The organism is Pseudonocardia sp. UM4_GMWB1, assembly GCF_017312155.1.
Lineage (GTDB): Bacteria > Actinomycetota > Actinomycetes > Mycobacteriales > Pseudonocardiaceae > Pseudonocardia > Pseudonocardia alni.
In genome coordinates, this window is the sequence record NZ_QJPN01000001.1 from 3986749 (window position 1) to 4102091 (window position 115343).

At 74.2% G+C, this 115343-nt stretch carries 107 protein-coding genes, 1 tRNA gene, 1 pseudogene and 1 riboswitch (2 of these 110 only partly in view); of the genes and pseudogenes, 43 read left to right on the forward strand and 66 right to left on the reverse strand.

Features of this window, described 5'->3' with window-relative positions; genetic code table 11:
* From DMP15_RS18485 to uvrB, 3 genes are all read right to left on the reverse strand, one after another.
* A protein-coding gene (locus DMP15_RS18485) for a GAF domain-containing protein (protein WP_301549223.1) crosses the window boundary here: on the reverse strand, positions 1-1093 show its 5' portion. Its footprint begins 194 nt before the window's first position; 1093 of the gene's 1287 nt are visible here — the first part of the coding sequence; its start codon is at positions 1091-1093; the stop codon falls past the left edge of the window.
* Between the two features lie 88 nt (positions 1094-1181).
* Positions 1182-2471 carry a glycosyltransferase 87 family protein gene (locus DMP15_RS18490; protein WP_301549222.1) on the reverse strand — a complete coding sequence of 430 codons (1290 nt, stop codon included), beginning with the start codon at positions 2469-2471 and terminating at the stop codon, positions 1182-1184.
* Positions 2472-2601: 130 nt separating this feature from the next.
* Positions 2602-4839 (reverse strand): excinuclease ABC subunit UvrB, encoded by a 2238-nt coding sequence (uvrB, locus tag DMP15_RS18495; RefSeq protein WP_202416382.1) that lies wholly within the window; start codon positions 4837-4839, stop codon positions 2602-2604.
* An 81-nt stretch (positions 4840-4920) separates the two neighbouring features.
* Here uvrB and DMP15_RS18500 point away from each other — a divergent pair, with 81 nt between their 5' ends.
* Entirely contained in the window at positions 4921-5445 is a 525-nt protein-coding gene (locus DMP15_RS18500; RefSeq protein WP_073576978.1) for a DUF402 domain-containing protein, read from the forward strand.
* A gap of 84 nt (positions 5446-5529) precedes the next feature.
* On the opposite strand, the gene DMP15_RS18505 is transcribed toward DMP15_RS18500, so the two are convergent.
* The 5 genes from DMP15_RS18505 to rpsA form a co-directional block, all read right to left on the reverse strand.
* A complete protein-coding gene (locus DMP15_RS18505; RefSeq protein WP_073576979.1) occupies positions 5530-6342 on the reverse strand; it encodes a hypothetical protein in 813 nt (270 codons plus the stop codon).
* Positions 6339-7124, reverse strand: a complete 786-nt coding sequence (locus tag DMP15_RS18510) for an RNA polymerase sigma factor (RefSeq protein WP_073576980.1) — start codon at positions 7122-7124, stop codon at positions 6339-6341. The genes DMP15_RS18505 and DMP15_RS18510 overlap by 4 nt, the downstream gene beginning before the upstream one ends.
* A gap of 223 nt (positions 7125-7347) precedes the next feature.
* Positions 7348-8475, reverse strand: a complete 1128-nt coding sequence (coaE, locus tag DMP15_RS18515; protein ID WP_073576981.1) for a dephospho-CoA kinase — start codon at positions 8473-8475, stop codon at positions 7348-7350.
* Positions 8476-8517: 42 nt separating this feature from the next.
* Positions 8518-9321: a hypothetical protein gene (locus DMP15_RS18520; RefSeq protein ID WP_073576982.1), complete on the reverse strand. Its 804-nt coding sequence runs from the start codon at positions 9319-9321 to the stop codon at positions 8518-8520.
* A gap of 237 nt (positions 9322-9558) precedes the next feature.
* Positions 9559-11052: a 30S ribosomal protein S1 gene (gene rpsA / locus DMP15_RS18525; protein ID WP_073576983.1), complete on the reverse strand. Its 1494-nt coding sequence runs from the start codon at positions 11050-11052 to the stop codon at positions 9559-9561.
* Positions 11053-11352: 300 nt separating this feature from the next.
* Here rpsA and DMP15_RS18530 point away from each other — a divergent pair, with 300 nt between their 5' ends.
* Positions 11353-12201 (forward strand): class I SAM-dependent methyltransferase, encoded by an 849-nt coding sequence (locus DMP15_RS18530; RefSeq protein WP_073577126.1) that lies wholly within the window; start codon positions 11353-11355, stop codon positions 12199-12201.
* 4 nt (positions 12202-12205) lie between these two features.
* Here the strand turns inward: DMP15_RS18530 and DMP15_RS18535 are convergent, their stop codons facing one another.
* Positions 12206-12799 carry a carbonic anhydrase gene (locus DMP15_RS18535; protein WP_073576984.1) on the reverse strand — a complete coding sequence of 198 codons (594 nt, stop codon included), beginning with the start codon at positions 12797-12799 and terminating at the stop codon, positions 12206-12208.
* Positions 12800-13026: 227 nt separating this feature from the next.
* On the opposite strand from DMP15_RS18535, the gene DMP15_RS18540 reads away from it, so the two are divergent.
* The 5 genes from DMP15_RS18540 to DMP15_RS18560 all read left to right on the forward strand — a co-directional run bounded on the left by DMP15_RS18540 (position 13027) and on the right by DMP15_RS18560 (position 17816).
* A complete protein-coding gene (locus DMP15_RS18540) occupies positions 13027-13455 on the forward strand; it encodes a PaaI family thioesterase (RefSeq protein WP_073576985.1) in 429 nt (142 codons plus the stop codon).
* Between the two features lie 253 nt (positions 13456-13708).
* On the forward strand, positions 13709-15013 hold the full coding sequence (locus DMP15_RS18545; protein ID WP_253068015.1) for a branched-chain amino acid ABC transporter permease: 1305 nt from the start codon (positions 13709-13711) through the stop codon (positions 15011-15013).
* A gap of 10 nt (positions 15014-15023) precedes the next feature.
* A complete protein-coding gene (locus DMP15_RS18550) occupies positions 15024-16019 on the forward strand; it encodes a branched-chain amino acid ABC transporter permease (protein ID WP_062402727.1) in 996 nt (331 codons plus the stop codon).
* The gene (locus tag DMP15_RS18555; RefSeq protein WP_083658863.1) at positions 16009-17004 is read left to right on the forward strand and encodes an ABC transporter ATP-binding protein; all 996 of its coding nucleotides are present in this window, start codon (positions 16009-16011) and stop codon (positions 17002-17004) included. The genes DMP15_RS18550 and DMP15_RS18555 overlap by 11 nt, the downstream gene beginning before the upstream one ends.
* Complete coding sequence (locus tag DMP15_RS18560) at positions 17001-17816, forward strand: ABC transporter ATP-binding protein (protein ID WP_062402724.1); 816 nt, start codon at positions 17001-17003, stop codon at positions 17814-17816. Before DMP15_RS18555 ends, DMP15_RS18560 begins: the two co-directional genes overlap by 4 nt.
* Before the next feature lie 252 nt (positions 17817-18068).
* Here DMP15_RS18560 and DMP15_RS18565 read toward each other — a convergent pair whose 3' ends face one another.
* From DMP15_RS18565 to DMP15_RS18595, 7 genes are all read right to left on the reverse strand, one after another.
* Positions 18069-19394, reverse strand: coding sequence for an ABC transporter substrate-binding protein (locus DMP15_RS18565; RefSeq protein ID WP_073576986.1), 1326 nt, complete (start codon positions 19392-19394; stop codon positions 18069-18071).
* A gap of 354 nt (positions 19395-19748) precedes the next feature.
* Complete coding sequence (locus DMP15_RS18570; RefSeq protein ID WP_062402721.1) at positions 19749-20381, reverse strand: ANTAR domain-containing response regulator; 633 nt, start codon at positions 20379-20381, stop codon at positions 19749-19751.
* A gap of 149 nt (positions 20382-20530) precedes the next feature.
* Complete coding sequence (locus tag DMP15_RS18575) at positions 20531-20659, reverse strand: hypothetical protein (RefSeq protein WP_255497756.1); 129 nt, start codon at positions 20657-20659, stop codon at positions 20531-20533.
* 294 nt (positions 20660-20953) lie between these two features.
* Positions 20954-21030, reverse strand: a tRNA-Leu gene (locus tag DMP15_RS18580).
* Between the two features lie 73 nt (positions 21031-21103).
* Positions 21104-21814 (reverse strand): metallophosphoesterase, encoded by a 711-nt coding sequence (locus DMP15_RS18585; RefSeq protein WP_073576987.1) that lies wholly within the window; start codon positions 21812-21814, stop codon positions 21104-21106.
* Positions 21811-22971, reverse strand: coding sequence for a class I SAM-dependent RNA methyltransferase (locus DMP15_RS18590; RefSeq protein WP_337826708.1), 1161 nt, complete (start codon positions 22969-22971; stop codon positions 21811-21813). Before DMP15_RS18590 ends, DMP15_RS18585 begins: the two co-directional genes overlap by 4 nt.
* Before the next feature lie 32 nt (positions 22972-23003).
* Positions 23004-25085, reverse strand: a complete 2082-nt coding sequence (locus DMP15_RS18595) for an APC family permease (protein WP_073576988.1) — start codon at positions 25083-25085, stop codon at positions 23004-23006.
* 140 nt (positions 25086-25225) lie between these two features.
* Between DMP15_RS18595 and DMP15_RS18600 the strand changes: the two genes are divergently transcribed.
* Complete coding sequence (locus tag DMP15_RS18600) at positions 25226-25888, forward strand: potassium channel family protein (protein WP_073576989.1); 663 nt, start codon at positions 25226-25228, stop codon at positions 25886-25888.
* Positions 25888-26541 carry a potassium channel family protein gene (locus tag DMP15_RS18605; protein ID WP_073576990.1) on the forward strand — a complete coding sequence of 218 codons (654 nt, stop codon included), beginning with the start codon at positions 25888-25890 and terminating at the stop codon, positions 26539-26541. The genes DMP15_RS18600 and DMP15_RS18605 overlap by 1 nt, the downstream gene beginning before the upstream one ends.
* Positions 26542-26584: 43 nt before the next feature.
* Here DMP15_RS18605 and DMP15_RS18610 read toward each other — a convergent pair whose 3' ends face one another.
* The 4 genes from DMP15_RS18610 to dut all read right to left on the reverse strand — a co-directional run bounded on the left by DMP15_RS18610 (position 26585) and on the right by dut (position 32114).
* Entirely contained in the window at positions 26585-27364 is a 780-nt protein-coding gene (locus DMP15_RS18610; RefSeq protein WP_073576991.1) for a DUF3159 domain-containing protein, read from the reverse strand.
* A 48-nt stretch (positions 27365-27412) separates the two neighbouring features.
* On the reverse strand, positions 27413-27790 hold the full coding sequence (locus DMP15_RS18615; RefSeq protein ID WP_020622832.1) for an OB-fold nucleic acid binding domain-containing protein: 378 nt from the start codon (positions 27788-27790) through the stop codon (positions 27413-27415).
* A 250-nt stretch (positions 27791-28040) separates the two neighbouring features.
* The gene (locus DMP15_RS18620; protein ID WP_337826221.1) at positions 28041-31598 is read right to left on the reverse strand and encodes a DUF3710 domain-containing protein; all 3558 of its coding nucleotides are present in this window, start codon (positions 31596-31598) and stop codon (positions 28041-28043) included.
* The gene (gene dut, locus DMP15_RS18625) at positions 31599-32114 is read right to left on the reverse strand and encodes a dUTP diphosphatase (protein WP_100880370.1); all 516 of its coding nucleotides are present in this window, start codon (positions 32112-32114) and stop codon (positions 31599-31601) included.
* 25 nt (positions 32115-32139) lie between these two features.
* Between dut and DMP15_RS18630 the strand changes: the two genes are divergently transcribed.
* Positions 32140-32637, forward strand: coding sequence for a DUF3093 domain-containing protein (locus tag DMP15_RS18630; protein WP_073576993.1), 498 nt, complete (start codon positions 32140-32142; stop codon positions 32635-32637).
* Positions 32638-32710: 73 nt separating this feature from the next.
* Here the strand turns inward: DMP15_RS18630 and DMP15_RS18635 are convergent, their stop codons facing one another.
* Entirely contained in the window at positions 32711-33013 is a 303-nt protein-coding gene (locus tag DMP15_RS18635) for a DUF4193 domain-containing protein (protein WP_010223990.1), read from the reverse strand.
* A 313-nt stretch (positions 33014-33326) separates the two neighbouring features.
* On the opposite strand from DMP15_RS18635, the gene DMP15_RS18640 reads away from it, so the two are divergent.
* Together DMP15_RS18640 and cei are read left to right on the forward strand one after the other, a co-directional pair.
* Entirely contained in the window at positions 33327-34412 is a 1086-nt protein-coding gene (locus DMP15_RS18640) for a phosphotransferase family protein (protein WP_073576994.1), read from the forward strand.
* On the forward strand, positions 34412-35041 hold the full coding sequence (cei, locus tag DMP15_RS18645; protein ID WP_073576995.1) for an envelope integrity protein Cei: 630 nt from the start codon (positions 34412-34414) through the stop codon (positions 35039-35041). Before DMP15_RS18640 ends, cei begins: the two co-directional genes overlap by 1 nt.
* 32 nt (positions 35042-35073) lie before the next feature.
* Here the strand turns inward: cei and DMP15_RS18650 are convergent, their stop codons facing one another.
* The gene (locus DMP15_RS18650) at positions 35074-35904 is read right to left on the reverse strand and encodes an inositol monophosphatase family protein (protein WP_073577129.1); all 831 of its coding nucleotides are present in this window, start codon (positions 35902-35904) and stop codon (positions 35074-35076) included.
* Positions 35905-36134: 230 nt separating this feature from the next.
* On the opposite strand from DMP15_RS18650, the pseudogene DMP15_RS18655 reads away from it, so the two are divergent.
* The 10 genes and pseudogenes from DMP15_RS18655 to DMP15_RS18700 all read left to right on the forward strand — a co-directional run.
* Positions 36135-37592, forward strand: a pseudogene (locus DMP15_RS18655) (RNA polymerase sigma factor); the annotation flags it as partial.
* Positions 37593-37685: 93 nt separating this feature from the next.
* Positions 37686-38600, forward strand: a complete 915-nt coding sequence (locus DMP15_RS18660; protein WP_337826222.1) for a tyrosine-type recombinase/integrase — start codon at positions 37686-37688, stop codon at positions 38598-38600.
* Between the two features lie 285 nt (positions 38601-38885).
* Complete coding sequence (locus DMP15_RS18665) at positions 38886-39221, forward strand: hypothetical protein (protein ID WP_337826223.1); 336 nt, start codon at positions 38886-38888, stop codon at positions 39219-39221.
* The gene (locus tag DMP15_RS18670; RefSeq protein ID WP_337826224.1) at positions 39218-39640 is read left to right on the forward strand and encodes a hypothetical protein; all 423 of its coding nucleotides are present in this window, start codon (positions 39218-39220) and stop codon (positions 39638-39640) included. The genes DMP15_RS18665 and DMP15_RS18670 overlap by 4 nt, the downstream gene beginning before the upstream one ends.
* Positions 39641-39750: 110 nt before the next feature.
* A complete protein-coding gene (locus tag DMP15_RS18675; protein WP_337826225.1) occupies positions 39751-40134 on the forward strand; it encodes a hypothetical protein in 384 nt (127 codons plus the stop codon).
* Positions 40131-41927, forward strand: a complete 1797-nt coding sequence (locus DMP15_RS18680; protein ID WP_337826226.1) for a DNA primase family protein — start codon at positions 40131-40133, stop codon at positions 41925-41927. Before DMP15_RS18675 ends, DMP15_RS18680 begins: the two co-directional genes overlap by 4 nt.
* Before the next feature lie 760 nt (positions 41928-42687).
* Complete coding sequence (locus DMP15_RS18685; RefSeq protein WP_337826227.1) at positions 42688-42870, forward strand: hypothetical protein; 183 nt, start codon at positions 42688-42690, stop codon at positions 42868-42870.
* On the forward strand, positions 42867-43139 hold the full coding sequence (locus DMP15_RS18690; protein WP_337826228.1) for a hypothetical protein: 273 nt from the start codon (positions 42867-42869) through the stop codon (positions 43137-43139). Before DMP15_RS18685 ends, DMP15_RS18690 begins: the two co-directional genes overlap by 4 nt.
* Positions 43140-43633: 494 nt before the next feature.
* Entirely contained in the window at positions 43634-43936 is a 303-nt protein-coding gene (locus tag DMP15_RS18695) for a hypothetical protein (protein WP_337826229.1), read from the forward strand.
* Positions 43888-44400 carry a helix-turn-helix domain-containing protein gene (locus DMP15_RS18700; RefSeq protein ID WP_337826230.1) on the forward strand — a complete coding sequence of 171 codons (513 nt, stop codon included), beginning with the start codon at positions 43888-43890 and terminating at the stop codon, positions 44398-44400. Before DMP15_RS18695 ends, DMP15_RS18700 begins: the two co-directional genes overlap by 49 nt.
* 43 nt (positions 44401-44443) lie before the next feature.
* On the opposite strand, the gene DMP15_RS18705 is transcribed toward DMP15_RS18700, so the two are convergent.
* Positions 44444-44965, reverse strand: coding sequence for a hypothetical protein (locus DMP15_RS18705; RefSeq protein ID WP_337826231.1), 522 nt, complete (start codon positions 44963-44965; stop codon positions 44444-44446).
* A 194-nt stretch (positions 44966-45159) separates the two neighbouring features.
* On the opposite strand from DMP15_RS18705, the gene DMP15_RS18710 reads away from it, so the two are divergent.
* Together DMP15_RS18710 and DMP15_RS18715 are read left to right on the forward strand one after the other, a co-directional pair.
* A complete protein-coding gene (locus tag DMP15_RS18710) occupies positions 45160-45402 on the forward strand; it encodes a hypothetical protein (protein WP_337826232.1) in 243 nt (80 codons plus the stop codon).
* A 37-nt stretch (positions 45403-45439) separates the two neighbouring features.
* The gene (locus DMP15_RS18715) at positions 45440-45865 is read left to right on the forward strand and encodes a hypothetical protein (protein WP_337826233.1); all 426 of its coding nucleotides are present in this window, start codon (positions 45440-45442) and stop codon (positions 45863-45865) included.
* A 26-nt stretch (positions 45866-45891) separates the two neighbouring features.
* Here DMP15_RS18715 and DMP15_RS18720 read toward each other — a convergent pair whose 3' ends face one another.
* Together DMP15_RS18720 and DMP15_RS18725 are read right to left on the reverse strand one after the other, a co-directional pair.
* Positions 45892-46416 carry a hypothetical protein gene (locus DMP15_RS18720; protein WP_337826234.1) on the reverse strand — a complete coding sequence of 175 codons (525 nt, stop codon included), beginning with the start codon at positions 46414-46416 and terminating at the stop codon, positions 45892-45894.
* A complete protein-coding gene (locus tag DMP15_RS18725; protein ID WP_337826235.1) occupies positions 46416-47024 on the reverse strand; it encodes a hypothetical protein in 609 nt (202 codons plus the stop codon). Before DMP15_RS18725 ends, DMP15_RS18720 begins: the two co-directional genes overlap by 1 nt.
* A gap of 44 nt (positions 47025-47068) precedes the next feature.
* Between DMP15_RS18725 and DMP15_RS18730 the strand changes: the two genes are divergently transcribed.
* The 3 genes from DMP15_RS18730 (at position 47069) to DMP15_RS18740 (ending at position 49131) form a co-directional block, all read left to right on the forward strand.
* Positions 47069-47464, forward strand: coding sequence for a hypothetical protein (locus tag DMP15_RS18730; protein ID WP_337826236.1), 396 nt, complete (start codon positions 47069-47071; stop codon positions 47462-47464).
* Positions 47465-47566: 102 nt separating this feature from the next.
* Positions 47567-48586 (forward strand): site-specific integrase, encoded by a 1020-nt coding sequence (locus DMP15_RS18735; protein ID WP_337826237.1) that lies wholly within the window; start codon positions 47567-47569, stop codon positions 48584-48586.
* A gap of 32 nt (positions 48587-48618) precedes the next feature.
* Positions 48619-49131, forward strand: coding sequence for a hypothetical protein (locus DMP15_RS18740; RefSeq protein WP_337826238.1), 513 nt, complete (start codon positions 48619-48621; stop codon positions 49129-49131).
* Between the two features lie 42 nt (positions 49132-49173).
* Here the strand turns inward: DMP15_RS18740 and DMP15_RS18745 are convergent, their stop codons facing one another.
* From DMP15_RS18745 to DMP15_RS18775, 7 genes are all read right to left on the reverse strand, one after another.
* Positions 49174-49422 (reverse strand): hypothetical protein, encoded by a 249-nt coding sequence (locus DMP15_RS18745; RefSeq protein WP_337826239.1) that lies wholly within the window; start codon positions 49420-49422, stop codon positions 49174-49176.
* A gap of 159 nt (positions 49423-49581) precedes the next feature.
* Positions 49582-50079, reverse strand: a complete 498-nt coding sequence (locus tag DMP15_RS18750; RefSeq protein WP_337826240.1) for a hypothetical protein — start codon at positions 50077-50079, stop codon at positions 49582-49584.
* Between the two features lie 75 nt (positions 50080-50154).
* The gene (locus tag DMP15_RS18755) at positions 50155-51252 is read right to left on the reverse strand and encodes a hypothetical protein (RefSeq protein ID WP_337826241.1); all 1098 of its coding nucleotides are present in this window, start codon (positions 51250-51252) and stop codon (positions 50155-50157) included.
* Between the two features lie 63 nt (positions 51253-51315).
* The gene (locus DMP15_RS18760; protein WP_337826242.1) at positions 51316-51549 is read right to left on the reverse strand and encodes a hypothetical protein; all 234 of its coding nucleotides are present in this window, start codon (positions 51547-51549) and stop codon (positions 51316-51318) included.
* Positions 51550-51609: 60 nt separating this feature from the next.
* Positions 51610-51825, reverse strand: coding sequence for a hypothetical protein (locus DMP15_RS18765; RefSeq protein WP_337826243.1), 216 nt, complete (start codon positions 51823-51825; stop codon positions 51610-51612).
* The gene (locus DMP15_RS18770) at positions 51822-52235 is read right to left on the reverse strand and encodes a hypothetical protein (RefSeq protein WP_337826244.1); all 414 of its coding nucleotides are present in this window, start codon (positions 52233-52235) and stop codon (positions 51822-51824) included. The genes DMP15_RS18765 and DMP15_RS18770 overlap by 4 nt, the downstream gene beginning before the upstream one ends.
* Before the next feature lie 9 nt (positions 52236-52244).
* Positions 52245-52997, reverse strand: a complete 753-nt coding sequence (locus tag DMP15_RS18775) for a hypothetical protein (RefSeq protein ID WP_337826245.1) — start codon at positions 52995-52997, stop codon at positions 52245-52247.
* A gap of 199 nt (positions 52998-53196) precedes the next feature.
* Between DMP15_RS18775 and DMP15_RS18780 the strand changes: the two genes are divergently transcribed.
* The 4 genes from DMP15_RS18780 (at position 53197) to DMP15_RS18795 (ending at position 56174) form a co-directional block, all read left to right on the forward strand.
* Entirely contained in the window at positions 53197-53820 is a 624-nt protein-coding gene (locus tag DMP15_RS18780) for a hypothetical protein (protein ID WP_337826246.1), read from the forward strand.
* The gene (locus DMP15_RS18785) at positions 53817-54467 is read left to right on the forward strand and encodes a hypothetical protein (RefSeq protein WP_337826247.1); all 651 of its coding nucleotides are present in this window, start codon (positions 53817-53819) and stop codon (positions 54465-54467) included. The genes DMP15_RS18780 and DMP15_RS18785 overlap by 4 nt, the downstream gene beginning before the upstream one ends.
* Positions 54468-54760: 293 nt before the next feature.
* Complete coding sequence (locus DMP15_RS18790; RefSeq protein WP_337826248.1) at positions 54761-55447, forward strand: hypothetical protein; 687 nt, start codon at positions 54761-54763, stop codon at positions 55445-55447.
* A 151-nt stretch (positions 55448-55598) separates the two neighbouring features.
* A complete protein-coding gene (locus DMP15_RS18795) occupies positions 55599-56174 on the forward strand; it encodes a hypothetical protein (protein ID WP_337826249.1) in 576 nt (191 codons plus the stop codon).
* A gap of 4 nt (positions 56175-56178) precedes the next feature.
* On the opposite strand, the gene mobF is transcribed toward DMP15_RS18795, so the two are convergent.
* The 9 genes from mobF to DMP15_RS18840 form a co-directional block, all read right to left on the reverse strand.
* Positions 56179-60549 (reverse strand): MobF family relaxase, encoded by a 4371-nt coding sequence (mobF, locus tag DMP15_RS18800; RefSeq protein ID WP_337826250.1) that lies wholly within the window; start codon positions 60547-60549, stop codon positions 56179-56181.
* A gap of 5 nt (positions 60550-60554) precedes the next feature.
* Positions 60555-61838 carry a hypothetical protein gene (locus DMP15_RS18805; protein ID WP_337826251.1) on the reverse strand — a complete coding sequence of 428 codons (1284 nt, stop codon included), beginning with the start codon at positions 61836-61838 and terminating at the stop codon, positions 60555-60557.
* A complete protein-coding gene (locus tag DMP15_RS18810; protein WP_337826252.1) occupies positions 61835-62449 on the reverse strand; it encodes a hypothetical protein in 615 nt (204 codons plus the stop codon). The genes DMP15_RS18805 and DMP15_RS18810 overlap by 4 nt, the downstream gene beginning before the upstream one ends.
* A 2-nt stretch (positions 62450-62451) precedes the next feature.
* Positions 62452-64353, reverse strand: coding sequence for a type IV secretory system conjugative DNA transfer family protein (locus DMP15_RS18815; protein ID WP_337826253.1), 1902 nt, complete (start codon positions 64351-64353; stop codon positions 62452-62454).
* Complete coding sequence (locus DMP15_RS18820) at positions 64350-65069, reverse strand: DUF2637 domain-containing protein (RefSeq protein ID WP_337826254.1); 720 nt, start codon at positions 65067-65069, stop codon at positions 64350-64352. The genes DMP15_RS18815 and DMP15_RS18820 overlap by 4 nt, the downstream gene beginning before the upstream one ends.
* Entirely contained in the window at positions 65066-65242 is a 177-nt protein-coding gene (locus DMP15_RS18825; RefSeq protein ID WP_337826255.1) for a hypothetical protein, read from the reverse strand. Before DMP15_RS18825 ends, DMP15_RS18820 begins: the two co-directional genes overlap by 4 nt.
* A gap of 131 nt (positions 65243-65373) precedes the next feature.
* Entirely contained in the window at positions 65374-65562 is a 189-nt protein-coding gene (locus DMP15_RS18830) for a hypothetical protein (protein WP_337826256.1), read from the reverse strand.
* A gap of 288 nt (positions 65563-65850) precedes the next feature.
* Positions 65851-66708, reverse strand: a complete 858-nt coding sequence (locus DMP15_RS18835; protein WP_073576997.1) for an alpha/beta fold hydrolase — start codon at positions 66706-66708, stop codon at positions 65851-65853.
* 81 nt (positions 66709-66789) lie between these two features.
* Positions 66790-67314: a CHRD domain-containing protein gene (locus DMP15_RS18840; RefSeq protein WP_161152880.1), complete on the reverse strand. Its 525-nt coding sequence runs from the start codon at positions 67312-67314 to the stop codon at positions 66790-66792.
* Positions 67315-67598: 284 nt separating this feature from the next.
* On the opposite strand from DMP15_RS18840, the gene DMP15_RS18845 reads away from it, so the two are divergent.
* On the forward strand, positions 67599-71087 hold the full coding sequence (locus DMP15_RS18845) for an ATP-binding cassette domain-containing protein (protein WP_073576999.1): 3489 nt from the start codon (positions 67599-67601) through the stop codon (positions 71085-71087).
* A 120-nt stretch (positions 71088-71207) separates the two neighbouring features.
* On the opposite strand, the gene DMP15_RS18850 is transcribed toward DMP15_RS18845, so the two are convergent.
* From DMP15_RS18850 to DMP15_RS18865, 4 genes are all read right to left on the reverse strand, one after another.
* The gene (locus DMP15_RS18850; protein WP_304580172.1) at positions 71208-72068 is read right to left on the reverse strand and encodes an alpha/beta fold hydrolase; all 861 of its coding nucleotides are present in this window, start codon (positions 72066-72068) and stop codon (positions 71208-71210) included.
* 43 nt (positions 72069-72111) lie between these two features.
* Complete coding sequence (locus DMP15_RS18855; RefSeq protein WP_073577000.1) at positions 72112-73041, reverse strand: cation diffusion facilitator family transporter; 930 nt, start codon at positions 73039-73041, stop codon at positions 72112-72114.
* 50 nt (positions 73042-73091) lie between these two features.
* Positions 73092-75599: an ATP-dependent Clp protease ATP-binding subunit gene (locus DMP15_RS18860; RefSeq protein ID WP_073577001.1), complete on the reverse strand. Its 2508-nt coding sequence runs from the start codon at positions 75597-75599 to the stop codon at positions 73092-73094.
* 69 nt (positions 75600-75668) lie between these two features.
* Positions 75669-76613: a hypothetical protein gene (locus DMP15_RS18865; protein ID WP_337826257.1), complete on the reverse strand. Its 945-nt coding sequence runs from the start codon at positions 76611-76613 to the stop codon at positions 75669-75671.
* 215 nt (positions 76614-76828) lie between these two features.
* Here DMP15_RS18865 and DMP15_RS18870 point away from each other — a divergent pair, with 215 nt between their 5' ends.
* Entirely contained in the window at positions 76829-78310 is a 1482-nt protein-coding gene (locus tag DMP15_RS18870) for an amino acid permease (protein WP_337826709.1), read from the forward strand.
* 22 nt (positions 78311-78332) lie between these two features.
* Here the strand turns inward: DMP15_RS18870 and DMP15_RS18875 are convergent, their stop codons facing one another.
* Positions 78333-79586 (reverse strand): FAD-dependent monooxygenase, encoded by a 1254-nt coding sequence (locus DMP15_RS18875; protein WP_073577003.1) that lies wholly within the window; start codon positions 79584-79586, stop codon positions 78333-78335.
* Positions 79587-79719: 133 nt separating this feature from the next.
* The gene (locus tag DMP15_RS18880; RefSeq protein WP_073577004.1) at positions 79720-80955 is read right to left on the reverse strand and encodes an FAD-dependent monooxygenase; all 1236 of its coding nucleotides are present in this window, start codon (positions 80953-80955) and stop codon (positions 79720-79722) included.
* A 220-nt stretch (positions 80956-81175) separates the two neighbouring features.
* On the opposite strand from DMP15_RS18880, the gene DMP15_RS18885 reads away from it, so the two are divergent.
* Positions 81176-82606: a lipopolysaccharide biosynthesis protein gene (locus DMP15_RS18885; RefSeq protein ID WP_139282917.1), complete on the forward strand. Its 1431-nt coding sequence runs from the start codon at positions 81176-81178 to the stop codon at positions 82604-82606.
* A gap of 1192 nt (positions 82607-83798) precedes the next feature.
* Here the strand turns inward: DMP15_RS18885 and DMP15_RS18890 are convergent.
* Complete coding sequence (locus tag DMP15_RS18890; RefSeq protein WP_073577007.1) at positions 83799-84689, reverse strand: ATP-grasp fold amidoligase family protein; 891 nt, start codon at positions 84687-84689, stop codon at positions 83799-83801.
* A gap of 257 nt (positions 84690-84946) precedes the next feature.
* Between DMP15_RS18890 and DMP15_RS18895 the strand changes: the two genes are divergently transcribed.
* The 4 genes from DMP15_RS18895 (at position 84947) to DMP15_RS18910 (ending at position 89187) form a co-directional block, all read left to right on the forward strand.
* Positions 84947-85948: a glycosyltransferase gene (locus DMP15_RS18895; RefSeq protein ID WP_161152466.1), complete on the forward strand. Its 1002-nt coding sequence runs from the start codon at positions 84947-84949 to the stop codon at positions 85946-85948.
* Between the two features lie 28 nt (positions 85949-85976).
* Positions 85977-86546 (forward strand): hypothetical protein, encoded by a 570-nt coding sequence (locus DMP15_RS18900; RefSeq protein ID WP_337826258.1) that lies wholly within the window; start codon positions 85977-85979, stop codon positions 86544-86546.
* A gap of 43 nt (positions 86547-86589) precedes the next feature.
* On the forward strand, positions 86590-87792 hold the full coding sequence (locus DMP15_RS18905; RefSeq protein ID WP_179760243.1) for an MFS transporter: 1203 nt from the start codon (positions 86590-86592) through the stop codon (positions 87790-87792).
* A 66-nt stretch (positions 87793-87858) separates the two neighbouring features.
* Positions 87859-89187 (forward strand): MFS transporter, encoded by a 1329-nt coding sequence (locus tag DMP15_RS18910; protein ID WP_073577011.1) that lies wholly within the window; start codon positions 87859-87861, stop codon positions 89185-89187.
* 3 nt (positions 89188-89190) lie between these two features.
* Here DMP15_RS18910 and DMP15_RS18915 read toward each other — a convergent pair whose 3' ends face one another.
* Positions 89191-90666, reverse strand: a complete 1476-nt coding sequence (locus DMP15_RS18915) for an MFS transporter (protein WP_179760245.1) — start codon at positions 90664-90666, stop codon at positions 89191-89193.
* Between the two features lie 117 nt (positions 90667-90783).
* Here DMP15_RS18915 and DMP15_RS18920 point away from each other — a divergent pair, with 117 nt between their 5' ends.
* Entirely contained in the window at positions 90784-92340 is a 1557-nt protein-coding gene (locus DMP15_RS18920; RefSeq protein WP_337826259.1) for an acetolactate synthase large subunit, read from the forward strand.
* Positions 92341-92441: 101 nt separating this feature from the next.
* On the opposite strand, the gene DMP15_RS18925 is transcribed toward DMP15_RS18920, so the two are convergent.
* Both DMP15_RS18925 and DMP15_RS18930 read right to left on the reverse strand, forming a co-directional pair.
* On the reverse strand, positions 92442-93635 hold the full coding sequence (locus tag DMP15_RS18925) for a hypothetical protein (RefSeq protein WP_179760247.1): 1194 nt from the start codon (positions 93633-93635) through the stop codon (positions 92442-92444).
* Positions 93632-94264 carry a hypothetical protein gene (locus tag DMP15_RS18930; RefSeq protein WP_073577015.1) on the reverse strand — a complete coding sequence of 211 codons (633 nt, stop codon included), beginning with the start codon at positions 94262-94264 and terminating at the stop codon, positions 93632-93634. The genes DMP15_RS18925 and DMP15_RS18930 overlap by 4 nt, the downstream gene beginning before the upstream one ends.
* A 141-nt stretch (positions 94265-94405) precedes the next feature.
* Between DMP15_RS18930 and DMP15_RS18935 the strand changes: the two genes are divergently transcribed.
* The gene (locus DMP15_RS18935; protein WP_073577016.1) at positions 94406-94663 is read left to right on the forward strand and encodes a hypothetical protein; all 258 of its coding nucleotides are present in this window, start codon (positions 94406-94408) and stop codon (positions 94661-94663) included.
* Between the two features lie 3 nt (positions 94664-94666).
* Here DMP15_RS18935 and DMP15_RS18940 read toward each other — a convergent pair whose 3' ends face one another.
* The 9 genes from DMP15_RS18940 to DMP15_RS18980 form a co-directional block, all read right to left on the reverse strand.
* Complete coding sequence (locus DMP15_RS18940; protein ID WP_073577017.1) at positions 94667-95734, reverse strand: alpha/beta fold hydrolase; 1068 nt, start codon at positions 95732-95734, stop codon at positions 94667-94669.
* Between the two features lie 94 nt (positions 95735-95828).
* The gene (gene cobN, locus DMP15_RS18945; protein ID WP_337826260.1) at positions 95829-99530 is read right to left on the reverse strand and encodes a cobaltochelatase subunit CobN; all 3702 of its coding nucleotides are present in this window, start codon (positions 99528-99530) and stop codon (positions 95829-95831) included.
* A gap of 90 nt (positions 99531-99620) precedes the next feature.
* Positions 99621-99694: riboswitch (cobalamin riboswitch) on the reverse strand.
* A 55-nt stretch (positions 99695-99749) separates the two neighbouring features.
* Complete coding sequence (locus DMP15_RS18950; RefSeq protein ID WP_083658869.1) at positions 99750-100376, reverse strand: hypothetical protein; 627 nt, start codon at positions 100374-100376, stop codon at positions 99750-99752.
* 7 nt (positions 100377-100383) lie between these two features.
* Entirely contained in the window at positions 100384-100716 is a 333-nt protein-coding gene (locus DMP15_RS18955; RefSeq protein ID WP_073577019.1) for a helix-turn-helix domain-containing protein, read from the reverse strand.
* A gap of 133 nt (positions 100717-100849) precedes the next feature.
* Positions 100850-101905 (reverse strand): ABC transporter ATP-binding protein, encoded by a 1056-nt coding sequence (locus tag DMP15_RS18960; protein ID WP_073577020.1) that lies wholly within the window; start codon positions 101903-101905, stop codon positions 100850-100852.
* On the reverse strand, positions 101893-102771 hold the full coding sequence (locus tag DMP15_RS18965; RefSeq protein WP_217266925.1) for a nitrilase-related carbon-nitrogen hydrolase: 879 nt from the start codon (positions 102769-102771) through the stop codon (positions 101893-101895). Before DMP15_RS18965 ends, DMP15_RS18960 begins: the two co-directional genes overlap by 13 nt.
* A 61-nt stretch (positions 102772-102832) precedes the next feature.
* Entirely contained in the window at positions 102833-103999 is a 1167-nt protein-coding gene (locus tag DMP15_RS18970; RefSeq protein WP_073577021.1) for a hypothetical protein, read from the reverse strand.
* Between the two features lie 13 nt (positions 104000-104012).
* Positions 104013-105008, reverse strand: coding sequence for a nuclear transport factor 2 family protein (locus DMP15_RS18975; RefSeq protein ID WP_073577022.1), 996 nt, complete (start codon positions 105006-105008; stop codon positions 104013-104015).
* Positions 105009-105105: 97 nt separating this feature from the next.
* On the reverse strand, positions 105106-106101 hold the full coding sequence (locus DMP15_RS18980; protein WP_073577023.1) for a LacI family DNA-binding transcriptional regulator: 996 nt from the start codon (positions 106099-106101) through the stop codon (positions 105106-105108).
* A gap of 125 nt (positions 106102-106226) precedes the next feature.
* Between DMP15_RS18980 and hisD (DMP15_RS18985) the strand changes: the two genes are divergently transcribed.
* The 3 genes from hisD (DMP15_RS18985) to DMP15_RS18995 are packed head-to-tail and all read left to right on the forward strand — an operon-like array spanning position 106227 to position 109041.
* Positions 106227-107558, forward strand: a complete 1332-nt coding sequence (gene hisD, locus DMP15_RS18985; protein WP_073577024.1) for a histidinol dehydrogenase — start codon at positions 106227-106229, stop codon at positions 107556-107558.
* Entirely contained in the window at positions 107555-108316 is a 762-nt protein-coding gene (locus DMP15_RS18990) for an SDR family NAD(P)-dependent oxidoreductase (RefSeq protein ID WP_073577025.1), read from the forward strand. The genes hisD (DMP15_RS18985) and DMP15_RS18990 overlap by 4 nt, the downstream gene beginning before the upstream one ends.
* Entirely contained in the window at positions 108313-109041 is a 729-nt protein-coding gene (locus DMP15_RS18995) for an HpcH/HpaI aldolase family protein (RefSeq protein WP_073577026.1), read from the forward strand. Before DMP15_RS18990 ends, DMP15_RS18995 begins: the two co-directional genes overlap by 4 nt.
* Positions 109042-109447: 406 nt before the next feature.
* Here the strand turns inward: DMP15_RS18995 and DMP15_RS19000 are convergent, their stop codons facing one another.
* The 6 genes in view from DMP15_RS19000 to DMP15_RS19025 are tightly spaced (at most 59 nt apart) and all read right to left on the reverse strand, a layout consistent with a single transcriptional unit that may run on beyond the window.
* Positions 109448-110158: an alpha/beta fold hydrolase gene (locus DMP15_RS19000; RefSeq protein WP_337826261.1), complete on the reverse strand. Its 711-nt coding sequence runs from the start codon at positions 110156-110158 to the stop codon at positions 109448-109450.
* A gap of 3 nt (positions 110159-110161) precedes the next feature.
* Positions 110162-111058, reverse strand: coding sequence for a carbohydrate ABC transporter permease (locus tag DMP15_RS19005; protein ID WP_083658872.1), 897 nt, complete (start codon positions 111056-111058; stop codon positions 110162-110164).
* Positions 111055-111921 carry a carbohydrate ABC transporter permease gene (locus DMP15_RS19010; protein ID WP_337826262.1) on the reverse strand — a complete coding sequence of 289 codons (867 nt, stop codon included), beginning with the start codon at positions 111919-111921 and terminating at the stop codon, positions 111055-111057. Before DMP15_RS19010 ends, DMP15_RS19005 begins: the two co-directional genes overlap by 4 nt.
* Before the next feature lie 39 nt (positions 111922-111960).
* Positions 111961-113301: an ABC transporter substrate-binding protein gene (locus DMP15_RS19015; protein WP_083658873.1), complete on the reverse strand. Its 1341-nt coding sequence runs from the start codon at positions 113299-113301 to the stop codon at positions 111961-111963.
* A 6-nt stretch (positions 113302-113307) separates the two neighbouring features.
* A complete protein-coding gene (gene hisD, locus DMP15_RS19020) occupies positions 113308-114627 on the reverse strand; it encodes a histidinol dehydrogenase (RefSeq protein WP_073577029.1) in 1320 nt (439 codons plus the stop codon).
* A gap of 59 nt (positions 114628-114686) precedes the next feature.
* Positions 114687-115343: the 3' portion of an ABC transporter substrate-binding protein gene (locus tag DMP15_RS19025; RefSeq protein WP_073577030.1), read on the reverse strand. Its footprint extends 657 nt past the window's final position; only the last 657 of its 1314 coding nucleotides appear in the window; its start codon lies beyond the right edge, outside the window; its stop codon occupies positions 114687-114689.

The following is a 115343-nucleotide window of genomic DNA, read 5'->3' on the forward strand; positions in this document are numbered from 1 at the left end:
GCCCCTGGGACAGCGTGGCGGCGTCCAGCCCGCTCGCCCCCGCACGGGCGAGCAGCACCAGGACCTCGGCGTGCCGGGTCGACAGCGGGTGCACCCAGCGGGTCGTGCCCTCGATGACGGCCTGCGGCGGACGGCCGTCCAGGTCCAGGCGCAGCCGCATCCGCCTGCTCCCGCCGGACGCCGGGCGCAGCAGCCAGCCGCCGGGCACCGGCTCGGGCAGGCAGGGCCCCAGCCCGTGGACGGCGATCAGGCGCTCCGGTACCGGTGCGGCGACCCGTTCGACACCGGGCAGCCCGGACGCGGCGGCGACCCAGCCGTGGTCGTCGACCACCAGGCCCGGCCCGGTGTCGCCGGCGAGCATCGGGGCGCCGATGGTGCGCAGCGCGTCGAGGCGGGCCTCGTGACGCTGCCACAGCCCGGCCTCGGCGAGCCGCACCGCAGTGTCGACGAGCGCGACGGTCGTCGGGTGGATGGTCTCGGCGGGCCCGGACAGGTCGACGACGCCGAGCAGCTCGCCGCTGCGCGGGTCGTGCACGGGGGCCGCGGTGCAGGTCCAGCCGTGGTGGCTGCGCACGAAGTGCTCGGCGGAGAAGATCTGCACCGGCCCTCCCTCGGCGAGCGCGGTCCCGATCGCGTTGGTGCCGACCGACTGCTCGGACCACTCCGCGCCCTCGGTGAACCCGAGCGCGTCGGCGCGGCGGCGGACCGCGGTCGAGCCCTCCCGCCACAGCAGGACCCCGTCGGCGTCGCAGACGACCATCACGTGCCGGGCGTCCTCGGCGACCGAGGTCAGCGCGGCACGCAACGCGGGCAGCACCGGCACCAGCGGTGAGGTCGCGCGGCGCTGCTCGACGACGGCGGCGTCCAGCGGGCCGGGCGGCTCACCGGCGTCGGGGTCCACGCCCTGGGCCCGGACCCGGTCCCAGGAGCGGGTGACCAGCCGACGTCCGCGCGCCGTGTCGTCGGGGCGTGCGTCGCCGGACAGCACCGCGTCGTGCAGCCGGGACAGCATCCGGGCGTGCCGACCGAGGTCGGTCCCCGGGCGGACGGCGCACACACCTGCCCGGTTCCGGTCGTCGTCGACTGGCTCCACCGGCACCTCCGGCTCCCACAGTAGGCGGGTGCCCGTGACCCGCGCCATAGTCGCGGGCGGTCGTGCCCGGGCGGCCCCCGCCGGAGGGTCAGGAGCCGACGCGACGCCGTTCGGCGTGCGGGGCCCGCGGACCGCCGGGACGGCCCGGGCCCCGGGTGACGTACCAGCAGCACAGTCCGAGGGTCAGCGCGGCGGGGATGACGTAGCTGGCCCCGAGGAACTGTTCCCAGAGGCTCCACTTCATCTCGACGCCCCACACGTTGGGCATCCACCGGAACGGCGCGATGTAGAAGATCGCGGCGATCACCGCGCCGACCGCGGCCCACCCGGCGCTGCGGTACCGCAGCGCGTGCGCACCGATCCCGATCAGCGCGGGCACCACCCACACCCAGTGGTGCGACCAGGCGGTCGGGGTCGCCATCAGCACGACGGCGGCCGTCGCCGACATCGCGATCACCGGCTCGGAGCGCCGGATGACCGGCACGGCCAGCGCCAGCAGGACGGCGACGATGCCCAGCCACAGGATGTGGAACCAGGGGTCGGGGACCTCCTGGCGGGCGAGCACGGCCTGCACGGTCTCGTTGGAGAAGAACGTCGAGCCGCTGACCCCGGCCGCCGGTCCCCCGACGAACCAGTACCGCACCGAGGAGTCGAGGTCGACGACGAACCCGATGCCGGTCGCGAGGATGCCGGTGACGACGGCGACGCCCGCCGCCTTCCAGTCCCGCCGCACCAGGAAGTACAGGACGAACCCGCCCGGGGTCAGCTTGATCGCCGCGGCCAGGCCGAGCAGCAGCCCGCGCGGCCACCAGGTCCGCGGGGCGAGCAGGTCGACCAGCACGAGCAGCATCAGCACGAGGTTGATCTGGCCGAAGGCGAAGGTCTGCGCGACCGGCTCCGTGAGCAGCGCCGCGGCCAGCACCGGCACGCCCAGCACGAACGGGGCCCGCCGCCCGCCCGCGGGCCACGCGACGCGGATCGTGAGCGCGATGCAGACCGCCAGCGACAGCACCGAGGCGATGAACTGGGCGGTGAACGCGACGGCGTAGGGCACCACGGTCAGCGGCACCATCGTGATCGCCGCGAAGGTCGGGTAGATGAAGGGCAGCTCGGGCCCGTGCAGGGGCAGCGGGAGCCGACCGTACATGTCACCGCCGTCCAGCCAGACCTGCACGCCGATCCGGTAGACGTCGAGGTCGAGTGCGTAGTCGCGCAGCCGGAACCAGGACCAGTACAGCGCCGCGGCCAGCAGCGGCACCGTGACCACGAGTGTCCAGGGGGTGAGCGCCGCCGTCCGCAGCCGTCCGACGAGGACCGCGGCGGCCCCGCCGCGAGCGGCGGGCACGTCGGGGTCGTGCGGGGTGCGGGTGACGGTCACGCGGGCTCCTCCGTGTGCGGCCGGGCCGGACGGGTACGGGCCGCGCGACGGGCGGAGCCCGGCGGCCGCTCGGGGACGACGGTGGACCACGGTAGCGGGGCGCGACCTCGCGCCCCGCCGCGGGACCCGCCTACGACACCCCGGCCGCGTCCATCCCCCGCAGCTCCTTCTTGAGGTCGGCGATCTCGTCACGGAGCCGGGCCGCCAGCTCGAACTGGAGGTCCCGTGCGGCGGTGAGCATCTGGTCGTTCATCTGCTGGATGAGGTCGGCCAGCTCGGCACGCGGCATGCCCGCCGTGTCCTTCGCCGCCACCCCGGAGCTGCCCGCCGCGGCCGGACGGCCCTTCTCCCCCGCCGCCCGCTTGCCGCGCGAGGCGTTGCGGCCCGACCCGCCGACAGGGACGGCCTCGGTGTCCTCGGCCTCGCGGTAGACCTGGTCGAGGATGTCGGCGATCTTCTTGCGCAGCGGCTGCGGGTCGATGCCGTGCTCGGTGTTGTAGGCGACCTGCTTGGCGCGGCGCCGGTCGGTCTCGTCGATGGCGTACCGCATCGAGTCGGTGATCCGGTCGGCGTACATGTGGACCTGGCCGGAGACGTTGCGCGCCGCGCGGCCGATGGTCTGGATCAGTGACGTGCCGGAGCGGAGGAAACCCTCCTTGTCCGCGTCGAGGATCGCCACCAGCGACACCTCGGGCAGGTCGAGGCCCTCGCGGAGCAGGTTGATGCCGACCAGCACGTCGTACTCGCCGGACCGCAGCTGCCGCAGCAGCTCCACCCGGCGCAGGGTGTCGACCTCGGAGTGCAGGTACCGGACCTTGATCCCGAGCTCGAGCAGATAGTCGGTGAGGTCCTCGGCCATCTTCTTGGTCAGCGTGGTGACCAGGACCCGCTCGTCCTTGGCGGTCCGGTCCCGGATCTCGGCGACCAGGTCGTCGATCTGGCCCTTGGTCGGCTTCACGACGACCTCGGGGTCGACCAGGCCGGTGGGGCGGATGACCTGCTCGACGAACTCGCCGCCGGTGCGGTTGAGCTCGTAGGGACCCGGGGTCGCGGACAGGTAGACGGTCTGGCCGATCCGGTCGGCGAACTCCTCCCAGGTGAGCGGCCGGTTGTCGACCGCCGAGGGGAGGCGGAAGCCGTACTCGACGAGGTTGCGCTTGCGGGACATGTCGCCCTCGTACATGCCGCCGATCTGCGGCACGGTCACGTGCGACTCGTCGATGACCAGCAGGAAGTCGTCCGGGAAGTAGTCGATCAGGGTGGCCGGCGCGGTGCCGGCGCCGCGGCCGTCGATGTGGCGCGAGTAGTTCTCGATGCCCGAGCAGAACCCGACCTGGCGGATCATCTCGATGTCGTACTGGGTCCGCATCCGCAGTCGCTGGGCCTCGAGCAGCTTGCCCTGGTTCTCCAGCTGCGCGAGGCGCTCCTCCAGCTCGGCCTCGATGGCGCGCACGGCGCGTTCCATCGCCTCCGGGCCCGCGACGTAGTGCGTCGCCGGGAAGACCTTGATCTCGTCGACCTGCTCGACCTCCTCCCCTGTCAGCGGGTTGAGGTAGTACAGCGCCTCGATCTCGTCGCCGAAGAACTCGATCCGCAGCGCCAGCTCCTGGTAGGCGGGGATGATCTCGACGGTGTCACCGCGGACCCGGAACGTGCCGCGGGTGAAGGACATGTCGTTGCGGGTGTACTGCACGTCGACCAGCAGCCGCAGCAGGCGGTCCCGCTCGACCTCCTCCCCGACCCGCAGCGAGACGGACCGGTCGAGGTAGGACTGCGGGGTGCCGAGGCCGTAGATGCACGACACCGAGGCGACCACGACGACGTCGCGCCGGGACAGCAGGTTCATCGTCGCCGAGTGCCGCAGCCGCTCGACGTCGTCGTTGATCGAGCTGTCCTTCTCGATGTAGGTGTCGGTCTGCGCGATGTAGGCCTCGGGCTGGTAGTAGTCGTAGTACGAGACGAAGTACTCGACCGCGTTGTTCGGGAGCATCTCCCGCAGCTCGTTCGCCAGCTGTGCGGCCAGGGTCTTGTTCGGCGCCATCACCAGCGTCGGGCGCTGCTGCTGCTCGATCAGCCACGCGGTGGTGGCCGACTTGCCGGTGCCGGTGGCGCCCAGCAGGACGACGTCCTGCTCGCCGGCACGGAGGCGCCGGTCCAGCTCGGCGATCGCGGTCGGCTGATCACCGGCCGGGACGTGCTCGCTGACCACCCGGAACGGGGCCGTGCTCCGCTCGACCGCACCCACCGGGCGGTGCTCGGAGTGCGCGCGCGGGGTGTCCGTCGGGGTGGTGCCCGCGTCCGGGTGCGCAGCGTCCTCCCGGGCACGGGAGTCCGCCGCGCTGCCCGGGACCTCGGTCGCGAATGCCATGACACCAGGGTACGAGCGACCCCCGACACTTTCCCCCCGTGCGCCCCGCCGGATCCTCCGGAGGAGGCAGGATGGGCGACCGTGCACCCGCCCAAGACGCAGACCTTCGACCCCGAACGGGGCGTCCAGGTCGACACCAAGGGGACCCACCGCGAGATCGCCACACTGCGCGAGGAGACCTGGGGGCTGTACCTGTCACGGCCCGTCGTCGCCCGGCCGAACGCCTGGTGGATCGAGACCTGGGTGCTCCCGGAGCTGGGCGTGTGCCTGTCGGACTGGCAGTGGCGGCCGGGGCACGAACGCGACCAGGACGTGTACGTCGACGTCGCCGCGATCACCCGCGAGGGCAGGCGGCTGCACATGACCGACCTCTACCTGGACCTCGTGGTGCGCCGCGGCCGCGGGACCGACGTCATCGACGTCGACGAGTTCGTCGCCGCCGTGGCGCAGGGGCTGGTCGGGACCGACCTGGCCGAATACGCCCTGGAGCGGTCGCACGCCGTGCTCGACGGGCTGGTCCGGCACGACCACGACCACGTGGCCTGGCTGGCGTCCCTGGGGATCGACCTGGGGCCGCGGGACCGGCCGGAGGACGCTCGCGACTGACCGTCGCCACGGACCGGCGACGCGGCCGGTCCGTACGGCGCGCCCGGGGCACCGACCGGCCGCGGCCGGGCCGGCCCGGGTGGGTCAGAGCGCGGAGGACTGCGCCGGGCCCAGGCCGACGGCGCTGGTCGAGGTCTCCGGCGGCGTGGTCCCGGTGGTGGTCGTCGGGTCGGGCGAGGTGGTGGTCGGCGCGGCCGAGTTGGTCGTCGTCGGGACCGGGTCGGTCGTCGGCTCCGGGGTGCCCTCGTCGGTCGGCTTCGGCGTCGAGGTCTCCGGCGGCGTGGTCGGCGGCGGGGTCGTCGGCTTCGGCGTGGTGGGCCGGGGCGTCGTCGACGGCGGAGGCGTCGTCGGCTCCGGCGAACCCTCGTCGGTCGGCCGCGGCGGGGTCGTGTGCGACGGCGGGGACGGCTGACCGCCGCCGGTGGGCGGCGGCGGGACCACCGGCGCGCCGGGGGTGCCGGGCGCGGGGGCCGGACCGGGCGCGGGGGCCGGACCGGGCGCGGGGACGGCGGGCGAGCCGCCACCACCGGGCAGCGCGCCGCCCTGGGTCGCCGCGACGGTCGGGTCGAACGCCGGCGGGAGACCGCCCTGACCACCGGAGGCCGCGCCACCGGCGTCGCCGGTCCGGACCGGGTCCGGGGCCGGGCCGCTCTCCTGCGGCGCGGCGATGGCGAACGGCGGGCCGACGAAGCTGCCGCCGGGGGCGGCCGCGGTCGCGACAGCGGTGATCCCGCCCAGCGACCCGACGGTGAGCACCGCCGCGGCCGCGGCCGAGGTGGCCCGGCGCGCACCGGCGGCGCGGGAGATCACGTCGTCGACGGCGGGCAGCGGCACCGCCGCGGCCAGGACGTCGTCGAGCCGGTGGAACTCCCGGTCGATGTCGGCGAACCCGTTCATACCCGTCCCCCCTCGGTGGCGGGTGGGTACCCGCCACGCAGGTCGTACTGCGGCGCCCCGTGACCCGGCGGCGGTCCCCCGACCGCGCCACCCGCCGGTCCGATGATCTCCTCCAGCACCTCGGCCATGCCCTCGGTCACGACCTCGCGACCGCGGACGAGCCGGCGCCGCACCTCGTGCTCGGTGACCCGCTCGAGCTCGGCGACCGCGCCGGTCGACAGGCCTGCCATGTGGTGCAGCACCACGGCCCGGCGGTCGACGGGTGCGAGCCTCCCGAGCGCCTCCAGGAGCGCCCCGGTGCGCGGGTCGGTCTCCTCCGGCGACGGCCTGCGACGGCGGCGCAGGATCCGCCCCCGCATCGACGTCCGGATCGCGACCCGCCGGACCCAGCCGACGGCCGCGTCCTCGTGGTCCGGGCCCGCGGGCTCGGCGCGCAGCGCGGCCCAGCGTCGCCAGGCCCGCGAGTAGGCGTCCTGCACGGCGTCGTGCGCGTCGTGCGGGTTGAGCGTGATCGCGTAGAGCTGCGCGACCAGCCGCGGGTAGTGCGTCTCGAGGTGTGCGCCGAAGTCCGCACGGAGCTCACCGTGCGGGAGCGTGCGGTGCTGCTGGACGACCGCGCCGCTGATCGGCGGGGCCTCGTACTCGGCGCCGGTCCACGCGTCGTGGTCGATCGCACCCGGCTGGCCCGGCTCCGGCGCACCGCCGTACTGGTCCGTGTGGGGGAACGCGGGCGCGCGCTCGGGCTCGGCGAACTCGCCGTCCGCCCCGAAACGCTGGGCCACTGTGCTCAACCCCGTGTCCTCTCGTCGCCGTCACCGGACCCTCCGGTCCGGTGCCGATCACCCCGGTGACCGGCCCGGTCGACGGGTACCCGCAGGTACCGCGGCCGATCCGGGCAGGAGCACCCTCTGCCCCGCCTGATCGACCAACGAGCGTGCGGCGTTACAGAAACGGGTCCGGCGCGACCCGATCGTCACGTTCCGCGTGATCTGCGTCCCGCGACGCTCAACCGTTCGGGTCGGATCGCCACTCCGCCATGCACGCACGGTAGTCGCGCGGGTCCGGGTCATCGGCGTGCCGTTCCGCCGCCGCACGCTTGTGCGCGGCGTAGCCGGCACGGGCGGTCGCGTCGGCACGCAGCCGGTCCCGCAGCTCGATCGCCTGCCGCCAGGCGGGCGAGCCGTGCACCCGCACGGCCAGCACGGCGGCCCGCCCCGGGTCGGCCGAGCGGTGCACCCGCACCGTGCCCGTGGTCTCCTCCGGGGCGGCGGTGTCGACCGGGAAACCGGCCGCGAGCAGGGCTTCGGTGACCGTGCCGGCGTCGGCGGGCGACTCCACGGCGAGCTGCAGATCGAGTACGTCGCGGGCGGGGAGCCCCGGGACGGCCGTCGATCCGACGTGGTCCACCCCGCGGCCGGAACCGCCCGCAGCGACCGCGACCCGCTCGGCGAGCCGGTGGGCCTGCGCCTCCCAGTCCGGGTCGTGCTCGACGAGCAGGGGCGGCCCGTCCGCGGCCGGGCGGCCCGTGCGCAGGTTCTCCTCGAACCCGGCGAGCCGTCCGTCCCACAGCGCGTCCACCCGGCGTCGGGTGTCGTCCGGTTCCCCCGAGTTGTCCAGCCAGACGTCGGCGACGGCGCGGCGCTGCTCGTCACCGGCCTGGGCGGCGATCCGGGCCCGGGCGTCCTGCTCGCTCATCCCGCGCGCGGACACCAGCCGCCGGACCCGCTCCTCGGCGTCCACCCCGACCACGACGACCAGCGGGAACGTCGGAGCCATGCCGCCCTCGACGAGCAGCGGGATGTCCTGCACGACGATCGCGTCCGCCGGGGCGGCGGCGACGATCTCGTCGGACCGGGCCCGCACCAGCGGGTGCACGATGCCGTCGAGGGTGCGCCGTGCCCCGGCGTCGGAGAAGACGACGGCGGCGAGGGCGGGCCGGTCGAGCCGGCCGCCGGCGTCGAGGACGTCCCGGCCGAAGGCCTCGACGATCGCCGCCAGCCCCGCGGTGCCCGGTTCGACGACCTCGCGGGCGATCACGTCGGAGTCGACCAGCACCGCCCCGCGTTCGACCAGTCGCGTCGCGACCGTCGACTTGCCCGCACCGATTCCGCCGGTCAGCCCTGTCCGCAGCACGTGATCACCGTAGCGGGCCGTGCCGGGGCGCCCCGGCCGCGCTCAGGTGGTGCCGCGTGCGTTGCCCGGGGCACCGGTGCCGGCCTGCGGGGCGGGCGCCGTCGGCGGTGCGGCGGGCGTCGGCCGCGCGGACGGCGGCTGCGTCGGCGTCAGCGCCGGGATGATGCGCTGGGCCAGGTCGGGCAGGGTCTCGGCCGCGGACCGGGTCTGGCCGGGAGCGGCCACCGGCAGGATGAACGTCAGCGTGTCGACGCCGTAGACCAGGGCGAGGGTGGTCTCGTCCGGCCGCTCGACGAGGACGCCGGGGACCGAGCCGACGGTGATGTCACGCGAGGCGGTGGCCGAGCCGCGCTCGGCGTTGGTGTTGAGCTGCCACTGACGGGTCGCGGACGCGGTGTCGCCGTAGCGGCCGATGTTGAGCTGGAACAGCACCGGGCCGGAGTTGCGCGCCCCGCCGAAGGCCTGGGCCTGGCCGCCCGCGCGGTAGGTGCAGGCGGTGCGCTCGGTGCGGTTCACCGACGCCTCGGGGACGCCGCGGACCGACTGGACCGACACCGACCCCAGGACCTGCCCGAACAGCGCTCCGGCCTGCTCGGGGTCCATCAGCTGCACACAGTCGGTGGGCAGCGCGATCGGGATCGGTTCCCGCCCTGCCTGGGCGGCGCCGGACTGCTCGGCCGGGAACGTCGGGACCGCGATCCCGGTGTCCCCGGACGCCGTGCCGCATCCGGCGAGGACCGCGGCGAGCAGGACGCCCGCGAGTGCGGACCGCCCGTGACGCAGGAACGTGCGGTCGTGGGACAGGGACTCGCCGGAACGCGTCCGGCGGACGGTACGGCCGGCCATGCACCCAATCTAGGCCGACCCGAAGATCGACTCCGGACGGCTGCGCGCGCCGTGACCAACCGCAGCCGAACCGTGATCTGCACCTGGCGTGTCCGCTCTGACACGCCGGGCGACGTGAACGGGTGTCGACCGGGGCCCGTAGGGGCCCGGAAACGGGCCGGGCCCCGGTGACCGTGACGGTCACCGGGGCCCGGTGTGGTGCTGGTGGCCGGTCCGCGCGGGACCGGCCGGGGGTGATCAGGCCCCGCCGGAGAGCTTCTCCCGCAGCGCGGCGAGCTGCTCGTCGCTGGCGAGCGAACCACCCGACTCGGCCTGGCCACCGCCACCGCCGCCGGTCGACCGGTCCTCGTCACCGCCGGAGGAGTAGTTCGCCGGCGCGATGTCGTTGCCGCCCTCCGCCTCGGCCTCGGCGGCCTTGCGGATCTGCGCCATGTGCTGGTCGTAGCGGGCCTGCGCCTCGGCGTACTGCTTCTCCCAGGCCGCGCGGGCCTCGTCGAAGCCTTCCTTCCAGTCGCCGGAGTCGACGTCGAAGCCCTCGGGGTAGATGTAGTTCCCCTGGTCGTCGTACTCGGCGGCCATGCCGTAGCGGGTCGGGTCGAACTCGGTGTCGACCGTCATGCCCTCGTTGGCCTGCTTCAGCGACAGCGAGATGCGACGGCGGTCGAGGTCGATGTCGATGACCTTGACCATCGCGTCGTCGCCGACCTGGACGACCTGCTCCGGGATCTCGACGTGGCGCTCGGCCAGCTCGGAGATGTGGACCAGGCCCTCGATGCCCTCCTCGACGCGGACGAACGCGCCGAACGGGACGAGCTTGGTGACCTTGCCCGGCACGATCTGACCGATCGCGTGGGTCCGGGCGTACAGGCGCCACGGGTCCTCCTGGGTCGCCTTCAGCGACAGGGAGACGCGCTCGCGGTCCAGGTCGACGTCGAGGACCTCGACGGTGACCTCCTGGCCGACCTCGACGACCTCACTCGGGTGGTCGATGTGCTTCCAGGACAGCTCGGAGACGTGCACCAGACCGTCGACCCCGCCCAGGTCGACGAACGCACCGAAGTTGACCACCGAGGAGACGACGCCCTTGCGGACCTGACCGCGCTGCAGCTGGTTGAGGAACTCGCTGCGGACCTCGGACTGGGTCTGCTCGAGCCAGGCGCGGCGGGACAGGACCACGTTGTTGCGGTTCTTGTCCAGCTCGATGATCTTGGCCTCGATCTTGCGACCGACGTAGGGCTGCAGGTCCCGCACGCGGCGCATCTCGACCAGCGAGGCCGGGAGGAAGCCGCGGAGCCCGATGTCCAGGATCAGGCCGCCCTTGACGACCTCGATGACGGTGCCCTCGACCGGCTCGTCGGCCTCCTTGAGCGCCTCGATCGTGCCCCAGGCGCGCTCGTACTGCGCGCGCTTCTTGGACAGGATCAGCCGGCCCTCCTTGTCCTCCTTCTGGAGGACGAGGGCCTCGACGAACTCGCCGACCTCGACGACCTCGGCGGGGTCGACGTCGTGCTTGATCGACAGCTCACGCGAGGGGATGACGCCCTCGGTCTTGTAGCCGATGTCGAGCAGGACCTCGTCACGGTCGACCTTGACGATGGTGCCCTCGACGATGTCGCCATCGTTGAAGTACTTGATCGTCTGGTCGATGGCGGCGAGGAAGTCCTCCTCCGACCCGATGTCGTTGATAGCGACCTGCGGCGTGGTCGGGGCGGCGGTGGTGTCGGTGGACATGTAGTGAGGTGCTCCGATGGATTTCTCTGGCATGGTCGGCCCGGTCGGCTCTGCTGCAGCAGCGCGCCCCGGTTCTGGTACGTGTAGCTGTGACGTTGTAACAGTCACCCTCTGGCGTCGATTCCCGTGGTCGGGAACATCGGTGCACGGACATCCGCGAGATCGGCGCTGGAGTGGCGCCGCGCGGTCGGCCGACACGTTGACCACGGTGCGGGAAGAATGGTACGCGGCCCGCAAACCCCCCGGCAATTCGGGTCCGCCATCCGCGGGAGCGCATGCGCTTGCGACGATCGGGTGGTCATGAGCAGCCGCGACGAGTACTTCTCCGCCGAGGACACCGTGGGGACCGCCGGTGTCGCCCGGCGCCGCGTCGGCAGCGCCGAGTCCGAGGCGGCCGGGCGCCGCTGGTGGGACGCCGACGCCGACGACTACCTGGCCGAGCACGGTTCCGACATCGGCGACGAGGCGTTCGTCTGGTGCCCGGAGAACCTGCACGAGGACGAGGCGGGCCTGCTCGGCCCGCCCGCGGACCTGGTCGGGAAGCGGGTGCTGGAGGTGGGCGCCGGCTCCGCCCCGTGCAGCCGGTGGCTGGCCCGCCGCGGGGCGCACCCGGTCGCGCTCGACGTCTCCGGCGGGATGCTGCGTCACGCGGCCCGGCTGAACGACGCGCTCGGGCTGCCGGTGCCGCTCGTGCAGGCCGGCGCCGAGCACCTGCCGTTCGCCGACGCCACGTTCGACCACGCCTGCTCGGCGTTCGGGGCGATCCCCTTCGTCGCCGACCCGGGTCGGGTCATGCGCGAGGTGCACCGGGTGCTGCGTCCCGGCGGGCGCTGGGTGTTCGCGGTGAACCACCCGATGCGCTGGGTCTTCCCCGACGACCCCGGCGAGCAGGGGCTCACCGTCGTCCAGTCCTACTTCGACCGGACCCCGTACCTGGAGGTCGACGGCGACGGCCGGGCCACCTACGTGGAGCACCACCGCACGCTCGGCGACCGGGTGCGCGATGTCGTCGCCGCCGGCCTGGTGCTCGACGACCTGGTCGAGCCGGAGTGGCCGGAGGGCCACGAGCGGGTGTGGGGACAGTGGTCGCCGCTGCGCGGCGCGCTGTTCCCCGGCACCGCGATCCTCGTGACCCACCGGCCGGGCTGAGCCGTCAGACCTCGAGGACCGCGCCGGTCTCCAGGTCGTAGCGGGCACCGATGATCGTGAGGTGGTTGTTGCAGACCGCCCCCGACAGCGACGGGTCGGACGTCAGCTGCGCGACGACCCGGCGGACGTTGGCGTCGACCGCGCCGGCCACGGCGCCCTCGCCCTCGCCCTCGCACACCGGGACGATGTCGCCGACCAGCGCACCCAGCGTCGACGGCGCCGGCGCGGGCTGCCCGGCGGCGACCGACACGGCAGCCTTCACCGCACCGCACTGGGAGTGGCCGAGCACCACCAGCAGCGGGATGCCCAGCGCCCCGGCGCCGAACGCCAGCGTGCCGAGCACCGCGTCGTCGACGACCTGACCGGCCGTCCGCACCACGAACAGGTCTCCCAGCCCCAGGTCGAACACCAGCTCCGCCGGGACGCGGGAGTCCGAGCAGGAGAGGATCATCGCGGCCGGGGTCTGCCCCGCCACGGCGGCGGCGCGCTCCTCGGCGGACCGTCGCGGATCCTCGCGCTCGTCGCGCTGCCAGCGCCCGTTGCCCTCCAGCATCATCTGCCACGCCTGGGCCGCGGTCGGCCTGCTGTCGTTCGCCATAGGGTCTCCCTCGGTCGGCTTCCACCGACCAAGATCGGCGAACGGGTCCGTGCGGGCAAGCATGCACGCCGCCGCACCCCTCCCGTGTGACGAGACCCGCACGGCCGGCGGCCCGGACCGTCTCGAGCCACTCCGCCCGGCCGGCGGCCGGGTCGTGGCGGGCACCGGCGACCGGGACCACGGGGCGCCACGTCGTCCCGGGCGGCGGCGCGTCGTAGGGTCGGCGGGTGCCGATCACCCCCGACCAGCTGCCGGAGCTGAGCTCCGAGCACGCCGACGAGCAGCTCACCGACCGGATGGGCATCGAGATCCTCGAGGCCGACCTCGACGAGGTCGTCGGCCGGATGCCCGTCGCGGGCAACCGCCAGCCCTACGGGCTGCTCCACGGCGGCGCCAGCGGCGTCCTCGCCGAGACCCTCGGGTCGACCCTGTCCGCGCTGCACGCGCTGCCCGAGCGGTTCCCGGTCGGGCTGGAGCTGGCCTGCACCCACCACCGTTCCGCCACGTCGGGCTGGGTCACCGGGACCGCGCGGCCGATCCATGTCGGACGGTCCACGTCGACCACCGAGATCGTCCTCGTCGACGACGACGGCCGTCGCGTCTGCACCGCGAAGCTGACCTGTCTGCACCGCGACACACGACCGCCGGTGACCTGACGCTCGCCCTGCGGCACCGTCGCGTTACGTCTCGGCTACGTCCTGGTCCGAGACGTCCGTACCAGTTCTCTCCTCGGCTACGTTCGCCCCCATCACCCATCAGGGTGTCGCACAGAGTCGTGTCCGACGACCCCACCGAGGACGAACGTTGTCACCACCCCCGCTCCCGCGCCGACCGCGCGCCGATCGCGCGGCCACCCCGCCCGTCGGTGCGTCCCGGCCCTCCCCGATCCCCACGACCGCCCGGTGGCTGGTGGGCCTGCTCATCACCCTGCTGGGCGCGCTCGTCCTGTCCGGGACGGCCGCCGCGGCGACCGCCCCCGCCGGCCCCGTACCGGCCTCCCCCGGTGCCGTCGCCCCGTTCCAGCAGGCGGACGGCATCGACGTCAGCGGCACGCTGCGGAACCAGGACGGTCAGCCGCTGCCGGACGTACGCATCACCGCCGAGCGCGACGGTGCGCCGGCCGGTGAGACCCGCTCCGAGGCCAACGGCCGCTGGACCCTGACGGTCCCCGGCGCGGGCTCGTACCTGTTCCGGCTCGACGAGGCCTCGCTGCCGCCCGGCACCGAGGTCCTGCAGGGCGAGACCACCCGCGAGGTGACCGCCGGATCGCTGAACACCGTGGTGTTCCGCTTCGGCGCCGAGGTCGAGGGCACCGACACCGGCGGGTTCGCGACCTTCCTGCGGCTGCTCGTCGACGGCATCCGGTTCGGCCTGGTCATCGGCATCTCGGCGGTCGGCCTGTCGCTGATCTTCGGCACCACCGGCCTGACGAACTTCGCGCACGGCGAGATGGTCACCATCGGCGCCGTCATCGCCTGGTTCATCAACGTCGGCGGCGGCGTGCAGCTGATCCCCGCGACGATCGTCGCGATGCTCATCGGCGCCCTGCTGGGCGCCGCGAACGAGCTCGGCATCTGGCGGCGGCTGCGCCGGCGGGGCGCCGGGCTGATCGCCCAGCTCGTCGTCTCCATCGGCCTGTCGATCGCGCTGCGCTACCTCGTGCTGATCATCTTCGGTGGCCGGTCGGAGTCCTTCGCCGACTACACCGGGCAGACCGTCCGGAACTACGGCCCGGTCGCGCTGACCGACAAGGACCTGTCGGCCATCGTCATCGCGATCGTCGTCCTCGTCGCGGTCGCGCTGCTGCTCCAGAAGACCCGGATCGGCAAGGCCATGCGCGCGGTGTCCGACAACCGGGACCTCGCCGCGTCGTCGGGCATCGACGTCGACCGCGTGGTGCTGTTCGTCTGGATGCTGGGCGGGGCGCTGGCCACCCTCGGCGGCGTGCTGTTCGCGCTGTCGGAGCTGTCCTCCACCGTCCAGTACGAGATGGGCTTCCGCCTGCTGCTGCTCATGTTCGCCGGCGTCATCCTCGGCGGCCTCGGCACCGCCTACGGCGCACTGCTCGGCTGCCTGATCGTCGGCATCCTGGTGCAGCTCTCGACGCTGGTGCTGCCGCTGGATCTCAAGTACCTGGGCGGGCTGGCCGTGCTGATCGTGATCCTCGTGTTCCGGCCGCAGGGCCTGCTCGGGTCCCGGGCACGGATCGGCTGAGGGGGCGGACATGATCGACTTCGGACAGCTCCTCACGGTCGGGCTCTCGCAGCTGATCGGCCCCTCGGCCATCTTCTTCGCGCTGCTGGCCCTCGGCCTCAACATCCACTTCGGCTACACCGGGCTGCTCAACTTCGGCCAGATCGGCTTCGCGCTGGTCGGCGCCTACGGCATGGGCATCTCGGTCGCGAACTACGGCGCCCCGCTCTGGCTGGGCGTCCTCATCGGCATGGCCTGCGGGGTCGCGCTCGCCCTGGTGCTCGGCATCCCGACGCTGCGGCTGCGCGCGGACTACCTGGCGATCGTGACGATCGCGGCGTCGGAGATCCTGCGCCTGATCACCCGGTCGACCTCGCAGACCGGGTTCACCGGCGGCACCCAGGGCCTCACCGGGTTCGCCGACTCCTTCGCCCGCGCCAACCCGTTCGGCACCGGCACCTACGACTTCGGGGTGCTGTCGCTGCGGGGGCCGGACCTCTGGTCGATCCTGGTCGGCTGGACGGTCGTCGGGCTGTGTGTGCTCCTCACCTGGCTGCTCGTGCGCAGCCCGTGGGGCCGCGTGCTCAAGGCGATCCGGGAGGACGAGGACGCCGCCCGCGCGCTGGGCAAGAACGTCTTCGCCTACAAGATGCAGGCGCTCGCCCTCGGCGGGGTGTTCGGCGCGCTGGGCGGCATCGTGTTCGCCCTGGCGACCCAGTCGCTGACGCCGGACTTCTACTCGCCGCCGCAGACCTTCTTCGCCTACGCCGCGCTCATCCTGGGCGGCGCGGGACGGGTCTTCGGCCCGGTGGTCGGCGCGATGGCGTTCTGGTTCCTGCTGTCGGTCGCCGACGCGTTCCTGCGCCAGGCGACGGCCGGGGAGTCGCCGCTGCTGCCGTTCATCTCCTCCCAGGACGTCGGCGCGATCCGCTTCGTGCTCGTCGGCCTGTTCCTGGGCCTCATGATGGTGTTCCGACCACAGGGCATCTTCGGACGCCGCAGGGAGGTGCTGGGCGATGGCCGCTGAGGACACGACCCCCGACCCGACCGTGACCGACCCGGCCCGCACGCTCACCGGCGTCGCCCCGGAGCCGGGCGTCGCCAAACCGGACCCGGTGCTCACCGTGGACGGCGTGACCCGCACGTTCGGCGGCCTGAAGGCCGTCGACGTCGCCCACCTGGAGTTCGAGCGCGGCGCCATCACCGGCCTCATCGGCCCCAACGGCGCCGGGAAGACGACCCTGTTCAACCTGCTGACCGGGTTCGACCGGGCCGACACGGGCTCCTGGATCTACGAGGGCAACCCCCTGCAGAAGCTGCCGCCGCACCGGGTGGCCCGCAAGGGCGTCGTCCGCACGTTCCAGCTCACCAAGGCCCTCGCGGGCATGACGGTGCTGGAGAACATGAAGCTCGGCGCGGTCGGGCAGCGCGGCGAGACCTTCCTCGGCGCGCTGTTCACCGGCTGGGGGGCGCAGGAACGGCGGATCACCGAGCAGGCCCGCGAGCTGCTGGCCCGCTTCAAGCTCGACACCAAGGCCGAGGACCTGGCCGGGTCACTGTCCGGCGGGCAGCGCAAGCTGCTCGAGATGGCGCGGGCCCTGATGATGGACCCGAAGGTCGTCATGCTCGACGAGCCGATGGCCGGGGTGAACCCGGCGCTCACCCAGAGCCTGCTGGGGCACGTGAAGTCGCTGCGCGACGAGGGCATGAGCGTCGTGTTCGTCGAGCACGACATGGACGTCATCCGGGACATCTCCGACTGGGTCGTCGTCATGGCCCAGGGGCGGGTGATCGCGGAGGGGCCGCCCTCGGCGCTGTCGTCGAACCAGGCCGTCGTCGACGCCTACCTCGGTTCGCACCACGACCAGGTCCTCGAGTTCGACGAGCACGGCAACCCGGTCGGGCAGACCGCGGAGATCGTCGCCGAGATGGAGGCCGCCGAGTTCGAGGGCTCCCTCGCCGACGACGGCACCGGCACGGCCCACCCGGATCAGGAGGGGAAGCGCACATGAGCGAGCAGGCACCCGGCGCCGACCGGGCCATGACACCGGAGCAGGCCGCCACCCCGGAGGTCCACCGCGAGCTCGCCGAGGGCGCCGTGCTGCGGGTCGACACCCTCGTCGCCGGGTACGTGCCGGGCGTCGACATCCTGACCGGCAGCGACTTCTTCCTCCGCGACGGCGAGATCGTCGGCATCATCGGGCCCAACGGCGCCGGCAAGTCGACGCTGCTCAAGGCCATGTTCGGGCTGATCCCCGTGCGCAGCGGCACGGTCCGGCTGCGCGACGCCGAGATCACCGGGGCCAAGGCGCACGCCCTGGTCACCAAGGGGCTCGGCTACGTCCCGCAGCGCGACAACGTGTTCCCCTCGCTCTCGATCGAGGAGAACATGCAGATGGGTGTGTTCCTCCGGCCGAAGACGTTCGCGACCCGCTTCGACGTCGTCGCGGACCTGTTCCCGATGCTGGGGCAGCGCCGGAAGATCAAGGCGGGGTCGCTGTCCGGCGGCGAGCGCCAGATGGTCGCGATGGGACGGGCCCTGATGATGGAACCGTCGGTGCTGCTGCTCGACGAGCCGTCGGCGGGCCTGTCCCCGATGCTCCAGGACGAGGTGTTCGTCCGCTGCAAGCGCATCAACGCGGCCGGGGTCTCGGTCATCATGGTGGAGCAGAACGCCCGTCGCTGCCTGCAGATCTGCGACCGCGGCTACGTGCTCGACCAGGGCCGCGCGGCCTACACCGCGGGCGGCCGCGACCTGCTGAACGACCCGAAGGTCATCGAGCTGTACCTGGGGACGCTGGCCGGCAGCAGCGAGAAGAAATGACCTGACGCGCCGGTCCCGCGACGGCCCCGTTCCCCCACCCACGGGGGGCGGGGCCGTCGTGTTCCCGGCGCCGGTCCACCGGGACCACCGGGCCGGTGCGCACCGGGTGCCGCCCGGGCGTGGTGCCCTGCGTCGCGCCGGGTGGCGGGCCGGGGCATCGTCCCGCCGGTGGGGCCCGGCCGGTCCCGAGCACGACGAGGGGGCGGGCCGTGGCGGCCCGCCCCCTCGTGTCGGTGCGTGTGGTGCGGCGTGTCAGCCCTGGGCGCCGACCCGGACGTAGGTGGTCGCCGCCTCGTCGATCTGGTTCTGGCCGTTGAAGGTCTGGACCCCGTACGACCCGGAGCCCGGCTCACCGGCGTCGGTGAAGTCGAGCGTGCCGGTGGCGCCGTCGTAGTCGACGTCACCGCCCCGGTCGAGGATCGCCTTGCAGCCGGCGAAGTCGGTGCACTTCTCGCCGTCCTTGGTGATCCCGTTGATCTGGGTCGCGATGTCCGCACCGTTGGTCGACTTCGCGGCCTCGGCGGCCAGCGCCGAGACCACGACGGCGTCGTAGGACTCCGCCGCGTAGTTGAAGTCGGTCAGGCTCGGGTCCTGCGCGGTGAGCCGCTGCCGGAAGTCGCCCGACAGCTCGGTGAGCGGCAGAGTGCCCTTCATCCCGTTCAGCAGGCCCGCGGGCAGTCCCTCGCCCAGGGCGTTGCCCATGTTGCCGTCGGTGCCGTACACGGCCTTCTGGGCCGGTCCGATCTGCACCTCGCTCATGCGCGACAGGATCCGCTTGGACTCGTCGAAGCCGATGACCGCGACGGAGTCCGGGTTGAACTGGGCGACCTGGTCGATCTCGGGGTTGAACGACGCCGCGTTCGGGTCGTAGATGATCTTGGTGATCTGGTCCTGCGGGATGCCGGCGGAGACCAGGTTGCGCTCGGCGCTGTCCGCCAGGCCCGAGCCGTACGGGTCGTTGCGGGCGAGCAGCGCGACCCGCTGGCCACCGTCGGAGGTGATCAGCTGCGCGAGCGCCTGCCCCTGCAGGACGTCCGGCGGCGCGGTCCGGAAGTACAGGCCGCGGTCCTGCCAGCAGGTGAACTCGTCGGAGGTGTTGGCCGGCGAGAACTGGACGACACCCGCACCGGTGATCTTGTCGATGACCAGCTTCGACACACCCGACGCGGCCGCACCGACGATGACCTGCGTCCCGGCGCTGAGCTGCCGGTCGACGGTCTGGTTCGCGATGTCGGTGGTGTCGTCACCCGAGTCACCGCGCAGGTGCTGGACCGGGTTGCCGAGGACTCCCCCGGCAGCATTGATCTCCTCGACCGCCACGTCCACCCCCGCGAACTCGGGCGGACCGAGGAACGCCAGGCTCCCGGTCTCCGGCAGCAGGGAGCCGATCTTCAGCGGCGCGGTGCCGGGATTGCCGGTGGCCTGTGCCTGCGGCGGGGTGCATGCCTGCCCCGCGGCGGCGGGCTCCTCCGAGCCGCCGGTGGCCCCGCCGGAACCGGTGTCCCCGCCACCGCATCCGGCCAGTACCAGCGACGCCGCCCCGGCGAGGGCGGCGAGTCGCCACGTCGTTCGCGTCATTCGAATCCCCTTCGGTTCTCCGCCCGCCCGAAGCAGCGCGGGAGGATGGCGGAAAAGTAGTACGCCCGAACCAGGAAAGGGGACACCGTCACCACTCGTGACAGGAATGTGATCCGCCGACACCAGCGTGACACAAGTGGATCTTTTCCGGTGCCCGGACGGGCACCTTCGGTAACCGGAATGGTCTCGTGATGCATCGGAACGGTGGCACCGGCCCCGTCGACGGACCGTCGGCCGGCGGGGCCCGGCAGGGTGGCCCGCCGGCCGGCACGGACGACGCCGGCCCCGCCGCGCGGTGCGCGACGGGGCCGGAACGACGGTGCCGGGCGGCGGTGGTCGACCACCGCCTGTGTCTCAGGAGGACTTGGCCGGAGCCAGCCCCTCGACGACCGCCTCGGCGACGGCCTTCATGGTCGTCCGGCGGTCCATCGCGGTGCGCTGGATCCAGCGGAAGGCCTCCGGCTCGGACATCTTCTGTGCGGTCATGAGCAGGCCCTTGGCCCGGTCGACGACCTTGCGGGTCTCGAACCGCTCGTTGAGCGAGGCGACCTCGTCCTCGAGCGCCTTCTTCTCGGCGAACCGGGAGACGGCGAGCTCGATGGCCGGGACCAGCTCGTGCCGGGCGAACGGCTTGACCAGGTAGGCCATGGCGCCGGCGTCGCGGGCGCGCTCGATCAGCTCGCGCTGGCTGAACGCGGTCAGCATGACGACCGGCGCGATCTTCTCCTCGACGATGGTCGACGCCGCCTCGATGCCGTCCTTCTTGGGCATCTTGACGTCCATGATCACCAGGTCGGGCTTCAGCTCGCGGGCCTGGGTGATGGCGGCCTCACCGTCACCGGCCTCACCGGCGATGCGGTAGCCCTCCTCGGAGAGCATCTCGGCCAGGTCCATGCGGATCAGCGCCTCGTCCTCGACGACCAGCACCCGCCACCCGGGCTGCGGGCCGTCCTCGGCCGGCGTCTCTGCGGGAACGTTGTCGGTCACCGGAGAACTCCTTCATCGGTCAGTGGGGTGTCCGGATAGCCCAGGCTACCGGCGGTACGGGTGCACAGCCGAACCACTTCGGCCTTTCGTGTGCGGAAACACGCTCCGCCGGCCGCATTACCCGTCCGATCGGGCAGGGGCGGCGGTGCTCACGCCGCCGGGCCGAGCGCGGCGTCCGGCGCGGCGACGGCGTCACGTCGCGCGACCGACGGCGAGGTCGCGTGCGCCGGCCGGTGCGCGCTCCCCACCCGGTCCGGGGCCGCCTCGGCGAGCGGCATGACGGTCGTCGGAGGTGGTGCCGAGGAACCGGCGCGGAGTGGCGTACTCGCGCACGGAACCGTCGGACGGGCGGGCCCGGACCCCGTTCGTGGCGCGGCAGCCGCCGGAAGGGGGCGGGTCGCGCAGGACGCGGTCGGGGCGGGCGCCGACGATGTGGCGCCGCCATTGCCGAGCAGGATCGGGCGGGTGTGCCCCAGCCCGTCCACCCGGAGGAACATGCAGGCCAGGAGGTGGGGGCACCCCGGGACGCGGGGCCCGCAGCCGTGGGCCGACACGTCTCTCAGATCGACGAATGGTGCCCCCGGTGGGATTCGAACCCACACTGTACGGTGTTTGAGACCGCTTTCTCTGCCAGTTGGAATACGAGGGCGAAAGCAATTCGCTGCATTCTGTTGTGAACCGATCCTAGCGGGTTCCGGGCAACCCGCGGCAGCCGACCCGCCTCACACCGGCCAGCTCAGGAACCGGCTGCGCGGCGGCCCGTCCCCGAGCACGTGCAGCACCCCACCCGGTGCCGGGACGGGGTCGCTACCCCCGGTCCCGGGCACGTCCGGCCAGCGCAGGGCGGGCGCCACCGACGGGGCGACGACGAGCGGGTGCCCGGCGAACGTCGTCGCCAGCGGGGTGTGGACGTGCCCGCACACCACCAGCGTCGGGTCGCTGCGCGCGGCGAGCAGTGCCTCGAACACACCGGCCTCGAGCAGCCGCATCCCGTCGAGGACCGGGTGCCCGACCGCGACCGGCGGGTGGTGCAGGGCGACCAGCAGCGGCGCGGGATCCCGGACGGCCTCGGCGAGCAGGGCGACCGCGGCGTCGGACAGCGCGCCGTGCGGCGCCCCGGGTACGAGGGTGTCGAGCAGCGCGACGGTGGTCCCGCCGGTGCGGTGCAGCCGGTCGCCCACCGGTCCGACGGCGTCGGCCATCGCGGCGCGGTCGTCGTGGTTGCCGGGCACGTGCAGCGCGCCGAGGCCGTCGAGCAGCCGTGCGGCGGAGGAGTAGGACTCGGGGGCGCCGTCGTCGGCGAGGTCGCCGGTGACGAGCACGACGTCCGGCGCCGGGTCCAGCGCCCGGGCCCCCGCGACGGCGCGGGCGGCCCGGCCGTCGGTGTCCGGGCGGCCGAGGTGCAGGTCCGAGAGCTGGACGACGGTGGTCACCGCGGGATCCGCTCCAGCAGGGCGGCCGCCTCCATGTGGTGGGTCATCGGGAACGCGTCGAACGCCCGCAGCGCGGTGGTGCGGTACCCGGCGGCGGCGAACAGGGACAGGTCGCGGGCCAGCGCGGCCGGGTCGCAGGCGATGTGCACGATCCGCTGCGGGGCGCGGGCGGCGAGGTCGCGCACCGCGGCCTTCCCGAGCCCGGCGCGCGGCGGGTCGGTGACCACGACGTCGGGGTCGGGGCCGAGCCGGCTGATCTCGCGCTCGGCGCGGCCGCGGACGAACTGGACCTGCGGCAGGTCGGCGAGCGCGGAGGCGCCGTCGGCGACCGCGGACGCGGCGGACTCGACGACCAGCACGGTCCCCGACTCCCCCACCTGGTCGGCGAGGACCGAGCCGAGCAGCCCGACGCCGCCGTAGAGGTCCCAGGCGACGCCACCGGTGGGGGCGTCGGCCCAGTCGCGCACGACGGACGCGAGGGTGTCCGGCAGCGCCGGGTGGACCTGCCAGAACGTGCCGGCCGACAGCTCCCAGGTGCGGTCCGCGGCGTGCACGGTCGCGCCGGAGCCGACCCGGGCGGCGCCGTCGCCGACGACGGTGACGTCGAGCTCGGAGTCGGGCCGGAAGCGGCGCTCCAGCACCGGCGGCAGCGCGCCGGCCGGGACGAGCGGGCAGTCGCCGATCTCGCACACGTCGTGGCTGCGGTGGGCGCGCAGGCCGGGGACGCCGTCGTCGTCGACGGCCAGCCGCACCCGGGTGCGCCAGCCGAGCGGACCGCCGGGGAGCTCCTCGACCTCGACGGCGGCGAGGTCGGCGGTGGCGACGACCGCGGCGCCGGCGCCGAGGCGCTCCAGCTGCTCGCGCAGGACCGTCGTCTTCAGGGCGCGCTGGGTGGCGTGGTCGGTGTGCTGGAAGTCGCAGCCGCCGCAGCCCCCGGGACCGGCCCACGGGCAGGCGGGCTCGACCCGGTCCGGGGACGCCTCCAGCACGGCGACGGCGTCGGCGCGGCAGAACGCCCCGCCCGGGTCGTCGGTGACCACTGCACGGACCAGCTCACCGGGCAGTGCGTGCCGGACGAACACGACCCGGCCACCGTCCCCGTCGCGGGCCACGCAGTGGCCGCCGTGCGCGACGGGGCCGACCCGCAGCTCCAGCATGCGGTCGGTCCAGTCGGTCGCCGTGTCGGCGTTCACCGGTTCTCCTTCTTCGTCACCCGGGGTGCGGACGGGGTGCCGCCACCCGTCCCGACGCCCGCGCCGTCGCGGCGTTCGCCGGGCAGCTGCTCCATGCCCGGGTAGCCGCGCCGGGAAGCTCCCGGCGCCTGCAGCGGCGACAGCGCCCGTGTGCGCGACGACGACGGCAGCTGCCACGGCACGCTGGTCACCATCACCCCCGGCTGGAACAGCAGCCGCGTCTTGAGCCGCAGCGCGCTCTGGTTGTGCAGCACCTGCTCCCACCAGTGTCCGACGACGTACTCCGGGATGTAGACGGTGACGACGTTGCGCGGGGAGTCGGTGCGGATGCGCTTGACGTAGTCCAGCACGGGCCGGGTGATCTCCCGGTAGGGCGACTCGACGACCTTCAGCGGGACCGGCAGGTTCCGCTTGTGCCACTGCTCGACGAGCTTCTTGGTCTCGGAGTCGTCGACGTTGACGGTGACCGCCTCGAGGATGTCCGGGCGGGTCGCGCGGGCGTAGGCCAGCGCCCGCAGGGTCGGCTTGTGCAGCGTCGAGACCAGGACGACGGCGTGGTTGCGCGAGGGCAGGACGTCGTCGGACTCGTCGGCGACCAGCGCGGCGGCGACCCGGTCGTAGTGGAGCTGGATCATCCGCATCAGCACGAAGAACCCGCCCATCGCGACGATCGCGATCCAGGCGCCGAGGGCGAACTTCGTGACGAGCACCGTGACCAGTACGACGCCGGTCATGCAGGCACCGAACCCGTTGATCGACTGGGCGCGGCGCATCCGGCGGCGTTCGGACGCCGAGGGGTCCAGCGCGAGCTCCCGGTTCCAGTGCCGGACCATCCCGGCCTGGGACAGCGTGAACGACACGAACACGCCGACGGTGTAGAGCGGGATGAGCCGGGTGACCTCGGCCTGGAACCCGACGACCAGCAGGATCGCGAACAGCGCGAGCGCGACGATGCCGTTGGAGAACGCGAGCCGGTCGCCGCGGGTGTGCAGCTGACGGGGCAGGTAGCGGTCCTGGGACAGGATCGAGCCCAGCACCGGGAAGCCGTTGAACGCGGTGTTCGCGGCGAGGACCAGGATCAGTGCCGTCATGACGATGACGAAGAAGTAGCCCGGCGGGAAGTTGTCGAACACGGCGTCGGCGAGCTGGGCGATCATGGTGTGCTGCTCGTAGCCGGGCGGCGCGTCGGGGAACTGGCGCGCCGGGTCCTCGGCGATCTGGACGTGGGTGAGCTGGGCCAGGGCGATCAGCCCCATGAACAGCGACACCGACATCACGCCGAGCAGCAGCAGCGTGGTGGCCGCGTTCCTCGACTTCGGCTTGCGGAAGGCGGGCACGCCGTTGGAGATCGCCTCGACACCGGTCAGCGCGGCGGCGCCCTGGGTGAAGCTGCGCAGCACGAGCAGCACGAGCGCCAGGCCGGTGAACGCGTCGCCCTCGGCGACCAGGCGCAGGTCGGCACTCTCCGCCCGCACGGAGTCGCCGAGGATCAGCACCCGGGTCAGGCCCCAGATGATCATCGTCGCGACGCCGATGACGAAGGCGTAGACCGGGATCGCGAAGGCCGCGCCGGACTCGCGGATGCCGCGCAGGTTGATCGCGGTGAGCACGACGATCGCCGAGACCGCGAACAGCACCTTGTGCTCGGCGACGAACGGCACCAGCGCACCGATGTTGGCCGCGGCCGCGGAGATCGAGACGGCGACGGTGAGGGTGTAGTCGACGAGCAGGGCGCTGGCGACGGTCAGTCCGGCGTTCTTGCCGAGGTTCACCGTCGCGACCTCGTAGTCGCCCCCGCCGGAGGGATAGGCGCGGACGTTCTGCCGGTAGCTGGCCACGACCGTCAGCAGGACGACGACGACGGCGAGACCGATCCACGGCGACATCGCGTACGAGGCGACACCGGCGACCGACAGGGTCAGGAAGATCTCCTCGGGGGCGTAGGCGACCGACGACATGGCGTCGGAGGCGAACACGGGGAGGGCGATCCGCTTCGGGAGCAGGGTGCTGGTCAGGCGGTCGCTGCGCTGCGGTCGTCCGACCACGAGCCGCTTGAGAGCGACGGCGAGCTTGGACACGGGGCGCAGCCTATGCCCCCGCTCCGGTGCGCTTCGCGATAGCGTTCACTCCGCGTCGTCGGCGTCCGCGTCGCCGTCCGTGCAGAAGGAACGAATCGTACATCCCGGGCCCCCCACCCGGCGGAAGGACCCCTGACGCCATGCACGTCGTGATCATGGGATGTGGCCGCGTCGGCGCGTCCCTGGCCTCGGGCCTGGAGCGGCTCGGCCACGAGGTCGCGGTGATCGACCGCGACCCGCAGGCCTTCCGCAGGCTCGGCCCGGACTTCCGCGGGCGCCAGGTCGTCGGTTTCGGCTTCCACCGCAGCGTCCTCGACGAGGCCGGGCTGGAGTCCGCCGACGCGTTCGCCGCCGTCTCCTCCGGGGACAACTCCAACATCATCGCCGCCCGGGTGGCGCGCGAGAGCTACGGCGTCGGCAAGGTCGTCGCCCGGATCTACGACGCCAAGCGCGCCGCGGTGTACGAGCGTCTGGGCATCCCGACGGTCGCGACCGTCCCGTGGACGACCGACCGGCTGCTGCGCATGCTCCTGCCCGACGGCGTCGCCACCGCCTGGCGCGAGCCGACCGGCACCGTGGCCGTCCTGCCGCTGCCGCTGCACGAGGACTGGGTGGGGCGCCCGATCCGGGACCTGGAGCGGGCGACGAACTCGCGGGTCGCGTTCATCGTGCGGTTCGGCACCGGGGTGCTGCCGACCAAGGACACCACCGTGCAGCACGAGGACACCGTCTACGTGGCGGCGGTCTCGGGCACGGTCAGCGACGTGACGGCGGCCGCCGCGGCGCCGCCCGAGGAGGACTGATGCGGGTCGCGATCGCGGGGGCGGGCGCCGTCGGGCGGTCCATCGCGCTGGAGCTGGTCGAGTCCGACCACCGGGTCATGCTGATCGAGCGCGAGCTGACCCACATCGACCCGAACGCCGTCCCCGAGGCCGAGTGGGTGCACGCCGACGCCTGCGAGCTGTCCTCGCTGGAGGACGCCGGCATCGAGGGCTGCGACGTCGTGATCGCCGCGACCGGCGACGACAAGGTCAATCTGGTGGTCTCGCTGCTGGCGAAGACCGAGTTCGGGGTCCGCCGGGTGGTGGCACGGGTGAACGACCCGCGCAACGAGTGGCTGTTCGGGGAGAACTGGGGCGTCGACGTCGCGGTGTCGACGCCGCGGCTGCTGGCGGCGCTGGTCGAGGAGGCCGTCGCCGTGGGTGACCTGGTGCGGTTGCTGACGCTGCGCCAGGGGCAGGCGAACCTCGTCGAGGTGACGCTGCCCGAGGACACCCCGCTGGCCGGGCGGCCGGTGCGGGTGCTGGAGCTGCCGACGGACTCGGCGCTGGTGACGATCCTGCGCGGCGGCCGGGTGATCGTGCCCCAGCCCGACGACGCCCTGGAGGGCGGCGACGAGCTGCTGTTCGTGGCGACGACGGCGGTCGAGGAGGACATCCGCGCCGCCCTCATGTGACCCTGCCCGGCACCGGCGCGCGGGCGTCGCGCGCCGGTGCGGGTCAGGCGGACGCGGTGCGGGCGCGCTCGGCGCGCCGCACGATGAGGATCGTGGCCAGGATCGCGACCCCGGTGAGCGGGTAGCCCATCGCGAGCCGCGCGACGCCCAGCCAGGTCTCGGAGTCGGCCAGGTACAGCCCGCCCTGCACGACGACCTTCGCGAGGAAGGTCGTCGCCCACACCGCGGTGGCCCAGCCGTAGGCGCGGACCAGGTGGGGGTCCCGGCGCCACTCGGTGCCGTGTCCGTTGATGCTGTGCCAGATCACCCCGGCCAGCGGCCAGCGGACGATGATCGAGACCAGTGCGACGATCCCGAGGGCGCCGCTGTAGAGCAGACCGGGCAGGTAGAAGCCGCGGGCCTCGCCGGTCCGGCTCGCGACGAGCGCGCACACCCCGACGCCGAGCAGGCCGGAGATCGCCGGCATCACCGGGTCGCGCCGGACGAGGCGCCAGAGCAGCACCAGCGCCCCGGCGCCGATCGCGGCGTACAGCGCGGTCCGCAGGTCGCCGAGGATGTTGGCGACGACGAACACCACGACCGGGATCGTCGAGGCGACGATCCCGGTGACCCCGCCCATCTGCTCGAGCAGGGTGGGGGTCGGAGCCTCGCCGCCCGCGTCCGTCGCCGGTGGCGCCGCGGGGCCGGTCCGGTCCGGGCCGGGCCCGGCGGCGTGTTCCGGTGCCGTCACCGGCCTGCCGAGTGGCGCGGTCCGGTCCTGCGGGTCCACGTCGGGGACACGCGGGATCCGGGTGGTCGGGGCGTCGTGGTGGTGGTCGTTCAAGCCGGTCCGATCCGTCGGCTCAGGAGCAGACCGCGAGGGTCCCGCGGGTCACTGCGCCTGGCAGATCTCGTAGTACGGGTTGTAGAGCACCTTGCGACCGTCGCGGACCGAGATCCGGCCACGGACCCGCATGGTGCGCCCGGCCTCGATACCGGGGATGCTGCGCCGGCCCATCCAGACCAGGGTGACACCGTCGGTGCCGTCGAACAGCTCGGCCTTCAGCGTGGCGTCGGCGCTCTGCGGACAGAGGTCGACGCTGCGGATCCGGCCGAGCATCGTGACCTCCTCGCCGCAGGCGCAGTCGCGAGCCGGGCGTGCCCCGGTCTCCTCGACGTCCTCGGCGAGATCGCGCGCGTCGAGCTCGTCGACGTCGCTGGTGAGTTTGCGGAGCATCCGGCGGAACGCTCCGCCATCCGTGCTGCCCATGTCTCTCCTCGGCCCGCATCCGGTACCGGCCCGGGGTCACCGGACCCTCCGGTGACCCGCACTCGCGTGGCGACCCGACAGGGTGTCGTGGTGGCCCCGAGAGCCTAACGCGCGGACGCTCCGGTTTGTGCCCGTGGCGGCCCTGACCTCCCGGTCACCGCCCCGCCGACCGGTTCCCGGGCCGCGCCCGGTGGTCGGCGGGCAGGCGCGGGCCGGGCGTACCGGACACCCGCGCCCACCGCGCTGCCGCTCAGTCCCGGCGGTGCCGTCCGAGGTCGCGGGGACCGGTGCCGCCCGCGCGCCGACCGGACGACCACTGGCCGGTGAGCCCGGACCCGCCCGCGGCACGGCCGGCGTCGAGCGCGTCGGGGACCTCGTCGGTGTCGTCGTCCGCGGTGCCGGTGCGGGCCGGGTCCGCGTCCGCAGGGTCCTCGGCGGCGCGGGCCGCGGCCCGTCCGGCGGCGGCCCGGCTGGCCCGGTAGTCGGCCAGGCCGGTGACGCCGCCGTGCCCGTTGGTGCGGTCGGCCCCCCGCCCGTCGGCGTCGGGTCCGCGGTCGGCCGACGCGCTGCGGAGCAGGTCCTGCAGGGCGCTGCGTGCCTCGTCGGCCGAGGTGGGACCGCCTCCGTGCCAGGGGCGGCCCGCGTCGCCCGCGGCCCGGAACAGGTCGTCCCCGCCCGGGCCCGGGCCCGGCGCGGCCCGGCCGTTCGTGCCCGATTCCGCCCGGTCGTCCGTTCCACGGTCGGACGGGCCCGGCGATGCGGGGCCCGTCACTGTGGGGTTCGGCGACGCGGGATTCGGCGACGCAGAGCTGGGTGATGCAGGGGCCGCTTCGGTGCGGTGTCCCACACCGGTCCTCCGGTCCTCGTCGGCGTCCGCGCCGAGCGGCGCGGAACCGGCGAGCGCGGAACCGGCGAGCGCGGGCCCCGCGGGCGCGGGACCCGCGGTGCCGCTCCCGGCGTCGGGGGCGGCGTCGGGTTCGCGGCGTCGTCCCCCGCCCGCGGGGGCGTCGAGGGCGACGGCGGCGAGCAGGTCGGCCACCGAGGTGCCCGCCCCCGCTCCGTGCCGGCCGGAGCGGCGGCTGGCGGCGATCTCGGCGGACAGCCAGCCGTCGTCGTCCGGGGTGGGGTCGGCGGGTGCCGTGTGGCCGGGCGCGTCCGCGGTGGGGCGGGCGCCCCGCCGACGACGGGTCGCCGCGGGCGCGGCGGGCTCCGGCGGGGCCGGGAGCCGGTCGAGCGTGGCCTCCATCAGCGGCACGTCCGACAGCGGAATGTCCTCGATGGCCCCGGTGGGCTGCGCCGCCGGTTCGGGGGTGGCGGCCGGGGTGTCCCGGGTGCGCCCGGCGAGCAGGTCCGCGGCGTCGACACGGGTGGCGTCGGCCGCGCGGTCACGCCGGGAGCGCCGGCCCGCCCCACCGGTGCCCGGTACGGCCGTGCCCGCGGCACCGCCGGCGGTGGTCGCGCTGCCACGGGTCTCGCGCCCGTCCGCGGCGTCACCGTCCCCGAGGCCGGTACCGGTCCCGATGTCGGTACTGCCGCCGAGGGCCGGGCCGACACCGGGAGCCGTGCCGGGGTCGAGAGCCGTACGGCCGTCGAGGGCGGTGCCGGACAGGGGGGCGCCGTCGTCGAGGGCGGGGGCCGGCACGGGGGTGCCGGTGTCCAGGATGTCGCCGGCCGACGCGCCCCGGCCGAAACCGGCGAGCGGGGTCGCGGACCGGTCCTCCTCGGCGCCCGCGAGCAGGTCGGCGACCGACAGCGTGGTCACCGCCGGGTCCCGGCGGGCCGGGGGCTCCACCGGCTCGGGCTCGACGGCCCGGACCGGGGCGGCTGCGGACGGCGCCGGGTCCGGTGCGTGCAGCGGCGCCGGGGCGTGGGTCGACGCGCGGCCGGGCAGCGGGCGCGCACCGGTGTCGGCCCCGGGCCGGACCGGGCCGGCCGCGGGCGCGACGCCACCCGCCGTCGGGATCGCGCCGGTCGGGCTCGCGCTGCCGGGGACGCCCCCGGCCGGGGCGGCACCGGCCGGGGCGCCGCCGAGCCGGTTCGCGCCGGTCCGGTCGGGCCGGGCCGGACGTCCGCGACGGCGGCCGGGCCGCGCCTCGGGCCCGGGGGTGACCAGCGGGCCGCCGGTCAGCGCGGTGCGCTCGGCGGGCGACTCGTCGGCGCGGACGGCGGGGGTGAGCTCCGTGCGCTCCGCGGGCAGCTCTGCCGGAGCCGCCGCGGCTGGGCGGCGGACCTGCGGCAACGCGCGGGTGCGCGGGTCGGCGTCCTCGACCGACGGGCGGGGCCCCCTCGGCCCCGCGGCGGGCTGCGTGGCCGGTGCCGGGGAGGCGGCGGCGGGCGCGGCGCGGCGCGGACGTGCCGGTCGGGCGGGCTCGACCGGCGTCGCCGGTTCCGCGGAGGCGGCGGCCGGCACCGGGCGGGCGCCGGTCGCCGGGCCGGACGGCACCGGGGTCGCGCCGGTGGTTCCCGACGGCACCGGGGTCGCCCCCGTCGCGCCGGTGGGGGCCGGGACGGAGACGGTGATGCTGGGCTTCTGGGGCCCGACCTCGGGCTGCTGCTCGCGCAGGTGCTCGGGCAGCTCCAGCGGCAGGACCGTCCGCGGCGGGTACGGCGACTTCCCGCGGACGACGATGATCCCCCGCAGCACGCGGCGGAGCTCCACGTCGAGGGCCTCGACGGTCTCCAGCGACGCCGTCGCCACGCCGTAGACCATCCAGCGCGGGCCGTCGCAGCCGACGAACACCGAGGCGGCGTTCTCGGTGCGGGCATGGAGTTCGCGGCCCCAGTCGCCGCGGGCGTTGCGCACCCGGGCGCCGCCCTTGCGCAGGGACTGCTCGATCTCCGCGGACAGGTCCGCCCACAGACCGGACGACCGTGGCGCGGCCAGCGCGCTCACCGCGATCCGGCCCTCGGCCAGCAGCAGGTGCACGGCCTGGGGGCGCTCGGCACCCGCGGGCTCCAGCTTCAGCTCGGCGCCGTAGGGCACCGGGACCTGCAGGGCACCGAGGTCGACGCGGGCGAGCGCGTCGGTCATCGACGGGTCGAGCTCCTCGACGTCGGCCGGGCCCAGTGGGCGGCCGCCGCTGCCGGGCGGCGGGACCGAGAGCGGGGCGTCGCCGACTCCGTACTCGTCCTCGTCGTACTCGTCCTCGTCGTCGTAGTCGTAGTCGTCGTCCTCCTCGTCGTCGAGGTCGTCGGAGGGCGGCGCGGAGCGGCGCCGGCCCCAGGACGGGTCGTCGGGGTCGCCGCCGTCGAAGCCCTGCGGGGTGCGGTCGCGGGCGTAGGCGAGCTCGTCGTCCTCGGCCCGGTGCGACAGCAGCGGCGGCTCCTCGTCGTCCCAGCGGCCGTCGGGGGCGACCCGGTCGTCGTGCCCGGCGGGTGCGGGGCCGGGCAGGCGCCCGGAGGCGCCGGGGGCCGGGGGACCGCCGGTGGTGTCGCGACCGACCGCGCGCACCGCCGTCGTCGCCGCGGCGGAGCCGTCGGGGGCGGGGACGGCACCGGTCCGCGGGCCGGCCGGGCGGCCGTTCCCCGGTACCGGGCGGCCGGCGGCGGGTACGGGGCCGTTGCGCCCCGGCGCGGGCGGCCTGCCGTTCGGCGCACCGGGTCCGGAGCCGTTGCGCGGGGCCGCGCCGTTCACCGGCGGCGCCCCGCGACGGACGTCCTGCTCGGCGTAGTGGTCGGCGTAGTCGTCGAAGTCGTCGATGTCGGAGTCGCCGTAGCCGGGATAGCCCGGATAGGCACCCGTCCCGGTGTCCTCGACCCCGTCCTCGGGACGGATGTCGAACATCCGACCGCGTGCGCGTCCCGGCATCTACTGGTCCCCTCCCCCGGCGACGAGCGCGGCGTTCCCGCCGGTCGAGCCGTGACCGGCGGCGCCGCGTACCGACGCGGGCAGCGCGGTGACCTCCACGAACCGGGCCGTCTCGACCCGCTGCACCACCAGCTGCGCGATGCGGTCCCCCCGGCGCAGCTCCACCGGCGTGTCCGGGTCGGTGTTGACCAGGCACACCGTGATCTCGCCCCGGTACCCGGCGTCCACGGTGCCGGGCGCGTTGACGATCGACAACCCGCAGCGGGCCGCGAGGCCGGACCGCGGGTGCACGAACCCGGCGTAGCCCTCGGGCAGCGCGATCGCCACCCCGGTCCCGACGAGCGCCCGGCGCCCGGGCAGGAGGACCACGTCGGTGGTCGTCACGAGGTCGGCCCCGGCGTCCCCGGGCCGCGCGTACGCGGGGTGGGGGACGTCGGGGTCGAGCCGCGTCAGCAGGACGTCGACGGACGCTGCTGCCGGCGGCTGGTCCGGGGGAGCGGGCACGGAACCGGGCACGGCGGGCGACGCTACCCTGGGCCTCGTGAGCGAACGGGTTCCGGAGACCGACTCTGCGACGGCTGGCCCTGCTGCGTTCGACGAGCGGTTGTCCGTCCCGGTGTGGTGGTACCTGCTCGCCGTCGGGCTCGGTGTCCTGATGGGCGCGCAGATCCACATGGGCTATCCCGGCCTGCGGGCGTGGCTGGGCTATCTGGTCATGGTGCCGCTGTGCGTCGGCGTCCTGTGGTGGATGGGCCGCAGCCGCACCACCGTCCGCGACGGCGTGCTGATCTCGAACGGCCGGGAGCTGCCGCTGTCCGCGGCCGGGGTCACCGACACCGTCGCGCGCGCCGACAAGCAGCAGGCGATGGGCCCCGACCTCGACCCGCAGGCCTACGTGCTGCACCGGGCGTGGGTGGGGCCGCTGGTGCGGGTCCAGGCGACCGGCCGCGACGAGCCCTACTGGGTGCTCAGCACGCGCCGTCCCGACGCGCTGCGGGCGGCGATCGCCGCGCAGGCGCCGCACCCCCAGCAGAGCTGACCCCGCGGACACACGACGGGCCCCGGCGGAATCCGCCGGGGCCCGTCGTCGTGGTCCCGCAGTGCGGGCCCGGTCAGGCCGCGCAGTCGCGGCAGAGGAACTGCCCGCCCGAGGTGCTGGCGAGACGGCTCCGGTGGTGCACCAGGAAGCAGCTCGCACAGGTGAACTCGTCCGCCTGCTTCGGCAGGACGTTCACCGTCAGCTCCTCGCCCGACAGGTCCGCGCCCGGGAGCTCGTAGCTCTCCGCGGTGTCGGTCTCCTCGACGTCGACGACCGCGGACTGCGCCTCGTTGCGGCGCTGCTTGAGCTCGTCGAGCGAGTCCTCGGCCATCTCGTCGGCCTCATTGCGACGTGGGGCGTCGTAGTCGGTCGCCATCAGGTCTCACCCTTGCCTTACGTCCGTGCTGCTCGATTCGGCCCTCGAACAGCGGTACTTCGCATCGGTTGGTCGTCGCGTGCCGCTGAGGAACGTCGCGGGAAGCGGGTTTGTGCCCGGCTCCCGGAGTGACGCCGGTCTCACCTTCCCCGCAGGTCCGGGTGGCTCGTCCGTCGCGCGTCCTGTCGCGGCCGGTCCGGCACCGGCGGCGGGGAGGGTAGCCCAGCGTCCGGCGGGCGTCGCGGCGAGTCCCCCGATCACGCCGGGTGTCGCCCGGGCGCGGGCGCCGCCGGGCGCACTAGTGTCGCCCGGTGTGACGACGAGCGCCCGCACGCCCACGCCCGGTGCCGACCCCGCCACCGTCGGCGCGTGGCTGTCCACGGCCCTCGGCGACGAACGGTGGCGCGAGGCGCAGCTCACCTCGATCGGCGCCGGGCGGTCCAACCTGACCTACCGGGTCTCCTCCCCCGCCGGCGCCGTCGTGCTGCGTCGTCCGCCGGTCGGCGAGGTCGCCGCGACCGCCCACGACATGGGCCGCGAGCAGCGCGTGATCTCCGCTCTCGGGCCGAGCGCCGTGCCCGTCCCCGCGGTGCTGGCCGCCGACGACGGCGACGTGCTCGGCGCCCCCTGCTTCGTGATGGAGCTCGTCGACGGCGTCGTGCCGCTCGACGACCTGCCCGAGGGCTGGGCGTCCACCGAGGCGCAGCGCCGCGCCGCGGGCGACGCGCTGATGGACGTGCTGGCCGCGCTGCACGCCGTCGACCCGGCCGCGGCGGGGCTGGGTGACTTCGGTCGCCCGGACGGCTTCATGGAGCGCCAGATCCGGCGCTGGGGCACGCAGTGGGCCGCCGCCCGCGACGGCGACGACCCGGTCCCCGTCGACGCCGACGAGGAGTCCGAGCTCACCCGGCTGTCCGAGCGGCTGGCCGCCGACGTCCCCGCCGCGCAGCGGCACACCGTCGTGCACGGCGACTACCGGCTCGACAACTGCGTGTTCGACGCCGAGGACCCCGGCCGCATCCGCGCGGTGCTGGACTGGGAGATGTCCACCCTCGGCGACCCGCTGGCCGACCTCGGGCTGCTGCTCGTCTACTGGAAGCAGGAGGGCGACGACGCGGTCTGGTCCGCGGCCCAGCCGCTGCCGAGCCCGACCGGCCTGCCCGGCTTCCCGACGCGGCGCGAGCTCGTCGGGGGCTACACCGCGCGCACCGGCCTCGACGCCGGCCCGCTGCCCTGGTACGTCGGGTTCGGCGCGTTCAAGCTGGCCGTCGTGCTCGCCGGGATCCTGGCCCGGGTCCGGGCCGGGTCGGTGCCCGAGGAGATGGCCGAGGGCCTCGACGGGTCGGTCGGCCCGCTCGTCGCGCTGGGGCACCACGTCCTGGACGGAGGGTCGTTCTGATGCTTCCCACCCGTACCCGCGGCGACCGTCCCTACGAGCGGCGCCGGTCCCGCCCCATCCTGGTCACCACCGCGCTGCTGGCCGTGCTGGCCGTGGCCACGTGGGCGGTCGTGCTGGGCACCGCTTCGGACGGCTCGGCGTCGACGAACTGCCCGGCGCCGTCGTCGGGGACCCTGGCGGGCTCCGAGATCGACCGGGCCGAGCTCGACTCCGCCGCCCCCACCGCCCCGGACGACGTCCGTTTCCAGGTCCTCAACGCCGGCGGGCAGCGCGGGCAGGCGAACCTGGTCTCGGCCGAGCTGAAGGACCTGCAGTTCGGCGAGGCCGGGACGCCGGGCAACGACCCCGCGTTCCCGGAGGGGGACCTGGACTGCATCGGGCAGCTGCGCTTCGGTCCGGACGGCGCGGCGTCGGCGTCGACGCTGGCGCTCGCGCTGCCGTGCGTCGAGCTGATCCGCGACGACCGGCAGGGCGCGGTGGTCGACGTCGTCGTCGGGTCGGCGTTCACCGACGTCGCACCGGGCCGCGCGGCCCGCGACGTGCTGGACCAGCTGTCCGCGCCGGGGACCGAGGGCGGTCCGCGGGCGGACCCGGGCCTGCTGGCCCAGGCCCGCGCCGCGACCTGCTGAGCCGCGACCGTCCGAGCGGTCGTCCGGACCGCTCAGACGGTGTCGGCGCCGCTGCGGCGGGCCAGCGCGGCCAGGTCGGCGGCGACCCCGGGCGCGGCGGCGAGGGTGACGTCGGCACCGAGGGCGTCGCCGTCGACGGGACCGCGGACGCCGGGGCTGCCCGCGACGTGCACGACGGCACCGGCCTCGGTCGCGATCAGCGCACCGGCCGCCCAGTCCCACCAGTTGCAGCCGTGCTCGAGATAGCCGTCGAGCCAACCCGCCGCGACCGCGCACAGGTCCAGCGACGCCGCGCCGGCCCGGCGCACGTCGCGGACCTCGGGGAGCATCGCGGCGACCATCCGGGCCTGGCGGGCGCGCCGCTCGGCGCGGTAGGCGAATCCGGTACCGACCAGGGACTGGCCCAGCTCGGTCGTCGCCGCGGCGCGCAGGGGGCGCCCGTCGAGGGTCGCGCCGAGACCGCGTCCGGCCGACCAGAGCCGCCCGGAGGCGGGCTCGGACACGGCACCGGCGACGCCCTCCCCGTCGAGGACGGCGGCGACCGAGATCCCGTACCAGGGCAACCCGTAGAGGTAGTTCACGGTGCCGTCGATCGGGTCGACCACCCAGCGCGCGGCGGCGGCGTCGCCCGCGCCCTCCTCCCCGTACACCGGCTCGCCGGGGCGCAGCTGCGCGAGCCGGTCACGGACGAAGCGCTCCACCGACGCGTCGGAGGCGGTGACGACGTCGGTCGGCGAGGACTTCGTCGTGACTCCGTCGTCGTGCGGTGCGGGCAGGCCGCGCAGGTGCTCCGCGGCCTCGGCCGCGACCTGCTCGGCGACGGCGCGCAGGGTGGCGGGATCGCTGCTCTCGTGCGGGCTCACCACCCCATCCGACCACGTGCGGAGCCACCCGGACGCGCGGGGCGGCGTGAGGTGCGTCCCCCCGGCCGGTACGCAGTTACAATGGAACGCGTACCCCGTCTCCGGGACGCGCGGCGACCACCATCGACGCCGGCGACCGAGGCGGTGGCAGGACAGGACATCCCGGCCGTCGTGGCCTCGTCTCCCCCGACGAGCGCGCCGCGACCGGGCCGCGTAACGACTCCAGCGCACGTAGCGAGAGGGCCCAGGTGGCAGCCGCAGACTCCGCAGCACGCAGCGACTCGACCGTCGAACCGACGTCGGGTACCGCATCCCGCAGCCGCCGTACTTCCGGCACCACGAGCACCGCGTCGGCGACGACCGGCACCGCCAAGAAGCCGGCCGCACGCACCCGCAAGCCCGCCGCGGCGGGTGGCACGGCGACCAAGGCCGCGCCGAAGACCGGCCCGCGCAAGGCCGCCCCGAAGAAGGCCTCCACCAAGAAGGCCGACGGCGACGAGCCGGACGCCGACGGCGACGAGGTCGTCCTCGAGGACTCCGAGATCGACGCCTCGGACATCGAGGCCGACCTCGCCGAGGCCGCGAAGGAGGAGACCGCCGACGAGTCGTCCGACGACGATGACGACGACTCCGACGACGAGACCAACACCGGCAAGAACCGGGTGGCACCGACCACCCGGGCGTCGCAGCAGAAGTCGGCGGACTTCGTCTGGGACGAGGAGGAGTCCGAGGCCCTGCGCCAGGCGCGCAAGGACGCCGAGCTCACCGCCTCGGCCGACTCGGTCCGCGCGTACCTGAAGCAGATCGGCAAGGTCGCGCTCCTCAACGCCGAGGAGGAGGTCGAGCTCGCGAAGCGCATCGAGGCCGGCCTCTACGGCGCCGAGCGCATCCGCAAGGTGTTCGAGTCCAACGAGAAGCTGTCCCCGCAGCTGCGGCGCGACCTGCGCTGGATCGTGCGGGACGGCGAGCGCGCCAAGAACCACCTGCTCGAGGCGAACCTCCGGCTCGTGGTCTCGCTGGCCAAGCGCTACACCGGCCGCGGCATGGCGTTCCTGGACCTGATCCAGGAGGGCAACCTCGGCCTCATCCGTGCGGTCGAGAAGTTCGACTACACCAAGGGCTACAAGTTCTCGACCTACGCCACGTGGTGGATCCGGCAGGCCATCACCCGCGCGATGGCCGACCAGGCCCGCACCATCCGCATCCCGGTGCACATGGTGGAGGTCATCAACAAGCTCGGCCGCATACAGCGTGAGCTGCTCCAGGATCTCGGGCGTGAGCCCACTCCCGAGGAGCTCGCCAAGGAAATGGACATCACCCCGGAGAAGGTGCTGGAGATCCAGCAGTACGCCCGGGAACCCATCTCCCTGGACCAGACCATCGGCGACGAGGGCGACTCGCAGCTCGGTGACTTCATCGAGGACTCCGAGGCCGTCGTCGCGGTCGACGCGGTGAGCTTCACCCTGCTGCAGGACCAGCTGCAGTCGGTGCTGGCGACGCTGTCCGAGCGCGAGGCGGGCGTCGTCCGGCTGCGCTTCGGTCTCACCGACGGCCAGCCGCGCACCCTCGACGAGATCGGCCAGGTCTACGGCGTGACCCGCGAGCGGATCCGTCAGATCGAGTCGAAGACGATGTCGAAGCTGCGGCACCCGTCGCGGTCCCAGGTGCTGCGCGACTACCTGGACTGACGGGTTCACTCGAATCCACCTCTGACCTGCAACATCGTGCCTGCCAGCGAGTCAATGTTGGCAGGCACGATGTTGTGAGTCAAGATATCAGGCGTGCCTCGGACGCCGGACACCCTCGATCTCCCCGCGCTGCTCGACTCGTGGCTGCTGCACCTGCGTGCAGAGCGGAAGTCGCCGCAGACGCTCAAGTCCTACGGCGACGGGGTCCGGCGGTTCCTGGCCTGGTGCGATGACACCGGCCACTCCCCCGCGCTCGACCGGCCGACGGTGAACGCGTTCGTCGCCGACCTGCTCGACGGTGGCGCTCAAGCCGCGACAGCCCGTGCCCGGCAGCTCTCGCTGCGCCGGTTCTCCGCATGGCTGTGTGACGAAGGCGAGGTGGAGCGGGACCCGCTGCTCGGGTTGAAGCCGCCGACGCTCGACACGAAGGTCACACCGCGGCTGACCGACGAGCAGTGCCGCGCCCTGATCGCAGCGTGCTCCGGCAAGGAGTTCCGCGACCGCCGCGACGAGGCGATCGTGCGGTTCCTGCTGGAGACCGCAGCACGGGCCGGCGAGGTCGTCGCGCTGTGCCATGCCGACGTCGACCTGACCCGCGGCACAGCGGTGATCCAGCGCGGCAAGGGCGGACGCGGCCGGACCGTGCCGTTCGGGCCCCAGACGGGCCGCGCCCTGGACCGGTATCTGCGGCTGCGCCGGACACACCGGCTCGCCGACACTCCCCCGCTGTGGCTCGGCGATCGAGGCAAAGCGTTCTCCTACGACGGGCTGTACCGGACGCTGAGCTACCGGGCCGACCTGGCCGGGATTCCCGACTTCCACCCGCATCTGACGCGGCACACGGCGGCTCAGCGGTGGCTCAGCGCGAACGGCTCCGAGGGCGGCCTGATGGCCGTGGCCGGCTGGACCCGTCGCGACATGTTGGACCGCTACACGCGGGCGACCGCATCGGAGCGGGCCGCCGAGGAGGCGCGGCGCCTTGGGCTGGACGACTTCGGCACGTCGTGACTGGCGCTGCCAGCCACCCCATGCCGCTAGGCCGAACGAGTGAACTCCTGGCGATCAGCGTAGCCGCTGTCGTACCGGCTAATCATATTCGCTCTGCGAACAAAATGTCGCTACCTCGCATTTTTCCTTTAGTGTAGCCGGCCCCGGAACGGCTACCATTCAGTCGGCGAGTCGGAATTGCTCATCCGCAGCGAACACAGTCGTTTGACCAGCTCAACGACGTACTGCTTTGGTTATCCCCACATCGCCCACCGCGGCGATAAGCATCAGAATCGGGGAGAGAAAATGGCAACATCTGCCGCCGAAAAGCGGGCGGCGTCCCAGTTGGGTGCTCACACCCGCTGGGCGCGCGAGACCGACCGCCACGCCGCCATGCAGCCGGCCCGGGACGGACTCTGGCAGCGATTCCTGCGCCAGGCCGACCCGGACACCGTTCTGCCCGAGCACGTCCGGGTCGAACGCGCCGAATCCCTGCGCCGCGCCCACTTCGCTGAGCTGGCGCTGCGGTCCGCCCGTGCCCGCCGGCTCCGCCGCGAGGCCGCCGCAGCCGCCGCCCGCGCCGAGCAGTCCCGCGCCGCCGCCAAGCAGGCCGAGCGCGCCGCGAGCGGCGGTGCGGCGTGAGCCCCCCTACCCTCGACCAGCTCGTCCCCGGCGGCCCCGCCGTCGGCCCGCTCCGCCGCCACGCCCTCGCCGCGATCGCCGCCGAGACCGCAACCGTCATGACGATGGCCGAGTCCCTGGCGGCCCGAGCGCTCCCGCAGCTCGCCGACGTGCAGATCGACACCGACGGGGTGCTGCGTGCCCGTCACCGCCAGGACCCGCCCGACCGGCCGCGGTTCGTCGTCGACGCCGATCGGCTTCGCTCGCTGATCGCGCCGCGAGAGGTCGAGGCGGTCAGCGACACCGACTGGCGCGGCGCCGTGGACACGTTGGCCGCACAGCACCCGCCGGCGCCGATCGCCGACGCCGCGACTCCCACCGTGCCCGTGCCCGACCGGGCGGTACCGCGGCCCGGGTCGTGGCTGCGCGGCCGGCGCTGACCGACCCAACCAAGACGGCGGCCCCGGGCAGGAACCCGGGGCCGCCGTGACATCCATCGCGCGACTGATTGGCCCGGGGACAGGACGCGCCGCGTGAACGGATCACTACCATGCCGCGCCATCGTAGCTCCTCCACCAGCGGGAACGCACCCTGCCGATCCTGCGGAGCAGCCTCCAACCCACACAACTACGAGCTGCACACCGACGCCTGCACCCTCCTGGAGGCGTCCCGTGCCCGCCGGAACCACGACCTCGCCGCGCTCGCCGACCACCCCGATGGACACCTCGTCGTCCGCCCAGTCGACGAGTCGGAGGTCGACGAGATCGCCGACGCCGTCGGCCGCCGCGTCCCCACCGGGGCCGGCCGGGCCCGCTGGACCGTCGCCGTCATGCAGGCCCGCGACGATCACGCCGTCGCGCTCGCCCGCGCTGTCCTGGTCGACGGGCAGCCCGTCGCCGCGCTCGTTGATGAGACTCCGGCGGATTGCCGGTGAGCACGACATGCGACCACTCCGGCGTCGCTTTGCCCGACCCCATGCCGGAGCCGATCGCCGCAGCCCTCCGGGTGCGGCGCAACGACGCCGCCGGCGTCGACCTTCCCGCCGTCATCAACACCGTCGCGACGGCCGTGTGCGTCGCGCGACTACTGCCTCGCCGCAGCTACTCGTGGGCGCCCGCCGCCGCCTGCGCGGTAATGCGACTGCACCCCGACATCGCGGCCGTCGTCGACCGCTCCGCCGGTGTGCTCTGCAGCCGGGCAGCCGATGCACTGAACATCGGCATTCTGCCCGACCGCACCGACCTGGGACTCGCGGAACGAGTCGCTGTCCTCCACCGCGGCGATCTCGCCTGGAGTCCCGACGGAGCGTTTCGCTGGTGGAACGGCGCGGTCTGGGAGCGCGACGACACCGGCACCCTGATCGCCGAACGTGTGAAGCACACGATCCGCACCCTCTTACCCGAGGAAACCGCCGCCGCCCATCGCCGCGTCGCCGTGCTCCGCAAGACCGACCCCGACGTCAAGGACGACGCCACCAAATCCGCGGTCAAGGCCGCCGCTGCCGCCGCCGCGTTCGAGCAGAAGGCGCAGTCCGCGCGGGCGATCCGTGCCGCCGCCGAGCTTCTGCGCGGCGAACCGGGCATTCTGCAGCCCGTCGAGATTTGGGACTCGAACCCCCGCCTCATGTCCGCCGCCGACACGACCCTGGAGTTCACCGACGGCGGGGTCAAGGCCCGCGAGCACCGACGAGACGACCGCATCACCATGATCACCCGGGCCGCGCATCGACCACGTGCCGACCGCTCCCGATGGGAGGCGTTCTTACAGCACGCGCTCCCCGACCCGGCGGTCCGCGAGTATTTCCAACGCCTCGCCGGACACACGTTGCTGGGCGGCAACACTCGACGACTCCTGCCGCTGCTCGTCGGTCCGTCGTCGAGCGGGAAGACGACTGCACTAGAGGCGATCGCCTGGGCGCTGGGCGCGTACGCAGCACCGTACGAGCTTTCCTTGTTCGTCGGTGACCGCGAGGGCGGCCGTGCCCGGCCTGACCTCGTCGCAGCGATGCCCCGACGAATGTTGTTCACCACCGAGACCCAAGATCGGTGGGCCCTAGACGCGGACCGGCTGAAGCGGATCACAGGCGGCGACTCGGCATCGGTGCGACAGGTGTACAGCGGCCAGCAGCAGGAGGGGCGCCCTCAGTTCGTGCCGTTCATTGCGTGCAACGCCGCCCCCCAGATCCGGGGAGCCGACCTCGCGCTGTGGCGCCGGCTCGCCGCGGTGCCGTTCGACCAGGCCGTGCCGCAGTCCCGCGAGGACGGCGAGCTGGGCGCGCGGCTGCGCGAAGACACCGACGGGGTGTTCGCATGGCTCGTCGACGGCCTCGATCGGTACTTGCGCGACGGCGGGTTCGGGCCCGTACCCGATGCGTGTACTGAGGCCGTGCGGAAGATCAAAACGGATCTGTCGCTCGTCGACCAGTGGCTGGACGAGCGCTGCGAAGCTGGCGACGCCTACACCGCGACGACGACCGCCCTCGCCGACGACCTCCACGCCTGGTCGATCTGGAACCGCGTCCCGGCCGCCGAGCACCTGTCCGCGATCAAGCTCGGAAAGGCGCTCACCGCGCGAGGCTACGGCACCGACCACCGGGGTGGCCGGGCCTCTCGCGAGCGGATTCGGACTGGACTTCGGCTCGCCCCGGACCGCGACAGCATCGCGTCGCCGGACGACAACGCACCACCGACGACGACCGCCCGGCACACCAGAGCGGGACGACCGTGAGCCGGCACCGAACAGATCCCCAGGTCAGCGAAATGACCACCACGACCATGATCACGACTGGAACCACACCCGTGCACACCTGTTTCCGCAGGTCACGATGGCCGTTTCGGCGCCCCGTGCACGGGTGGTGCACGGGTGAGCACGGGTGGGCCTCACACCCGTGCACCCCATCGTCGCAGGTCAGAGGCACATTCTCGCGCAAGGTGCACGAGTGCACGGGTCTAGTCCCCGAACTCGTCCTAATGGGGGTGGGGAAGATTGTGTGTATAGGGGAGTTCCTGGCCGCAACCCGTGCACCCGTGCACCGTTCCAGGGAAACAGGCTCTGAGCTGGGCAAACGCCGTGCACGGATGGCGCGCCGACCCGTGCACAACCCGTGCACACCCGTGCACCTCGCCCGTCGTGGCCCCGCGCGCGTGCGTACGGCCCCCCGGCCCGCCGCCAGCCGGCGCCGCGCCTGCGTGCCCGCCGCCCCCGAACCGATTCCTGGAGGACGTCGATGACGTCGTCGAGCGGCCCCGTTGCCCCGCTGCAGCACGAACGGCTCCCGGGCGGAGCGCCTACGCCCGCCGGCGGGTCTGGGCGATCTGAGCCGATCCCGCTCGCGGCGCTGCGTGCTGCCGCCGCGGACCTGCTGGGTCGCCCGCCGTCTTCGCTGGACTACACCTGCTCGTGCTGCGGCGCAGCGATCGGACGAGCGTGCGCGGTGTGGGGTGGCTCCGGGCAGGACCACCATGCGCGCCGCCAGAGGCTCCAGCGGGTGGCGGAGGGCTACGAGACGTGCGTCGACCTGGTGGCGCAGGCCGCGGCCGGTGACTCGGTCGCCGAGGTGCGGGCGGCGGTGGCGGTGCCGCGACTGGTGGCGATGGTCGGTGTGCCGGGCCGGTGGCGGCTGCCGTCGCCGGCGGAGGTGCGGGCGGCGACGTTGGGGCGGCCGTCGTGACCGCGGTGGACCTCGGGGCGCTGGTGGCCGCGCTGCGGGCGGTCGTCGTGCGTGCTGGTGGCTGCTGGTCGGGTCCGGCGTCGGACCTGCTGGCTGTGCTGGGCCCGGCCCCGGTGCCGGCACCGTCGTGGTGGCCGTCGGGCCCAGCCTCGCTGGGCATCTTGCTGCGCCGCCACGGTGAGGCGCTGGCCGAGGCCGGTGTGCTGGTGCGGCGCCGCCGGCTCGACGGCGTGCGGATCCTGGTGGTCACGTCTGGGGTGGGCCGGTGACGGCGTCGGCTCTGGCCCGCGATCTGGGCGTGCAGGACGACGATCCCGCGCGGGCTGCGCTACTGGGCCTGGCGCGGCATATGGACTGGCGATGCGCTCGGCGGGCTGCCGGGCGGGCGGAGGTCGCGCAGATCCGGGCGGCGGAGCTGGCGGCGGGCCGGCCGTGGCCGCCGCCGATACCGAGGGGTGCGCCGGGGTCGACGCCGCGCCCGCGGACCGTCGCCCCGCGTCCGCTGCTGATGGCGAACGGCTTGCGGCCAGTGTCGGTCGGCTGCGCCGGAGCCCAGTGCGTGCGGGTGGAGCGGGGCAGGTGGCGGTGCCCGGTGTGTAGATCGGTGACGGCGGTGCCGACCCCCGTCGTCGGGCCGCGGCTCGCCGCCTGCGACTGCGTCGGTCCGGTCGTATGTGCCCATCCGCTCGGGGCTCGACCGGTCCCTGTCCCGGTGTCGTGTGAGGAGGAGGTCTGACGTGGTGATCTTGAGGTGGAGTCGAGGATGAACCGGCACGTGACCCCGATCCTGCGCGCGACGTTCGACACCATCGCCGAGGCGGCGTCGCCGCCCGATCCGGACGAGATCGTGGCCGGTGCCCGTGCCCGGCTGGGGCCGGCGTCGGTGCGGGTCACCGACGCTGACATCGCGGCGGCGGTCGGGTCGCTGCTGCTCGCCGGCTTTGTCCGCGTCACGTGGGACGGCGCTGGCCTGGAGCGCGGGACCACCCCGGAGTCGGCGCTGACGGAGGAGCACGAGTGGACCTTCTGGCGGGCCCGCCGGCGGATGCCGAAGGCCGCGCGGTGACGTCGCACGCGGGGCGCCCGCGGCGTCGGGAGCTGGGCCAGGTCGCGGCGGCGGAGCGGACCCGGCTGCGTTCCACGTTCGGTGCCGCGCTGGGGCTGGAGCGCGGCACAGTGAGCATGACCCAGCAGGCGCTTGCCGACGGCGCGGCGATGAACCTGAGGACGGTGCGCCGGCTGGAGAGCGGCGAGCGTCGGCCGACGTCGTCGGCCTGCTGGCGGTTGGCCCGTGCTCTGCGCCCGCGCGGCACGTTGCGGGACCGGGTCGCGGTCGAGATCCGGCTGCGCGCGGCGGCCGGTGAGCTGCTGATGATCTCCGAGACGCGCCCGCACCTGCGCCGTGAGCGGGTCCGGGCCGAGTTGATCGCCGAGGGGCGCGCGGCTGGCGGGCCGGTTGTCGGGGATCACGGCGAGCGGCTGGGGCCGCTCATCGTTGCCGAGGTGGACCGGGTCTTCGGCGCGGACTGATGCCAGCGACGCGGCCGATCGAAGCTGCGAAGCAGCTACTGGGTCAGCGCGTGATCGTCCGGGCGCGACGGTAGTGGTTGAGGAATCCTGGGTCGTCCAGTGCATCTAGCTCGGCGTCGAGCGTGCGGATCTGTTGGGGTAGCCACAGCCCGCGGAGCAGCGAGTTCGACCAGATCACGTCGCTCATGAGGCCAGCAGCGTCCCCGACGAGATCAGCGGTGTCGCTGTTCAGACCGACCCACTCGGTCTGCCCGGTGCGCTCTGCCTCGTCGTGGAGCGCATAGAGGCATGCGAGGGCGAGCCGGACGTACCGACCCACCGCCTGCCGGGGCAGCCGCGCGATGAGGGCGGCAGTCTCAAACTTTCTGACGATGGATTGCAGTTCCAGACCAGGATCCTCGACGTTCCATCGGGCAGCCTCGACAGCTGCGAAAGCCTCCAGCGCGCCCGCCCTTGCGGAGCGGCGGTCTTTCGCCCCGCTGGCCCACGACGTGATCAACGAACCGGCTCCGACAGCAGTCAGGATGGACGTCAGCAGCGGGATCGCCGTCGCGAAATCGAGCATGCCCTTGACGCTAGCGGCGGACATGTTCGCGATCGTGACCAGAGTGGCCGGCCCCGCCGCGGTGGCGGAAGTCCTCGTGGTGGGCTATTTACGTGGACGACGACGAGCTGCGCGGCAGGCTTGCCGAGGCTGGCCACCCGGCCCTCTCGGGGCGCCTACGGGACTGGCCGGCCCCCGGCGGTGACCCTGGTGCGATGAGCGAGAGCAGCGACCAGCACGCGACCGAGGTGTGGCCGCATCCGGCCAGCGCGGCGGCCAGGGCCTCGGAGCGGTGGGCGGCCCCGGCGCGGGACTACCCGGCGCCGGCGGACGGGACGAGCGTGTGGCCGGGGGCGGACCCGCCGGGGGTGGATCCGCCGATGGTGGCGGGGGTCGACGGGCCGCAGACCCGGCCCGGGTGGTTGACCCGGGGCCGGGACGGCGGCGGCGCCGCCTGACGTCCTGGCCGTCGGCGCGGACCGGCACTATGCCGGGATGAGCGCAGGGAGCCTGACCAAGGCGCAGCAGGAGACGATCGTCGGCGAGGGGCTGGCCCTCGGGTTGCTGGCGGTGGGGGTCGTCGCGGTGACCAGCGGGAAGCAGGCTGTGGAGTTCGCGTTCGGGCGGGCGTGGCGTTCGTGGACGCATCGGTCGAAGTTCCCGCAGGTGCGGATGGAGATCGCGCGGAACGATGTTCTCCGCATCATGCGTGACAGTGAGCGCCGGCGTGGGTCGGCTCTGGCGTACTGGGCGACCGGCGGTGCCTGGTACGAGCCGGTACAGCGTGCCGACTGGTCGGTCGAGGAGGACGGCGAAGTACTGGGCGAGAACTCCGGGATCCCGTTTGCCCAGTGGGTGGCGCTGGCGGAGGCGATCGTCGCGGAGCTGAAGGACGACCAGGTTCGCCGGCGCGACGGGTAATTGCCTTGCTCGGGTCCGGTGTGGTGTCAGGCGAGCTGTTCGTCGAACCACGCGCGCAGCTGGTCCAGCGTTGGGCCGATTGCGTGGCCTGCCCAGGTTGCGAGGTAGACGCGGCGGAGCTTGCGGGTTGAGTCGATGTCGACCGGTGGCAGAACGATCTCGGTCGCCCAGCGCAGGGTCGGCGGGCGGAAGGCGCGTGGAAAAGTCATCGGGAAGGTGGCGCCGCCGCTGTCGAGGTCTGACAGCGGTATGAGCTGGTGGATGGCGTGGTTGCCGGCGTAGCGCGCGGCACTGAGCCGTGGTGCGACCGCCGGTCGAGCTGCTACGTACGGCTGGTGGCCGTCCGGGTCGGTGCACATGTCGTCGATGCCGCGTGTCCAGAGGAGGACGGCAGCGGCCGATCCGTAGAGCCGTAACCGCAAGTCCGCTTGACGGTCGTCGGCGTCGTCAGGCCGGAGCCTGTGGAGGTTGGCCGTCCAGTCGTCGTGTGCGTGCCGGAGCAGAGTGTGTGCTGCGCGGACGGCGGCAGGGTTGTACGGCGGGCCGACCATCAGAGCTGGATCTTGCCGGGGGCGGGTGCGGAGCCGGGCACGAAGTGGTTCGCGATGTCGTCGAGGAACTCGACGTGTAGGCGGGGGCCAACGGTGCGCCACGCTGCTTCCTGGCCGTTGAGGTCGGCGGTCAAGGCGAGGTGTCGGCATGCGGCGGGGTGTCTGGGCTCGCCGGGGTTGAGGTGCCAGGCGTTGCCGTGTGCGCAAGCGTTGCGGTAGTGGCGGGCGAACTCCAGTAGTGGGACGGACTTATCTCGATGTCCGCCTTTGTCGATCATGTCGCCGATCACGATCGCGCCGGTGATCATGCCGGTGCTCATAACGTCCATCAGGAAGGGGCCACGCAGGCGGCTTGCGGTCGTCAGGATCTCCCGGGCGCTGAACCGGAGTCGCTCACGAGGAGTGCCGTCGTCCTCCCCGTACACGAGATCGACGGGGAGGTCGCTCGACGGCGGCGCGTCGGTGAGCTGGAGTGAGATTGTGAGCAGCGGCAGGGAGGGCAGGAACATCGCTGGGATGCCGAGGTTCATCGCGAGCATGAACACCTTCAGCTCGCCGGCCCGGCGGGCGATGTCCGCATGGGTGGGAGTGTCCTGCGGTGTGGTCACGCCTGCTGATCGAACCGTGCGCCCTGAGGGTTTCACTTTCCGATATGACCGTTACCGATCTGTCTCGTTCGCGTTGGGCCGATCATGCAGAGCCGCTGGTTGACCATCCTCGTTTCGTTCGCGGCGGGGCTGTTGTGTTCGGTGCGGGCACCGCGTTCGCCTCGCCGGACCACGAGCAGGGCAAGGTCGTCACGAAGATCACCAAGTTGGAGGACCTGCGAGGTCTGCCGTGCGGTGAGGGCACGCAGTTCGGCCAGGGCTACACGGACTTCCGGATCTTCCGGCCGGAGAACGCCTCGGTCATCCAGTGGGCGTGCGTCACCGGCGAGACGCAGAATTTCCCTGACCAGGCAGACATCCCCACCGAGGATCTTCCGATCGGCGAGTTTCCTGGGAACCCGGTCATTCCGTTGCCGGAGCTGCCGGGTCTGTCGCAGTAGCCGTAGTCGGCTGAGTGGGGCGTCCGCCGGTAACGGTCGGGCGCCCGTACTCGATTAAACTCCCGATAAGGCATGTTATCGGGAGTCAGGACGAGGTCGGGCATGATCGATAGTGCGAATGCGGAGCTGGAGCCGGCCGCCGTCGGCGAGATCGTCGAAGCGCGACCCGCCGCCGACGCCTACCTGTCCGAGGCGACCCGGGCCCGGATCGTAGACTCCGTGCCCACGAACACCCGCCGCGCCTACGCCCGACAGTGGGCGGCGTTCACCGACTGGTGTGCCGCCGCCGGCCGCACCGCGCTACCCGCAACCCCGCAGACCCTCGCCGAGTACGTTGCGCATCTCGCCGACGCCGGCCAGGCTCCCACCTCGATTGAACAGGCCGTCGCCGCCGTGCGCACCGCGCACCGCGCCGCCGGCCACCGAGGCGCCCCCGACACCGAGGCCGCCCGTCGCGTGCTTCGCGGTTACCGCCGTCAGCGCGCCGACTCCGGGCACCGGGCCCACCAGGCCGTGCCGATCACGATCGACACCCTGCGGGCGATGATCGACACCACCGACCCGGACACGGCGCGCGGTCTACGTGACCGCGTCGCCCTCGTGCTCGGGCTCGCCCTCATGGGGCGCCGCTCCGAACTGGTCGCCCTCGGGTTGGACGACGTCACCGAGACGGACGACGGGTTGCTGGTGCTGATCCGGGTGTCGAAGACCGACCAGGACGCGCACGGCGTCGAGGTAGCGATCCCGCACGGCCAGCACGCCGGCACCGACCCGGTCCGGCTGGTGCGGGCATGGCGGGCGATTCTCGCCGAGCACGGACACACCGGCGGGCGGCTGCTTCGGTCGGTGACTCGACACGGCCGTATCGGGGCGTCCCTGTCGGCCGACGGGCTCGGCGACCTGGTGCAGGCCGCCGCCCGCCGGGCCGGCCTTCCCAACGCGGCCGGCTACTCCGCCCACTCGCTGCGCGCCGGGGGCGCGACGGCTGCACACCGGGCCGGGGCCGCGGTGTCGACGATCGCCGCGCATGGGCGGTGGGCTCCGGGTTCACCGGTGGTCCTGTCCTACATCCGCTCAGTCGACCGGTGGCGCGACAACGCCCTGGCCGGGGTGGGCCTGTGAACGGGCAGCCGACCCCCGCCTACGACCGAGAGGTGGCCGAAACGGGACTGTGGCTACTGCGCGACGCCCACGACCAGTGGCGCGCCACGTACGAGGATGTCGCAGGTGGACGCGGGGACGGCGAGCACCACCGGCAGGTCGCGCTGCGGCTGCACCAGCACGCCGCGGCTGTCGCCACCTGGGCGCGGGCTCTGGACGACCTGTGCGGAGGTGACCCGGGCCCGATGCCGGGTTACCGCGTCGACCGCACGGACTCCTCGGGGGAGCTGCTGGACGGGGCCCGGTACGTGTGCAACCGGTCGGTGCACCAGCTTCTGAACCTCACGCAGTCCATCGGGGGGATCAGCTACCCCCGGTCCTACCCGCGCCGATACGACGAGGTCGGCATCGTCAACTGGGCGCAGGAGCGGTACCTGCCGCGCGCCGAGACCGAGCGGCCGGGTCAGGCCGCGCTGCGGGCCGCCTACGTCGCCCGCTACGCCGGGCAGCCAGTGTTCGAGACGCTCGCGGAGCTGCGGAAGTGGTTCGACTGGAAGCTCAGGTAGCGGCGGCTCCCTTGCACGACGGAGCCCCCTGCTCACCGAGCATCACACGCTGACGCCGTCGTGCAGGTAGACCCACCGCCCTTCGTCGTCCTGCTCGCCGGTCAGCACGTAGTTGCCGGCCGGCATTGGGTCGTCGGTACCCACGGACGCCCACGTGATGCTCGGCAGCGGCTTGTCGTTCGGCAGGTGCTGGAACGTCTGCCATCGGCCGTGGTCGGGAACGGCCGCAGCACGCATCACGATCCGGAGCGGGTTGTCGGCGATGGGCTGGCCGTCGTTGTCGTTGCTCATGGGCCCACGGTAGGAGTGAGCGGCGGTTCCGAGTCAACCGCGACGACAGGTTCGTTGACCGCGCGCCTCCCGCCCGGCCCGGCCGCCGGCCGCGACGATCGTCGGCACGCGCTCGCCGGCGATCACAGGGATCGGACCGCCGGCGGGCGCGCTCCAGGGTCAGCCGACGGCGCTGCTGGTGGTTGGGCTGGGCACCGTGGTGGTGGGCTCGGGTGTGCCCTCGTCGACCGGCTGCGGGACGAGCGTGGTCGGCGGTGTGGTCGTCGGCGGTGCGGTCACGACCGGGGGCGTGGTCGGGTCAGGGGTGCCCTCTGGCGGGGTGGTGACCGGCGGGATGGTGACAGGCGGCGTAGTGACCGGCGGGGCCGGCGGGTTCGCCGTCGGCGGGGGCACCGGTGCCGGCGCGGTCCCGGTCTGGGTGCACAGATACTGCTTCGACGTCCCGAGCTGCGTGCACGTCAACACGATGTTGGCGGTGTTCGGCCGGGTGCCGGGCACGGTCGGCGGGGCCGGCAGGGCGATCGTCGGCAGCGGCGGGATCGTGGGCCGCGGCGGCTGACTGGCCGATGCTTCCTGGCATGCGGTGAGGAGTGCGACGGCGGCGAGGACGCCGGCGATGCCGGCGGCCCGGCGGGCGCGGGCGGGGAGCGGGTGCATGACCATGACGACGTGCGGCGGCCCGCCCGGTTCGCGACCGAACGGCGCAATCCGGGCGAACGGCACGTCCGGCCGTCAGTAGCGGCGGCGACCGCGCTGCGTCGGCGACCAGACGCCGCCGGACACGTTGGAGTCGCGGACCAGGCGGGCGTCGGCGGTCATGGTCAAGGGCGTCTCGTCGGCCAGGGCCGCGGTGTAGTCCTCGGGCGTCGTGGGGGCGTCCGGGTCGTCGCTGCGCGGGTTCCCCGCGGCCATCGCCCGGATCGCGGCCACGCACCTGGCGCAAAGCACGTCGTGGTGCGGGTCCGGGCTCCGGCCGGCGAGGGCGGACCCGGCCGGCTGGCCGCAGTGCGAGCAGGTCAGCGGTGTCGCGAACGGGGCGGGGCGCTCGTCGTCGAGGGAGTCGAGCGGTGGCAGCCCGCTGTCGTCGAACCCGGAGTCGATGAGGTCGTCGAGGGCGTCGGCGTGCTGCTCGCAGGTGACGGCGACCATGGTCGTCGGGGTGGCCGCGAGGGTGAGGGTGCCGGCGGCGGGGGCTTTGCAGAAGTAGCAGCGCATGACCGCGATCGGGTCGGCGAAGGGGTGTACGGCGGTGCCGATGGCGCCGATGGCGCCGATGGCGGCGGCCTTGTGCTCCAGCGCGACGGGCGCGCCGGTCTTCACGGACTGGAGGCCGGCCAGCCGGTTCGCACCGTGCAGGACCGGGCTGTACTCGTAGACGTCGCAGTCGGTGATCACGCGGGTGTCGCCGCGGTGCCGGGCCCCGCCGTCGGGTACGCGGAACCCGATTGAGTAGCGGGCGTCCTTCCCGAACGCGGTCGCGATGGCGCGCTGCTCGCGGCCGTCGCGCGTCGGCAGGTAGCGGGCGGTGGCGACCAGGGCGCCGGCTCCCCGCGGCCATGGCGACCCGTCCGGGGCGGTGGCCGGTAGGTCGGGGTCGCCGGGCAGCAGCTCCCGAATCGACGTCGTCCGGCCGCAGATTCTGTTCCAGTCGTGCCCGACACACATCCGGGGGGTGCGCTCGCGCAACGTCCTGCGGAATGCGCCGGCCGAGATTATGTCACCGACGTCGTCGCGGACGCCGGTGACGGCGACGACCGCGGTGACGGTGCCGGTGTCGGGGTCGATGTCGGCGAGGCCGCCGGCCGGCGCGGACGTGGAGGGCATCATCATGCGGTCCAGGGTCGCGACCTGCGCCGGCGGCGGCACCGAGGCGCGCCGCCGGCGCCGCGCTGGTCAGCTCCCGAGTCCGTCCAGGGCTTCACGGAGCCGGCGCCGGGCCCGGTCGGTGGCGTCGGTGTCGCCGGTGTCGAGGGCGGCGAGCAGCCGCCCGGCGGTGATCGTGACGACGTGGCGCTGGTCGAGGGCGGCGAGGACGACGACGGCGGCCCGGTCGCGGTCGCCGGGGCTGGTGATGCGGCGGCCTCGCAGGATCGCGGCGGCCTCGTGCAACGGCATCGGTTCGGGCATGGCTCCCCCTGGGTGGGTGGTGCTGGCCGCGGGGGAAGCGCGGAACGGACGCCGGGGAGCCTACGTCCCGGTCGGCCGGGTGTGCTCGCGGTGTTCGCGGGCCAGGCGCAGCGCGGCGTCGCCGGTGATGCGGAGGTGGACTCCGCCGGCGGCGCACCGCGGGCAGGCGGTCCAGCAGAGCGGCCCGGCGGGGCTGGACGCGACGACGGTGCGGAGGCCGTCGGTGGCGCGGCAGGACCAGCAGACGACGGCGACCGGGCACGGGGCGGTGCTCATGACGGCACGGTGCCGGGGCAGAGCCGTGCGTTGGCGTGGTGCATCAGGGTGATCGTGTCGAAGTCGTCGAGGCCGCCCCATCGGGACTTGAGCTGGTCGATCTGCTGGGCCTCGTGCAGGCCGTCGGTTTTCATGTCGCAGACGGCGAGGCCGATCTGCAGGAGGGCGTCGTCGGTCCAGATCCCGCGGCCGTAGAGGTCGGTGCCGGCGTTCTGGGTGAAGGCGGCCACCTGCAGTGGGTCGGGGTTGTCGGCGCCGGCTGGCGCGAGGAGCAGCATCGTCAGGACGGTGATGGTGGCGGTGACGACCGTGGCGAGCACGGCGGTGAGCAGGACCCACGGCCAGATGCGACGGGCGGGCTGCGCCCAGTGCTGGAACTGGTGCTGCGGGTAGGGCGGCTGGGGGTTCATCGTCGGGGCTCAGCTCTGCTCGGTGTAGACGTGCTGGCGGTCGTCGGAGCCGTAGATGTCCAGGCTCGCGAACTGGCCCTGGGGGATGTCGAAGGTCTGGACGCCGCGGTAGGTCTTGCCTGGCTGGGTGCTGTAGCCCTCGGGCAGTTCCTCCCCGCAGGAGGGGGCGATGATCCCGGCGTTGTCGTGGGTGATGCCACCGGTGTCGGTCCACTGGGTGCGCATGAAGATGTGGTCCTGGCCGGGCACGTACAGGTCCGAGGTCTTCAGGGTGATGTCCATGCGCAGGTAGCCCTCGCACCAGTCGACGCCGTTGACGGTCCAGGTGGCGGTGTCCTGACCGCCGTAGTTCAGGACGTTCGGGGCGCCGATCGCGATCGGGGACGGCGGGACCGGGGCGGTCGCGGTCTCGGCGGCCGGGTCGGTGCCGGTGCCGGGCAGGGGCGCGAAGGCATTGCTGGTGTCGGTGCCGAGGACGTCGCAGTAGCCGCGGGTGATCTCCACGAAGCTGGCGTACTGGGGGGTGGCGTCGGACTCGGCGGTGTTAACGGTGTCGAGGGCGCCAGGGATGGAGCACATCATCCGGCCGGTAGCGAGGATCTGCTGGTCGGAGGCTGCCGAGTTCTCCTGCTCGCCCATAGCGTCGCGGATCTCGCCGACGTAGCCGTCGGTGGTGTGGGGAGTGGAGCAGGCGACGCCGGCTCCGGCGGCGAGGGTGACGCCGACGGCGAGGCTGGCGAGGGTGCGGGTGAGGGTGTTCATGGCGCCTCCCGACGGGTTGACGAGGTGGTGTCGCCGAGAATGTCGATAGGCCGGGTGCCGCGTTAGCTACAGCCAGGTGGAGTCATCAGTTCTGCGTACCTGTTCTCGCTGGCGATCCACGGGCCTGGAGGAGCGGTACCTTCGCCGTGACCGCCCCGTCGGGGGGCGGTGACCGCTACCAGTCCTATCGGAGGACGCCATGGCGCTGAGTCGCCTTGCCCGCGAGTTCGCCGCGGAGATCAACAACCACGACTGGTCCGACGCGCCGTACCGGACAGATCGTGCCGGGCACCGCCGGGAGAACGACCCGAACGCCGGCCAGCGCCCTCCTCTCGGCAAGGTCGAGACCGACGCCGTGCGCATGAACGTGATGTGGGTCGTTGCGCAGGTCCTCGGTCACGCCGACCCGAACCTGGACGAGTTCGAGTTCGCGGAGGCGTGCGGCGTGGATACCCGGACGCCCTCCGGGCGGCCCCGCTCCGGAGTCATCAGCGCCGGGCTGCGCACCGACCACGACACCGGCGCCTACGACGTTCCCGGGGCACTGGCGGCCGATGACCCGAACGAAGATGCCTACGATCGCCGTCCCGACCGAGTGGCAACCGATGCCCAGCGCACACGCACCTGGCCCGCGGACCCCAAGACCCGGGGATTCACCACCCGACGAGGTCAGTGCGTGCACAGCCACGAGCAGTGCCCGAAGTACCGGTACGGGATCGCGTCGGCCGAGCGGCACGGCAGACGCATCCATCCCATCCAGTGGACGACTACGGGGCAGGCGCACGCCGCTGGTAAGGCTGTCTGCTCGTTCTGCTGGTCATGAGCGAGCTCGTCGTAAGTAGCGTTTCACGGATGGATGCTGACGGGTGGGCCGCGATCGCAGCGTGGACCGGGGTGCTCGTCGCCGTCGGCGCTGCGGTCTTCGCAGGGCTGCAGGCGCGCAGCGCCGCGGCAGCACTGAAGGAGACAAAGAAGGCCCGCGCTGCGGCCCAGGACCAGGCCGAGTCGGCGCGGGAATCCGCTCGCGCAGCGAGCGTGTCCGCCTCGGCGACCGTCGACCAGGCGGGCAGCGCGAGGGAGAGCGTCGACCTGGCGCGCCGGACCTTGCACCGGGCTGACCAGCCGCGGTTCGAGCTGGAGGGCGACATCCACGAGGGCAACCGGCTGACTGTGGTCGCGAGGATGGTGGCCGGCCCGCCCGAGGTCACCGCCTCCGGTAGGTGGCGGGCCAGCTCCACCGGGGCTGAGCAGGACGACGGGGCGTCCCTGTTCGACCATCGGGAAGGCTCGACGACCACATACCGGATCGTCCTCGGCGACCGGATCCTCGTGCCGATGGACGTCCCGGACTGGGCTGTCACAGCCACCATCCGGCTCGACCTGCACTGCACCGACGTCGCCGACGACGAACGACAGTGGGATAGCCCGGCGATGCTGGAGTGGTCGTCCCCGGTCGGCTGGGTGATGTAGGACGTCTACCCACCCTCCGGCTGGTCCTGCGGTCGGTCGGGCGCGCGCAGCGTGGCCGCGCCGGTGTCGGTCGGGGCAAGGCACGTTCTTCGCCTTGCGGCGGCCGACACCGGTGTGGCACCCCTCCGGGGCGACCGATCGACCGCAGGACCCCGCCCCGCCCACCTGCGGGAGGGAGGGCCAGGGTGTGGGGCGGAGCCCCGCGGGTTGCCTGGGTAAAGAGCAGTTCAACAACGTTGATGATCTGCAGGTCGGGGCGCTAATGACGGGGTGACGCGGCCGATAAGCGGTACGTGACTACGCCGCAGAGCCCCTACCAGGGCCACCCCCAGCAGCAGCCCTACTACGGTCAGTACCCGCCCCAGCAGGGCGGTCAGTACCCGCCGCAGGGCTACCCGCCCCCGCAGGGCCAGTACCCGCAGTACAACCAGGCCCCGCAGATCCCGCCGCCCGCGCCGAAGAAGAAGCGCACCGGGCTCAAGGTGAGCCTCGGGATCCTGGTCGCGATCGTCGTCATCGCGATCGCCACCGGCGGTGGCGGCGACGAGCAGGCCCCGGCGACCGCCTCGGGTGACGCGAACGCCGCCCCTGCCGCCGTCGGTGCCCCCGCGAGCGGGGACCAGTCGGTGAAGTTCGGGCAGGAGGCCACCTCCGGAGACCTGGTCATCTCAGCGTCCGCGCCGGAGAAGGTCACCGAGTTCGGCATGACGCAGGCGTGCTCGACGGTCACCTACAAGAACAACGGGTCGACCCCGGCGTCGTTCAACCCGTTCGACTGGAAGTTCACCACCCCGGCCGGGGTCGAGGCGTCCGCGTCGATCCCGTTCAACGCCGGGGCGAAGGCCCTGAACTCCGGTCAGCTCGCCCCGGGCGGCACCACCTCGGGGATGATCTGCGGCGACCAGCAGACCACCGACGTCAACGCGGTGAAGTACGCACCCTCGTTCAGCTTCTCCGACCCGATCACCTGGACGAACTGACCCCCCTCCCCCGAGCTGCGCGCCGATAGCCGGGGTAGTCACGCACAACGACACGGCGCGCAACCGAGGCCCCCACTGCAGCAGCCCTGCGGTGGGGGCCTCATCGTGTTCGCCGTTCCGTTCTGTCGGTGGTCGGTCGCATACTCGCCGGATGAGCAGCGACGTCGGTCCCGTGCCCGGCTGGGTGGTGCCGGTCGAGCTGGCGGTTCGGGACTGCCTCATCGCCGCGTACCAGGTGTACGACGTTGCCGACGACACCGCGGCCGGGGGTGCGTTCGCGGCGGTGAACTGGGTCCTGCGCCCGGCGACGCAGCCGGGCCCGGCCACCGACCGGACCGAGGCGCCGTCGTGGGAGATCGCCCGCGGGGAGTCGTGGGCAGCGCTGTGCGCGGCGGCCGGGCAGGAGGAGCCGACCGGGTGGGACTGGTACCGGCTCGGTGCCAGCCCCCGCCCGACCCGCATCGTCGACCCGGCCTGGTGCTACGGGGCGTGGCGGGCGCTGTCGTGGCTGCTGGGGGTGCGCCCGGACCCGCCGGTCGAGTTGCCCGACCGCGACGCTGACGGGGCGGTCGTGCCGGGCTCGCAGCGCTACGTCGCTCGCCCGGACCGCGACCGGCCGGCGTGGCAGGACGCGCAGCGTGCCCGCCGCGGCCGGGAGACCGGCGAGGCGTTGCGGCACTGGCGGCACATCCGGGAGCTGGCCGACCGGACCCGCACCGCCGGGTAGCCGGTCACCGGTCGAGCACCGGGCCGTGCTCTGCCCGGTCGTTGTGCTCGACCTGGTCGTGCTGGCGGTCGCGGGCGGTCCGGCGGGCGAGCTGGTCGGCCCGCTCGTCGGCGGCGTCCCGGTCGGCGCGGTCGTCGACGGTCTGGCGGGCGGCGATCTCGGCCAGCGCTGCCTGGGCGCGGGCGACCGCGGCGGCGGTGTCGTCGACGTCGAGCACCTGGTCGCGGTCGGCGTACTCGCCGGGCGCTGCGGTCGCGTCGTCCCGGACGTCCGGCACGGCGGTCAGCGCCGGCTTGTCGTCGGCGGCGAGCAGGTCGTCGGCGTCGGCCGGGCGGTCGTCGAGCACGTCGCCGGCGGTGACGTCGCGGTGTCGGTCCTGCTCGACCTGGTCGGCGCGGTGGACGGCCAGCCACTCGTCGGCGGTCACCTGCTCGGCCGGGCGGTCGAGGTCGACGCCGCGGGCGCCGAGCGCGGCCCGGGCCCGCGCGGCGTGGTCGCGGGTGACCGCGGTGTGGGCCCACCACCGTGCCCGGGCGGTGTCGGCCTGGTCGAGGTCGGCGACCTGCTGGTCGAGCCGGTCGGCCGCGGCGGTGGCGTCGTCGGCGTCGCGGCGCAGCCGGTCGGCCTCAGCGGGGTCGTCGGCGGTGTCTGCGCGGGCGGCCCACACGGTGGCGTCGGCGCGGGCCCGCTGGGCGGCCTGCTCGGCGGCGGCCAGGTCGTCGGCGACGTAGGCCGGCGCCCACGGCCGTTCCCGCTCCCACGCCCGGACGCGGGCGCGGAGCTGCCCGTCGGACATCTCGGCCTCGTCGGCGCCGGCGTCGGGCAGGTCGAGGGCGGTGTGCGCGGCCCGCCAGGCGGCGTGGGTCTCGGCGAGCCCGGCGGGCGGGGCGGAGCCAAGGGCATCGGCGACGTCGGCGTGGCCGGCGACCTCCCGGTAGGCGGCGGCCCACCCGGCCCGTGTCTCCCACCCGGCACGGTCGGTGGGGTCGTCGGGGATCCGTCCGAGCGCTTCGCGTGCCCACTGGGGCAGCTCGACCGCGGTGGCCGCGCCGAGCTGGTGGCGGCGCTGGTCGGCGGCGTCGGCCAGCGCGGCGAGTCGGTCGGCCCGCTCGGCGGGCAGCCCGGCCGGGATGAGGTCGCGGTAGGTGCGCAGGTGCGGGTCGAGGCGCCCGTCGAGGGCCTTGCTGATGCGCGAGTGCAGCACCTGGGCGGGGCTGCGGGACCCGGCCAGGGTGCGGCCGGCGACGGCGTCGGCGAGCACGGCGGCGGGGTCGTGGCCGGCCAGCTCGGCGGTGCGCAGCAGCCGGGCGAGGGTGTCGGTGGCCGGGTCGGCGGCCAGCGCCTCGCGCTGGTGGGCGGGCAGTGCGTGGTCGGCGGCGAGCCGGTCGAGCCATCGGGCGGTGCGGCCGGCGGTGGCGTCGGCGATCTCGGCGGCGAGCCGGTCGAGGTGGCGGCGCATCGAGACGGTGTCGTGGGCGCCGGCGGCGGCCTGGGCCGTGGCGGTGCGGTCGGTGACGTCGCCGGGGTCGACGGCCAGGGCGTCGGCGATCACGGCCCGCGCGGTGCGGGCGGCGGTGTCGAGGGTGGCGCCGGTGGGGGTGTCGTCGCCGACGGCGCGGGTGATCGTCCAGGCGGTGTTGCGGTCGCGTCCCCGAGTCAACGACACGTAGGCGGACCCGGGGTCGGTGGTGGAGCCGAGGACGGCGTGCCCGGTGTCGACGGTGCGCCCCTGTGCCGCGTGCACCGTGGACGCGTAGCCCAACGCCAGGTGCTCGGTGACGTAGCCGGCGGGCAGGACGACCGGGACGCCGGCGGTGTCGACGACGCGCAGCCCGCCGCCGGGCAGCAACTCGGTGACGGTGTAGGTCTCGCGGTTGATCGGGGCTCGGGTGTTCCCGTCGTGCCCGATCAGGTGCCAGGCGTTGCGGCGGGCCTGCACCCGGTCCCCGACGCCGGCGACGCAGCCGGGCGCGGCGAGGGGCACGCCGCGTTCGGCGACCCGCCCGAGCGCGACCAGCTCCGCCCGCAACGCCGCCGACACCCGGGCAGCGGCCTCGTTCGTGCCGACCAGCAGCAGCGCGTCCCGGCCGGCGATGGTGTCGGCCAGCCACGCCCGCCCGGCCGCGGTCTCGGCCTGCTCGGCGGTGCCTGCGTCGACGAGGCGGCCGTGCCGCTCGTAGTCGGCCAGCGCGGCCGGGTCGCCGTCGCGCAGCCGCAGCGACGCCGCCCCCTCCCACGCGTTGGTGAACCGGCGGACCTCAGTGAGCTCGTAGCGCAGGCCGCGTTCGGCGAGCTCGGCGAGGGCGCCGCCGGGGCCGACGGCGGCGAGCTGGCGGGGGTCGCCGACGAGCAGCAGCTTCGCCCCGGCCGCGGCGCAGCGCTGCTGCACGGCGAGCAGGTCCCCGGTGGCGGTCATGCCGGCCTCGTCGACGACGACCAGGTCCCCGGCGTGCAGCCGCCACGCCTCGTCCCCGCCCGCAGACGGCTGGCCTGGGCGGGCGTCGGCGAGCCGTCGCTGCGCCCCCAACCAGGCGGCGACGTTCGCCGAGATCATCCCCTCGTCGGCGAGCACGCCGGCGGCGGCCTGCGACGTCGCCAACCCCACCACCCGCGGCGCTCGACCGTCACCGTGCTGGCCAGTGTGCCGGTGGGGGTCGGTCCAGGCGTCGGCGATCGCGCCGACGACGAACGACTTCCCGGTGCCGGCGGCGGCGGACAGCACCTCGACACGAGCACCGGAGGTAAGCACGCCGCGCAGCGCGGCGGCCTGGTCGGCGCCGAGTTCGCGGCCGTGGTCGGCGAACCGGGCCACCAGCCCGTCCACCACCGTGCCGGCGAGGGTGGGTGCGCCGCGCTCGACCGCCGCAGCGGCCAGGGTCCGTTCGGCGGCGAGCTGGCCGGGGGTGGCGTAGCGGGCGCCGCCGGGGCGTTCGTACACCGACCGGCCGTCGCCGCGCAGCAGGTCCGGGGTGAGCCCGGTGGTGTCCTCGCCGGCGGTGACCTCGACCGCCGAGTCGAGGGCGGCGTCGGTGAGCCCGTCGAGCAGCACCCGCACCCGCCCGGGCGCCAGGTCCAGGTGGGCGGGCAGGGCGTCGGAGATCGCCCGGGTCAGGTCGGAGCGGGTCCAGGTCTGGCGGGCGTCGCCGACGGCGGCCAGGGCACGTTCGATGACGTCGCGCGGCTCCCACCGGGCGGCCGGATCGGATGCCTGCGCCCGGTCGAGCACAGCGCGGGCGACGGCGGCGAGCCCGCCGTCCAGCTCCGCCCGCGTCTCGGCCTCCCACCGGTCCAGGCGGGCGGTCAGGGTCTCCCCGTCGTGGGCCTTCGCCCGCCGGGTCGCCAGCGTCGCCTGCTGGGCGATGCGGGTCCGTTCCAGCGCGGACGGTTCCCGCCCGTGCCGGGCGCGGTAGGCAGCGACCAGCTCGCCCGCGCGGGCGGAGATCGCCCGCCGGCGGGACGAGAACATGTCCATGATCGGCTGCGGGACGCCGACGATCTCCCGGGCCCGCCCGTCCGGGCGGGTCTCGAACCGCACCCCGAGCGACCGGGCGAGGTGGGCCTCCATGACGCGTTCGGCGATGGCGCCGGCGGCGCCGCGGTGGGCGTGGATCGCCCGGCTGTCCAGGGCCCGCCACTGCCCGTCGGCGCACCGCGCCCGGTTCAGGATCGCCTGGTGCACGTGCAACTGCGGGTCGCGGTCGCGGCTGTCGTGCTGCAGGAACTGGGCGACGACCCACTCGTGGGCGTCGGTCCACCGCCCGGCGCCGCCGCCGTGGTGCCCGACGCGGCTGTAGCCGGCGACGTCCTGCAGGTAGTCGATGGCGGCGCGGGCGCCGGCCATGACGGCGTCCTCGACGGCGCGCTGGTGCGCCGCCCACGCCGCCGCCGCGTCGGCGTCGCCGGTGGCGCGGGCGTCGTTCGCGGCCCGCTCGAACGCCACCGCCAGCACGGTCACGCTCTTGGGCGCGGAGAACGTGGCGTCGATGAACGACACGGCCTGGCGGGCGGAGCGGTCGGCCTGGGCGCGCAGCTCCGCCCGCCGCTCCGGGCCGGCGCCCGGCTCGCCCGCCACCAGCTCGTCGTACACCCGGTCCGCGGACCGGTACGCCCGGTGCCCCCGGGCGAGCGGGCGAGCCTCATCCCACGTCTCCCGCCCGCGGGCGGCCGGGTCCCGCGGGTCGAGCAGCCGGCTGTAGACGGCCTCCATCACGGTGGCGTCGACCTCCCCGGCCAGCCCGAGCCCGCCCACCCCGGCCCCGTACCAAAGCCCGGCGGGTTCGCCCGCGGCGACGGCGCCGGTGTAGTAGCCCTCCCGCCCGCCGGCGACGGCGTCGGTCAGGTAGCGGGTGTCGTGCCCGGTGGACAGGCTCAGCACGGCGGTCAGCGCTCCCGGGTGTCGTCGGTGTCGCCGCGGGCGGCGTCGTGGCCGTCCTGGTGGGCGACCGGGCGGGCGTGCTCGTCGTCGTCGCGGCTGCGGGCGTCGCGGCGGTCCACGCGGCGGGTGACGGCCTCCCGGGCGCGGGCGACCGCCCGCCCGATGTCGCTGTCGTCGACGCCGTCGTAGAGCTGCTGCTGGTACCGGCGGTCCTCCTGGTCCCACCGGGTCAGCTGGTCGCGGGCGCGGCGGCGGGTGTCCTCGCCGTCGGCGAGCAGGTCGGCGAGGATCCGCCGGGCCCGCTCGCCCTGCGGGGTGTCCTCACCCGGCAGGGCCAGGGCCTCGCGGGCGTTTCCCGCCCGGTAGTCGACCTGCTGCGCCAGCCACTCCGGTGGTCCGGCGGCGTGGCGGGTGCCGGCGCGGGCGGCCCGCTCCTGGGCGTGGGCGAGCGCGGTCGCCTCCCACCGCCCGGGCGGGTGCTGGCGTTCGAGGGCGGAGTTGACCAGCTCGGTCACGGTGTCCTGGGCGCGCTCGACGTGGTGCTGGTCGCTGTCGAGGTCGCACTCGCGGCTCTCGGCGGCGACCAGGCGGTCGTCGGCAGCCTGCAGCGCCGCCCGCGTCTGCTCCGACGGCGCGGCCGTGTCGGCGGCGCGGGCGGCATCGCGCTGGGCGAGCGCTGCGGCGTACTCGTCTCGCGCGGCCTGACCGGCGCGCTGGGCCAAGGCCTCGCTGCCGGTGCCGGCCCACCGCTCGGTCAGCGACCGCAGCACGCTCGTGCGGGCCTCGTCGGCCGGCCCCTGCTCGTCGGCCGGCACGAGCCCGGTGACTAGGTCCACGGTGACCGGCGCGGCGTAGTTGAAGACTCCGTCGCGCAGGCTGGCGCCGGCCTCGTTGTCGCCCCGCTCGACCGCGGCCTGCACGGCGTCATCGGACATGGACAGGTTGACGACGTCGGTCCAGCCCGACGGGTGCTCCGCTGCCGGACGGGCCACCTCGTAGAGCACGTGGTCGGGTCCGATGAACCAGTCGTCGCGCCCGAGATCGGTCAGCGCGACGGGCTCGGTGCGCACCCGCACAGGCTGCTCGGCGACGTACACACTGCGCCCGGCTGCAGCCGGGCCGGCACCGTCTGCGGCGCGCTGCGGCGGAGTCCCGGCAGCCGCGTCGCGGCGCCCCATCAGATCGTGATGCCTAGGTGTGTCCGTCCGTTCTGTGCTCTGGTCCTGATCTTGTGCGGTCTGCTGGTGGTGCTCGTCGTGGTCGCTGCTGGTGGGCTGTCGGGTGCTCATCGGTGGCTCCTGTCGAGGTGGGCTCGTGCGTCGTCGAGCTGGGTGCTGTTGGGGTCGGGGTGGCGGCGGTCGAGGGTCCAGGCGGCGGCGATCTCGGCGGCTGCGTAGCCGAGCGGGGCGGCCTGCGGCGGCTGGTGTGCGCGCTGCCCGGGTCGGTGCAGGTCGAGGTCGCAGGTGTTGGCGACGGCGGCGATCCGGCGGACGACGCCGGGCCGGTGCCGGTCGTGCCAGTCCCCGACGCGGGCCCAGGAGGCGTCGGGGCCGCTGTAGGCGGCGCTGTGCGCGCCGCGCAGCCACGTCAGTTCCTCGACGACGGCGGGGTGCCACATCCAGCACGCCGGCAGGGCGGCGTCGGGGTAGTGCAGGTACACGGCGGTCAGCCACTCGCACAGGTCGGCGAGGTCCTGGCCGGCCGCGGCGGGGTCGTCGGCGAGCAGCCACGACCGCACCGGCGGCGGGCCGGTCCCGTCACCGGTGCCGGCGAGGGTGTCGGCGACGCGGGTGACCTCGTGGGCGAGGGCGTGCACCTGCCCGGTCAGCTTCTCCACCCGCCGGTCGGTGCGTTCGTGAGCGCGGGCGAGCGCAGTGAGCTGGTCGTCGTGGTCGGGCACGGTCACCACCCGGCCCGGGCGGGGTCGCCTACCGGATCGCCCGGCTGCCCGCCCGCCGGGTGGGTGCTGGTCGCCCGGTCGTCTCCCGCGGGTGACGGGGCGGGCGGGACGGCGGGCGACGGGACGGGCAGGACCACCGGCGTAGCCGCCGCGGCGGCGGCGTCGCGGGCCGCCCGGGTGGCGGCCTCGCCCACCGTCACCGGGCCCGGCTCGACCGGGCGGACGGCCCGGGCGGCGCGGGCCTGGGCGCGGACGTCACGGCGTCGCCACGCCATCGCCGGCCGCCCGATCGCCGGGGCCATGCCGCGCCGGAACATCACGACCCGCCCGGCGGGCAGATTCGCGAGCTGCGCCGGGGCGAGCACCGGCACCTTGCGCACGGACCGGGAGGTGACCCGGCCGTGGTCGTCGGTGGTCTCGACCCGCTCGTCGCGGTCCCCGGCGAGGGTGGACCAGTAGGCGAGGTCGTCGCGATCCCGGGTCCCGCCGAACACCATGATCGACGCGCTGTTGTTGAGGATGATCGCGGCGCCGGTCTCGCCCCACCGGGCGATGAGCTGTGCCCGCGACTGGAAGGCCGCGATGATCGTGACGCCCCGCCCGCCCATGTCCGCCGTCCACGACTCCAGCGGGACCGGCGAGATCAGGGCGGCCTCGTCCAGGGCGAGGGTCAGCGGCGGGTCCAGCCGGCCGCCGGGCTGCCGGGCGGCGATGCGGCGGGCCTCCCGGGCGATGTGCCCGGTCAGGGCGCACACCAGCGGAGCGGCCTGGGTCTCCTCCGCGCCGAGCAGGTAGATGGTGCCGCGGCTCGCCAGCAGGTCGGCGATGTCGAGGTTGCGGCCCGGCTCCGCCGCGGCCGACGCCGCCGGCGAGGTCAGCCACCCGAGGGCCGGCATGATCGTGCTGGTGATCGACGACCGGGTTCGGTCGTTGGTGGCGAGGAACTGGCCGGCGTCCTCCACGTAGGCCGGTTCCGGAGACCGGCGCAGCAGCCCGGTGACCTGCCGCCGTCCCGCCTCCGGATCGGACACCCACCGCAGCACGTCGCGCATGGTCAGCTCGCCGAGGGCGGCGGCGTGCAGCAGCGCGGCCAGCACCCGACGGGCCTGCCCGTCCCAGAACTCGCGGTCACCACCGGCGGTGGTGACCGCGCCGAGCATGTCCGCGGCCCGCTCGGCCGCGGTGACGGGGTCGGTGCAGCCGGTCAGCGGGTCGAACGTGACTGTCGACGGCAGCCCGCCGAGGCCAACGGCGTTGAACACGTGCACCGGGCCGCGGCCTGCGCGGAGCCCGGAGGTCAGCGCGTGCAGGTCGGTCCGGGTGGACGTCACCAGCAGGGCGCCCGGTGCGTCGATCACCCGGCCGGCCAACCATCCGGTCTTCCCGGTACGCGGTCCGCCGAAGACGAGGACGACGTCCTCCACCAGCGACCACACCCGCATGAGCCCGACGCGGGCGAGCGGCACGGCGACCTCGGTGGTCTTCGTACGGAGCCGGTCGCGGCGGTTCAGCTCGCCGAGCGACGGCCGCACCACCGCGGCGCGGCGGCGGACGGCCGCCGCGGAGGCGACGCGGGCGATCTCGACGCCGGTGGCGACGCCGGCGGTGCGCCGCATCCGGTTCCCCCACCTGGTGACGGTGCCGGCGGTGCGGGTCCACCGGTGCCAGCCGGCGGCGACCAGCACGGCCGCGGTGACCCCGGCGAGGACGAGCAGCGCGGTGGTGGCGACCAGCCACAGCACGTAGGTGACGACCATCCCGGCGCAGGACAGCGCGGCGCAGGCCGGCCAGTTCCGGCGCCGCCACGACCAGCCGGCGGCCAGGGCGAGCAGCGCGGCGACGGCGAGCAGCACGACCACGGTGGTCGTCCCGGCCGGCACCGTTGTAGCCGTGTCGGGGTTCATCGCGTCGCTCCCACGGTGTCGACGTCGCGGTGGGCGGCGATCAGCTCCCGCGCGGCGTGCTCGGTGATGTCCAGCTCCCGGGCGAGGCGTCGGCGGCCGGCGCCGTCGGCGATGAGCCGGGCCGCCCGGTCGTCGTCCGGCTCGGCCGCGGCCGGCGGCTGCTCGACAGGAAGGGCGGGCACGGGGTCGGCGTGCTCCCACCAGTCCGGCGCCTCCGCCTCGTCGCGGAGGTCTGCGACGTCCGGGCTGTCGGGCTCGACGTCGGCCGGCACCGGGTCGTGCTCGTCGACGCGTTCCCCCTGGTCAGGTGGCGCGCCGTCGTGCGCCGGCGCTGCGCCGGCGCGGCTGGCGAGCACGGCGAGGTGGACGACGGCGCCGAGCACGGCCGGCGCGACGGCGGAGACGAGGACGACAACCCACCAGGCCGGCTGCAGCCGGTAGGCGGCCAGGCCGTGCCCGAGGGCGTTCGCGGCGACGGATGCGGCGAGCAGCAGCAGGGCGAGCGCGCGGGCGAACCGGCGCGCCCCGTCCGGCACCCGGGCGCCGAGCCACACCACCGACCCGGCGGCGGCGCCGGCGTCGATGACGACGGGCAGCAGCCACGCCAGCTCCGGCGCGAACCCGCACGCCTCGGCGAGGTCACGCAGCGCGGCGAACGACAGGACGGCGGCGGCGACGGCGACGAGGCCCAGCAGCAGGTACAGCACCCGGTTCACGACTCCCACCCCGCCGTGCAGACGGAGCGGTCGGCGGCGAGTGATGGGCAGCCCGGTTCGCAGGGCTGGCCGGCGGGGGCGCCACACAGGTCGGCGGCGCCGGCGCAGGGCGGGTAGGCAGCGGCGTCGTGCTCGTCGCCGCGGCGGTCCAGGGTGGGGTCGGCGGCGGTCACCGGCTCGCCCCGTCGTCGGTGAGGTCGTCCTGCCGGTCGGCGGTCGCGGGCAGGTAGTCCTCGACCGCGCCGCAGTCGATGTGCGCGGTGGCCCGGTCGGTGCCGGACGGCGGCGGCGATGTCGGAGTAGCTCATCCGGCTACCGCCAGGATGAGGCCGAAGACGACCAGGGCGACGCCGGCGCCGAGCCCGACGGCAATCAGCAGCCGAAGCCGGGCGTCGCGCGCGACGTGGCGGCCCCGGCGGGCCGGCTGGGCGGACAGTCCGGGCCAGGTGCGGCCGGTGCGATCGCGGTGGTTGCCGCTGGTCGGAGGGGTCACAAGCGCACGGGTGCGCGATACGGTTCTCACGGGCCGGAGGACCTTCCGGTCAAGGGCCCGGGGTCCCGGTGCTTCCAACACCGGCCGGGCCCGCCTACTGGGTAGGCGTCCCGAGCTATCCGTTCAGTCCAGGATATCGCGGAGCACGACGCTCAGTGGCGACCTGCTGACCTGCGGTTCAGCACGACGCACTAGTCAGGCATAGTGCGCGACTACCTGGACTGAGCACCACCCGTTCCACGACGAGGGCCCCGCCGGACGATCCGGCGGGGCCCTCGTCGTCCGCGGTCAGAACAGGTCCGGCGTCGCCGGTGCGACGTCGTCGAGGAACGCGGTGATCGCCGGGACGAGGGTCGCCGTCTCCCCCACCAGGCCGATGTGGGAGGTCGCGGGCAGCACCACCAGGGGCGCACGGGGGACCTCCTGCAGCATCCCGGTCGCCGCGGCCCCTTCGTCACCGCCGCCGAGCAGGCGGAACATCTCCACCGCGTGCTCGGGCCGCACGCCGTCGGCGTCGCCGACGATCACCATGGACCGGGCCGTGATCGCACGCATCCGGTCGTCGGGGATCTCCTGGTCCTCAGCGTTGAGGACCTTCACCTTCTGCACCCAGGCCGCGAACGCGACGGGGTCCAGCGTGTGCTCCAGGAACGCGGACTCGACGGGCGAGCCGGCCAGTGTCGTCGCGTCCATCCCGGTGATCGCGGCGTGCACGGCGGGGTACCAGCCGTCGCGGCGGAACGTCGCGGCCATCACGACCAGCTTGCCGACGAGGTCCGGGTGCCGGAGCGCGAGCTGCAGCGCCACGCCGCCGCCCTGCGAGTAGCCCATCACGTCCGCCCTGTCGACGCCCAGGCCGCGGAGCAGCGCCGCGGCGTCGTCGGCGAACTGCTCGTAGGACAGCGCACGGGGCGCGTCCGGTGTCCGGCCCTGGCCCTGCATGTCGGCGACGACCACGGTGCGGTCGTCGGCGAGCCCGGCCGCCCAGGCCGCCATCGAGCCGGCGGCCATGAACGCGCCCGGGAGCAGGAGCAGCGGTGGCGACGTCCCGAGCTCGCCGTACATCTCGTGGTACAGGTCCAGACCGTTGACCGGCAGGTGCCCGCTCGAGGTCGGCGACGGGGTGATGGTGGCCGCTCCGGTCATGGTGTCTCCCGCGGTGGGTCGAGGGTCCGGCCCTCTACCGACCGTGCCGGGGCCGCGGACTCATCGGCCCCGGCAGCGCCGTCAGCCCGTCTTGGACAGCTGCCCGCGCACCGCGCCGGTCCGGTACTGCTCGGTGTGGGTGTCGACGAACCAGGCGGCCGGGTTGGCCTCCAGGTCCTTGACCGTGAACCCGGCGCCGGTGTCGACGCCGCCGACGACCACGCCGGTGGTGAACGGCCCCTGCAGGCAGCCCGTGCTGGTCATCGGACCACCGGGCGGGCCCTGCGGGTCCGGGAATACCATCCGCGGGTTGCCGGACTCGTTCGGCTGCCCCTCCTGCAGGTGCGTGGCGGTCCGCGCGGGGCTGCTGAACGGCGGGGTGACCCCGGTCATCCGGATGTCGTAGCAGACGATGTCCTGCTGGCTGTTCAGGCGCAGGGTGAACTGTCCGCTCGCGCCCTGCTGGCCGGGCACCGGTGCGCCGTCGTCGGCACGGACCGCGTCCGGGGTCAGGGTCGCGGTGAGCGTGCTGGTGAACGTGGGGGGCTCCGGTACGGGTGCGTCCTCGGCCAGCGCCGGTGACGCGGTGAATGCCAGTGCCGCCACCGCGCAGAGCGCGCCCCCGGCCCACCTGGTCGACCACGGTCCCATCGGTTCCCCCTCGTGTTCCACGCGTCGCTGCGGGGCAAGCATGCGGACACCGGGGGCCCGGCCGCGCCACCTCGGGGCGTTGTCGACCGCTTCGTGTGGGGCACCGCCCGATACGGTTTCGACCGGCCGATCGGGGGCAGGGCCGCCGAAAACCGGGCGATTCTGTCGGGGGTCGCGGTTAACGTCGATCATCGACGGCGCCGGAGATCCCGTAGCGCGGTCTCGTCGGGGGGTCGGGGGTGCGCGCGCTGTCCTGGCGTCGGCTGGGTGGACCGCTGTCGGTCGTGGCGGTGGGCGCCGCGGTGGTGGCCGCAGTGGCGGAGGCGACGGCGGCGACCGTGGTGGGGGCGGTGGTGAGCGGGCCGACGGCCACCCTGGTCGCTGTGCTGGCCGCGCTGCTGCTGGGCGCCGCCCTGCTGGACACCCTGGGCCGGGTCCTGTTCTCCGGGGTGGTCGGGCGCGCGGAGGGGAGGCTCCGGTCGGACCTCGTGGGGTCCGCGCTGGCGCAGCCGCTGCCCGCGCTGGAGGACCAGGCGGTCGGTGAGCTCCTCGACCGGGTCGACGACGACTGCCGCCAGCTCGCCCAGCTCATCCGGCGGATCGGCTGGGAGACCGGCCGCTCGCTGCTGCGCTCGGTCGTCGCGTGGATCGTCGCCGGGCTGGTGTTCTGGCCGGCGTTCGTCGTGTTCCCGCTGGTCGCCGCCGTGATCGTGCTGGTGGCGCGGCCGTTGACGCCGCAGATCGCGCAGGCCAAGGTCGCCGAGGAGACGGCCTGGTCGGACCACGCGGCGCAGCTGGAGGAGGCGGTCGCCGGGCAGGACGACGTGCGCACCTCGCTGGGCCAGCCGCACGTGGTGGCCGGGTTCGCCCGCCGGGCGGCGACGGTCGTCGCGCGCACCCACGAGGTGTGCCGGATCGCGACCCGGCTCGGGCTGCGGACGGGCACCGTCGCGCACGCGCTGCTCGGGGCGCTCGCGCTCGGCGGGGTGTGGCTGGTCGCCGGCGACCCGGGCGGGATCGCCGCGCTGGTCACGCTGTGGCTGCTGGTCACCGCGTTCGTCGGGCAGATCGACGCGGTCGTCGACCGGATGCCCGACATCCAGGCCGGTCTGGGTGCGCTCACCCGGGTGTCGTCGCTGCTGGAGACCGAGCGGGAGCCCGAGGGCGGCCGTCCGCTGCCGCCGGGGTCCGCGTCGGTGGAGCTGCGCGGACTGACCGCCGGATACGACGACGGGTTCCGCCTGGGCGGGATCGACCTGACCGTGCCGGCCGGGACGACGTGCGCGCTGCTCGGCCGCACCGGCTCGGGGAAGTCGACGGTCACCAAGGTGCTCTCGCGCGCCGTGGAGCCGCCGCGCGGGCAGGTGTTCCTGGCCGGGGTCGACGTGCGCGACCTGGACCTGGACGGGCTGCGCCGCGCGGTCGGCGTGGTCACCCAGCGCACCGAGATCCTGGCGGCGACGCTCGCGGAGAACGTCACACTGTTCGACCCCGCCGTCCCGCGCGGCGCGGTCGAGGCCGCGACGGCCGCGCTGGGTCTCGACGAGTGGGTCGAGGCCCTGCCCGACGGCCTGGACACCCGCCTCGGCACCGGCGGGATCGCACTGTCCTCCGGCGAGGAGCAGCTGGTGGCCTTCGCCCGGCTGCTGGTGCGCGACGTCGCCGTCGTCGTGCTGGACGAGGCCACCGCGCGGATGGACCCGCGCACCGAGGAGCGGGTGACCCGCGCGTCGCGGGCGCTGCTCGCGGGCCGCACCGGGATCGTCGTGGCGCACCGGCTGTCGACGATCCGCCGCGCCGACGCCGTCGCGGTGCTGTCCGACGGCCGCCTCGTCCAGCACGGGGCGCGGGAGCAGCTGGCCGCCGAGCCGGGCCGCTACGCCGACCTGCTCGCCGCGGACCGGTCCCTGCCCGGGTCCACGGGCGCCACCGGGGCCGTACTGACCGGGCCCGCGGGGGCGCGGCGCGACGGTGCGGTCGCCGACCCGGGGTCGCCGCTGCTGCACCGGGCGGTCCGGCGCGCGGTGCCGCCCGTGGACCCGGTGCCCGCTCCCCCGTTGTGGCGGGTCGTGCTGCGGCTGGCGCTGGCCCACCCGCGCTGGGGGCTGGCCGGCGGGTCGATGTTCACCCTCGCCACCCTGGGCTCGGCCACGGGTGTGCTCACCGGCTGGCTGTGGGGGCTCGTCGTCGCGGGGCTGGAGGGCGGCGGCACGCCGTGGGGGCCCGCCGCCGCGCTGACGGTGGTGCTGATGCTGTTCCCGGTGTGGATCGCCGTCGCGTTCCGCACCTACCCGCGCTGGTGGTCCGCGACGACGCTGCGGCTGCGGCTCGGGGTGCTGCGCGGGCAGACCATGCAGCGGCGTGGTCCGCGCTCCCCCGCGGGCGAGGTCGTGGCGCGGGCGCTGGACTCGGACCGGATGATCCTCTACGTGGACCGCTGGGTCGACGTCACCAACTCGGTGGTCGTCGTCGTGGTGGCCGGGCTGGTGGCGGCCGACGTGCGCGCGGCCGCCGTCATCGGCGGGTTCCTGCTGGTCTGCGCGGGCGTCGCGGCGATCGGGGCGCCGTTCGCGGGGCGGTCCGGGCGGATCGCGGCCGACGCACGGGCCCGGTTCGGCACCGCGCTGGGATCGGTCCTGGAGTCGGTGCGCACGGTGAAGCTCGCCGCCGCGACCGGAGCGCTGCGGGCCCACCTCGCCGCCGTCGACGGCGACCGGGTCCGGGCCACGGTCCGCGAGTACCGGGTGCGCACCCTGCTCGACGGTGTCCCCGGCGTGCTGCTGCAGGGCGCGGTGGTGCTCACCTGGTCGCTGTACCTGGCCGGGACCTGGCCGCTGGCGACGGCGCTGCTGGTGTCGACCACGCTGAACGGGGCCGGGTTCCTCGGGCAGGTGTGCGCGGCCGCGGTCACCGAGGCCCCGATCGCACGGCGCTGGCTACGAGCCGTCGCCCCGTTCGCGGGTCCTGCGGACCTGACCCGGCTGCCGCCGGGGGTCGATCTGGCCACCGGGGCCGCGCCGGCCCCGGAGCCGGCGGAGCGCGAGCCGCTGCAGCGGCTGAGCCTGGAGAAGGTCGCCGCCGTGCACGACGACGGCACCGTCGGCGTCGAGGGTGTGGACCTCGACATCGAGGCGGGCTCGCTGGTGCTGGTCACCGGCCAGGTCGGGTCGGGCAAGTCCAGCCTGCTCGCGGGCCTGGCCGGGCTGGTCGGGCACGAGGGCGTCATCCGGTGGAACGGGCGCGCGGTCGACGATCCGCAGACGTTCCTGCGTCCCGGGCAGGTCGCCTACGTCGGGCAGGTCCCCCGGGTGCTCTCGGGCACGTTCGGCGACAACATCGCCCTCGGCCACGACCGGCCGGTGCAGGACGCGGTCGGCGACGCCCGGCTCGACCGGGACGTGGCCACGGCAGGCGGGCCGGATGCCGTCGTCGGACACCGGGGCATCCGGCTGTCCGGCGGGCAGGTGCAGCGGGTCGCGATGGCCCGGGCGCTGGCGACCGGCGCCGAGCTCATCGTCGCCGACGACGTGTCCTCCGCGCTGGACGTCCGCACCGAGATCGAGCTGTGGGCCGCGCTGCGCCGCCGCGGCAGCACCGTGGTCGGCGCGAGCACGAAGCGGGCGGCGCTGGCCCGGGCGGACCGGGTGGTCGTGCTGGACCGCGGGCGGGTCGCCGACGAGGGCACCTGGGACGAGCTGTCGGCCCGCTGGTCGCACCTGGCGGGCTAGGACCGGTCGCACCTCGTGCCGGGGGCCGGGCACCGGCCCGCGGTGTGTCGCCGCGGCCGACGGCCGGGCCCGCCTGCTGGTCCGGCCGGAGCCCGCCGACGTGGATGCCGGGGCCGCCGGTCAGCGCAGGGGGTGACGTGCGAGGAAGGTGAGGACCGCGGCGGTCGCGCGACCGTCGAGGAAGCAGGCGTGCCGGGCCCCGGGCAGCACGAGCAGCTCTGCCCCGGGGATCCGCGCGGCCAGGCGCCGTCCGTTCCCCGGCGGCGTGAACTCGTCGTCGGCACCGTGCAGGACCAGGGTCGGCGCGGTGATCGTCGCGATCGCGTCCCCGGCGTCGTGGCGGGCGCTCGCCCGGCGGTGCCCCGCCCGGGCCGCCGGGCTCATGGTGTCGTCGCCGAGCACGGTCAGCGGGCCGGTCGTCTCCGGACCGACCATCAGCCGTCGCAGCTCGGCGGCGTTGTCCGCCGGGTCGGCGAGGCGACGCAGAACCTCCGGGGCGGGAGGGACCGCGTCGGGTCCGCCCGCGGTGGTGCACGCGAGGACGAGCGCACCCACCCGGTCCGGGTGGTCGGCGGCGACCCACTGCGCGACCCGGCCGCCCATCGACGTCCCGTAGAGGTGGGCACGGTCGATCCCGGCCGCGTCCAGCACGGCGACGACATCGCGGGCGAGCCGGCGTGTGCTCCAGTCGCGGTCGACGACGTCGTCGCTGCACCCTGTGCCTGCGGTGTCCACGGCGACGGTGCGGTGCCTGACGAGATCCGCACGCACGGTGCTCCACCAGTGCCGCGAGTTCGCCTGTCCGGGCAGCAGCACCAGCGGGTCGCCGGTGCCCCGGACGTCGAAAGCGATGCCGGCACCGTCCGGCGCGACGGCGCGCGCGGTCACTCCCCCGGCCGCGGCACGGTCACCGGCGACGCCCGCGCCGCGGTCACGCGGGCTCGCCCCCTCGGGCGTGGACGGGCCGGACGCGTGCTCCACGCCCGGAGGCTACCCACGGCGGCCCCGCGGACCATCGGGCGTCTCAGCCGCAGTGGTTCTCGTGCCCGGTGTGCGCTGCGTGTTCGACCTGCAGGGTGGAGTGGTCGAGGCCGAACCGCTCGCGCAGCACCTGCCCGGCCCGGTCGAGGACCGAGGTGTCCCCGCAGTGCGCGGACACCTCCTCGTCGACGACGACGTGCGCCGACATGGCCGGGGTACGGTCGTTGATCGCCCACACGTGGAGGTCGTGGACGTCGGCCACCCCGTCGACGGCCAGCAGCGCCGCCTTGACCTCCTGGGCGTCGACCCCCTTGGGCGCCCCCTCCAGCAGGACGTGCGCGGCCTCGCGCAGCAGCGCCACGGCACGCGGGAGGATGAGCGCGACGATGAAGAGCGAGGCGATCGTGTCCGCGTAGGGCCAGCCGGTCGTCATCAGGACGACGGCGGCGGCGAGCACGCCCACCGAGCCGAGGGCGTCGCCGAGGACGTGCAGCATGGCACCGCGCATGTTCATGTTCCCGCGGTCGCCGCCGGCCAGGACGGCGAGCGACACCAGGTTGCCGATCAGGCCGAGCACGCCGATGACCAGCAGCGGCAGGCCCGGGATCGCTGCGGGCACGAACAACCGCTGCACCGCCTCGATGCCCACCCACACCACGACCGCGACGAGGGTCAGCGCGTTCAGCGCCGCCACGAGCACCTCGGCCCGGCCCATCCCGTAGGTCCGCGACGTCGTCGCCGGTCGGGTGGCGAGCACGCTGGCGATCAGCGCCGCGACCAGCGCCCCTGCGTCGGTGAGCAGGTGGCCGAGGTCGGCCAGCAGCGCGAGCGAGCCGGTGTAGACCGCGCCCGCGGCGCCGAGGACCGCCGTGATCAGGGTGACGCCGAGTGCCGTCGCCAGCCGGCGGCGGTCGGTGCCCGCGCCGGCGTGCCCGTGGCCCGACCCGCCGCCGTGTCCGTGTCCGTGCCCCATGCGGCCACCATACATGCACACATTCGCATGTGAACCCTGCGAGGTCAGGTTCAGCCGGTGGGGACCGCCACCGCCTCGATGCTCAACGCCCCGTCCTCGACGCCGACCCGGGCGGTGCGGCCCGCGCCGATCCGCCCGTCGAGCAGCATCGACGACAGCGGGTTGTCGAGCTCGCGGCGGATGGTGCGGCGCAGCGGACGCGCCCCGAACTCGGGGGCGTGCCCGTGCTCGGCGAGCAGCGCGACGGCGTCGTCGCTGATCTCGAAGCCGATGTCCATCCGGCCGAGCCGGTCGCGGGTGTCGTCGAGCAGTAGCCGGGTGATCCGGGTGAGCTGCTCGGCCTCGAGCCGGCGGAAGACGATGGTCTCGTCGATCCGGTTCAGGAACTCGGGCCGGAAGACCTCCCGCAGCCGCGGCATCAGCCGGTCGCGCAGCACCGCCTCCTCCCGCTCGGCGGGGGTGGTGTCCGGGCCGGCGGCCGGGCCGAAGCCGAGCGTGGTCCCGTGTCCGGTGATCAGCTCCGACCCCACGTTCGAGGTCATGATGATCACCGTGTGCCGGAAGTCGACGGTACGGCCCTGGCCGTCGGTCAGCCGGCCGTCGTCGAGGACCTGCAGCAGCGTGTTGAACACGTCCGGGTGCGCCTTCTCGATCTCGTCGAGCAGCAGCACCGAGTACGGCCGCCGGCGCACCGCCTCGGTCAGCTCGCCGGACTCGCCGTAGCCGACGTAGCCGGGCGGGGCGCCGACCATCCGCGCGACGGTGTGCTTCTCGCCGTACTCGCTCATGTCCAGGCGGACCATGCGGTCCTCCTCGCCGAACAGCGCGACGGCCAGGGCGCGGGCCAGCTCGGTCTTGCCGACCCCGGTGGGGCCGAGGAACAGGAAGCTGCCCACCGGGCGGTTCTCGTCGCCGAGCCCGGAGCGCGAGCGGCGGATGGCCTCGGCCACGGCGGTGACCGCGGCGTCCTGCCCGATGACGCGCTGGTGCAGCTCGTCCTCCAGCTTGAGCAGCCGGTCCCGTTCGGCCTCGGTGAGCTGGGCGACCGGGATGCCGGTGGAGCGCGCGACGACCTCGGCGATCTCCTCGACGCCGACGACGGGTGCGCGACCGTCGGGGTCGGTGGGGTCGGCGGTCAGCTCCTCGCGGGCAGCGGTGATCTCGTCGCGCAGCTGGGAGGCCTTCTCGTAGTCCTCGTGCGCGACGGCCTGGTCCTTGTCGCGCTGCAGCGCGTCGAGACGCTGCTCGACGGCCCGCCGGTCCACGGTGGGGGTGCGGGTACGCAACCGGACCCGGGCGCCGGCCTGGTCGAGCAGGTCGATCGCCTTGTCCGGCAGGAACCGGTCGGTGACGTAGCGGTCGGACAGCTCCACCGCCGCGCGCAGCGCGTCCGGGGTGTAGCGGACCTGGTGGTGGGCCTCGTAGCGATCGGCGAGGCCGCGCAGGATCGTGACGGCGTCCTCCACCGACGGCTCGGGCACCAGCACCGGCTGGAAGCGGCGGGCCAGCGCGCTGTCGGACTCGATGTGGCGGCGGTACTCGTCGATCGTGGTGGCGCCGATGACGTGCAGCTCGCCGCGGGCCAGCGCGGGCTTGAGCAGGTTCCCGGCGTCCATCGCACCGCCGCCGTCCCCTCCCCCGGTGCCCGCGCCGACCATCGTGTGCAGCTCGTCGATGAACACGATCAGCGCGTCGCTGTGCGACCGGATCTCCTCGATCAGCGTGCGCATGCGTTCCTCGAAGTCGCCGCGGTACTTGGTGCCGGCGACGACACCGGCCAGATCCAGCTGCACGACGCGGCGTCCGCGCAGGGTGTCGGGCACCTCGCCGTCGGCGATGCGCTGGGCGATCCCCTCGACGACGGCGGTCTTCCCGACCCCGGCCTCCCCGATCAGCACCGGGTTGTTCTTGGTCCGGCGGGACAGGACCTCGACGGTCTGCTCGATCTCGTCGGCGCGGCCGATGACCGGGTCCAACCCGCCGCCGCGGGCGGCCTCCGTGAGGTCCTGACCGTACTGGTCCAGGGTCGGGGTGCCGGTGTCCGCGACCGCGCCCGGGTCCGGGGTGCCCGTCGCGCCCGGCCCGGCGGGGGCCTGCGGGGTCATCGCGCCGGGGCTGAACCGGGATCGGGCGAGCAGCCGGCCCGCGGCGGAGTCCTCGTTGGCGGCGAGCGCGAGCAGCAGGTGCTCGGGCCCGATGTAGCTCGACCCGAGCGAGCGGGAGATCTGGTGCGCGTCGAGCAGCGCGCGCTTGGCCGACGGCGTCAGCGACGGCGGCCGCCCCGCGTCGTGGCCACCGCCGGGGCGTGGCAGGCGCTCCTCCAGGATGCGGGCGATCGTGTCCGGGTCGCCGCCGGCCCGGGCGATCCAGCCGCGGGTGGTGTCGGTGCGGGCGCAGGCCAGCAGGATGTGCGTGGCGTCGAGGTCGGTGTCACCGCGTTCCGCGGCCTCCTGGGCGGCCCGGGCCATGATCTCGCGGGCACCGCCGCTCAGCAGCCGGGTCAGGTCGATCCGGTGCACCGGGCCGCGGGGGTCGCCGGGGCCGAAGAAGCCGGTCATCGTCCACCTCTCGTCGGGTCGGGGCGATCGATCGCATTCCCGGTGCCGGGCCCGTCGAAACCGTCCGCCTCAGGACGCGGCGAGCACGTCCGCGGCGACGTCGCGGCAGACCTGCCAGCCGTACTCGACGCCGAGCCCGCCCGGATAGGTGGTGAGGACGGCCAGCGCGCGGTCCTCCCAGGCCAGCACGCAGTGCACGTTCCAGCCGTCCGCGCCGTGCAGGGTCCAGCCGTTCTTCTCCGCGACGGCGCCGGGGAGCACGGGCCGGATCCCGGACTGCCCGTCCGGGGTGACGGCGTCGAGGTCGGCGAGCAGTGCGGGTCCGCCGGGCAGGCCGGGGGCGCGCTCGCGCACGCAGGCGAGGACGCGGGCGGCGTCGAGCGCGCTGACCTGCGTGTAGGACCACCACCCGGGCCGCGACGTCGACACCGCCACCCCGCACTCCGGTCCGAGCCGGGCGGTGCTCGCGTCGCCGCCGAGCGCGCGGTAGAGCCGTTCGGCCGCGCCGTCGTCGGAGGCGCGGACGGCGGCGGCGATGTCGGCACGTACGGCGGGCGGGACCGGGCGGCCCCGCTGCGCGGCGGCCCGCAGGGTGTCCAGGGCCAGCCAGGCCTTGATCGTCGACTCGGCCTCGCTGCGGCGGGTCGCGGCGTCCGCGGAACCGGTCCAGCGGCCGTCGTCGGTGTCGAGCAGCGCCCAGGACACGGCGAGCCCCTCCTCCCCCTCCCGGTCGACGGCGAGCGTGCCGGGCGCGAGGTCGAGCGGGTCGGCCGTCGCCGACCCGGTGATCGCCGCGAGGAGCTCGCGCAGGGTGCCGGGCGGCTCCGCGTCGGCCGCGGGGGCGTGCTGCAGCCGGGCGGCGGGTGGGGGTGGCACGGCAGGGCCGGCCAGGGCCGTCGGCACCGGCCCGGCCGCCCCGGCGGCCCCGGCGGCCAGCACGAGCGCGGCGACGACGGCGAGCACCGCCCCCCGGGCCGCCCGGGACCGTCGGCGTCCCGGCCTCCGCTCCGCCACGGCTCCTCCGGTCGTGGGCACCCGGTCGGTTGCCCACGACCGACATCGTGCCCCGACCGTGGCCGACTCGGACAGGGAGAACAGAACGTTCACACGGGATTATCAGGATCGTCGTCGCACCTCGTGCGGCGCGTCGTCACCCGGCGTCATACCGTCACGCAACGACCGGTCGACCGACGACGAGTGGGGGTGGCGGAGTGGGCTGGACGCGCACGATGCCGGTGGAACGGATCTTGGCCCGGAGCGAGCACGGCGACGGGGGTGCCGACGGACACGGGACACCGCTCAAGCGCACGCTGAAGGCCCGCGACCTGGTCGGATTCGGTGTCGGCATCATCATCGGCACCGGCATCTTCACCCTCGCCGGGGTCGAGGCCCAGCAGCACGCGGGCCCCGCCGTCACGCTGTCGTTCCTCATCGGCGCGGTCGTCGCCGGGCTCGCCGCCGTCTGCTACGCCGAGCTGGCCTCCTCGGTCCCGACGGCGGGCTCGGCCTACACCTACGCCTTCGCCACCCTCGGCGAGGTCTTCGCCTGGATCATCGGCTGGGACCTGCTGCTGGAGTTCGGCCTCGGCCTCGCCGTCGTCTCGCGCAGCTGGTCCGGCTACCTGGCGTCACTGTTCGGGCTGCCGACGGCGTGGTTCGGGGAGGACGCGACGGTCAACATCGGCGCGGTGCTGATCATCGCGGTGCTGACGGTCGTCGCGGTCGCGGGCATCCAACAGTCGGCGCGGCTGACGAACCTGCTGGTCCTGGTGAAGCTCGCGGTCTGCGTGCTGATCCTGGCCGTGGGCGTGTTCTACATCGACCCGGCGAACCTGCAGCCGTTCATCCCGCCGGCGCAGGCGCCCGAGGACGGCGGCTCGGTGTTCACCCAGCCGATCATCTCCGGGGTGTTCGGGCTCGCGCCGACCGTGTTCGGCGTCGGCGGCATGCTCACCGCGGCCGCGGTGGTCTTCTTCGCCTACACCGGGTTCGAGGCGCTGGCGAACCTGGGCGAGGAGGCGAAGCGTCCCGACCGCGACCTGAAGATCGGCCTGCTCGGCGCGCTCGCCATCTGCGCGGTGCTCTACGTCGATGTCTCGATCGTGCTCACCGGGATGGTGCCCTACACCGAGATCGACACCGGCGCCCCGCTGGCGTCGGCGTTCGCCGGCGTCGGGCTGCCGTGGGTGGGCGCGCTGATCGCGCTCGGCGCGGTCACCGGCCTCACCTCGGTGATGATGGTGGAGCTCGTGACGATCGGCCGGATCGGCTTCGCGATGGGCCGCGACGGCCTGCTGCCGAAGGCCATCGGCACCGCGCACCCGACGTGGGGTACCCCGCACCGGATGACGATCGTCGGTGGTGTCGTCTGCGCGGTGATCGCGGCCTTCACCCCGATCACCGCACTGGCCGACATGGTGTCGATCGGCGCGCTCTCGGCGATGATCATCGTGGCGATCGCGGTGCCGGTGCTGCGCCGGACCCGCCCCGACCTCGACCGGCCGTTCACGGTGCCGTTCTCGCCGGTGGTGCCGGCGATCACCGCGATCGCGTGCCTCTACCTGATGCTGAACCTGAACCTGGACACGTGGATCCGGTTCGTCGGCTGGCTGCTGCTCGGCCTGGTCGTCTACGCCGTCTACGGGCGGAAGCACTCGTTCCTCGCCCGCGAGGAACGAGAGGGTTCCGGGGCCGGGCGGGACCGGGCCTGAGCCGGCCCCGCCGGGCCGCGGGTCAGCGCTGCAGGGCCTCGCGGGGGGTGATCTCCCCGCGGGCCAGCGCCCGGCGGACCCGGCGGGCCGCGGTCAGCCTGCGACGGACCTGACGGACCGGCTCGACCTGCGTCGCGCGGTGCAGACGCTCGTTGAGCCGGCCCTGGTCGTGCCGGCGGTCGAGCAGCGACCAGGAGAAGGCCAGCGCGTCGTCGGCGCCCTCGAGGCTCTCCGGGACGGTCTCGAACCACTCCATGCTGGCCCGGGCCATCCGCTGGATGGGCGCCATCGCGGCGCGGCGACGCGCGTCGTAACCGGCGAGGGCGGCCTCGACGTCGTCGGTGCCGCGGGTCCCACGCGGGTACAGCTCCTCGGCCAGCGCGATCGAGTCGGCGACCGCGAGCACGGTGCCCGAGCCGATGGCGAAGTGCGTGGTGTGCGCCGCGTCGCCGGCGAGAACGATGTTGCCGTCGCGCCAGGACATGTTCCGGACCTCGCGGAACTGCAGCCACGGCGAGGACCCCATGCCGGGCGGGGCGATCAGCGAGTGCCCGTCGAGCGAGCGGGCGAAGACGCCCTCGAGCATCCGCATGGCCTCGTCGGGCGCCATCGTGTCGAGCCCCAGGCCCGTCCACGTCTCCGGCGTGCACTCCACGATGCAGGTGCTGACGCAGTCCGCCGCAGGGTAGGCGTGGAACCAGATCCAGCCGGCGTGGGTCTTCTCGAACGCGAAGGTGAACGGCCGGAACGGCTTGCTCGTCCCGAACCACACGTAGCGGTTGGCGCCGTGGGCGACCCGGGTGCCGAAGACGTCGGCCCGGGCGGCGCGGATCGCGGACCCGACCCCGTCCGCGGCGACGACGACGTCCGCGTCCGCGGTCAGCGGGTCGCGTGCGGTGTCACCGTCGGCGGCGACGGCGGTGTCGAACATGAGCTTCACGCCGACCTGGCGGGCCCGCTCCGCCAGCACCTCCAGCAGTCGCGCACGGCCGATGGAGTAGCCGTAGCGCCCGCCGAGGTGCACCGGGCGCCCGGATACCTCCACGACCTGGGAGTCCCACACGTGCGCCGCGGCCCGCACCTTCTCGGCACCGAGGGGATCGGTGCGGAAGAGCTCGTCGAGGATGTCCTCACCGAGTGTGACCGCGAAGCCGGAGGCCGTGCCGGGACCGTTGCGCTCCGCGAGGACGACCTCGTCCTGACCGCCCGACCGCAGCCGGGCCAGGATCGAGAAGTACAGACCGGCCGGTCCACCACCGACGACCACGATCTTCACACCGGACCTCCATCGGATGTCATCGAGCTGGGACGCAACGACCCTACGAACGTGGCGGACCTGTGTGGACACCGGGTCCGATCACGATCGGTGACGGTGCGCATGCCGGCGGCAAGCGGCTTCGCGACCGGACTCAGCTCTGCCGACCACGCAGGGCCGACCGCCGGACGCGGCGGGCGGTGGTCAGACCGCGCCGCACCTGCCGCAGCGCGGGCACCTGGGTGGCGCGGTGCAGGGTGCGGTGGATGCGGCCCATGTCGCCCCGGCGGTCGGTGAGCGACCACGCGAACTCGACGGGGTCGGTGACCTGTTCGAGCTGGCGTCCGGCCTGCTCGAACCACTGCATGTTGCGCCGGGCGGCGTCCTGGATCGGGCCGATCTCCGCACGCCGGCGGGCGTCGTAGGCCGACAGCGCGGCGCCGCGGCCGTTCGGGCAGGTCAGGTCGGCCGCAGCCGTCTGACCGGCGACGCCGTAGAGGGCGTCGACCAGACCCATCGAGTCCTGCATGGCCAGCACGGTGCCCGAGCCGATCCCGAAGTGCGTGGTGTGCGCGGCGTCGCCGGCCAGCACGAGGTCGCCGTCGCGCCAGGTCCGGTTGCGGACCTCGCGGAAGCGCAGCCACGGCTTGTCCCCGAGCCCGCCGAGGGGCTCGATGAGCCGGCGGCCGGCCAGCGTGCGGTGGAAGACCGACTCGACGAGCCGGACGGCCTCGGCCCCGGACATGTGGTCCAGGCCCAGCGCCTCCCAGGTGTCGGGCTCGCACTCGACGATGCAGGTGCTGACCCCGTTCGACGAGGGGTAGAGGTGGATCCACATCCAGCCCGCGTCGGTCGGCTGGAAGTCCCAGACGAAGGTGTCGGAGTCACTGTCGGCGCCGAGCCAGACGTAGGGGTTCGTCCCCTCGTCGACGGTGGTGCCGAAGTGCTCGGCGCGCGCGGTGCGGATCCGGCTGCCGACGCCGTCGGAGGCGACGACCAGGTCGGCGTCGAGGTCCGCGCGGTCCACCGGGGAGCCGTACTCGATCGTCACGCCCAGCTGCTCGGCCCGGCGCGCCAGCACGTCGAGCAGGTCGACGCGGGCGATCGCGTAGCCGTACTTGCCGCCGACGTGCACCGGGCGGTGGTCGCCGACCCGGATCTCCTGTGCGTTCCACAGCCGGGACGCACGGCGCAGCGCCTCGCCTCCCGCCGGATCGTTGCGGAACGCGTCGTCGAGCATGTCCTCGCCGTAGGTGACGGCGAACCCGTGGGTCCGCCCCGCCTCGTTGCGTTCGTGCACGACGACCTCGTCGCGTCCACCGGACCGGAGCCTGGCGAGGACCGCCAGATACAGACCGGCCGGCCCCCCACCCGCGCAGGCGATACGCACGCGAGCCCCCTTCGGTTCATCAGGTCACCGGAAAGGATGCACCGTAGCGCAGCGATTGCGCGCCACGACGGGGTGTGTATGTCCGGGAGGTCCGACCCCGGCCGGTGACGGGCCGTCCGGGGCCCCTCCCCCTGGCACCCGGGTGGTCGACACCTGGTTAGCGTGGTGGTGTGCACGCACTCAGCGGGACGTCCCGCGCCGCCGTCCGGTGGTGCGCGCGATGAGCGTCGGGGAGATGGTCGCCGGCCGGGTCCGCTCGGTCCGCCGCGAGATGGGCAACCCGCTCTACCGCAACGCGTACGCCCTGATGCTCAACACCGTCGTCAACTCCGGCTTCGGGTTGCTCTACTGGGTCTTCGCCGCCCGCGTGTTCAGCACCGAGGACGTCGGCCGTGGCAACGCCATGGTCAACCTGATGATGCTGATATCGGTCCTGACCTCGCTCAACTTCGGTCAGGCCCTCATCCGCTTCCTCCCGACGGCCGGACGCGACTCACGGTCGCTGGTGCGGCTCGCGTACGGGATCAGCGCCGCCATGGCGGTCGTCGGCTCGGCCGCGGTCATGACCTACTGCCACGTCGCCTACGCCCCCGGCGACCCGCTGCACGTCTCCCCCGGCTTCGCCGCGTGGTTCGTGGTCTCGACCGCCGCGTGGTCCATCTTCAACCTGCAGGACCAGGTCCTGACCGGGCTGCGCTCGGCGATGTGGGTGGTGCTGGAGAACGGCGTCTACGGCGTCGTGAAGCTCGGGCTGCTCGTGGTCGTCGCGTTCACCTCGGTGTCCGACGGCGTGTTCACCTCCTGGAGCGCGCCGGTCATCGCGCTGCTGGTGCCGTTCACCCTCCTGATCTCGCGGCGGCTGCTCCCCCGGCACACCGCCGAGACCGCGGACCGCGACGACGCGGGCGCCCCGGACCGCGCCACGCTCGCCCGCTACATGGGCGGCGACTACCTCGGCCAGGTGTTCAACCAGGCCATGTCGTCGTTCCTGCCGGTGCTGGTGGTCATGACGATCAGCCAGGCGGCCAGTGCCTACCTGCTGCCGGCCCAGACGGTCTTCCTCGCGATGAGCATGCTGTCGATGGCGATCACCTCGGCGCTGGTCGTGGAGGGCTCCCGGAACCCGGCGCACGCGCACGTGTTCGCCCGGGCGGTGCTGCGGCGGATCTGCCTGCTGGTGTGGCCCGCCTCGCTGGTCATCGCGCTCGCCGCCCCGCTGCTGCTGTGGTTCTACGGGCCGCAGTACGTCGAGAACTCCACGACGCTGCTGCAGCTGCTGATGGTGTCCATGTTCCCGCGCGTGATCGTGACGATGTGGATGACCAAGTCCCGGCTCGCGAACCGCACCTTCCCCCTGGCCGTGCAGCAGCTCGTGCACTGCGCGATCGTGCTCGGCGGGATCCCGCTGCTCGCCCCGATGCTCGGGGTCGACGCCGTCGGCTGGATGTGGCTCGCGGGCGAGCTGGTCCTGGCGATCGTCTTCCTGCCGTCGGTGGTGCGCTGGCTGCGTCAGCCGGTCCCGCCGCACCCGCCCGGCGACGGCGGCACCGCCGGCCCGGACGGCCCGGATCCCCTCGCCCGGGACGACGACACCCGGCCCATCGGCGGGCCGGAGGCACGGACCCACGAGTTCCCCCGCGTCCGCGACTGATCCGCGGTCCTGCCGGCTCCGGCGCTCCCTCCGGCTCAGGGGCTCGGAGCCTCGGGGCTCCGGAGGTCCCGGGGCACGGATCCACCGAGCTCCGGGCTTCCGGGGCTCCGATTCACCCGACCTTCCGGCTTCCGGAGGTCCGGTCCAGCGAACTCCGGGCTTCCGGGCGACAGACCGGCCCACGGTCCGCCGGCCACCCGGGGCAATGGCCACCAGCGCTTCCACTCGCGGGCGACCACAGCTGCGAGGCTGCGCCGCGGCACAGCACGGCACGCCGGCCCCCGGCCCGGCGGTCCTGTCGCACCTCGGACGAGGTCGTCGCACCCGCCGCACGGGGTGCGACGACCTCGTGAGGGGTGCGGCAGGTCGCGTGGGGGACCTCGTCGGCTGCAGCGATGCGGCCGTGCGCCCTGCCGAACCCCGCAGTCGTCCGCACCCCACGGAATCGCACCCCGCGCGACGAGGGTGGTCCTCACCCACGCACCGAGGAGCGCCCCACCGGACGACGTGCGAGACAGACCTGTCGATCAGTACGTGAGCGCTGTCCGACCAGGCGTCGGCAACGCTCAGGTACTGATCGATCGGCGGCGGGCGCCGTCCTCGCACGCTCTCCGCGGCCCGCATCCCGGTTCCGCTCCGACGACCGCCAGGAAGGCACCTCGGGACCGGCGTGGGCGGCACACCTGTTGCCGGGGGTGTGGCCGCCCGCGACGGGGTGTGGATGGGGGCGGCGACCCGCGACGACGCACGGCGGCCGTCGCGTGGGGTGCCGCGGCCGGCGGCGGGTCGCCGCGGGGTCGTCGGGGCTCGGCGCGGCGGACGGGTCGGGCGGAGAGTGTGCGGCGGCGAGGGCGGCGCAGGACGAGGGGCTGCGCGAGAGCTCGATGAGTGGACGAGCCGGGTGCATGGACGAGGCCGGTCCGCGCACGCCCGGCGGGTGCGGGGACCCGGCGTAGGGATGGACCCGGGTGGGTGCGCGCCCGGTGGAACGCACGGGCCGGGACGCATGCGAGGCCCGGCGGGTGCACGAGTCCGGGCGTACGCGGAGCCCGGTGGGCGCGCGGGCCCTCCGGGTGCACCGGCCCGGGGATACGCGCGAAGGCCCCGGTGGAGGCGAAGTCCGGGGCCCGTACGAGACCCGGGGAGAGACGCGAGCCCGGGTGCGCCCGAGAGCCCGGTCAGGAGCGCCCGGTCAGGAGCGCTGGATGAACTTCTCCGGGATCGGGGTCCCGTTGCGCCACAGGTTCCCCAGCGCCCGGTCGAAGGCGCGGGGCCGCAGCCGGACGAGCCCGCCGCCCGGGTTGTGGGTGATCTCGCCGAAGTAGACGTGCCCGTCGACGTCGTAGAGGTCGACGCGGGCGAAGGTGAAGTCCTTGCCCAGCGCGCGGGCGATCTCCAGCATCCGCTCGTAGGACGCGGGCTTCTCGGGCAACGCGTCCGCCTGGGAGAAGCGCCCCGAGATCCGGAACGGCACCCAGTCCGGGTGCAGCATCGTCGAGGTGTGGGCGACGAAGCGGTCCTGGTCGATGACGACCATCGCCGGCTCGCCGTGGAAGACGAAGAACTTGTAGTCGGCGGGTGGCTTGGTGCCGTCGCCGATCATCTCCTCGACGACGGCGCGCGGGGTGAGCCCCTCGTAGGGGCGCTCGCGCCAGCCGTGGGTGAAGAAGTCGGTGCGCAGCCAGCGGGCGACCGTCGAGCGGATCTTCGCGTGGTCGGCGGCGGCCGGGTGGCGCACCAGGATCGTCATGTCGCAGCCGTGGGTGCCCTTGACGACGTAGGGACCCGCGGGGGCCTCCAGGTCGAGGTCCTCGGGCCGCTCGACCACCTGGATGAGCGGGATGAGGTGCTCGGCCCCGATCCGCTCGGCGACGTGGTCCCGGACGGCGTACTTGTCCGCGGTGACGTGCACCAGCTCGGGCTGGTCGTCGAGGTTCTTCTTCGCGAGCAGCTGGGACCAGGTCCGCGGCCGCCGGAACGTCGTCAGCTCCCCCTGGAACAGGGCGTGGTGGGCGATCGCGAAGGCGCGGTGCGGCAGGAACCGGAGCCGCCGGGACAGCATCACCCGTGCGTCGAACGACATTCTCCGGACGATAGCGACCCTCTCCCACCACCCGGCTCACCGGCCCCGGACCGGGTGGCCCGGCGCCCGGGGCAACCTCGGATGCCGCACGGACGTCACCAACAGTGCGCACGCTCGTTGCCATTCGCGAGGAATGCCCGCAGCACGGCCTCGGTCGAGGGCGTGCCGAATGCTCTGCGTCACCCCCTACGGTGAATGCGGGGCCGACGGCGCCGAAGACCGGCGCACCCCGGAAGGAGCTGGCGACTGTGCCGATCGTGCGGAACCCTCACGTTCTCGTCACCGTGATCACCCCCGCCTACAACGTCGGTCCCTGGATCGGTGAGGCCATCGACTCGGTGCTCGCGCAGACCGAGTCCCGGTTCGAGTACCTCGTCGTCGACGACGGGTCGACCGACGACACCGCCGACGTCGTCCGCTCGCGCGCCGAACGCGACCCGCGGGTGCGGCTGATCCAGGTGGAGAACGGCGGCTCGGGTGCCGCGCGCAACCGTGCCCTGGCCGAGAGCGCCGCCCCCTTCGTCGCGTTCCTGGACGGCGACGACCGCTGGCACCCCGAGTTCCTCTCGCACATGCTCGAGACCATGCACACCGCCCCGCCCGGGGTGGGGATGGCGTACTGCCACACCCGCGTGATGCTGGAGTCCGGGCAGGTCGTGGCGCTGCGCTGGCAGCCGTCGGGCAAGGTCGACATCGACAAGCAGCTGGTGGAGAACAACCCGCCGCACAACGGCAGCTCGCTGATGATCCGCCGGGCCTGCTTCGACCAGGTCGGCGGCTTCGACTGCTCGCTGCCCTCCGCGGTGGACTTCGAGATGTGGCTGCGGATCGCCGCCGGCTCGAACTACCCGCTGATGTGGGGCACCCGCCGCTGGCTGCTCGACATGCGCCTGATGCGCACCGGGTCGATCAGCTCCAACCGGCAGCGCCGGTTCGAGTGCCTGGACAAGGTCATCGCCGACTACGCCCCCCGGATGGGCCGCCGGCACCCGGGCATGGCCTACGTCCGGCCCGCGGTGTTCGCCTACCGCGACGGGCTGGACGACTTCGGCGACCGGTGGGCGCTGCTCGCCCGCGAGGCCGGGGCGACGGAACTCGCGAAGGACTCGTGGGGCCGGTCGCTGCTGGCCTGGAGCAGCGCGGGCCGCGAGCGTCGCGCGCAGCTGCGCAATGTCCGTGACACCGCCCGCAACGGTGCCTACAAGGGCATGTCCGGAGCGCTGCGGACCGCGGTGAGGATCAACTCGCTGCGGGGATGATCCCGGCGCGCGGCGGGTGTCCCCCGGCGTGCGACCGACCAGGGCGATCCCGTACCGCGGCGGCCTCACCCGCCGTCGTCGGGGACGGGGGCTCAGCTACCACGACGCGACCGGCGCCGCCGTCGCCGCGCCGGTGCGGGCCCGGATCGAGGAGCTGGTGATCCCGTCCGCCTGGCGGGAGGTATGGCTCTCCGAGCGGGACCGCGACCACATCCAGGCCGTCGGCTACGACGACGCCGACGACCACGTCCGGTCGCTCACCGACGCCGCGCACACGGCGAAGGACCTGCGGGCCCGGAACGCCACCGTCGTCGGCGCGGTCGCGTTCGCCGAGCACGGCTGGGCCGGTGGCGCCGGGCTGTCCGCGACCGCGCTGGAACGGGCCGAGGCCGCCACGACGTGCCGGGTCGCCCGGGCGCTGGGCAACACCCCGGCCGTCGCCCGCAGCAGCTACGTCGACCCGCGCGTGGTGCGGGCCTTCGAAGAGGGCCACACGGTCGCGGCCGGGTTGCGCTGCATCCCGCGCGGCGCCGGCGAGCACCGCACCCGGGTCGCCGTCGGACGGGCGGTGCTGCGGCTGCTGGAACGCCACAACTGACCCGCGGCCCCCCGGTGCCGGCCGGTCGGCGCATGATGGGTCCGTGGTGGCAGTCGAGGCGGGCCGGACGGAACGACGGGCCCGGGCGGCGGTGGCCCTGGTCTTCCTCACCAACGGCCTGGTCTACGCGAACCTGCTGCCCCGCTTCCCGCAGATCAAGGCCGATCTCGGCCTGTCCAACACCCAGCTCGGGCTGGCGGTGGCCGCGATGCCGTTCGCGGCGCTGCTGGCAGGGCTGACCGCGGGCCCGCTCATCGCCCGGTTCACCTCGGCGAAGGTGGCCTCGTTCGGGATGGCGGTGATCGCGCTCGGCGTCGTGCTGGTGGGGTTCGCACCGTCCTGGGCGCTGTTCGCCACGGCCATGCTGCTGGTCGGGGCGTCCGACGCCGTCGTCGACGTCGCGCAGAACGCGCACGGGCTGCGGGTGCAGCGCCGCTACGGCCGGTCGATCCTCAACGGGTTCCACGCGCTCTGGTCGGTCGGAGCGGTCGCGGGCGGGCTGATGGGCTCGGCCGCCGCCGGGACCGGGCTGGCGCTGCCGGTGCACCTGGGGCTCTCGTCGCTGCTGTCGGTGGTGATCGCCGTCGCGGTGTACCCCCTGCTGCTGAGCGGCGCCGACGGCGACGACCGCCCGGCCCCCGACGCGGCCGACGGTGCACCGCCGCGGCGGCCGTGGACCGGGCTCTGCCCCCGCACCGTGGCGCTGCTCGCCGTGTTCGGGCTGGTCGCGATCTCCGGCACCCTGGTCGAGGACTCCGGCGCCACCTGGGCGGCGGTGTACCTGCAGGGGCTCGGGGCCGGTGCGGCCGTCGCCGGCCTCGGGTTCGTGGCGCTGCAGGGCTGCCAGTTCGTCGGCAGGCTGATCGGTGACCGGATGGTCGACCGGTTCGGCCAGCGCGCGGTGGCCCGCGCCGGCGGTGGGCTGGTGCTCGCCGGGATGGGGCTCGCGCTGGCGTTCCCGACGGTGCCCGGGACCGTCGCCGGTTTCGGTCTCGCCGGGTTCGGGGTGGCGACGCTCGTCCCGGCCGCGATGACCGCCGCCGACCACCTGCCGGGGCTGGCCCCCGGGACCGGGCTGACGATCGTCACCTGGCTGATGCGGGTGGGGTTCCTGGTGTCGCCGCCGGTGGTCGGGCTGGTCGCCGACGCGACGTCGCTGCGGGCCGGGCTGCTGGTCGTCCCGGTGGCCGGGCTGGTCGTCGTGCTCGTCGCGGGGGTGCTCTCCACCCGTCGCACCCGGGCCTGAGCACAGGCAGATCGGATCACTCGTGCGTCTCGACACGAATCGGACGACCCCTTAGCGTCAGGGCGCATGTCCTCCACCGTCCCGCCGGCGCCGCCGGGACCCGCACTCCGGTCCTCTCGCAAGGTCGCCACCGCCAGCCTGGTCGGCACCACCATCGAGTGGTACGACTTCTTCATCTTCGGCACGGCCGCGGCCCTGGTGTTCAACCAGGTGTTCTTCCCGTCGGTCGACCCCGTCACCGGCACCCTGTCCGCGTTCGGCGCGTTCGCCGTCGGGTTCATCGCCCGCCCGCTCGGCGGGGCGGTGTTCGCGCACTTCGGCGACAGGGTCGGCCGGAAACCGATGCTCGTCTACTCGCTGCTCATGATGGGCGCGGCGACCGTCGGGATGGGTCTGCTGCCCGGCTACGACACGCTCGGGGTCTGGGCTCCGGTCCTGCTGGTGACGCTGCGGTTCCTGCAGGGGTTCGGCGTCGGCGGCGAGTGGGGCGGTGCGGCGCTGATGGCTGTCGAGCACGCCCCGTCGCACCGGCGCGGGTTCTACGGCAGCTGGCCGCAGGTCGGTGTGCCGCTGGGCCTGGTGCTGGGGACGGCGACGTTCGCGGTGCTGTCCGCGACGCTGACCGACGAGCAGTTCCTGGCGTGGGGCTGGCGGGTGCCGTTCCTCGCGAGCATCGCGCTGATCGGGGTCGGGATGTGGATCCGGCTCGGCGTCCACGAGTCGCCGGTGTTCCGGCAGGCGATGGACGAGAAGGCCGCGAACCGGATGCCGGTGCTGGAGGCGCTGCGCACCTACCCGAAGGAGATCCTGCTCGCCGCCGGGTCGTTCCTGGCGACGAACTCGACGTTCTACGTCTCCTCGGTCTGGCTGGTCACCTACGCGACGCAGTCCCTGTCCTACGACCGCACGACGATCCTCGCGGCGAACTCGGTGCTGTCGCTGTCGGACATCCCGCTGATCATGGCGTTCGGTCTGCTGTCGGACCGGATCGGGCGTCGTCCGATGTTCGTCGGTGGGATGGCGCTGCTCGCGGTGTTCGCGGTGCCGTACTTCTGGCTGGTGTCGACCGGCAGCATCTGGCTGTTCCTGCTGGGCGGGCTGGTCGTGCAGGTGGCGCGCTCGGCGGTGTACGGGCCGCAGTCGGCGTTCTTCGCCGAGCAGTTCTCCACCAGCATGCGGTACTCGGGGGCGTCGCTGGCCTACCAGATCGCGTCGATCCTGGGCGGCCTCGCGCCGCTGCTGTGCACCGCGCTCGTCGCGCTGACCGGGTCGCTCTACGCCGTCGCCGGCTACGTCGTCGGGATCGCGCTGGTGTCGATGGTCTGCTCGTGGCTGATGACCGAGACGCTGCGGTCGGGGCTGCGCGACGACGCCGCCGCCGTCGCCAGGACCTGACCCCTACCGTCCGCCGGTCGCGGTCACCGGCGTGCCCCGTCCGCGGGCACGCCGGGCCGCGACCAGGTCGGTGACCCCGAGCACGAGGGCCAGCGCCACCAGCCCGACGGTGATGAGCAGGCCGTGCGAGATGGCGTCCGCCCAGTCCCCGCCGGACGCGGTGAGCCTGCCGAAGAACACCGCGCCGACCGCGGACAGCCCGATCGCCGTCCCGATCCGCTGCCCGGTCTGCAGCACCCCGCCCGCGGTGCCGCCGGAGGTGTGCGGGATCTCCGACAGCGCGAGGGTCTGGTTCGGCGCGATCACCAGCCCGCCGCCCGCCCCGGCGAGCAGCAGCGGCCCGGCGATCGCGAGCCCGGTCCACGGGCTGTGCGCGGTCGCGGCCAGGACGAGGTCGGTGACGCCGAGCCCGACCATCACCGTCGCCAGCCCGACGACGATCATCGGCTGCCCGAACCGCGCCACCAGGCGCCCGCTGAGTGCGGAGGTGACGGCCGAGCCGAGCGCGAACGCCGTCATCGTCAGCCCGGTCTGCAGCGGGGTGTAGCCCAGCCCGTTCTGCAGGTAGAGGGTGAGCACGAAGAAGATCGAGGTGAACCCGGCGAAGTAGACGGTGCCCAGCGAGGCCCCGACGGCGTAGCTGCGGGTCCGCAGCAGCGCGAAGTCGATCAGCGGGTGACCGTGGACGCGCTTGGCCCGACGCTCCCACGCCACGAACGCCGCCAGCGCCGCGACCGAGACCGCGACCAGCCACCACGGCGCCGACGCCGGGTCCCGCTCGGCGAGTACCAGCGGCAGCATCAGCGCGACGACGGCGACGCCGAGCAGCACCGAGCCGCCCAGGTCCAGCGGGCGCCGCTCCCCCGTGGTCACGGTGTCGGCGGGCAGCAGCCGGAACGCCGCGACCAGCGCCGCGACGCCGATCGGGATGTTGACGAAGAAGACCCAGCGCCAGCCGTCGGCGTCGCCGGCCCAGGACAGCAGCAGCCCGCCCAGCAGCGGGCCGACCGCGGTCGAGATCCCGACGACGGCGCCGAACATGCCGAACGCGGTGCCCCGCTCCGGGCCGCGGAACAGGTCCTGGATGAACCCGACGACCTGCGGGGACAGCAGCCCGGCCGCGACGCCCTGCACCAGCCGGACCGCGACGAGCACCTCCGGGTTCGGCGCGAACCCGGCGACCGCGCTGGTCAGGGTGAACAGGGCGAGGCCGGTGACGAACATGCGACGGCGGCCGCGGTCGTCGCCGAGACGCCCGGACGCGACCAGGACCAGGCCGAACGTCAGCGCGTAGCCGGACACGATCCAGGACAGCTGCGCCGCCGAGGCCCGCAGGCCGGCCTGCATGGCGGGCAGCGCGACGTTGACGATGCTGACGTCGAGCAGGCTCATGAACCCGGCGACCAGGCAGACCGACAGCGCCCGCCAGCGTCGCGGGTCGGGGGTGTACGCCTCGGGCGCGGTGCGGTCGTCGCTCACAGTCCCTCATTCCGCGTCCTGGCGATGCGGGCCGCAACTCGAACCCGGGTCCTGCGGACACGCGTCACATCGTGTGGACTCACCGACCATGTGGACCGAAGAGATCGGGAACCGGTCGTGAGGGGCGCCGAGGCGCTGGTCGGGTCGCTCACCGCGGCCGGGGTCGACGTGTGCTTCATGAACCCGGGGACCTCGGAGATGCACTTCGTGCAGGCGCTCGACGCGGTGCCGGAGATGCGCGGGGTGCTGGCCCTGTTCGAGGGCGTCGCGACCGGTGCCGCCGACGCCTACGCGCGCATCGCCGGGAAGCCGGCGGCGGTGCTACTGCACCTCGGGCCGGGGCTGGGCAACGGGCTGGCGAACCTGCACAACGCCCGCCGGGCCGGGACGCCGCTGCTGTGCGTGGTCGGCGGGCACGCGACCGACCACGTCCGCTTCGACGCGCCGCTGGAGTCCGACATCACCGCGGTGGCGCGGACCGTGTCCGGGTGGGTGCACACCAGCGGCGACGTCCGCGACGTCGCCGCCGACGCGATGCGCGCCCTCGCCGCGACCGGCGAGCGCGGCGGGCAGGTCGCGACGCTGGTGCTGCCGGCCGACGTGTCCTGGTCGGAGGGCGCGTCGCCCGCCCCGCCGCTGCCGGCCGTCGGGCCGTTCCCCCCGGATCCCTCGCGGGTCGCCGCGGCCGCCGATGCCGTCCGCGCGCCCGGCGCGACGCTGCTGCTGGGCGGGCCGGCGCTGAGCGCGGCGGGGGTCGACGCCGCCGGGCGGATCGCCGCGGCCACCGGGACCCGGCTGCTCGTGGAGACCTTCCCCCGGTGCTGGGAGACCGGCGCCGGCCGGACCCGCATCGACAAGCTCGCCTACTTCGCCGAGCAGGCGATCGCGCAGCTGGACGGCACGTCGTCGCTGGTGCTGGCCGGGGCGCGGTCGCCGGTGTCGTTCTTCGGCTACCCGGGGGTACCGGGGGACCTGGTGCCCGAGGGGGCCGCCGTGGTGGGGCTGGCCGACCCGGCCACCGACGCGACGGCCGCGCTGGAAGCCCTCGCCGACGCCGTCGCCGGCGACGCCGACCCCGCGCTCGCCCCGCACGAGGCGCCGGAGCCCGCGCCGGGGGCGCTCGACGTGCGGGGGCTGTGCGCCGCCGTCGCCGCGACGCTGCCGCAGGACGCGATCGTGGTCGACGAGGCGCTGACCGCAGCGGCGTCGCTGGCGATGTCGTTGCAGACCGCGCCGCGACACACCCAGATCGCGCTGACCGGTGGCGCGATCGGGATGGGGCTGCCCGCCGCGGTGGGTGCCGCGGTCGCCGCGCCGGACCGTCCGGTGGTGGCGGTGCAGGCCGACGGCAGCGCGCTCTACACCGCCCAGGCGCTGTGGACGATGGCCCGCGAGCGGCTCGACGTCACCGTCGTGCTGATCAACAACGCGGCGTACTCGATCCTGCGGGTGGAGCTGGCCCGCACGGGGGCCGGGGAGGCGGCGCACTCCGGGCGGGCGGGCCGGATGCTGGACCTGTCCGACCCGACGCCGGACTTCACCGCACTCGCGACCGGGCTCGGGGTGCCCGCCGAGCGGGTCACCACCACCGAGGGTCTGCTCGACGCGCTGCGTCGGGCACAGGCCGAGCCGGGTCCGCACCTGGTCGAGGCGATCGTCCCCGCCCTGGGCTGAGCCCCCTCGTCCGGAGGGCGCAGCCGGACGCCGCACGGGCCCGCGGTGCGCCGCACAGGTTCTTCCCCGTGCGGCGCACCCGGAGCTCGTGCGGCGCGGCGTCAGAGGGACAGCAGGCGGTCGAAGAACTCGCGGTAGCGGGTGAGCGCCTGGCGCAGGTCCTCGGTCGAGGCGTCGTCGCGGGAGAACTGGGCCTCCAGGTCGTCGCGCTGACGACGGAACAGCGACTCCATCTCGTCGAGGATCTCCCCCACCAGGGCGTTCGCCCCGTGGACGGCGCGGCGGGGCTCGTCGACGAACTCGCCCTTCAGCGTCGACCAGCGGTCCTGGTACTCGCGGGCCCGGTCGGCCGGGAGCAGCGACGAGCCGCCGGTGGCGGGGTCGGTCGCCGCCGGGCCGGCCCCGGGTCCGGTCGTGCCGCCCCGCGGGTCACCGGGGTCGCGCAGATCGTCGTGCCCGCGGCCCGGTGTCGCGTCGTGGTGACGGCCGCCGGGCGCGCCGTCCTCCCGTACGGGTGCGCCACGGGTGGTCGCCGCGGCGGCCACGCCGGCCGCGGTCCCGCCTGCGGCCGCGGCGGTCCCGGCACCGCCCGCGGAGCCGGGCGCCGCGTCGTGGGGCGGTGCGCCCGTCCCCGGTGCGCCGTTCCCGACACCGCCACCGGGCGGGACCCCGCCCGCGTCGGCCGGTCCGCGGCCGCCCGCCGCCGCGGGGTCGCCGAGGGTGTCCCGCCGTCCGGCCGGGCCGGCGTCGCGCGGGTCGGCACCCGGTGCGCCCGGGCCGCCATGGGGGGCGCCGCCGGGCAGGTGCCCGCCACGGGGGTCGACACCACGCGGGTCCCCGCCCCGTACGTCCCCGCCACGCGGGTCGCCACCGCGCACGTCGACGCCCCGCGGGTCCCCACCTCGGAGGTCCCCGCCGCGCGGGTCGCCGTCCCGGGGGCCCGCGCCGCGGGGCCCACCGGCACCCGGGTCGGTGCCGAGCGGGGCGGCGACGCGGGGATCACCGGCACGAGGGTCGCCGCCGGGGTCGCCGGCCCGTGGGTCCCCGCCGGCCGCACGGTCCTCGGCCAGCCGTCCGCCGGGGGCGTCGCCCGGCCCGGCCCCGGGGCCTGCCAGCGGCGGGGCGTCCGGGTCACCGTGGCGCCGGCCCGGGACGCCCGCGTCCTGCTCGGCGGTGCCCGCCGCCTCGCGGCGCTCCCAGCCGGCGTCACGCTCGTCCTCGCTGCGGCCGGTGAACGCGTCCTTGATCGAGTCGGCCAGTCGGGCCGCCTTGCTGCTGCCCTGGTGCTCGCTCATGCCGTGGTCTCCCGTCGGGTGTCCTGGTCCGGTCCGCCCTGGCGGTGGCGGCCGTCGTTCTCGGGACGGCCACCGGAACCGGTGCCGTCGCCGTCGTCGAGCAGCGCGTCGATCAGTGCGCGGTAGCTCGTCACCGCGTGCCGGAGGTCCTCGGTCCCGGCTCGCCCGGCGGAGTGCTCACGGGAGATGGCCCGTGCCTCGCGGTAGCGCTGCGTGACGACCGGGTAGGCGACGGACAGGTCCTCCTCCCGGCGGTCGACGTCCTCGGCGGGGTACCCGCGGGCCGCCATGACGTCGGCGACGAGCGCGTCGGCGTCGTGCACCGCCCGCGACGGATCGTCGACGAACCCCTCCTGCACCTGCTGCCACCGGCGGCGGTAGCCGTCGCGCTCCTGCGGGTCGAGGGATCGCAAGGTCAGCGCGTCGTGGCGCTTGCGGCGCTGCGCGAGCTCCTTCTCCGCGTCGCGGGGGTCGTCCGCGTCGCGCACGGTGCGCTCGTACTCGGGTCCGAACTGGTCGCGGAGCTCGGCGGAGCGACGACGGCGCAGCATCGTCGCGGCGACCACGGCGAGTACGGCGACGACGATCACCACCACGGCGACGACGATGATCGTTGTGATGTCGGTCATAACGCGGTGTACCCGACTGCGCGTGCCGGAAACACGGAGCGTGGTTGTTGATCACGACAGGTGGTCACTGAATCGACTTGACCTGCACCGGGGTTCAGGGCGGGGCTGCTGCCGGGCCGGCTCGCCGTCGGGTCCGGGGGCGTGTCGGGGCTCGGGATGGGTGGGGCGTTCTCCGCGATCGCCTACCTGACCCTCGCCCACTCCGACACCCACGACGTCGGCCCGCACTCCTCGGCGGCCCAGCTCCTCGACCAGCCGGCGACGGCGGCGCTCGTCGGCCTGGGCGGCGCGCTGCTGGTGGCGCCGGCGTCACCGGCCGTCGCGCTGCCGGTCGTGGTCGCGGTGCCCGCGGTCGCCGGTGCGCCGGCCGCGTCGCGGACGCGGGTACCGGGGCGCTGAGCCTCAGATCCCGGACGGGCGGGCGAGCAGCTCGGCCACGGCGGCGTCGATGAAGGCCGTGTCGACCGGGTTCTTCCCGCCGCCGGCGAAGTGGCCCCACACCCCGGGGATCACCCGCAGCTCGGTGCCGGCCCGCATGTGCGACACCGCCCAGGCCTCGTCCTCGGGCGGGAAGTACAGGTCCTTCTCCGCGGGCATGACGATCGCCGTCGCCCGGATCGAGGCCAGCGCCTCCTCGGTCGAGCCGGCGCCCGGGGTCGCGCCGACGTCGCCGTGCCACCAGGTGTCGAGCATGGTCAGCAGGTTGTTCGGGTCCCGACCGTCGAGGAAGAAGCCCTCCCAGAAGTCGACGACGAAGTCCTCGAGCGAGGTGTTGCCCAGCCGGCGCCACTCCTCGTCCCGGTAGAACGCCTGGGAGAAGCCCCAGCCGGCGTAGATCCGGGCGAACGCGCGCAGCCCCTGCGCCGGCGGGACCGTGTAGCGGCCGCCGTCGAACCCGACCGCGGCCTGGAGCGCGGCACGCAGCGAGTCGAGGAACACCTGGTTGTGCGGCGCGGTCCGCGGCGATCCGCAGAACGGCAGGATGCGCTGCACCATCTCGGGGTGGCTGACCGCCCACTGGTAGGTCTGGCCCGCACCCATCGACCACCCGAGCACCAGCGGAAGCGTGCTGATCCCGAAGCGTTCGGTGACGAGCCTGTACTGGGCCTCGACGTTGTCGCGCACCCGGATCGGTGGGAACGACGGGCCGTCGTGCGGCACCGGGGCGTTCGACGGCGACGTGGACAGCCCGTTGCCCAGCATGTTCGGCACGATGACGAACCAGCGGTCCGGGTCGAGCGCCATCCCCTCACCGATCAGCCACTCGTTGTCCCAGTGCCGCCCGGAGTACCAGGTCGGGTAGACGATCGCGTTGTCCTTCGCCGCGTTCAGCTCGCCGTAGGTGCGGTAGGCGATCCGGGCCGGGCGCAGCGTCCGCCCGCAGTCGAGCGTGAGGTCGTCGATCTCGAAGACCTCGTAGGGCTCGTCGCGGCCGTAGCGGGGCCGGGCGGTGGGCTCGGGGTCGGGCACGGGGTCCTCCGGGGCTCGCGACGGTCGACCGATGGTTTCCCAGGAAATATGTTCCTGGGAAACCATCGGTGTCAAGGCCGGAGGGTCCCGCGGCTCAGCCGTCGCCCTCGATGTCGCCCTCGGACTCCAGGTAGGCCTGGCGCAGTGCGTCCAGCGTCGCGGACTCCGGGCTCTCCCAGAGACCACGGTCGACGGCCTCCAGCAGCCGCTCGGCCATGCCGTGCAGCGCCCACGGGTTCGACTCGGCGAGGAACTTCCGGTTGTCCGGGTCCAGCACGTACTCGGCGGTCAGCGTCTCGTACTGCCAGTCCGCGATGACGCCGGTGGTGGCGTCCCAGCCGAACAGGTAGTCGACGGTCGCGGCCATCTCGAACGCGCCCTTGTAGCCGTGCCGCCGCATCGCGGCGATCCAGCGCGGGTTGACCACGCGGGCACGGAAGACCCGGGCGGTCTCCTCGTGCAGGCTGCGGGTACGCACCGCCTCCGGACGGGTCGAGTCCCCGACGTAGGCGGCCGGCGCGGTGCCGGTCAGCGCGCGCACCGTGGCGACCATGCCGCCGTGGTACTGGTAGTAGTCGTCGGAGTCGGCGATGTCGTGCTCGCGGGTGTCGATGTTCTTCGCCGCCACCGCGATCCGCCGGTAGGCGTTCTCCATGTCGTCCCGTGCGGGGACGCCGTCGAGGCCGCGGCCGTAGGCGTAGCCGCCCCAGGTGGAGTAGACCTCGGCGAGGTCGGCGTCGCCGCGCCAGTCACGGGAGTCGACGAGCTGCAGCAGCCCGGCACCGTAGGTGCCCGGCTTGGAGCCGAAGATCCGGGTACGGGCGCGACGGTCGTCGCCGGTGCGCTCGCGGTCGGCCTCGACATGGGCGCGGACGTAGTTCTGCTCCGGGGTCTCGTCGAGCTCGGAGACCAGCTTCACCGCGTCGTCGAGCAGGGCCAGGACGTGCGGGAACGCGTCGCGGAAGAACCCGGAGATCCGAACCGTGACGTCGACGCGCGGGCGGCCGAGCTCCGCGAGGTCGATGACCTCCAGGCTGCGCACGCGACGGCTCGCGTCGTCCCACACCGGGCGGACGCCGAGCAGGGCGAACACCTCGGCGACGTCGTCGCCGGAGGTCCGCATCGCGCTGGTCCCCCACACCGAGAGGCCGACGCTGCGCGGGTACTCGCCGTGGTCGGCCCGGTAGCGCTCGACCAGCGACTCGGCCATCGCCTGCCCGGTCTCCCAGGCCAGCTTCGACGGGACCGCCTTGGGGTCGACGGAGTAGAAGTTCCGCCCGGTCGGGAGCACGTTGACCAGTCCGCGCAGCGGCGAGCCGGACGGGCCGGCCGGGATGAAGCCGCCGTCGAGGGCGTGCAGCACCCGGTCCAGCTCGTGCGCGGTGGCGTCGAGCCGGGGCACGACCTCGTCGGCGGCGAAGCGCAGCACCGCCGTGACCGCGTCCACGTCGACGCCCGGGAGCCCCCCACCGGTGCCCCCAGGGGAACTCTCGTGGCCTAGAGCGCTACGAGAGTTCCCCTGGGGGCCACCGGGGACGGGGGCCAGGTGCTCGGCGACCACCGCGGGGACGGCGGCGGGGTCCCAGGAGCAGGTCTCCATCGCCGAGCACAGGGCACGGGCGACGGTCTCGACGGCGTCGGTGCGGGTGTTCGACTCCGAGCCGTCCTCGACCAGGCCGAGCGCCTGGCGCAGACCCGGCACGGACTGCTCGCCGCCCCACATCTGCCGGGCGCGCAGCACCGCGAGCACCAGGTCGACGCGCTGCTCCCCGGCCGGTGCCTGGGCGAGCACGTGCAGGCCGTCGCGGATCTGGACGTCCTTGATCTCGCAGAGCCAGCCGTCGACGTGCATCAGCATGTCGTCGAAGACGTCCTCGTCGGGGCGCTGCTCCAGCCCGAGGTCCTGGTGCATCTGGGCCGCGGTCATCAGCGTCCAGATCTGCTGGCGGATCGCGGGCAGCTTCGCCGGGTCGAGCGCGGAGATGTTCGCGTGCTCGTCGAGCAGCTGCTCCAGCCGGGCGATGTCGCCGTAGGACTCGGCGCGCGCCATCGGCGGGATGAGGTGGTCGACCAGGGTGGCGTGCGCCCGGCGCTTGGCCTGGGTGCCCTCCCCCGGGTCGTTGACGAGGAACGGGTAGACCAGCGGCAGGTCGCCGAGGACGGCGTCGGTGCCGCAGGAGGCCGACATGCCCAGCGTCTTGCCGGGCAGCCACTCCAGGTTGCCGTGCTTGCCGATGTGCACGATCGCGTGCGCGCCGAACCCGCCCTCGGACTCGGGCGCGGCCAGCCAGCGGTAGGCGCCCAGGTAGTGGTGCGACGGCGGCAGGTCCGGGTCGTGGTAGATCGCGACCGGGTTCTCCCCGAACCCGCGGGGCGGCTGCACGATCAGCGTGACGTTGCCGCGGCGCAGTGCCGCGACGACGATGTCGCCGTCCGGGTTCTGCGAGCGGTCGACGTAGTGCTCGCCCGGCGCCTCGCCCCAGTGCTCCTCGACGCCGGACCGGAAGTCCTCGGGCAGCGTGTCGAACCAGCTGCGGTACGTCGCGGCGGAGATCCGGACCGGGTTGCCGGCCAGCTTCTCCTCGGTCAGCCAGTCAGGGTCCTGCCCGCCGGCCTCGATCAGGGCGTGCATGAGCGCGTCGCCGTCGCCGGCCTCGACGCCCGGGAACGCCGCCTCGCCCTCGGTGGCGACCGCGTAGCCCGCCGCGGCCATCGTCCGCAGCAGCGCCACCGTGGACGCCGGGGTGTCCAGCCCGACCGCGTTGCCGATCCGCGCGTGCTTGGTCGGGTACGCCGACAGCATCAGCACGATCTTCTTGTCCGCGTTCGGGACGCGGCGCAGCGTCGCGTGCTTCACCGCGATCCCGGCGACCCGGGCGGCCCGCTCGTCGTCGGGGACGTAGACCGACAGGCCGTCGGCGTCGGTCTCCTTGAACGAGAACGGGACGGTGATCAGCCGGCCGTCGAACTCCGGCACGGCGACCTGGGTGGCGACGTCGAGCGGGGACATCCCGTCGTCGTTGGCCTCCCAGGTGGCGCGGGAGCTGGTCAGGCACAGGCCCTGCAGGATCGGGACGTCGAGCGCGGCCAGCTCGGTGACGTCCCACTCCTCGTCCTCGCCGCCGGCCTGCGCGCCTGCGGGCTTGGTGCCGCCCGCGGCGAGCACGGTGACGACCATGGCGTCGGCCTCGCGCAGCCGCTCCAGCAGCGCGGCCGGGGCCTGGCGCAGCGACGCGCACCAGATCGGCAGCGCGCGGGCGCCCTTCGCCGCGATCTGCTCGCAGAGCGCCTCGATGTAGCGGGTGTTCCCGGCCAGGAACTGGGCGCGGTAGAACAGCACCGCCACCGTCGGCCCGTCGACCTCCGTGTCGGGCAGGGACAGCTCGCCCCACTCGGGCAGCTCCACCGGCGGCGCGAACCCCTCGCCGGTGAGCAGCACGGTGTCGGACAGGAACGCGTGCAGCTGCGCCAGGTTCTCCGTGCCGCCCTGCGCGAGGTAGGTGTGGGCCTCTGCCGCGACGCCCGCGGGGACCGAGGACAGCTCCATCATCTCCGCGTCCGGGGCCATCTCCCCGCCCAGGCAGACCAGCGGCGTCGCGCGGGCCCGCAGCAGGTCCAGCCCCTCCTCGAAGTAGCGGTACCCGCCGAGGACGCGGACGACGACGACGTCGGCCGCGTCGGCCATCTCCGCCAGCTCGTCGTGGGTGACCCGGTTCGGGTTCGCGAGGCGGTAGTCCGCGCCCGAGGACCGGGCCGAGAGGAGATCGGTGTCCGAGGTGGACAGCAGCAGGATCACCGGACGGCTCCGGGGGCGGTGTGGGCGCGCGTCATCGACGTACCTTCCTCGGGATCCTCGTCCCGGGTGGGGTGGCGCGGCGAACGGGCGCAGTGTCTGGCTCCCCCTCGCCGGGGCGAGGGGTCACAGTGGCGGGACCGCGCCGGACTCGCACCGGCTTCCTGGGGTTCCGCTCGCCGTCTTCGGTTGTCGTGAGTCACCATCGGTGGCGCCACCGGGTCACGTCAAGGAGCGCTCGACCAGGGTGGTGATCCGCACGTGCGACGGTGTGGCGGGGGCCGAGCCGAAGCCGAACCGGACCGGCGGGACGACCGGGGCCAGCCCGCCGCAGTCGCCGTCGTCCCAGCGGGCCGAGGCGGCGGCGACGCGGTGCAGGTCGCGGGCCCCGTAGTACTCGCGACGGCCGTTGCCCGCAGTGCCGACGGTCCGCACCCCGGGCATCACCCGGCGGGCGATCGGGTCGATCGCCCGCAGCCACCACGGGTGCACGGCGAGCGCACCGGGGACCGCACGCAGGAGCCGGCCCAGCGGCGGGCGACCACCGACCCGCCAGCCGACCTGCAGCGGCCCGGCGACGACCCGGCGCCGGTCGTCGTGGGCGGTGTGGGTCACCGGGACGATCCGGACCTCGTCGAAGGTGTAGGTGGCCGAGACGAACTCCGCGACCTCCCCGGTCGGGGCGAGCAGGGTGCGGTGCCCGTCGGCGGACTCCGTCATGACGTCGGTGAACGACCCCAGCGGGGTGTCCGGCCAGTGGCCGACCACGATCCGTCTGCCCGAGGTCGTGCCCAGCCCGCAGATCCAGCCGTCGAAGCGGTCCAGGACGGGGGATCCGGCGGTAGGCACCCCGCCATCAGAGCCGATCGGCGCCGTTCCCGCCCGGGGAGACCCCGTCCCTACCGGCGCGGCCGAGGTCACGGGCCTGCAGGGCGAGCCACAGCTCGTGGCGGTCCTGGGCCGCGGACAGGCGTCGTCCACTGACCTGCTCGGCCGCGGTGATCCGGTTCCGCCCGGTGTGCCGGTGCACGCCCAGCGCGGTCGCCGTCGCCTCCCAGTGGCCGTTGTGCTCGACGAACGCCGCCACCGCGCGCAACAGCTCGGGGCCGCGCGGGTCGGCGTCGAACGGGCCGAGGACGGCGACGGCGAACCCGCCGAGCCGCTCGTGGTCGAGCAGGGCGAGCAGCATCCGGGCTGGTCGCGTTCGTCGCGGTCTCGCTCGCGATCCGCCCCGTCGACGACGGCGTCCGCACCGGCTGGGACCGGCGGGTGGGCGCCACCGGGGGCCGGGACCGAGGACCCGGGCGGCGGCGCCCGGGCCGTCAGCCCAGCCGGGCGCCGTCCGCGGCGAACAGGTGGGTACGCGCCGGGTCCGGTGCCAGGTGCACCCCGGTGCCCCGCGCCGGGGGCCGGCGCCCGTCCACCCGGGCGACCATCGGGTGTTCGACGCCGTCGACGCGGGTGCGCCCGTAGACGTAGGCGTCCGCGCCGAGCTCCTCGACCAGGTCGATCTCCAGCGGGATGCCGTCGTCGGCGAGGTGCAGGTCCTCGGGGCGGACCCCGAGGGTGACCGCGTCCCCCGCCCCGCGCGGCACGGCGACGTCGACGCCGCCCAGCCGGACGCCGTCGGCGGTCACCGGCAGGCTCAGCAGGTTCATCGCCGGCGAGCCGATGAAGCCGGCGACGAAGGCGTTCGCGGGCCGCTGGTAGAGCTCGCCGGGGGCGGCGCACTGCTGCAGCACGCCGTCGCGGAGCACGGCGACCCGGTCCCCCATCGTCATGGCCTCGACCTGGTCGTGGGTGACGTAGACGGTGGTGACGCCGAGCCGGCGCTGCAGCGACGCGATCTGGGTGCGGGTCTGCACCCGCAGCTTGGCGTCGAGGTTGGACAGGGGCTCGTCCATCAGGAAGACCTGCGGCTGGCGGACGATCGCGCGCCCCATCGCGACCCGCTGGCGCTGCCCGCCCGACAGCGCCTTCGGGCGTCGCCCGAGGTACTGCTCGAGATCGAGGATCCGGGCGGCCTCGGCGACCCGGCCGGTGATCTCGGCTTTCGGGACGCCTGCCATCTTGAGCGCGAAGCCCATGTTGTCGGCGACGGTCATGTGCGGGTAGAGCGCATAGTTCTGGAACACCATCGCGATGTCGCGTTCCTTGGGCGCGACACCGGTGACGTCGCGATCGCCGATGCGGATGTGGCCGTCGTCGACGCCCTCGAGCCCCGCGAGCATCCGCAGCGAGGTGGTCTTGCCGCAGCCGGACGGCCCGACCAGGACGAGGAACTCGCCGTCGGCGATCTCGAGGTCGAGTGCGTCCACCGCGGCCCGGGGGGACCCCGGATAGCGGCGGGTCACCGCGTCGTAGGTCACGCCGGCCATGGTGGTGCTCCTTCGGTGTCGGAGTCGGTGTCGGTCTCGCGGTAGAGCTCGGGCCTGCGGTCGTGCAGGACGTGGTTGTGCGGCGAGAGGCGCTTGTCGCGGGCGGCGGCCGGGTCGAGCGTGGCCAGCAGCACGCCGGGCTCCCCCGGCGGCGGACCGCCGGGGCCGGCGAGCAGGTTCCCGTCGGCGTCGGCGATCACCGGCGCGCCGAACCAGGCGACCCCGCGCTCGGTGCCGCAGCGGTCCGCAACCACGATGTGCACCCGGTAGGCCCCGGCGACGGCCCGGACCTTCGCGACTTCCAGCGGGTCCTGCCCGGTGGGGGTCGGGCGCCACGGCCAGTTCACCGGGGCGGCGACGATCTCGGCGCCGCCCTGCGCGACCCGGCGCACCCACTCGGGGAACTCCAGGTCGTAGCAGACCATCGGGGCGATCCGGCCGGCAGCGGTCGCGACCACCGGAGGTGGCGCCTGGCCGGGGGTGAACAGCTCCTTCTCCCGGTCCCAGAGGTGCGCCTTGCGGTAGACCGCGCGGCGCACCCCGTTCTCGACGACGGCGGCGCTGTTGTACACGCGGCCGTCGGCCCCGAGCTCGGCGAACCCGGCGACGACGACGCAGCGCAGCTCCGCCGACAGGGCCGCGAAGCGGGCGACGGTGGGACCGTCGGCGGGTTCGGCGGCGGACCGCGCCTCCGCGGCGTCGGCGAAGGCGTACCCGCAGACGGTGAGCTCCGGCAGGACGACGAGCCGGGCCCCGCCGGCGACCGCCTCGCGCACCGCGCGCTCGGCGATCGCCGGGTCCGGGGCGTCGATCCGCGCCGGGATCCGGCACGCCGCCGCCGTCACCGCACCGGCGGCACCCGGCACCACCGGTCCGGGCGCCGCCCCCGTCGGCCCCGTGGGTCCCGTCCCCGGCATCGGCCCGGCCTCAGTCGTCCTCGGCCGCGAAGGCCAGCACCGCGGCCGGTGCGAGGTAGCCGTCGGCGTCGAGCACCCGGCCCCGGTCCCGGGCACCGGCCACGACCTCGCGCGCCCACTCGTGCCGGACCCGGCCGTCGCCACCGGTGACGACCAGCAGCTCACCGGTGCCGGGGGTGGCGGTCCGGCCGCCGTCGGCGTCGAGCGCCGTCATCGACCGCCAGGCACCGGGCGGCACCGACAGGGTGTCCCGCGGGCCGAGCTCGACGGTGCGCGCGTCCTCGCCGGTGTTGAGGGTGACCGCCCAGTGGCCGGCCTTCACCGTCAGCACCTGGGTCGCGTCGTGCCGGTGGGTGAGCACGCCGTCCCCGGGCAGGGCACGCAGCCACGCCAGCGCGAACCCGTGCGGGTCGAGCAGCCGCGGTGCCGCGGCCCGGCTCTCCGCGGTGCCCCAGCCGATGACCGGGGCGAGCTCGGCGCCACCGCCGGGCAGCCGCGAGCACAAATAGGGCTCGGCCACCCACGGCCGGTCGGCGACGTGCACGACCCGGCTGCGGAACTGCTCGGGGGTGTAGACGTCGAGCCGGTCGATCTCGGCCTGCTCCATCGGCCGGATCAGCGCGACGTCGTCGGGCAGCGGGTCCCCGGCGACGGTGTCGATGAGCCGGTTGTCCGCCGTGAGGTGCAGGCCGTGACCGGCCGCCTCGGTCAGGACCGTGGGGCCCCAGATGATGCCGCCGGTGTCGTCGCGACCCAGGACCGTGAGCAGGATGCCGTCGTCGTCGCCGACGTTGGTGAAGCCGCGGAAGATCCACGGCGGGACGGAGACGACGTCGCCGTCGACGCTGCGGTAGCCGCCCTGGGTGCCGTCGGGTCCCCACCGCAGCTGGTAGTCGCCGTCGAAGTTGATGAAGACCTCGGCGGTGAAGTGCAGGTGCAGGCTGTTCGTGGTGCCGTGCGGCATACCCGCCGCACCGAGGTTGAAGCCGTGCGGCTCGCGGAGGTTGACGTGCTGGGACGCGTTCTGCGTGACCCCGGGGCCGATGAAGGAGTAGTTGTCCTTCCGGTCCGAGCCGGGGGTGCGGCAGTCGATGAACGCGGCCTTGCACGGGACCCAGTCCGCGTGCCGGACGGTGCGGCGGGCGAGCTCGTCCGCGCTGACCACCGTGTCGTGCATGTCGGTGCTCCGGTCAGTAGATGTTGGTGTCGGTGAACGCCTCGGTCCGGCCGGCGTCGATCTGCGCACGCAGCGCGATCTCGTCGAACACCCGGACCTCCTTGACGATGCGGCCGTCCTGGACCAGGAACTGCGAGACGCCGAGCAGCTCCACCTCGCCCCCGGTGAGCGGACCGAACGCCGGTGTCCCGCGGTAGGTCCCGCGCATCACCCAGGTCACCGCGATCCGCAGGCCGGCGTAGCGCTCGGCGTGGTTCGTCTGGACGTCGCGGACCTCGAACCGGGCGTCGGGGAACGGTGCGACGAGCGCGAGCAGGTCGCGCTGGTAGCCGTCCGGACGCACGACGGTCTGGTCCCCGACGGTGTGCAGGAACAGGTCACGGTGCATGTAGTCGGTGACCTTCTGGTAGCGCCGGGAGTTCCAGACCTCGTCGAGGAACTCCAGCACCATCTCGCACTCGGGCCGGAAGTCGTCCGGCCGCGGCCCGCTGTCGCCGACGGCGAGCACGTCCTTCGGCGGCTCCTCGGTCATCGAGCCCTGGTAGCCGCGGAAACGCTGCCCCCGGGCCGCCTCGGCCGGGTCGATGCCCCGCTGCAGGCACTCGGCGAGCTCGTCGCGGACCACCCACTCCTCGACCATGCGGCCGCGGCGGTAGAGGCAGTTGGCGATGGTGCGCTTGCGGATCCGCTTCACGACGCCGTCGACGAGGATCTCGTCGGCCGAGAAGACCAGGTGCGAGCTCAGGAACGCGTCGTCGCCGCGGGCCTCCCAGACCACGTCCTCGGCCTGACCGACGTGCTGCGGGGTGCCCGCGATGCGCATCAGGCTGCCCTCGATCACCCCGTCGCGGCCGATCACGGTGCCGAGCCCGCCGTGGACGATCGAGTCCGGCTCGTAGTTGTCGACGATGTAGGACACGTCCCGCTGGACCCAGATCCGGTCGGTCACCTCGCGGATGAAGTCGTCCGGGTCGTTGTAGGGCTCGTACGCGACCGGGTCGAGCGTCATGGTGGTCCTTCCTCGTCGATTCCGTGCACCTCGCACTGTATGCGTATGCACAACCGACGGGCAAGGGTCCCGCGGGGATTTCCGGCGACGGGAGCGGCTACGCCCGGGGCGCGGCCACGGTGGCACGGGCGACGTAGTGCGTCGGATACACGACGTGCCGCGGCGCGGCCCCGGGGTCGGTCAGCCGGGCGACGACCAGCCGCGCGGACTCCCGGGCGACCTCGTCGAGGTCGTAGGCGACGGTGCTGAGCCGGACCAGGGCCCAGCGTGAGGTGGGCAGGTCGTCGAAGCCGACCACTGAGGTGTGACCGGGCACCGGGACGCCGGCCTCGGCGGCCGCGTCGAGCGCCCCGAGCGCGACGACGTCGTTGCCGCACAGCAGCAGGGTCGGACCACCGGCCCGCTCGTGCAGCGTACGGAACCCCTCGCGACCGGTCGCGAAGTCGAACGGACCGTGCAGGACGTCGCGCTGGGCGAGCGCCAGCCCGTGCTCGTCGAGCACCGTGCGGACGACCTGCTCGCGCAGCTCACCGGTACTGGTGTTGCGCGGCCCGAAGATGGCCCCGATCCGGGTGTGCCCCAGGCGGACGGCCTCCGCGACCACCTCGCGCACGCCCTGCTCGGGGTCGACGGTCACCGCATCGGCGGCCACGCTGGGCGCGGTCCGGTTCAGGTAGACGAACGGCACGCCGCGGTCGCGCAGCCGGGCGGGCTGGATGGAGTCCACCGTCGTCGTCGAGAGCACCACCCCGGCCAGGCCGTGCGCGGCGACCCGCTCGGGCAGCGGCGCGGTCCCGGCCGACTCGGTGATCAGCACGAGCTCGTGGCCGAGGGCCTCCAGCTCGTGGTGCAGCGGGCCGATCATGTTCGCGTAGAACTGGTTCTCCAGGTCGGCGACGACCAGCCCGATCCGGTTCGAGCGGCCCACCGACAGCGCGCGCCCGATCGCGTTGGTCGAGTAGCCCAGCGCCAGGGCCGCCTCACGGACCCTGCGTTTGGTCGCCTCGGAGACCCGGGGGTGATCGGTGAGCGCGCGCGACACCGTCGGCTGCGAGACCCCGGCGAGCCTCGCCACGTCGCGACTGGTGACCATGTCCGCCCTTCCCCCGACCGTGCGTCGAGCCTAGTGCGCCCCGGGACACACCCTTGACAGCGGCGCGTCACCGCCGTTCACTGCGGAGCCGTAGCGCATACGTATGTTATGCCAGGGAGGACGGAATGTCGCAGGAACTGAAGAGCGCGACGGGGTCGGCCCCGCGCCGCAGCGACGAGGGCGTCGCCGCACGGGTGCGGGCGATCGTGGACGGCGTGCGGACGCGCGGCGACGCGGCGGTGCGGGAGTACGCGGACCGGTTCGACGGCCGCGCGCCGGAGCGCCTGACCCCCGCGCGGGTCGACGAGCTGGTCGCGTCGCTGCCGCAGCAGGTCGTCGACGACATCCGGTTCGTGCAGGACCAGGTCCGGAACTTCGCGCGGGTCCAGCGGGAGTCCCTGCACGACGTCGAGGTCGAGACGCTGCCCGGGGTGGTCCTCGGGCACCGGCACGTGCCGGTCGGCTCGGCGGGCGCGTACGTACCCGGCGGGCGGTACCCGCTGACCGCCTCGGCGCACATGACGATCGTGACCGCGAAGGCCGCGGGGGTGCCGCACGTGGTCGCGGCCACGCCTCCGATCCGCGGCGAGGTCCCGGCGGCGACGGTGGCGGCGATGCACCTGGCCGGCGCCGACGAGATCCACGTCCTCGGCGGGGTCCAGGCCGTCGCGGCGATGGCGCTGGGCACCGGGTCGGTCTCCCCGGTCGACATGCTGGCCGGTCCGGGCAACGCCTATGTCGCGGAGGCGAAGCGGCAGCTCTTCGGCGAGGTCGGCATCGACCTGTTCGCCGGCCCCACCGAGATCCTCGTCGTCGCCGACGGGACCGCGGACCCGCTGACCGTCGCCGTCGACCTGCTGTCACAGGCCGAGCACGGCCCGGACTCCCCCGCCGTGCTCGTCACGACCTCCGAGACGCTGGGCCGGGCCGTGCTCGACCTGGTCGGGCGGCTGCTGCCGGGCCTGCCCACGAACGACCTGGCCGGGCCCGCGTGGCACGACCACGGCCGGATCGTCGTGTGCGACGACGCCGACGAGATGTGGCGGGTCGCCGACGACCTCGCCGCCGAGCACGTCCAGGTCCTCACCGCCGAGCCCCGCGACGCCCTGGAGCGGATGCGCAACTACGGTGCGCTGTTCCTCGGCGAGAACACCTGCGTGTCCTACGGAGACAAGGTGATCGGGACGAACCACGTGCTCCCGACGCTCGGTGCCGCGCGCTACACGGGCGGGCTGTGGGTCGGGAAGTACCTCAAGACCTGCACCTACCAGGAGGTCCGCGACCCCGCGACGAGCGCCGAGCTCGGCCGGGTGTGCGGGCGCGCGTCGCGGGTGGAGCTGTTCGAGGGGCACGCCCGCTCCGGGGACCTGCGGGCCTGGCGGCACGGTGGGGACCGCATCGACTGGCTGGACGAGATCGCGCCGCTCGGGAGCCCGGCACCGGTGGCCGGGTCGTGAGCACGCCGGTCACGGGACGCACCGCGCTGGTGACCGGCGGCGGCAGCGGGCTGGGTGCGGCGATCGCGTCGCACCTGGCCCGTGCCGGGGCGCGGGTCGTGCTGGCCGGGCGGCGTGCCGACGCCCTCACCGCGACCGCGGCCCGGATCGGGCCCGCCGCCCGGGCCGAGGTGTGCGACGTCGCCGACCCGGACTCCGTCGCGGACCTGGCGGTCCGGCTCGCCGACGAGGAGGTCTCGATCGTCGTCAACAACGCCGGGATCGCCGGTCCGGTGGCCCCGCTGGTCGAGGTGAGCCCGCAGGAGTGGGACGAGGTGTTCGCGGTCAACGTGCGCGGCACCTACCTGGTGTGCCGGGCGTTCCTGCCGCCGATGCTCGACCGCGGGGACGGCGACGTGGTCAACGTGGCCTCGGTGTCGGGGAAGCGGCCGCTGGCCCGGCGCACGCCCTACTGCGCGTCGAAGACCGCGGTGCTCGGCCTGACCTCGACGCTCGCGTTCGAGGCGGGCCCGGCCGGGGTGCGGGTCAACGCGCTGTCCCCCGGCCCCGTCGAGGGCGACCGGATGGACCGGAACTTCGCGCTGGAGGCGCAGCGGACCGGCACCGACGTCGCCGCGGCGCGTGCGGCGTTCGTCGGGCGGGCCGCGCTCGGCCGGATGATCACCGCCGACGAGGTGGGCGCGGCGGTCGTCGCGATGCTCGCCATGCCGGGGCTGTCCGGCGCCGACGTCGACCTGTCCGCCGGGATGATCGCGTGAGGGCGCGGGTCGCCGCCGGGGAGCGGCTCGCCGGGGCGCTGGTGCGGATGCCCTGCGAGGAGATCGTGGAGATGCTCGCCGTCGCCGGTCTGGACTTCGTACTGATCGACTGCGAGCACGGGCCGGCCGACGTGTCGATGCTGCGCGCCCACATCGCGTTCGCCGACGCGCACGGCCTGCCGGTGCTCGTCCGCCCCGGGGAGGACGAACACCACCTCGCCCAGCGGGCGCTCGACCAGGGCGCCCGCGGGATCGTCGCCCCGCACGTGGAGGACGCCGCACAGGCCACGGCACTGGTGCGGGCGCTGCGCTACCCCCCACACGGCACACGGGGGTTCGCGACCTACCCGCGGGCGGGGAGGTTCGGCAGCGTCACCGCCGAGGAGCATCGCGCGGCGGCCGAGGACGTGCTGGTCGTGGCGATGCTGGAGTCGCCCGGCGCCCTCGCGCGCGCCGGGGAGATCGTCGGCGTGGACGGTATCGACGGCTGGCTCGTCGGTGTCGCGGACCTGGGTGCGTCCCGCACGGGCACCGACCCGTCCGTCGCCGGGATGCTGGAGTCGGTGCGCGCCGACCCGGCGGTCCGGGACGCCGTACGGGCCGACCTGGCGGGTTCGGCGGACGCGGCCGCGGCGTCGTTCGCGGGTGGCGCGCAGCTGGTGGTCTACAACCTGGCCGCGGTCATGATGGCGTCGTTCCGGGAGCTGGCCGCGGCGACGGGGTGAGCGCCGCCGCCGGAACCGGCGGCTCCGACCGTGATCACCACGAGCGAGGGTGCCGGTGCCACGAACGGCACCGGCACCCTCGCTCGTGTCGATCGTGCGCCCGGCCCGATCGGCGCCGGGCCCGGCGCCGGGCGCGGGCGGCCCGACCGCGCGACGCCCCGAAGCCGGCGCTCGGCACGTCCCCTGCCCCGGGGGCACATCCCCTGCCGCCGGGCACCTCGGCTCCCCCGCGTGCCGACGGCCGCGCGGTGATCCGCGGTGTGCGCGCAGAGCCGGCCCTCGCGCGCGTCCCGACACGCGCGAACAGCCGATCACCGCGCGGGCTTCGGATCAGCGGGACCTGAGCCCGGTCCGCGCCGTGATCACGAGTTCGCGTGCAGTGCCTGCCCCATCACTGCCGGCCCGATCACTGCCCGCCCGTCTCCCGAGCCCGCTCCCGGGCGTGCACCGTGGCCGTCCACCCGGCCACCAGTGTCGCCACGGTGTCCGGGGCCTCGACCGGGAGCAGGTGACCGGCGCCCGGCAGCACGTGCAGCCGGGCGTCCGGCACCAGCCCGGCGATCTCGGTGTGCCGATCGACCGGGCACAGCCGGTCGAGCGCACCGGCCAGCACCAGGGTCGGCACCGCGACGGCGGGCAGGGCCGGGCGCTCGTCGACGCGGGTGCCCTGCAGCCGCAGCTGGGCCGCGAGGCGCCGCTCCCCCGTCTCGTCGGCCATCCGCAGGGCGGTGGCATCGAACGACCGGTCGTGCAGCAGCAGCTCCAGGGGCTGCAGGGCGCGGGCGGGGGCGCCGTCGTCGAGCCGCGTGAGCGCCGCGTCCCAGCCGGCGCGCTGCGCGGGCGTCGGCGGGCGGGCGCTGGTCGCCATCAGGCAGAGCCCGGCGACCCGGTCCGGGGCCCGCCGGGTCAGCGCCATCGCGACGATCCCGCCCAGGCTGAGCCCGCCGAGGGCGAACCGGTCGGGCAGCGCGTCGAGCAGCGCCTCGACCTGGTCGTCGAGGGTCGGCCGGTCGAGGACCGGGTGCAGCGCCCCCGCCCCCGCCGGGCCCCACAGCCGGGCCGAGCAGTTCATGCCCGGCAGCAGGACCAGCGGCGGGGACGACGGGACGGCGGGCACCGCTCAGCCCTTGACCGAGCCCGCGCCCAGACCGGCGACGAGGTAGCGCTGGGCGACGAAGGCGAACCCGATCACCGGCAGCGTCAGCAGGATCGCGGCGGCGCCGGCCTGCTGCAGCATCGGCAGCGTCTGCCCGAGCTGGGTGGCGATGAAGACCGGGACGGTGCGGGCGACGACGTCGGTGAGGACGTTCGCCGTCAGGTACTCCTGGAACGCGAACAGGAACATGAAGATCCCGGCGGTGAGGATGCCGGGGCCCATCAGCGGCACCATCACCCGCCACAGGATCTGGAAGCGGCTGCAACCGTCGAGCATCGCGGCCTCGTCGAGCTCCTTGGGGATCTCGGCGAAGAAGTTGCGCAGCAGCCAGATCGAGAACGGCTGGTTGATCGCCACGAGTGCCGCGGCGACGGCGAAGGTCGTGTCGTAGATCCCCAGCGAACGCGACAGCTCGTACATCGGCAGCACCACGGCGAACCGGGGCAGCGCGCGGAAGATCAGCGCCGCGATGAGCAGCGCGACCGACACCCAGCCCGGGTAGCGCGACAGCGCGTACGCGGCGGGGATGCCGATCAGCAGCGCGATCACCGTGCTGATCAGCGCGACGACCAGGGTGTTGAGCAGGTACCGGTAGAACTCGGTCGTCTGCCAGAGGTCGACGAACGCGGTGAAGGTGGGCTCCCAGGTGAACACCGGCGGATCGAGGAAGGCGACGTCGGTCGGCTTGGTGACCGACATGGCCGTCCACAGCACCGGGCTCAGCATCACCCAGCAGATCACCAGCAGCAGGCCGCCGACCAGGACGGTCCGCCCGCGTGGGCGGCGGCGGGCCGGGGCGGGGCCGGTGTCGTCGGACGGGCCGGGGGTGGTGGCCGGCGGGGCGGTCTGCACGCTGCTCACTGGCGGGCCTCCTTGGCCATGTCCCGGATGAACGGGGAGAGCAGCAGCACGATCAGGACGATGAGCAGCACGTTGATCGCGCTGCCGAGCCCCAGCTGCTGGCCGCCGTCCTGGAAGGCGATGTTGTAGATGTAGAGCATGATCGACTCGTTGCCGATCTGCGGTGCCTGCGGCGAGAGCGGGACGAGTTGGTCGAACGTCCGCAGCACGTCCATGATCGAGATGATCGAGACGAAGGTGAGGACGCCCCGGATGCTCGGCACGATCACGTGCCAGTGCACCCGCCAGCCGGTGGCGCCGTCGATCCGGGCGGCCTCGACGATCTCCCCCGGGACGCCCTGCAGCCCGGCGAGGATCACCAGCATGGCGAACGGCAGCATGAACCAGACCGTGTTGAGACCGATCATCACCCGGTTCGCCCACGGCTCGGTGAACCAGAGGATCTCGGCCCCGGTGAGCTCGGTGATCAGGTAGTTGACGACGCCGCCGAAGTTGGAGTCGAACAGCCAGGAGAACATCGTCGCGCCGACGACGTTGGGCACGACGTAGGAGACCAGGAGCACGCCGAGCACCCAGGGGCGGGACCGGCCGAGCCCGTTGACCAGCACGGCGAGCAGGTAGCCCCCGACCAGCAGGACGGCGACGACGGCGACGGTCAGGCCGACGGTGAACAGCGCCGCCCGCCCGAGCCGGGGGTCGGACAGGGCCTGGGTGTAGTTGTCCAGGCCGAGGAAGGTGCCGGGTTCGCCGTAGTTGACCCGCTGCAGGCTCCACTCCACGGTCTTGTAGAGCGGGAACAGCAGCAGGCCGAGCATCACCAGCAGGCTCGGGGAGACCAGTCCCAGGAACTCGCGCCTGCGCATGGTCGCCTCACCTCGCTCTCGTGGGTGGTGGGAAGGGGGTCAGCGCCGGTACTCGGCGACGATCGCGGTCGCGATCTCCTGCATCTGCCGCTGGCCGTCCGGGATCGTCGTCCGGCCGGCCAGCACGTCGGCGACGACCGGGCGGGTCTCGTTGCTGATCCGCGACGTCCACGGGTAGGGCTCCGGTGGGGAGGCCCTGCCGATCGACTCCAGCTGGGCCCGCGCGAACGGGCTGCTGTCCGGGGTCACCATGCCCTCCCGGGCCGGGAACGCGCCGGGCACCGCGGCCCTCGACGACTCCGGCCCGACCGAGGCGGCGACGAGGTGGAACAGCAGGTCCCTGTCGACATCGGTGTTCTCCGGGATCGCCCAGCCGTCGACCGACAGCGTGTTGTAGAGCACGTCGCCGCCGGCCACCGACGGCGGCGGGGCGAACGCGAAGTCCGCGGCGAACCGGCTGTTGTCCGCCTCGGTGAGGTCCTTCATCCGGCCGCTGAACATGATCGCGATCGCGGCAGAGCCGTTGTACATCTGCTGCTGCACCGCGGGCTGGGCGAACGTCGTCACCTGCGGGTCCATGTAGGGCACGAGCGAGCGCAGCTGCTCGAACGCCTCCGCGGCCTGCGGGGTGTCGAAGTTCGGGCGGCCGGTGTGCCGGTCCACGTAGTCGGTGCCCAGCGAGCCCAGCGCGGCGTCGTAGGCGGTGGCGAGGTCCGAGCTCGCCAGCAGCGGAAGCGCCAGCGGGTAGCGGATGCCGCCGTCGCGCTGGATGCGCTCGGAGACCTGCCGCAGCTCGGCGAAGGTGCGCGGCGGCGTCAGCCCGAGCCGGTCGAAGACGTCGCGGCGGTAGGCCATGACGAACATCTGGGCCTGCATCGGGATGCCGTAGAGGGTGCCGTCGTAGGACATCGCCTCGCGCATCGCCGGGTTGAGCCGGTCCAGGTCGAACTGCGCGCCGTAGCGGGCCACCAGGTCGTCGAGCGGGTGGAGCTTGCCGGTCGAGGCCTGCTGCGGGACGACGAAGCCGTAGGTCTCGAGGATGTCGTAGGTGCCGAAGCGGCCGGCCAGCGTCGCGATCGTCTTCTGGGCCTGGCCCGCGTAGTCGATCGGCTCGTGGTGCAGCGTGACCCCGTCGCGCGAGCAGCTGCGCACCATCGAGTTGGTGAACGGGTCGATCGCCGAGGAGTTGTAGGCCAGGACGTTCACGTCCACCGGCGACGGTGGCGGTGGGAAGTCGCACGGGACGAGCGTGGCGGTGGCGGCGGGGGTCCGCGACCCGGCGCCGCATCCGGCCAGCAGCAGCACCACGGCGAGCCCCAGCGCCACCACGAGCGGGCGGCTGCCCCGGCCCGCCGACCCACCTCCGACATACATACGCATGCGCGATCAGTCCCGGAGTGCGTCGAGCCGGATGCGGGCGCTGTCGCGGTGCCCGACGAGCTGCTCGAAGTCGGACACGGTCACGGTCGGCTCGGCCTGGGCGCGGGTCGCCTCGCGGGTCGCCCGCTGGTAGGTCAGCTGCTTGAGGAAGCCGGCCACCGACAGTCCGCCGGTGTAGCGCGCGCCCCGGGTCGTCGGCAAGACGTGGTTGGTGCCGGACATGCCCTTGTCGGCGTAGGCCACCGTCGAGTGCGGACCGAGGAACAGCGATCCGTAGTTGCGCAGCCGGCCCAGCCACCAGTCGAGGTCCTCGGCGATCACCTCGAGGTGCTCCGGAGCGAGGGTGTCCATGACCCGGGCGACCGTCTCCCGGTCCGGTGCCAGGTAGACCGTGCCGTGGTCGCGCCAGGCCGCCCCGGCGATCGGGGCGGTCGCCAGGCCCGCGAGCTGCTTCTCGATCTCCTGCGGCACCTCCTCGGCCAGCCGCCCGGAGGTCGTGACCAGGGATGCGGGCGAGGTCGGCCCGTGCTCGGCCTGGGCCAGCAGGTCCGCGGCGACGGTCGCGGCGTCGGCGGTGTCGTCGGCGATCACGGCGACCTCCGACGGCCCGGCCAGCACGTCGATGCCCACCTGCCCGTAGAGCTGGCGCTTGGCCTCGGCCACGTAGGCGTTGCCGGCGCCGACGATCATGTCCGAGGGCGTCCCGTCGAGCAGCCCGAACGCCATGGCCGCGAGCGCCTGCACACCGCCGACGGCGTAGACCGCGTCGGCACCGCTGATGTGCGCCGCGTAGAGCACGGCCGGGTGCGGGCGGCCGTCGCGCGAGGGCGGGGTGGCCGCGACGATGTTCGGCACGCCCGCGACCCCGGCCACGCCGACGGTCATGAACGCGCCGGCCAGCAGCGGGAACCGGCCCGCGGGGAGGTAGGCACCGACGTTCTGCACGGGAACCAGGCGCTGTCCGCACACGACCCCGGGCAGCACCTCGGACTCGAAGTCCTGCAGCCGCGCCCGCTGCATCCCGGCGAACCGGCGGGTCCGGTCGGCGCCCGCGTCGAGCGCCGAACGCAGGTCCGCGGGCAGCTCGTCCCCGGCCCGGGCGAGCTCGGCGGGACCGACGAGCAGGTCGGAGCCGGTGAACCCGTCGAGGTCACGGGCGTAGCGCAGCACGGCGTCCATCCCGTCCGCGGAGATGGTGCGCAGCATCTCCGAGACGGTGGCGACCACGGCCGGGTCGCGCAGGTCTGCGCTGTCGGCGACGGCCGGCGCCTTCGCCACGGTGACGGGTGAGCCGATCCGCCGCATGTCCGCTTCAGTGAGGTGCATACGCATACACTAGAAGTCGCGGGCCGGACCTGACAAGGGCCGGACGACGTCCGGGCGGCTCAGCCCACCTCCCGGTACTCGGCGACGATCGCCGTCGCGATGTCCTGCATCCGCTGCTGCCCCTGCTCCACGGGGACCCGCCCGGCCAGCACGTCGGCCACCACCGGACGCGTCGCGACCGAGATGCGCGAGGTCCACGGGAACGGCTCGGGCGGCGGGGCCTTCCCCAGCGCCTCCAGCTGCGCCGGCGCGAACGGGCTGCTGGCCGGCGTCACGCTGCCCAGCCGCGACGGGAACGCCGCCGGCACCGCCGCGCGCGCCGACTCCGGCCCCACCGACGCGGCCAGGAACCGGAACAGCAGGTCCGGGTCGACCTCGGTGTTGGCCGGGATCGCCCAGCCGTCGACCGACAGCGAGTTGTAGAGCACGTCGCCACCGGCGACCGACGGCGGCGGGGCGAACGCGAACTCCCGGGAGAAGCGGCTGTTGCGCTCCTGGACCAGGTCGAACATCCGGCCGCTGTACATGATCGCGATCGCGGCCGAGCCGTTGTACATCTGCTGCTGCACCGCGGGCTGGGCGAACGTCGTCACCTGCGGGTCCATGAACGGCAGCAGCGACCGCAGCTCGGTGAACGCCCGCGCCGCCGCCGGGGTCGTGAAGTTCGGGCGGCCGGTGTCGCGGTCGACGTAGTCGGTGCCGAGCGAGCCGAGGGC

Coding starts and splice junctions, on each gene's coding strand:
- DMP15_RS18970 (WP_073577021.1), bottom strand. CDS start 103,999: ATGCACGACACGGTGGTCAGCGCGGACGAGCTCGCCCGCCGCACCGTC.
- DMP15_RS18860 (WP_073577001.1), bottom strand. CDS start 75,599: ATGACCGGCTTCTTCGGCCCCGGCGACCCCCGCGGCCCGGTGCACCGG.
- DMP15_RS18605 (WP_073576990.1), top strand. CDS start 25,888: ATGCGGGTCGCGATCGCGGGGGCGGGCGCCGTCGGGCGGTCCATCGCG.
- DMP15_RS18710 (WP_337826232.1), top strand. CDS start 45,160: ATGAGCGAGAGCAGCGACCAGCACGCGACCGAGGTGTGGCCGCATCCG.
- DMP15_RS18745 (WP_337826239.1), bottom strand. CDS start 49,422: ATGAGCAACGACAACGACGGCCAGCCCATCGCCGACAACCCGCTCCGG.
- DMP15_RS18600 (WP_073576989.1), top strand. CDS start 25,226: ATGCACGTCGTGATCATGGGATGTGGCCGCGTCGGCGCGTCCCTGGCC.
- DMP15_RS18565 (WP_073576986.1), bottom strand. CDS start 19,394: ATGACGCGAACGACGTGGCGACTCGCCGCCCTCGCCGGGGCGGCGTCG.
- DMP15_RS18890 (WP_073577007.1), bottom strand. CDS start 84,689: ATGTCGTTCGACGCACGGGTGATGCTGTCCCGGCGGCTCCGGTTCCTG.
- DMP15_RS18750 (WP_337826240.1), bottom strand. CDS start 50,079: ATGCACCCGCTCCCCGCCCGCGCCCGCCGGGCCGCCGGCATCGCCGGC.
- DMP15_RS18675 (WP_337826225.1), top strand. CDS start 39,751: ATGCCGCGCCATCGTAGCTCCTCCACCAGCGGGAACGCACCCTGCCGA.
- DMP15_RS18715 (WP_337826233.1), top strand. CDS start 45,440: ATGAGCGCAGGGAGCCTGACCAAGGCGCAGCAGGAGACGATCGTCGGC.
- DMP15_RS18885 (WP_139282917.1), top strand. CDS start 81,176: ATGAGCGTCGGGGAGATGGTCGCCGGCCGGGTCCGCTCGGTCCGCCGC.
- DMP15_RS19015 (WP_083658873.1), bottom strand. CDS start 113,301: ATGCGTATGTATGTCGGAGGTGGGTCGGCGGGCCGGGGCAGCCGCCCG.
- DMP15_RS18760 (WP_337826242.1), bottom strand. CDS start 51,549: ATGCCCGAACCGATGCCGTTGCACGAGGCCGCCGCGATCCTGCGAGGC.
- uvrB (WP_202416382.1), bottom strand. CDS start 4,839: ATGGCATTCGCGACCGAGGTCCCGGGCAGCGCGGCGGACTCCCGTGCC.
- DMP15_RS18735 (WP_337826237.1), top strand. CDS start 47,567: ATGATCGATAGTGCGAATGCGGAGCTGGAGCCGGCCGCCGTCGGCGAG.
- DMP15_RS18835 (WP_073576997.1), bottom strand. CDS start 66,708: ATGACCGGAGCGGCCACCATCACCCCGTCGCCGACCTCGAGCGGGCAC.
- DMP15_RS18980 (WP_073577023.1), bottom strand. CDS start 106,101: ATGGTCACCAGTCGCGACGTGGCGAGGCTCGCCGGGGTCTCGCAGCCG.
- DMP15_RS19010 (WP_337826262.1), bottom strand. CDS start 111,921: ATGCGCAGGCGCGAGTTCCTGGGACTGGTCTCCCCGAGCCTGCTGGTG.
- DMP15_RS18505 (WP_073576979.1), bottom strand. CDS start 6,342: ATGAACGGGTTCGCCGACATCGACCGGGAGTTCCACCGGCTCGACGAC.
- DMP15_RS18560 (WP_062402724.1), top strand. CDS start 17,001: ATGAGCGAGCAGGCACCCGGCGCCGACCGGGCCATGACACCGGAGCAG.
- DMP15_RS18795 (WP_337826249.1), top strand. CDS start 55,599: ATGAGCAGCGACGTCGGTCCCGTGCCCGGCTGGGTGGTGCCGGTCGAG.
- DMP15_RS18535 (WP_073576984.1), bottom strand. CDS start 12,799: ATGGCGAACGACAGCAGGCCGACCGCGGCCCAGGCGTGGCAGATGATG.
- DMP15_RS18530 (WP_073577126.1), top strand. CDS start 11,353: ATGAGCAGCCGCGACGAGTACTTCTCCGCCGAGGACACCGTGGGGACC.
- cei (WP_073576995.1), top strand. CDS start 34,412: ATGCTTCCCACCCGTACCCGCGGCGACCGTCCCTACGAGCGGCGCCGG.
- DMP15_RS18755 (WP_337826241.1), bottom strand. CDS start 51,252: ATGATGATGCCCTCCACGTCCGCGCCGGCCGGCGGCCTCGCCGACATC.
- DMP15_RS18815 (WP_337826253.1), bottom strand. CDS start 64,353: ATGAACCCCGACACGGCTACAACGGTGCCGGCCGGGACGACCACCGTG.
- DMP15_RS18615 (WP_020622832.1), bottom strand. CDS start 27,790: ATGGGCAGCACGGATGGCGGAGCGTTCCGCCGGATGCTCCGCAAACTC.
- DMP15_RS18590 (WP_337826708.1), bottom strand. CDS start 22,971: ATGCTGGAGCTGCGGGTCGGCCCCGTCGCGCACGGCGGCCACTGCGTG.
- DMP15_RS18635 (WP_010223990.1), bottom strand. CDS start 33,013: ATGGCGACCGACTACGACGCCCCACGTCGCAATGAGGCCGACGAGATG.
- DMP15_RS18930 (WP_073577015.1), bottom strand. CDS start 94,264: ATGACCGACATCACAACGATCATCGTCGTCGCCGTGGTGGTGATCGTC.
- DMP15_RS18975 (WP_073577022.1), bottom strand. CDS start 105,008: ATGACGCTCGACCCGGTCGCGTACGAGCCCTACAACGACCCGGACGAC.
- DMP15_RS18765 (WP_337826243.1), bottom strand. CDS start 51,825: ATGAGCACCGCCCCGTGCCCGGTCGCCGTCGTCTGCTGGTCCTGCCGC.
- DMP15_RS18925 (WP_179760247.1), bottom strand. CDS start 93,635: ATGAGCGAGCACCAGGGCAGCAGCAAGGCGGCCCGACTGGCCGACTCG.
- DMP15_RS18705 (WP_337826231.1), bottom strand. CDS start 44,965: ATGCTCGATTTCGCGACGGCGATCCCGCTGCTGACGTCCATCCTGACT.
- DMP15_RS18780 (WP_337826246.1), top strand. CDS start 53,197: ATGGCGCTGAGTCGCCTTGCCCGCGAGTTCGCCGCGGAGATCAACAAC.
- DMP15_RS18730 (WP_337826236.1), top strand. CDS start 47,069: ATGACCGTTACCGATCTGTCTCGTTCGCGTTGGGCCGATCATGCAGAG.
- DMP15_RS18855 (WP_073577000.1), bottom strand. CDS start 73,041: ATGGGGCACGGACACGGACACGGCGGCGGGTCGGGCCACGGGCACGCC.
- DMP15_RS18720 (WP_337826234.1), bottom strand. CDS start 46,416: ATGGTCGGCCCGCCGTACAACCCTGCCGCCGTCCGCGCAGCACACACT.
- DMP15_RS18695 (WP_337826229.1), top strand. CDS start 43,634: ATGAACCGGCACGTGACCCCGATCCTGCGCGCGACGTTCGACACCATC.
- DMP15_RS18805 (WP_337826251.1), bottom strand. CDS start 61,838: ATGAGCACCCGACAGCCCACCAGCAGCGACCACGACGAGCACCACCAG.
- DMP15_RS18575 (WP_255497756.1), bottom strand. CDS start 20,659: ATGCCGCTCGCCGAGGCGGCCCCGGACCGGGTGGGGAGCGCGCACCGG.
- hisD (WP_073577029.1), bottom strand. CDS start 114,627: ATGCACCTCACTGAAGCGGACATGCGGCGGATCGGCTCACCCGTCACC.
- DMP15_RS18555 (WP_083658863.1), top strand. CDS start 16,009: ATGGCCGCTGAGGACACGACCCCCGACCCGACCGTGACCGACCCGGCC.
- DMP15_RS18910 (WP_073577011.1), top strand. CDS start 87,859: ATGTCCTCCACCGTCCCGCCGGCGCCGCCGGGACCCGCACTCCGGTCC.
- DMP15_RS18785 (WP_337826247.1), top strand. CDS start 53,817: ATGAGCGAGCTCGTCGTAAGTAGCGTTTCACGGATGGATGCTGACGGG.
- DMP15_RS18520 (WP_073576982.1), bottom strand. CDS start 9,321: ATGGCCGGCCGTACCGTCCGCCGGACGCGTTCCGGCGAGTCCCTGTCC.
- DMP15_RS18770 (WP_337826244.1), bottom strand. CDS start 52,235: ATGAACCCCCAGCCGCCCTACCCGCAGCACCAGTTCCAGCACTGGGCG.
- DMP15_RS18870 (WP_337826709.1), top strand. CDS start 76,829: ATGCCGGTGGAACGGATCTTGGCCCGGAGCGAGCACGGCGACGGGGGT.
- DMP15_RS18665 (WP_337826223.1), top strand. CDS start 38,886: ATGGCAACATCTGCCGCCGAAAAGCGGGCGGCGTCCCAGTTGGGTGCT.
- hisD (WP_073577024.1), top strand. CDS start 106,227: ATGTCGCAGGAACTGAAGAGCGCGACGGGGTCGGCCCCGCGCCGCAGC.
- DMP15_RS18955 (WP_073577019.1), bottom strand. CDS start 100,716: ATGCTGCTCGCCCTGCTCGACCACGAGCGGCTCGGCGGGTTCGCCGTC.
- DMP15_RS18960 (WP_073577020.1), bottom strand. CDS start 101,905: ATGGCCGGCGTGACCTACGACGCGGTGACCCGCCGCTATCCGGGGTCC.
- DMP15_RS18620 (WP_337826221.1), bottom strand. CDS start 31,598: ATGCCGGGACGCGCACGCGGTCGGATGTTCGACATCCGTCCCGAGGAC.
- rpsA (WP_073576983.1), bottom strand. CDS start 11,052: ATGTCCACCGACACCACCGCCGCCCCGACCACGCCGCAGGTCGCTATC.
- DMP15_RS18550 (WP_062402727.1), top strand. CDS start 15,024: ATGATCGACTTCGGACAGCTCCTCACGGTCGGGCTCTCGCAGCTGATC.
- DMP15_RS18775 (WP_337826245.1), bottom strand. CDS start 52,997: ATGAACACCCTCACCCGCACCCTCGCCAGCCTCGCCGTCGGCGTCACC.